The following is a 115343-nucleotide window of genomic DNA, read 5'->3' on the forward strand; positions in this document are numbered from 1 at the left end:
CTTTTCCTGAAGCTTTTGTTGTTATAGCATCAAATTTTACGTTAGTAATTTTATTCTGGCCATTAAACCATGTTAAAGAAGCATCGTTCTCAACATTGATCCCTGTAGTCCAGTTTGATAAAACTAAATTATCAAATGTACCACGAGTTCCTACTCTTAATTTTAAAGCATCTGCTTCACCAGTTGTTCCTCCGATGAAAGTAGCGTTTTTAATCGTTGGGTTTGAGATTGGGTTTGCATTGTGATCGTTTGAATTGTTATCTGCTTCAATACCTCTGTTCCCAACACCGTTTGCTCTTCTTTTTGTGTAGATATTTGTAGCAGTTCCGCTCCAACCTTCTGTCCAGTCAAAAGCATCATCTTCGTTAGATACAGATACGATATTTGATACATTTACAGTTCCTCCAAAAAACTCAATACCATCATCAGATCCGTTAATTAAAGAAACATTATCGATAGTAGTTCCGTTACCTACTCCAAAAAGAGATAGACCGTTGAATTCTTTATCTGCTGTAAAAATAGCTCCGGCATATTCAATTCTCACAAATTTGATAATTCCTGAGTTATCAGAAGCATTAGTACCACCATAAGTTGCATTACCAACTTCTGCTGTAGCTGTAGTTCCTTTATTGATAGGAGCTTTACCGCAGATTACTAAACCACCCCAGCTTCCTGGTGTAGCAGCTGGTGAAGTGAATACGATTGGAGATGAAGCAGTACCGTTAGCAAAAATTTTAGCATCCTGCTCAATTGTAATATATGCAGAAGTACCTCCTGTAGCTTCAATTCTGGTTCCTGCAGGAATTACTAAAGTACCTCCGGCTTTTACCATTACTGAACCTGTAAGCTTGTATACTTTTGTAGGATCTAATGTTACTGTCTCACCAGATTTTACTTCTCCTTTAAAGTTGTTTGGATCTGAAGCAATTCCTGTTGAGATGATTTCTTCATCATCATTGTCACTACAAGAGTGAAATACTACAGCTGTTGTCGACATGATAAAGGCAGCAGCTAATAATTTTAAAGTATTCTTTTTCATTTTACAATATTTTAATTTATTTATAGATTTTTTAGAATTCGTAAGAAACACTGGCTCCTACACCTGTTCCTCTTTTATATTTTTTTGAAATAAGTTCATTTCCGGTAAGCGGATTATCCTGAATTCTTGTGAAATAAGGATTGAGAAGGTTTCTTCCTGTAAACGAGAACCCGATACCATTCCCTAATTTAAATTTCAGAGTTGCATCTAAAGTGCTGAATGCCTTATCAACCATATTACCTCTGTTCTGGAAACCTAAAGCATAGATATTATCCGAAATGTATGAGTAAGAAACTACGAAATCCATAGTGTTTTTATTACCCCATTTTTGCTCTAACCCAACATTGGCGTTAGCAAGGAATTCTGATGCTCCCTGTAATTTGTCTTTATCTTTGATAAAAGATGCTGAGAATCCTGAACCTTGGTTTTCTTTTGCTACCTTTTCTGTGTCTAGATCCTGCTCAGTATTAAGATATGTTCCATTCATGAAGGTATATATCCTTGTATTTCCGGTTGTGTAAATATCTTTTCTGAATTCAGCTTCAAGACCAAAAACTCTTCCGGTATCTCCAACATTCATAAAAGAAACTGAGTTTGAAGAAGAGTTGATGGTAACTCTTGCTAAAGGATTTTGAATATATTTACCGAACGCAGTCAATGAGATCAATTCATTCTTTTTAGGAAACCATTCCCATTTCAGGTCTACATTATAATTATCCGCAGGGTAATTTGATACGTTACCAATTGTACTTTCATCTACATCTACATATTCGAAAGGTGCTGTTTCAAGCAATAAAGGTGTTGTATAGGTTTTAGATCCTGCTAATCTTAAATTATGCTTATCGTTCAAACTATACTTAAGGTTGAATGCTGGCAAGATTTTATTATAATCTCTGTTTTCTTTTCCTTGTAAGATAGCAGTGTTATAAGTAAGCTTTTGCATAAGATTTTCATATCTTACACCGAGCTGAGCTGTGAACTTTTCACTGAATTTATAATCTACATTTACATATCCGGCATTATTAGTCATTTCTGAGGTGAAAGTCTGTGGAACAAGAGCTGTTTCTGGTGAATATTTTATATCTCCTCGGAAAGTTACAATATCGAAATATGCACCTGTCTGATAATTTCCAAGGTTAAAGAAAGTATCATAATTATTAGGATCTACAAAATAAGTTCCCTGTGCAGGTAAAATTCTGAAGTTATATTGAGTCGCTTTGAAATCACTATCCTTATATCTTCCGCTATATCCCAAAGTAATTTTAGCATCACCGATTTTATAATCTGCATGGATGTCACCTACGAAATCATTTTCTAAAAGTTGATCGTAATATCTGTTGTTTGCACCCGGATTACTGCTTGCAAAGAAGCTGTAGTTTTGTTGCTTGTCAAAAATAGTTACGTTATCTTGTCTGTCTGGTCTTTTGCTGTCTAATCTGTTAAATCCTATATTCCAAGAAATTTTTAATGGTTCAGAAAGAGTATGTTCACCTCTCAGCTGATTAGAAATTAGATCATTAATACGGTAAGTCGCTCTTCTCTGTTGAGTAATGAATCTCTCCTGAGAAGGGTCATTGTCATAATAATCTCTGTTGTATCCTGAATAATTACCAAGTTTCTGTTCAGAAGTGTGGATGTAGTTTGATGATAAATTAATATTATGATTAGAATTAATCTTATAGTTTACATTTACTACACCGGTTGTATTAGTTGTGTATCTGTATTCTTCCGCATTATCATATATTCTTAAAGGATTATCTTGTCCGTCATACGATCCACCTGTAGTTCCTTTAAAATAATCGTAGCTGTTATCAAAACCTCCGTATCCGAAAATACTTAGTTTGCCTTGTTCACCAATCTTAAAGTTTGTTCCGAAATCAAAACTTAAAGAAGAGTTAAAAGGATTGTTTGTTTCCTGGTTCTTCCATGAAGTTTTAAAAACATATCCCTGATTTACAATTGAATTCTTAGATGGCTGATTTATTTTAGTAAACCCAAAATAGCTCGGCCCGTCCTGTAAGAAAAAGTTATTCTTCTGAACTGCATTAAAATTAACAGATGATCCCAAATTTACTTTGAAATATGGCTTTCCTGTATAAACTTTAGTTACAATGTCAACGTTTGCACCAGACATATCTCCCCAAAGTTTAGGGTTGTATACTTTTTCCAGACCGATAAAATCGATCATATCAGTTTTAATAATACTCAGATCAATGTTTTTGTATAAAGGATCGTTGGATGGAACCTGAAGCCCGTTGATGGTTGTAGAGTTGTTACGGTCACCAAGTCCACGGATGAAGATTTGTCCGCTTCCTTCCTGCTTTTGTGAACCGGTTGCTTTGGTTACGGCAACAGAAACGTCACCTACACCTTGTTTTTCCAACTGTACAGATCCCACTCTTTCAATTACTTCAACAGATTTTTTCTGTATACTGATAATATTAGACTCGCTGCCTTTTTTTGTTGTCCCCTGAATAATAACACCCTCAATTTTCTTTTCGTTTTTTACGGTGTCGTTCTTTTCTTGAGCGTACATTAAAGTTCCTGATGTGGTAAGGAATAATGCAGCGATACTCAGTTTTCTAAAATTCATTTTCTTTTTACTAATTACTTTCGGTGCAAAGGAAGAAAAGTTTGATGGTGTAAATGGTTTAGAGAATTTTAAATTTTTCTTAACTAAATATTACGAAAACAATATTATTGTTAACTTTATGTGAACGATAACCCTTGTGTTCATCCATCATTCAAAAATTGTTAACTTTGAACCGTAAAAATTGAAAATGAATCAAAAGAAAATTCTTCTTATAGACGATGAACTCGATATTTTAGAGATTCTGTCTTACAATCTGGAAAAAGAAGGTTACGACATTTACACCGCCACAAATGGTAATGAAGGGATCGATAAAGCCAAAGAAATTATTCCTGATCTGATCTTATTAGATGTCATGATGCCCGAAAAAGACGGTATTGAAACTTGCCAGGAACTTCGCAAGATAAAAGAACTTCAAAAATCACTTATTGTTTTTCTATCGGCAAGAAGCGAGGAGTTTTCTCAGTTGGCGGGTTTTCAGGCAGGTGCAAACGATTATATTGTAAAGCTTATCAAACCGAAAATTCTTATTTCTAAAGTTAATGCATTGCTTCAGCTGACTTCTCAGGTTTCTGATAATGCTAAATTGATTGAAATTGGAGATCTCGTTATTGATAAAGATAATTTCAGGGTTTCAAAAAACGGACAACAGTTTTTATTGCCTAAAAAAGAATTCGATCTGCTTTACCTTTTAGCTTCAAACACCGAAAAAGTTTTCAAAAGAGAAGAGATTCTTGAGAAAGTTTGGGGTAATGATGTCATTGTTGGTGAAAGAACAATCGATGTGCACATCCGAAGACTGAGAGAGAAATTAGGAATCAATACCATTCAGACCTTAAAAGGGATAGGATATAAACTGATCGTTTAATTCAGAAAATTCCTACCTTTACATTCAACCCCAAAATTTTGTAAAATTGAAATTTTACAGACTCACCTTCGTCTCATCATGTTTGCTTACTCTGGTAATGCTCATTTTGGTAATCGTTTTCGATTCGCTAAAAGATATATATTACAATACTTCCCAATTCAAAATTGGCTTTTTTCTTTGTGTTTTTTTAATGTTTATTATTAATTATGTGGTTCTCGAACTGCTTTTTAATTATTACGCCAAAAAGCAGGTCAGAAAGATCTCAAAAATCCTTCCCGAAGAAATTGTTTATAGTGATCAGAACAATATAACGCTGAAAGAGCTTGGCGAAAGATTTTCAGATTTCAATCAGCAGCAGGTAACAGAAATGGATATGATGAAGGAAATGGAGAGCTACCGTAAAGAATACATCGGAAATGTTTCTCACGAGCTTAAAACTCCGCTTTTTTCTATTCAGGGCTATGTAGAAACTCTGGTTGACGGCGGAGTAGACAATATGATGATTCGCGATAAATATTTAGAACGAATCGGCTTTTCTGTAGAAAGGTTGATCGCCATTGTCAACGATCTCGATATGATCAATAGACTGGAAGCCGGAGAAATCAACCTTAATGTTTCCAAATTTGATGTCAATATTCTTATAAAAGAAGTTTTCGATCTTCTTGATCTTGAAGCAGAGAAAAACAATACCGCTTTACAGCTGCAGACTTTGCACAGCCAGATTTTTGTGGATGCCGATAAGCAAAAAATTTCTCAGGTTTTTATTAATCTGATTTCAAATGCCATTCATTATGCCAACAGACAGGAAGCAAGGGTAGTGGTAAAAACAAGTGTTCTCAGAAACAAAGTCCTTATTGAAGTCATTGATAACGGAATGGGAATTAAAGCCGAACTTTTACCAAGAATTTTCGAACGTTTTTACAGAGTGGAAACCAGCAGAAGCAGAAGACAGGGCGGTTCCGGTTTAGGTTTAGCTATTGTAAAGCATATTCTGGAAGCACATAACGAAAATATTACTGCAGAAAGCGTCTATCTTGAAGGCACAAAATTCAGTTTTATGCTCGATAAAAGTAAATGATTTTGGTGAAATGTAAGAAAAAAAAAGTTTCTAAAAAATTATTAAATATTTTTTGTAAAATCTCATTTATTATATATTTGCAACAAGAATTTATCATAATAAATATAGGCAAAAAGTAATTGAAATACTGATATGGTTTATAAGATCCGTGTAATATTAGATACAAAAGAAGACATTTTCCGAGATGTGGAGATCAAAGGAAAACAAACACTCTGGAACTTACATTTGGGAATTAAAAGTGCGTTCAACCTTAGCGGAGATGAGCTTTCTACTTTTAATCTTCTTGAAGAGGATGGTACTGTTGTAAAAAGTGTGCCGTTAGAAGATATGAGTGATGATGGAGACGGAGAGATTATGTCTGATGTGTACATCGATGAAGCCTTCGAATCTGCAGGAGACAAAGCACAGTTCCAATATGGTCTTCTGGATCTTTGGGAATTTTTCTGCGAATTGGTAGAAGTTGTTGAAGAGACGAAAGGCGTAAATTATCCGATCACGACTTACAGATTTGGAAACGCACCTTTAAAAGCACCAACTAAAAACGGTTCTTCGGGTTCCAAAAACAAAAAATCGGCAATGCCATTGATGGATGATGATTTTAGTTTTGATGATGATTTCGGAGGAAGCAACAACTTTGCAGATGAAGATGATGATTTTGATGATGAAGAGGAAGAAGACTATAACGATGACGTTTTCGATGATGAAGACGATGACAACGAAAGATAAAATTTAAAATACAACCCTGAATTCAAGTTCAGGGTTTTTTGTTTTAATAAAATTTAAAACTCAAATTCCTATTTTTGTAAAAATATTCCTCTCGCAGATTTCACGGATTAGACTGATTTTTATATCACAATCTGCTAAATCTGAACAAGCAGTGAGAACTTATATTTGATTTAAATTATAAAACTTAAAAAAGATTTACCAAACAGAACATGTTTCTTAGATTATAAAATGAAAATGAATATGGATTTACCTCAGGAATGGAAACACACCACCAATATATACGAAGTCAATGTAAGACAATACACCAAAGAAGGTACTTTTAAAGCATTTGAAAAAGAAATGCCCCGCCTCAAAAATATGGGTGTAAAAACGTTGTGGTTTATGCCCATTACACCGATTGCCCAACTCAATAAGAAAGGAAATCTCGGAAGTCCTTATGCTGCATCAGATTATACTTCGGTGAATCCTGAATTCGGAACTTTGGACGATTTCAAGCATTTGGTGAATGAAGCGCATCGTTTAGGTTTTAAAGTGATTATCGACTGGGTTGCCAATCATACGGGTTGGGATCATATCTGGACGAAAACCAATCCCGAATTTTATCTGAAAGAAAACAATACTTTTAAAATGGCTTCTGGTATGGATGATATCATTGAGCTGGATTATCAGAATGAAGAAATGCGCCTAAAGATGATCGAAGCGATGAAATTCTGGATTAAAGAAACAAATATCGACGGTTTCAGATGTGATCTTGCATCGTGGGTAACGGTAGATTTCTGGGAAGAAGCAAGACCCGAACTTGAAAAAATAAAACCTCTGTTTTTTATAGGCGAATTTGATGAGCTCGAAAATCCGGAATATGGTAAGATTTTCGATGCAAGTTACTCATGGAAATGGATGCATAAATCGGCCGATTTTTATAAAAATAATGAACCGATCAGTGAACTTGTAGATTTGCTCAGAAAATATTCTCAGATAGGAGATTCTTCAATGAGAGCATGGTTTACAACCAATCACGACGAAAATTCATGGAACGGAACCGAGTTTGAAAAATATGGCGACATTACAAAGCCTATGGCTGTGTTTTCTGCAACCTGGAACGGAATTCCTTTGCTGTATTCAGGTCAGGAACTTCCCAATTTAAAAAGGTTGGAATTTTTCGAAAAAGACTCTATCGACTGGACGTGTGATTGTAAAATGGCCGATTTTTATAAAACTTTATTAAATCTAAAATCGTTAAATCCTGCTTTAAGAGGAGGCGATCCGAACGTTGTAACTTATCTTTTAAATACATCTGCAAATGATAAAATTTTTGCTTTTATAAGAAAAAACAAATGGAATGAAGTTTTGGTAGTATTAAATTTTTCAAAAGAAGACGTTGAATTTTCTATTGAAGATGAAAATGTAAGCGGAATTTTCAATAATGTTTTTGATGGTGGCAAAAGAGATTTTAGCAATGGGAAAAGTTTTACTTTTAAGGTTTCCGACTATGCTGTTTTTGAAAATAAAATTTAATTTTAAATATTAGTAATAGGAGCGGGCTTTAGCCCGCTTTCTAATTAAAATAAAATAAAAGGCTTTAGCCACAACCTAATATGAACAAATTTTCACTCATCAATATTATCAAAGAAAAGCTTTCAGAAAAAATCAAAAATTTCGAGAAGCTTATTGCTGAGACCCGTGCTTCAAATAATGATACAAAAAGCTCAATGGGTGATAAATACGAAACAGGAAGAGAGATGCTTCAGCAGGAGATCAATAATCTTCAAGGACAGCTAAATGAAGTGCTGAAACAGCAGGATTTCTTGAAAAATATTATAGTGAAACCCTCCGATAAAGTAGAAAAGGGAGCAATTGTGAAAACCGAAAAAGGACTATTTTATATTTCTGTCTCATTAGGCGAAATCATTTTTGAAAATCAAAAAATAATCTGCATCTCTCCCGAATCTCCTTTGGCAAAAGCAATGCATGGGAAAATTATAAACGAAAGTTTTTCTTTAAACAATATCAGTCAAAAGATTATTTCGATCGAATGATTTAAACGGGAATTAGTTTCAAAAATATTATTGCTTCAAAAAGAAACATTTATGAAATAATTAACTGTTATTAAAACCGATTTGCATCTTTTTTGCAGTTTAAAAATCATAATTAATATACATTTATTATGAAAATTTTAGACAATAAAGTAGCATTGGTTACAGGTGCAGGTTCAGGAATAGGACTTGCCATTGCAAAATTATACGCTAAAGAAGGCGCAAAAGTTATCGTTTCAGACATCAACGAAGAACACGGAAAATCAGCTGTTGAAGAAATCAAATCGCAAGGCGGTGAAGCAACTTTCGTAAAAGCAGATACTTCAAATCCCGAACAGGTTGAAGCACTTATTACCAAAACTGTTGAAACTTACGGAAGATTAGACATTGCCTGCAACAATGCAGGAATCGGAGGAGAAGCCAATCCAACCGGAGACTATACTTTGGATGGCTGGAAAAAGGTAATCGACATCAATTTGGATGGCGTTTTCTATGGCTGTAAATATGAACTGACACAAATGGAAAAAAATGGCGGCGGTGTTATTGTCAACATTGCATCCATCCACGGAACGGTTGCAGCGCCACTTTCTTCAGCTTACACTTCTACAAAACATGCGGTTGTTGGACTAACAAAAAATATTGGTGCAGAGTACGGACAGAAAAATATCCGTTGTAACGCGGTAGGTCCTGGTTATATTGATACTCCGCTGCTTAATCAGCTTGATGAAGAACACAAAAAAGCTTTAATTGCAAAACATCCGATGGGAAGACTCGGGAAATCGGAAGAAGTTGCAGAACTAGTTTTATTTCTAAGCTCAGACAAATCTTCTTTTATGACCGGAGGTTACTATCTTGTTGATGGAGGTTATACTGCTGTTTAAGTATTATATAGAATTAAATTAAAAAAAAGCATTCATGATTTCATGGATGCTTTTTTTCTATCACTAATATTTCTGTTTTTAACTGATTTTTAATTTTAAAATTCTTTATTTTGTATTCACAATTATTCGCCTCAAAATGCAAAACTACCTCGATTTACTTCAGCATATTTTAGATAACGGAACCGATAAGACAGACAGAACAGGAACAGGAACACGCAGTGTTTTTGGCTACCAGTTACGATATGATTTGTCTAAAGGTTTCCCTTTGGTTACGACTAAAAAAGTTCATTTGAAATCTATTATTTATGAATTGCTTTGGTTCATCAAAGGAGATACGAACATCAAATATCTTACGGATAACGGTGTTTCAATCTGGAACGAGTGGGCAGATGAAAACGGAGATTTAGGTCCGGTTTATGGTGCACAATGGAGAAGTTGGAGTGGTGCAGACGGAAAAGTGGTTGACCAGTTTTCTGAAGTCATCGAGCAGATCAAAAAAAATCCGGATTCTCGTAGATTGATCGTTTCTGCATGGAATGCTGCGGAAATTCCAAACATGGCTTTAGCACCTTGTCATGCTTTGTTTCAGTTTTATGTTGCAGACGGAAAATTATCGCTTCAGCTATACCAAAGAAGTGCAGATGTTTTTCTGGGGGTTCCTTTCAATATTGCAAGCTATGCGCTTTTATTGATGATGGTTGCACAGGTTACCGGTCTGGAAGTGGGCGATTATGTTCATACTTTTGGAGATGTTCATATTTACAACAATCATTTTGAGCAGGTACAGAGACAGCTTTCAAGAGAACCAAGAGCTTTACCTACAATGAAAATAAATCCTGAAATCAAAAATATTTTCGATTTTGATTTTGAAGATTTTACGTTGGAAAATTATGATCCGCATCCGGGAATTAAAGCACCTGTAGCGATTTGATTTTTAAAATTTAATCATTAACTTTGGTTAAAATGCTGTAAGTATGGAAATTAGAATTAATATTAACGAATATGCAGATGTTTCTTACATTAAAAAACTTCTTTCAAAAGTAAAAGGAGTTGTAAGCGTAGAAACTGATGAAGACGTAACTTATTCTTGGAGTAAAATTGAGAACTCTGATGAGTTTAAACAATTAATTGAACAAAGCAGAAATGAGATTAAAAATGGGGAACACGAAGAATTTTCGCAAGAATTAATTGATTCGATTTTTAGTAAAAAATGAAAATAGTTTTTTCAAAAAATGCGATTAAAAGTCTTCAGGAAATAATTGATTTTTTGAACCATCGCTGGAATGATAAAGAATTATATTTGTTTAAAGAAGATCTTGAGAAATTTAAACAATCATTAAGTGATAAAATAATTTCGTATCCTAAAATTGATTCTGATAGTAAATTACGATTTGCATTATTGGGAAAGAAACAGGTGAAAGTATATTTTGATATTCAAATTGATTCTGTTGAAATTCTTTTATTTCTACCATCAAAAGGCAACCCTGACAATTTAATAAGACTACTTAATAAAGACTAAGTGAAGCGCAAAACTTCACTTTTTTTGTAACTTTCAGTCCTGAATTCCTACCTATCTACTATGAAATCACTTAAAATCAATATCGAAGAAAATACGGATGTCGAAAAACTGAAAGAACTTTTGCTTCAGGTGAAAGGTGTTAATGATATTGAAGTTATCGACGATGAAAATCCGGAAAGTGAACTGAAGAAAGCTTTTGCGAAAACAAAAGAACAGCTCAAGAAAGGTGACTACGAAACATTAGTCAATGATATATTTGACATTCTGATCAAAAAATAATCTTAAAATAATAAAATAGGCTTCAGAATAAACATTAGGTTTTCCTGATAGTTTCTGAATGCTGTGTAAATAATTAATAATGAGAAAGGCGATTTTATCAATTGCAATACTCGGAGTTTTATTCTCCGCAAATGTATCTGCACAAACTGAGACTTCCGGAAGAAACGAAGTTTACAGAGCTACCCATACCAAACTTACAGAATTAAAGCATACCAAACTGAAAGTCAATTTTGATTATCAGAAAGAACAGATGAATGGGGAAGAATGGCTTACCGCTTCGCCATACTTCTATGCGACAAACGAATTGACGCTTGATGCAAAAGGAATGTTGATTCACGAGGTGGCTTTGGATCAGAATGGTAAAAAATCGCCGTTGAAATATGACTATAAAAATGATATCTTAAAAATCACTTTAGATAAAACATATACCAGAAATCAGGATTATACAGTTTACATTAAATACACCTCTCGTCCGAATGAAGTAAAACAAGAGGGAAGTGCCGCAATCAATGATGCGAAAGGACTTTATTTTATTAATGCACAAGGTCAGGATCCGGATAAGCCAACACAAATCTGGACTCAGGGTGAAACAGAATCTTCTTCAGCCTGGTTTCCGACTATTGATAAACCCAATCAGAAAACAACACAGGAAATCTTTATGACCGTTCCTGATAAATACGTTACGCTTTCAAACGGAATTTTAAAAGAATCAAAAAAAGAATCCAACGGCGAAAGAACAGATCATTGGGTGATGGATAAAAGACATTCAACTTACCTTTTCTTTATGGGAGTTGGTGAATACGCGGTTGTAAAAGATAAATGGAAAAATATTCCGGTAGATTATTATATCGAAAAAGAATATGAGCCTTACGCAAAGCAGATCTACGGAAATACTCCTGAAATGATCGATTTTTTCTCTAAAAAACTGGGTTATGATTATCCCTGGGCGAAATATGCACAGATTTCGGGAAGAGATTACGTTAGCGGCGCAATGGAAAATACAACAGCAACGCTTCACGGAAGCGATATTTTACAAAAACCAGGTCAGTTGATCGATGAAAATAAATGGGAAGATACGATCGCTCACGAATTATTCCACCATTGGTTTGGAGATCTGGTTACCGCAGAAAGCTGGAGTAATTTAACGGTGAACGAATCTTTTGCCAATTACTCAGAATACCTTTGGAACGAGTATAAATACGGAAAAGATCAGGCAGATTATCATCAGATGGAAGATGTAGGTCATTACATCCATAATCCTGGAGATTTCAAAAAGAATCTGGTACGGTTTGACTACAGTTCTCGCGAAGATGTTTTCGATCTTGTTACGTATCAGAAAGGAGGCGGAATTCTGCACATGCTGAGAAATTATCTTGGTGATGATGCATTTTTTGCAGGAATCACAGACTATCTTAAAACCAACGAATACAAAAATGCCGAAGCGCATCAGCTTAGACTATCATTCGAGAAAGTTTCAGGAAAAGATTTAAACTGGTTCTTCAATCAATGGTATTTCGGAAGCGGAAACCCGAAATTGAGTTATACTACATCATTTGAACCAGTAAAAAAACAGATTACCGTTACTTTGAATCAGTCACAGGATCTTCCGTTCGAATTTCCTTTGGCAATTGATGTGTATGATAATGGTAAACCTAAAAGATACAATGTTTGGGCAAATGCTGCTGCAAAAAATACATTTACATTTGATTCGTCTAAAAACCCGGATTTAATTAATATAAATGCCGACGGAATTTTACTTGCCGATATTACCGATTCTAAAACACCGGAACAAAATCTTCTTCAATTTACCAATTCTAAGGAATTTAAGAGCAAATACAATGCGCTGAACGGTATCAAAGATCAGGTAGGTAAAAATCCTGCTGCCACAAAATTATTGTCTGCCGCTTTAAAAGATTCTTTTTTCAGAATCAGAATTAAAGCTTTGGAATTAATGGATTTAAGTATTCCCGAACAAGCGAAAACTTTAGCCGGAGACGTTGAAAAATTAGCCGTAAATGATCCAAAAACATTGGTTCAGGGAGCTGCAATTGCCGCCTTAGCGAAAACCAAAGACAAAAAATATGTGGCAATTTTTGAAAAAGGATTAAATGCAGTTTCCAATTCGGTAAAGGTAAATTCTTTGGCTGCTATTATTTCTGTAGACCCGTCAAAAGCCAATACATTTGCCGATAAAATAGATTTACAGGATGCTTCAGAAGAAATGCTGAATCAGCTTTTACCTGTTGTGGTTAAAAATAAGGTGACTTCTCAAATGGCTAATTTAGCTCCTGTTGTAGCTTTTTATCCTTTTGTGAAATTCCAGGATCCCGAATTGGGGAAAGTTGCTGAAGAAGGCTACAACTGGATTATGACTTCCGATAATCTGAAAGCTACAGAAAGTATTACAAAGATTTTGGGACAGGCAAAAGGTCAGATGGGAGACAATCCTCAAGTGAAAATGATGATTACCCAAATGCTGAAAGAAGGATTAAACAAAAAAATGGAACTCCTTAAACAAAATCCTCAGAAAGCGGCAAGTATCAATTCGCAGATTGATGCAATTAATAAGGCTATCGAAAATTTTAAATAGTTTTAAAAAAAATTATAATTAAAACCGTTGTGAAAGCAGCGGTTTTTTTTGGTTCTAATATTACTTTATGAAAATTAATTTTTTAACGTATTGTTTAAAATGTTATTTATTTGATAATTTAAAAAAATATTATTTATATATTTGATATTAAAATAACTTAAATTATAATAATTATGAAAACAAAAATATTTTTTGGTTTTACAATAAAGCCTTTATTATTTGCAATAGCTGTTGCTACAGGTGTTTTTGCAAATGCACAGATTACGACATTTCCCTGGACTGAAACTTTTGAAGACAATTCTCCCACAAGAGCAGACTGGACTCAAATTTATGAATTAAACAATATGTCCTGGACATTTGCAACTTCCGCAAGCACAGGAAGTTGGGGTGTTACAGCTTATCAAGGAACAAAATTTGCAAATTATCCCGGAACTTCTCATGATTTTGACAAGACCAAATTGGTAAGCCCTCCTTTGAACTTATCGGCTGTTACAAGTCCTACCGTAAGTTTTTATTATATTAATCCTTATTGGAGCCCTGATCAGAATTGGCTGAGAGTTTTTTACAGAACGTCAACAACTTCAGCTTGGGTACAGATTGCAGAATTCCATTCTGATATTACTGCATGGACTTCATCAGGATCTATCGGTATTCCACCGACAACGTACCAGATTGCTATCGAATGTGAAACAGATTACGGATATTCTACTTTGGTAGATGCAGTAGTAGTTTCTGGTAGTAATTTAGCTGTTAAAGATCTTCAAAAACCGACAAAATCGGCAATCAGCTATTATCCTAACCCTGTTCAGGATGTTTTAAATTATAAGAGCAACGAGAAGGTTCATGAAATTTCTATCTATAATATTTCAGGTCAAAAAGTGGATCAATATGAAGCAGGCGCGAATGAAGGTAGAATTAATGTTTCTTCTTTGGCAAGCGGAACCTATATCGTTAGTGGAAAAACTGATCGCGGTACAGAATCCTTTAAAATGATCAAGAAATAAGACAATTAAAATTTAATCAAATCAGATATTCATCTTAAAGCATCTCGTCAGGGATGCTTTTTTGTTTAATCATTAAAAATTAATGTAATCATCAGTGATTTTTTGTATAATCTTTTATAAATTAGTTTAAAATTTAACGATTATGGGTTTTGGAATTGAGGCAGCAAGCTATTATGTGCCTTCTTTGTATTTGGAAATTAAAGATTTAGCAGAAAAAAGAGGAATCGAACCTGCAAAACTGGAAAAAGGACTAGGACTGCATAAAATGGGATTTCCCGATGTTCATGAGGATGCTGCAACATTTGCTGCTGAAGCTTTACTAAAGCTGATAAAAGATTATAACTTAAATCCAAAAGAAATATCTAGAATTTACTTAGGAACAGAAAGTGCAATCGATGCCGCAAAACCAACAGCTTCTTACGCGATGCAAATGGCAGAAAAAGTTTTGGAAACAGAATTTGGCGAAAGATGTTTTAAAAATTGTGATGTTGTAGATATGACTTTTGCCTGTATTGGTGCAGTTGATGCACTTCACAATTCATTAGATTTTGTGAGGGTAAATCCTGAAAAGAAAGCAATCGTGATTGCAAGTGATTATGCAAAATACGAACTGGCTTCTTCCGGCGAATATACTCAGGGTGGAGGTGCTGTTGCTTTATTGGTTTCTGCAAAACCTGATTTAATTGAAATTGAAAACAATTGGGGAGTTGCCACAGAAAGTGTTTTTGATTTTTTCAAGCCAAGACGTCAATTCAAAAAAGAAGATTTAGAAAATTCTCCGGAAAATTTCCCTGATAAAATTGAGATTTTTACAGATGAACCTGTTTTCGATGGGCAATATTCCAATCAGTGCTATCAGGACAGGATAAGAGAAGCTTATAACCATTATAAAGAAATTACAAAGAGAGATAAACCTTATGAAGACTGGAAATACCTTATTTTCCACCTTCCGTATGCTTTTCATGGGAAAAGAGTTTTTACAGAGATCTATAGCCTGGAAAATGGACTTTCTTATGAAACTCAGGATGAACAGAAAACTGTGGCTAAATCTGAGGATTATCTTAATTTTATCAATAAAAAAATAGAGAAATCTCAACGTGCTTCATCAGAAATAGGAAATATGTACACGGCTTCGATTTTTATGGCTTTGCTTTCTGCCATGCAAACTTCGTTTAATGAAAATGAAGAATTAGCAGGTAATGAGATTGGGTTTTTAGGATACGGTAGTGGCTCGAAATCTAAAGTTTTTGCCGGAAAAGTTTCAGAAAACTGGAAAAAAGTTGTTGAAAAATGGAATTTATTTGAAAATCTGAAACACCGTTTGGCTATTGATTTTGATACCTACGAAAAACTTCACAGAAAACAGTTGGAACATTCTGTAAACCCGGATTACAAAGGATTTGGTTTGCAATCTGTAGAACTGGAGAATCCTGTGTTGAAAGGAGCGAGATATTATGGTTATAAAGGTTAAAGTGATAAAAAAGCACTTCATCTGAAGTGTTTTTTTATTTAAACTAAAAAAAATCAAACCTTCACAAACCGATTTACAAACATTGCTGCGACAATATCACCAACTGCATTTAAAACTGTTGCCAAAGGATCAACCAATGTTCCGATGATGATAACGGCAGGAACGGCTTCCTGCGGCAGATTGTAAACAGAAATCATCAGCATTTCTCCAATATATCCGCCATTGGGAATTCCGCCTGCGACAATGCTTACAAAAACAGTGATTCCTAAAGCCAAAAGAAGATTCGACGGTTCAAAAAAATCTCTTCCGATAATCTGAAATGCTACATAAATTTTAATAATTGACGACATCGACGAGCCATTTTTATGCAGTGTTGTCCCAATCGGAATAACCAAATTGGCAATCTGACTCGGAATACCAATTTTTGAAGCCGCCACCAAATTGGATGGCATCGTGGCAAAGCTGCTGCAGGTACTCAACGCTGTTAATGTTGGGTAGGTAGCATGTTTCCAGAAGCTTTTAATTCCGTTTTGTCCGTTTGCCATGAAAGCATACAGCGTAAAAAACACAAAGAAGTAAACAATTCCTGCAATATAATACAAACCGAGAGGCTTTGCATAAAATCCGAAAAGCTGAGGTCCAAGTGTGGCAACCTGAAAGGCAAAATAAGCGCCCAAACCAATCGGAGCAATTTTCATAATCATTAAAAGCAACTCTTTCATCACCTCATATCCGGAAGCAATAAAAACTCTGAAAGGTTTGCCACTTTCTCCTGCTTTTCGCGCTGCAAAACCAGTCAGGAATGCGAAAATGAGCAAAGCCAACATATTTTTCCTTGAAAACAGTTCGGTAAATTCTCCCACCGTGAAAAAGCTTACAATCCGGTCGCTCCAGTTTTCTTCTTTAGTTGCTTCCGCAATCAGTTCCGAACTTCCAGAGATCGAAGAAACCGGGAAAAGATAAACTGCACCAATTGTAAAAACTGCAGCAATGAGTATGAATAAGAGAAACGTAAAAGACATCACCAACAGGATCTTCCCAAATTTTGAGTCCTGTTCGAGAGAAGCTATAGAATTAGAAACCGCAAAAAATACCAGCGGAACAACACTTACAAAAAGAAGATTCAGAAAAATGTCACCTAAAGGTTTGATATAAGAAACTACTTCCGGTAAAAAGATTCCGATAAGGCTTCCAATGGTGATTCCCAAAAGAAGAAGAATGATTCCCGAATAGTTTTTTAAGACTTCTTTCATGGTTATTTTTATCAAAGATAGATTTAATTTTTTAATATTTAAACAGACAATTTCGGTCTCAAATTTGTTGATCTTATGGAAAATTGTTTCTATGGCTTATATAGATTATTATAAAATTTTAGGCGTAGACAAAAACGCATCACAGGATGATATCAAAAAGGCATATCGAAAATTAGCACGAAAACTGCATCCTGACTTGAACCCCGATGATAAAGAAGCGGAAAAGAAGTTTAAAGAACTGAATGAAGCCAATGAAGTTCTCAGCAATGTTGAAAACCGTACAAAGTATGATAAATACGGCGAAAACTGGAAGCATGGTGAAGAATACGAAAAAGCTCAACAACAGCAAAGGCAGTATCAAAGCCAAAGCGGAAACTTCGGAGGCGGATTTTCCGGAGCTGACTTTGGGGAAGGTGAAGATTTTTCCGATTTCTTCCAAAATATGTTTGGTGGAGGGGGAGGAGGTTTCGGAAGAAGCTCGAGAGGAAGTGCTTCAGGAAAATTTAAAGGACAGGATGTGCACGCAGAGTTGAATTTAAACTTAAAAGATGCGGCTACAACGCATCCGCAAACATTTGAAATTAATGGTAAAAAAGTAAGAATTACAATTCCTGCAGGAGTGTATGATGGGCAACAGATAAAATTGAAAGGTCACGGAAATCCAGGCTTTAATGGCGGTCCGAACGGAGATTTATACATCACCTTTAATATTATAGCAGATCCGAATTTTGAAAGAACTGGAAATGATTTAAAAACAAAAGTTGTTATTGATTTGTATACTGCAGTTTTAGGTGGCGATGTTGAAGTGAATACTTTGGACGGAAGCGTTAATCTGAAAGTAAAGCCTGAAACCCAAAACGGGACAACTGTGAGATTGAAAGGTAAAGGTTTTCCCGTCTATAAAAAAGAAGGGGAATTTGGTGACCTGTTTGTGACTTACGAAGTAAAATTGCCAACAAATCTTACGGCTAAGCAGAAAGAACTTTTTGAACAACTTAAAAATTCCTAAGCCATGAGTGAAAGAATATCGCGAGAAGAACTCGTAAAAATATACAAAGTTGAAATCACTTTTTTTGATGAGCTGGTTAATTCCGGTTTGCTGAATGTTCAAACAGAAAATGAAACTCGTTACCTGATGTATGAAGATTTACCCTACTTCGAAAGATTTGCCAATTGGCATTATGACTTAGAGATCAATCTTCCGGGATTGGAAGTTATTCATGAAATGCTTAAAAAAATGAACGATTTAAGACAAAAGAACCGTGAACTGATGAATAAGCTTTCTGCAATCAATGATAAATATGAGGATGGGTAGCTTTAAGGTTGAGGTTGAGTTTGAGATTGAAAGAGTCCTGAAAGGACGATTTTCTGAAGGATAGGATAAAATCCTATTAAAAATATCCATTAGAGAAATCTTAAAAAGTTATCTTTACGGGCACAAATTAATCAGCATGAATCAGAATCAGGATAAGATCATCAATTTAAATATCAACAGGAAAGATTTCGAAGAAGTATATTTTGCGGGAAATCAAGGAAGTTTGTTTTTTTCTTCCTCTACGAAAGGCAAAACGGTTACGACCATTGTTATAGGTTTGATTTTAGTGATTCTTTTTATTTTTAAAGATGATTTAAGTAAAGAAAAATTCGGAATTCTGTATTTTGTGAGCTTTTTGTTCTTGCTTTGTGCAGTGTATCTTTCTTTAGCAATCAATAAAGTTTCAAAATGGAGAAAAGAGGTGATTGCTTATTTGAAGACCTTAGAAAATCCTGAAATTTACCAGATTAAATTCAATAATAAAGTTTTTAAGGTTAATTTAAATAATAAAAAAGAAGCAAGTTTGTGGACGGAATTTACTTCGGCGGAAATCGGCGAGAAATTTATTGCCTTGGAAGGGAAATTTAATTATATGTTTCCGAGAAAATCAATGAGTGATTCAGATTATCAGTTCCTTAAAGAAGCAGTACAGAAGAATGTCAAATAAATAAAAAACTCAGAGCAAATTACTCTGAGTTTTGTTTTATAGTTTGAAAGCTGATTAGTCTAACCAACCCATTTCTTTCATCCACTCATCGTTGTAGATTTTCCCAACGTATCTTGAACCGTGATCGTGAAGAAGTACAACAATCACATCATCTTTGGTAAACTGATCTTTCATCTGAACCAAAGCTGCCATCGCACTTCCTGCAGAATATCCACAGAAAATTCCTTCTTCTTTTGCCAGTTTTCTTGCGTAAACAGCACCGTCTTTATCAGTAACTTTTTCAAAATGATCAATCACAGACATGTCGTAGTTTTCAGGAAGAATATCTTCGCCAATTCCTTCCGTAATGTACGTATAAGCATTTCCCAAATTGATTTCCCCTGTTTCGTGAATTTCTTTCAAGATCGAGCCATAAGTATCAACTCCGATTACTTTAATGTCTTTATTTTTCTCTTTAAAAAACATTCCACAACCTGTAATGGTTCCTCCGGTTCCTGCTCCAACCAAAAAGTGAGTCAGTTTTCCTTCCGTTTGTTCCCAGATTTCAGGCGCAGTAGACTCGTAATGAGCGGCTCTGTTCGATAAATTATCGTATTGGTTTACATACCATCCGTTTTCTGTTTCTTTTGCTAATCTTTTTGAAACTGAATAATAAGAACGCGGATCAGTCGGCTTTACATCTGTCGGGCAAACAATTACTTCAGCTCCAACCGCACGAAGAATGTCGCATTTTTCTTTTGATTGTTTAGAATTGGTTACAAAAATACATTTGTAACCTTTGATGATTGCTGCAAGAGCCAATCCCATCCCTGTATTTCCTGAAGTTCCTTCGATTATCGTTCCTCCTGGTTTCAATCTTCCGTCTTTTTCGGCGTCTTCAATCATTTTCAGCGCCATTCTGTCTTTTACCGAATTTCCGGGATTGAAAGTTTCTACTTTTGCCAAAACCAATGCCGGGAAATCTTCACCAAGAACTTTGTTAAGTTTCACAAGTGGCGTATTTCCTATGGTTTCGAGTATATTTTCTGCGTATTTCATAAATGTTTTTTCTGCATCGCAAAGATACATTTTTCAGAATAATTGATGGTCTATATAAATGATTAGAAGTAATTTAGTTTAAGTGCAGATTTTACAATACACCAAAATAGCTGATAAATAATCGGTAAATCCTTGTCTAATTTATTAGTGATATGATTTTTAGGAGCTTTTTCCGGCTTTCGCTACTCGCTTTTTCTTTGGTTTCTGCGGCGGCTATGCCGCCGCAGAAACCAAAGAAAAGAGCTCAAACATACCGCTCAATCCGGGCTAAGACATATTTAGCCATAATTCAAAAGTTTAGAATAACCAGAAAATTCACTGCGAAGCAAATTGACAATTCACAATTCGCCATTCACTAATTATACTTAATCGCTTTCACCGGAGAAATTTTACTGATCAGATAACTAGGAATCACCAAAGCCAGTCCCGAAATGATCAAAATTCCTACAGAAATTGAAACAATCATTAAAGGATTTAGATCAACAGGAACAACGCTCACATAATAATCCTTAGGATTTAATTTAATAATCCCGAAAAACTTTTGAGCAAGTAAAAGTCCAAGACCAATTGCATTTCCGTATAATAGTCCGGGAACCATGATGATCAGAGTGTAGTTAATAAATGTTGCACGAATCTGTCCGTTGGTTGCGCCCAAAGTTTTTAATAATCCGATAGAATTGGTTCTCTCGATGATCAGAATCAGCAAAACCATAATGATATTAATGATCACCACCAAAAGCATAATTGAAATAATAATTCCGATATTGGTGTCGAAAAGACCGATCCAGTCATTGATCTGTGGATATTTATCGGTTGCTTTTTCAGCGTAATTTTTATATCCGATAAACTTTTCAACTTTCGGTGTATCCTGATCAATTTTGTTGATGTTTTTAAAAAAAATGTCAAGACCGCCAATTTCTTCTGGTTTCATATCCTGAATTCTTCTTACATGATTAATGTCGCCAATGACGAACTGGTCATCAATCATTTTAATATCGGTTTTATAAATTCCGGCTACCTCAAAGTTTCTGTAGATCGGCTTCTGATCGGCTTTTGAAAAGATGGTAACAATACTGTCTTTCACCTTAAGATGCAGATCATTGGCAATTTTTTCCGAAATCACAACACCATTATTATACCCTTCTCCGCTAAAAAACGGAGTTTTTCCTGCAATTAAAAACTTTTTAAATCTTAAACTGTCAAAATCCTTATCTACACCTTTAAAAATAATTCCCGCAAAGCTATTTTCGTTTCGCATAATTCCCGTAACCATTGCATATTGCTGAACTGTAGCCACATCGGGAAGAGCTTTGATATTTTTAATATTCAGACCTTCCTGATCAAGAACCGAGGTGTTGTAAGAAGAATTTGACTTGGTAGATTTTATAGTAATATGTCCGCTAAAATCACCCAATCTTTCCTTGATCGCTTTTTTTGAGCCCAAACCTGTAGAAACGGTAATCAAAGATACGATGATTCCCAAAGCTACAGAAAGTCTGCCGATGAAGATGATAACCCGGGATAGGTTATTTTTGTTATCTTTGGAAAACGCTATTTTTCGGGAGAAATATAATGGAAATTTCAAGCTTATGAATTTAAATTTCAAAATTAAAACATTAGTTCTTATTTGCCTAATTTTTTTAGGAGTATTCAGTCGATATTATTCTCAGACTTCAGATAAAGACGGTTTTAGAACCGGCGCAGACCAACCGGAAATTTATCTTCCTCTTTTGAAAAATAAAACAATAGGAATTGTAACCAATCAGACCGGTTTGTTGAAAGATAAAACGCACCTTGTGGATTTCCTGGTTAAAAATAATGTGAAAATTAAAACCATTTTCGCACCTGAACATGGCTTCAGGGGTGATGCAGATGCTGGAGAAAAAGTAAAAAACGGAGTAGATGTAAAAACCGGAATCCCAATTGTTTCGCTTTACGGAAATAATAAAAAACCAAAACCTGAACAGTTAAAAGGAATTGATATTGTCGTATTTGACATTCAGGATGTGGGTGTGAGGTTTTATACCTATATCTCAACATTGACTTATTTAATGGAAGCCGGAGCAGAAAACAATGTTGAAATCATGGTTTTAGACCGGCCAAATCCACATGACGGTTATATTGACGGGCCTGTTTTAAAGAAAAAATGGACAAGTTTTGTAGGAATGCATGAGGTTCCCGTAGTTTACGGTTTAACAATAGGTGAATACGGTAAAATGGTAAACGGTGAAAAATGGCTGAAAAATAATGTTCAGGCTAAATATACTTTAATAGAAATGAAGGATTATCATAAGAAAAAAAGGTACGCATTTTTAGATAAACCTTCTCCGAATTTACCTAATGATAAATCTATCAATTTATATCCGAGTTTATGTTTTTTTGAAGGAACTCAGGTTTCTGTAGGAAGGGGAACAGATTTACCTTTTCAGATTTATGGTTCGCCGTGGACGACTTCTTTGCCTTATCAGTTTACGCCAAAACCAAATTTCGGTGCAAAAGATCCTTTTCTGAACGGGAAATTGTGTTATGGGGAAAATCTTTCGGAATACAGTCAAGATTTGCGTGAATTGAATTTAGAATGGTTGCTCAGAGCACATAAAAATTATCAAAACCCACAACAGGATTTCTTTCTGAAGAATCTCTTCTTTGATACTTTAGCGGGAAGTGATGAATTGAGAAAACAAATCGTTGGCGGAAGATCAGAGAAAGAAATTAAATCTTCCTGGAAACCGGATTTAGATAAGTTTGAAAAAATAAGAAAGAAATATATTGTTTATCAGGATTAAAAAAAATGTCAACTGTAAACTTTACGGTTGACATTTTTATATATTTCTATTGATCTTAATCAAAATTCTGTGGCGGATTTTTATCATCCTTTCCTTTGTTTAAAATAAACAAACCTCGTTAGTCCGATTACTCCTGCTAAAGCTGTCATCAAAGCACGTTGCAACTTATCCGCTTCTTCGTTTCCCAAATAATTCATCAGAAAAAGTATTGCAAACGTAATAATAGAGATGATGATGTGGTTTCTTCCTAATAATTTCATGTTGTTTACTTTAATCTGTAAGAAATCATTAAACCTCCTCTGTAAGGAATGATTTCACCGCTTCTGTTGTAACCGTCTGCGCTGTCATATCTTTCACCAGTTCCGCGTACATAGCCTTTATAGAAATCCTGTGAACTTCCTATTCCAGCAAAAATATCCATGTTCCAATTTTCTGCTAATCTGAATTGATAACCTCCTTCTATACCAAATAAGAAAGAATAACCTTTTTGATACAATTGAGAGTTAATATATTTACTAGGAGTACCAATTTGAGCATCTACGTAGACATTGTCATTCCAATAGTTTGGTTTTTGTAAAATATAAGTACCAAAAGAGATATTAGCTCCTACATGCCATCCTGCAAATGCTTCTTTGAAGTAATATCTTCCTTCAACAGTTCCCATATAAATTTGAGCTTCATGACCTGCGAAAGATTTCCATGGAGAAACTAAAATATCCCCTTGTAGAGTTATTTTTTTGCTTATTTGATATTCTATTCCTACATTAACGACTCCAATAGGAATAAATAAAGCATTCCCTTTTATATATACTTTCTTCTCAGATTCAGGTTTTACCTCTGTAGTCTGAGTTTCTTGAGCGTTAATATTTATGATTGAAAATAAGCTTACTGCGGCGATAAAAAATTTATGTTTCAAATCGTAAGTTTTATTTAATTTGGTTTAATAATGTTTGAGCCAAGCTTGCATCTTTACCTGATTGTGCAGCTATATTCTTAGATTGTTCTGCAAAATTCTTTGCTAAATCTTTGCTTCCCAAATTGAAATAAATTTTAGCCAGAATATAAGTGTTTTCAGAGGTTTCTCCACGCATCACAGATTTTTCTGCCCATTCTGCGGCTTTCTTCAATGAAGATGGGTTTTTGATGTTGTCAGAAAAAATCCAGGCTGCTTTTAGAAGTTCATTAGGTTCAAAAGAATCGGCATTTTTATAATATTCCAACGCTGCTTTTTCGTACTCGGCAAAATTAGCATTTTGCTCATAGTACGCGAGCTTTGTTTGGTTTAATTTTAAAATTGCTGCTTCTTTTCCAACTAAAGGTTCGGCGGTTTTCAAGAAATAGGCATCGTTGATTTTTTTGTTCTTTTCGTCAATAGATTCCTGAACAACTTTTCCCAAAATTAACTGACTGTTGAATTCATTATAATTTTCTTCGGGTAAGAATTTAATAATCTCAGCTTTTCTGGCTACAAAAGTTTTATAGTTCGGATCTTCCGAAGATTTAAGAAAATAAAATAAAAATCCGGCATCATCTTTTGTAAGTTCTTCATCTTTAGGTTTATTTCCAAAATATCTTTCTGAAGCTTGTTTGGCAAACTCATAATCCGAGTTTGAATGAAGTTTCATGATGTTTTTTAAAAATTCTGGGCTTTTTTCACCTTTGGCAAATCTTTCTTTAGATGAACCTTCTTTAGAATTTACAGCATTTACATCTTGTGCCATAGAAAGAAAAAGGCTTGGTTCCATATAACCGTAATTTTGAGAAACCAATTCTCCGTCACCATTTAGAAAAAGAAAAGTAGGATAGGAGCGCACCGAAAATTTTTGAGCAATCTCTCTTCCTTCACCTTTTTCCATGTCGATTCGGGAACTCACAAAGTTTTTGTTGAAATAATCTCCTACCGATTTTTGGGTGAAAACATTTTTGTCCATCATCTTACACGGACCGCACCAAACTGCGTAAGCATCAATGAAAATAAGTTTTTTTTCTTTTTTTGCTTTTGCTAAAAGATCCTTAAAAGCACTTTGATCAAATTGAATACCTTCCTCTTGGGCTAAAATGAGTATGCTGAGAAAAATAAATAATCCGGAGATCAATTTTTTCATGATGAATAAAATTTTAAAAAAACGAAGATACTTATTTTTGATTGTAAATAAATGATGAAATGCTTTAAAAGATTGAAAAACAAAAAACCACCCTTGAAAAAAGAGTGGTTTTGTGGTTTCTCCAGGAATCGAACCAGGGACACATGGATTTTCAATCCATTGCTCTACCAACTGAGCTAAGAAACCTTTTGGTTTGTGCTTTTATCAACTTTTGAAAAGAAAACCGCCTAATGAAAGGCGGTTTTGTGGTTTCTCCAGGAATCGAACCAGGGACACATGGATTTTCAATCCATTGCTCTACCAACTGAGCTAAGAAACCATTCTTTTACTTCGTTGTTTTAAAGTGATGCAAAAGTAGGAAGTTTTGGTATATGAAGCAAATATTAATCGAAGTTTTTTTGAATTAAATAAAAACTTACTGATTTTCAGTCTGATTATTTTCCTGCTCTTTTCTTATTTGTTCGCTCATTTCTTCCAAAACAGGCTTTATGGTGCTTTCCGGAAGATCACTTATTCTGATGTACATTAAGCCATCAATCGCATCATTGAAATTAGGATCAACATTGAATGCTATTACTTTCGCATTTTGTTTAATGTATTTTTTAATTAAAACAGGCATTCTCAGTTCCGGTTCAAGATCATCGATGATTTTGTCTAATTTATTTAAATCAGATTCCATTTCATTCATGAACAGATTTTTATCGCGATCTCTCAGCTTTACTTTGTAATCATTTCTTGGAGTAATATATTGAGCAACAGCTGAGTCGTAATAATTTGATCGCATGAATTCGATCATCAATGATTTGGAAAATTCAGAAAATTTATTGGAAATACTTACACCGCCCATCAAAAATTTATGATCCGGATTTCTCAGGCAGACGTGTACAATTCCTCTCCATAAAAGGAATAAAGGAAGTGGCTTCTGCTGATATTCTTCACAGATATAAGCTCTTCCCATTTCAATTACCTTTTTGAAAAACGGATGGATATCCTGTTCAAACTCAAATAAAGAACTGGTGTAAAACCCTTTGATTCCGAATTTCTTCATGACATCTTTACCCAAAGCCATTCTGTAAGCTCCTGCCAATTTTTCGGCGGCGTTGTCCCACAAAAATAAGTGATGATAATGTTTGTCGTATTCGTCAAGGTCAAACGGAAGATTGCTTCCTTCACCAACTGCACGGAAAGTGAGCTCCCTTTGTCTTCCGATTTCCCTCATTACCGAAGGTATTTCTTCGTAAGGCGTAAAATAAATTTCATAATTACCGTTGCTGAAAAGCATCCTGTCGGTTCCTCTTATTTTACTGATGTCTTTCAGTATATCTTCTTTCGGCGTTTCATCAATAATGTTCTGAACAATATTTTCTTCCCGTAATAAGGGGAATTTTACATATAGATTTTTCAGATTTATAGCCTGAGCCAGAGATTTTCTTTTTTCGTAGTAAGATTTCATCATGTAAACCTTACGTTTAAGAAATTCTCCCAGTTCTTCGATATTTTCCATTTCGTCCATCACTTTTACTGTGATTGGGCGGCCAATTCTGATTCTGATTGGTTTTTCCCTGTCATTCATCATTTCTGCAGGAAGCATCAACGTCTGCAAATTGGGGTGAATTTTTGCAACCTGATAAAATAAAGTACTGTTTTTAGCGTGAAAATACATTGGGACCACCGGAACTTTAGCCATTTTTATCAGCTTCAAAGCTGGTTTTTCCCACTCTTTATCTAAAATCTCACTGTACGGATTATTTTTATTGGAAACTTCACCTGCCGGGAAAATTCCGACACAGCCACCATTTTCGAGATGCTTTAAAGTTTCACGCATTCCGGTTGAGCTGTTTCTGATTTCCTTTCTCCCTTCAAAAGGATTTACAGGGATTACATAAGGTTCCATTGGTTTTATTTTCTCTAAAAGAAAGTTTCCCATCACCTTAAAATCCGGACGGACTTCCGACAGAATTTTACACATCAGAATTCCGTCGATCGCTCCAAGAGGATGATTTGAAACCAAAATAAACGGCCCCGTTTTCGGAATTTTTGCCAAATCTTCTTCAAAAGCAACATAGCTTAAGTTGCGCTCTCTTACAAATGAATCGAAAAAGTCTTTACCTTCCTTATCTTTTAGTTTATCATAAAGTCTGTTGACTTCATTTATTTTTGCAATGCTCATCACAGCAGAAGCGACAGGGTTTTTTAGAAAACCTATCTTATGTAAGCCGGAAGCTTTAATTAAATCGTTTTTCGAGATTAAGCTCATGTGTTTTTAGTCGAAATTAGTTTTAATGTGTTACCATTTGCAGTGTATTTTTTGCAATTTGCTCCAATAATACACTTTTTCCCTGGTAAAATTTGTCGATGTTTTCCATCTTTGCATTCCTTACCGTAAATAAAGATACATTTTTTATAACATCAGTCTTGAAAACCTTTTGAAGTTCGTCATTCAACTCATCCACTTTATTAAATTTATCTTCCAGACATAATTCCAGCGAGATTGCTGAGTTTTGCATTAAAGATACTTTAATTTTATATTTAGCTAAATTATTGAAAATTAAACTCATGTGGTCTTCTGCAATAAATGAGAAGTCTCTTGTTGAGATTTTTAATAAAGTTTGGTTTTCTTTTAAAATATAAGATTCTTCACTTTGGTTTTTATCTGAAATTCCAACCTTGGTTCCCGCTTTTGAGGGATCTATGAAAGATTTCACATAAAAAGGAATGTTTTTTTGCTGAAGCGGTTGTAACGTTTTTGGGTGAATGACACTCGCTCCGTAATAAGCCATTTCAATTGCTTCTTCATAAGAAATATTAGAAAGAAGACTTACATCTTCAAATTTTCTTGGATCTCCCGTCATTACGCCGGGAACGTCTTTCCATATCGTCATTGCGTCTGCATTTAGACAATACGCAAAAATTGCAGCTGAATAATCTGACCCCTCTCTTCCTAAAGTTACGGTGAAATTATTTTCATCAGAACCGATAAAACCCTGCGTAACGTAGCAGATTTCTTTATTTAAATTTGAAATAAATTCTGCTGTTCTTGCCCAGTCTACAACTCCATCCCTGTAAGAGTTATCCGTTTTTACATAGTCTCTTGCATCGAGCCATTGGTTAGTAAACTGAATATCATTCAAATATTCACTAACGATTTTAGTCGAAATCATTTCACCACAGCTTACAACCTGGTCGTAAACAAAGTTGTAGTTCGGAGATTTGTTTCTTCTTAAAAATGAATCGATATCATCAAAAAACAGATTGATTTCTGCAAAAACTGCATGATCTTCCGAGAAAAGCCCCTTAGCTATTTCGATGTGTTTCTGTTTTATCTCTTCAATTTCAGTTTGATAGTTATCTTTCTTAAAGTACATTTCTACTACTTTTTCCAGCGCATTGGTCGTTTTACCCATTGCTGAAATTACAAGCAGGCATTTCTCAAAACCCTGGCTTTGAAGTACCATAGAAACATTTTTTACACTTTCGGCATCTTTCACAGAAGCCCCACCAAACTTAAAGATTTTCATTAAAGTATTAAAAATAAAATTGTTAGATAAATTGCGTTGTCGAAATTTTAAGATGTCAAAATTATAAATTTACACCGAGATATGAAATAGACTGCGAGAATGATGTCCTTAAGATTTTATTAAAATCAAAATTTGTCTCCAAATAGTGTATTTACTGCAATGATTTGGTTTTTTCTAAACATCAAATTTTATATTTGAAGAATTTGTTTATAGTTGTATTTGATTGATTTACAGTTGTTAATGTCTGAATTGAGATTTATTTTAAAAATAGGATAAATTTTACGAAATTTGGGAAAAGTGTAAAAAGAAAAATATGTCAGATCAGTCATTACAAACTTTAGGAGAATTTCTTATTGATAAACAGGAAGATTTCCAATATTCCACAGGAGAATTTTCACGTCTTCTGAGCGCAATAAGATTAGCTTCAAAAGTGGTAAACAGAGAAGTAAATAAAGCAGGAATTGTAGATATTACGGGTGCTGCAGGAAACCAGAATATTCAGGGTGAAGAACAGCAGAAACTGGATGTTATTGCTAATGATATTTTTATCACTGCTTTATCGCAAAGAGAAGTTGTCTGCGGAATTGCTTCTGAAGAGAATGACGATTTTATTGATATTAAATGTGGTGAAAACGGACATCTAAGTAAATATGTTGTTTTGATTGATCCGCTTGATGGTTCTTCGAATATTGACGTAAATGTTTCTGTGGGAACAATTTTCTCAATCTACAGAAGAGTTACTGAGCCAGGAACTCCTGTTCAGTTGGAAGATTTTTTACAGAAAGGAATCAACCAGATTGCGGCAGGTTATGTGATCTATGGTTCTTCTACAATGATCGTTTACACGACAGGAAATGGCGTAAACGGATTTACGCTCGATCCTTCATTAGGAACATACTATCTTTCTCATCCTAATATGACTTTCCCAAAAACAGGTAAAATTTATTCAATCAATGAAGGAAATTATATCAAATTTCCTCAAGGTGTAAAGAATTATCTGAAATATTGTCAGATGGAAGAAGGCGACCGTCCTTATACTTCGAGATACATCGGTTCATTGGTTGCCGATTTCCACAGAAATATGCTGAAAGGCGGAATTTACATTTATCCATCTTATTCACAGGCTCCAAACGGAAAACTGAGATTATTGTATGAGTGTAATCCAATGGCATTTTTGGCTGAACAGGCGGGTGGAAAAGCAACAGACGGTTTCAGAAGAATTCTGGAAGTTGAACCGACAGAACTGCATCAAAGAATTCCATTTTTCTGCGGAAGTATTGATATGGTTGAAAAAGCAGAAGAATTTATGCGAATTGACAGCGTAAAATAAATGACAGCAAAATATTTTCAATATTTATTAGAATTCAAACGCCCGAGTGGAACATCTCGCGGCGTTTTGCTTGAAAAAGAGACTTTTATTCTTGAGATTTTTCAGGATGATAAAAAAGGAGTGGGAGAGTGTGCTGTTTTCAGAGGATTGAGTTTTGATGACAGACCCGATTATGAAGAAAAATTAAAATGGCTTTGCGAAAATATCAGCAGTGATTCTGAATTTTTAAAACAAGAATTAGAAGAATTTCCGTCAATTTGGTTTGGCTACGAACAGGCTCTTTTAAATTTAAAAAATGGTGACAACCTTTATTTTCCAAGTGAATTCACTGAAGGTAACACGCCTATCACGATCAATGGTTTGATCTGGATGGGTGATATTGGTTTTATGGAAGAACAGATTCAGGAAAAGCTTGAACAAGGATTCCATTGCATTAAACTAAAAATCGGTGTCGATTGGATATCAGAGCATGAAATTCTTCAGAAATTAAGACAAAAATTTACAAAAGATCAGTTGGAACTTCGTGTAGATGCAAACGGAGGTTTTACGAAAGACGAAGCCAAAATTGTCTTACAGCAATTAGCTGATCTACATATTCATTCAATTGAACAACCGATTAAAGCGGGGAACTGGAATGACATGGCAGAATTGTGCGCTGAAACTCCAACGCCGATTGCTCTGGATGAAGAACTCATTGGAATCATTAATTTTAATAAGAAGAAAGAGTTGTTAGAAGTTATAAAACCTCAATACATTATTTTGAAACCAGCATTAGTAGGTGGCTTTTCGGGATCTGACGAGTGGATATCTCTAGTTGAGCAGCAAGATATTGGTTGGTGGATTACTTCAGCATTGGAAAGTAATATCGGTTTGAATGCAATCGCTCAATATACCTTTACAAAAAAAAATCAGATGCCCCAAGGTTTAGGAACAGGAAGTTTATTTACTAATAATTTTAAAAGCTGTTTAGAGCTTAATGGCGAAAAACTTTTTTATAAAGGCTGATATTAAATTACACCGTCAATGAAAATGGCTTTTTTTATAGATTCAATGATATTCAAAAGCTGTCTTTTTATCTTCTTCATGATGTTATTATATCTGTTTTTTCTGAATGTAAATTTCTGAAAAAAAATTCAATAATATGTGAATTTAGTCTTAAATTATTATTTTCATAGAATTTTAAATTTTCCTAAATTTGCAAATTGTCGTAAGTGCGGCATATTAAAGCGAATTTTTAATGGAAGAAGAAAAAAAATCACTCAATTTTATTGAGCAAATTATCGAAGATGATTTGGCAAACGGTTTGAAAAGAGATCAGATCCGTTTCCGTTTTCCGCCTGAACCAAATGGTTATCTGCATGTAGGTCATACAAAAGCGATCTGCATCAACTTCGGTTTGGGTGAAAAATACAATGCTCCCGTAAACCTTCGTTTCGACGATACGAACCCTGAAAAAGAAGAACAGGAATTCGTAGATTCTATCATGAAAGACGTTGAATGGTTAGGTTTCAAATGGGATAAAGTTTTGTACGCATCCGATTACTTCCAGCAGCTTTACGATTGGGCAGTTCAGTTGATTAAAGAAGGAAAAGCTTATGTAGATGAGCAGCCGTCTGAAGTGATTACTGAACAAAGAAAAAATCCTGCAGAGCCGGGAATAGAATCTCCTTTTAGAAACCGTCCTGTTGAAGAGTCTTTAGACTTATTCGAAAGAATGAAAAACGGTGAATTCGAAAGTGGTTCAATGTCTCTGCGTGCAAAAATCGACATGCTTTCGCCAAACATGAATATGCGTGACCCTGTGATGTACAGAATTTTGAATAAGCCTCATCACAGAACAGGTACAGCTTGGAAAATTTATCCGATGTACGACTGGGCTCACGGTGAATCTGATTATATCGAACAAATTTCTCACTCACTATGTTCTTTGGAGTTTGAAAACCACAGACCGCTGTACAATTGGTATTTAGATCAAGTGTATGAGGAAGGAAAGGTGAAAAATAAGCAGAGAGAATTTGCAAGGATGAACGTTTCTTACATGATCACCTCCAAAAGAAAACTACAAAGGCTGATTGCTGAAAATGTGGTGAACGGTTGGGATGATCCAAGAATGCCTACAATTTCAGGAATGAGGAGAAAAGGCTTTACAGCCAACGCTATCAGAAATTTTATTGATAAAGTAGGAGTTGCGAAAAGAGAAAATTTAATTGAAATTCAGCTATTGGATTTCTGTGTTCGTGAAGATCTGAATAAGGTTGCAAAACGTGTAATGGCGGTTGTTGATCCTATTAAATTAGTCATTGAAAACTATCCTGAAGGACAAGAAGAATGGTTAACAACCGAAAATAATAACGAACAGGAAAATGCAGGAACGAGAGAAATTCCGTTCTCAAGAGAATTATATATTGAGCGTGAAGATTTCAAGGAAGAAGCTGGAAACAAGTTCTTTAGATTGAGATTAGGAGGAGAAGTTCGTCTGAAATCTGCTTACATCATTAAAGGTGAAAGAGTTGAGAAGGATGAAAATGGAGAAATCACGACTATTTATGCATCTTACGACGAAAAATCTAAGTCAGGAAGCGGAACTGAAGAAAGTTTAAGAAAAGTAAAAGGAACGATTCACTGGGTTTCTGCAAAACATGCGATTCCTGTAGAAGTAAGAAATTACGAAAAATTATTCACTGTTGAACAGCCTGATGCCGAGAAAGATGTAGATTTCTTGAATTTCATCAATCCGGAATCAGTCAATGTCATTCAAGGATTTGGTGAGCCTAGCTTAAAGGATGTGGCAGTTGGAGAACCTCTTCAATTCCAGAGAATTGGCTATTTCACAAAGGATCAGGATTCTACAGATACAAATTTTGTGTTCAATAGAACTGTGACTTTAAAAGACTCTTATAAGCCGGAGTAAAAATTATTTATACCATATAAATGAAACAGGGCTTAATTTTTTAAGTCCTGTTTTTTATTTAAACACTAATAGCACAAATAGTCATCACAAAGTCTACAAATATGAATGGTATTATTTGTGAAAAAATTACTGCAATCTGTGTTTAAAAGAGTCCCGAAGGGACGACCTTCTAAAGGATAGGATGCAATCCTATTAAATAATAATTAAATTAAAAAATCAAAATTGTGAAATTTTTAAAGATATACATCAACTCATTCAAAGGACTTTCAGCGGAAAGCTGGATGCTCGCTTTGGTAATGCTCATCAACCGGTCGGGGTCGATGGTTTTACCGTTTCTTGGAGTTTACATGACAGATCATTTGAATTTCGACCTCAAAAGTGCCGGAATCGTTTTAAGTTTCTTCGGAATCGGTTCCGTAGTAGGTTCATGGTTTGGCGGAATGATCACCGATAAAATAGGAGAGTTTAAGGTTCAGAGCTTAAGTCTTTTTCTCAGTGTTCCCATGTTTTGCTTAATCCCGCTTTTTCATACAGAAGTGGGTTTGGCTGCAATTATTTTTATTCAAAGTTCGATCAGTGAAGCTTTTCGACCTGCGAATTCTGTGGCGGTTTCAAAATATGCAAAACCGGGAAATGTAACCAGAGCATTCTCTCTAAACCGAATGGCAGTCAATCTTGGGTTTTCTGTAGGTCCGGCTTTAGGCGGAATTTTAGCGGCGATTTCTTATGATTTTCTCTTTTACTCCAACGCAATCGGGGCTTTATTGGCGGGATTAACGTATGTTTTCTTTTTTAGAAACAGAAGTTATCGAAATAAAGATAAGATCAATAAAACGGCTGATCCAAAAGCAATTTCTCCTTATAAAGACACCCAATTCATTCTTTTTGCGGCTGCATGTTTTATGTTTTCCGTATGCTTTTTCCAGTTGCTGAATACATTGACGATTTTCTACAAGCAGGAAGCCGACCTTTCGGCTCAGACCATCGGGTATATCTTAGGATTCAGCGGGGTTATCGTTGTAGTTATGGAAATGATCATGGTTCAGATTGCAGAAAAATATTTAAAGCTGAAAACCACAATGTTTTTAGGTACTCTTTTCTGTGCCGTTTCTTTCGGAATGTTGGCTGCAGATACTTCAATCTGGCTTTTAGTGGTGTCAATATCCATTTTAAGTTTAGGAGAAATCTGGGCTCTTCCGTTTATGGCGACCATTACTTCACTTCGTTCAGGAACGCACAATAAAGGGGCTTATATGGGACTTTTAGGAATCGCATTTTCGCTTTCATTCATCATTACACCATCTTTGGGAACTTTCATTGCCGAGAATTTTGGCTTTACAATTCTCTGGATTGGTACGGGAATCCTTCTCGGAATCACGGCTGTTGCTTTTTATTACATTGTTCCTTGGATGATTGGCAATAAAAATTCTGAAGAGTAATTTTTTAATTTGGGCGTGTCCCTACGTTTTCCCAGGCTAAACCTCATAGATTTTAGAAATCTATGAGGTTTTTTCCGTCGCAAAACTTCGGGTCGGGCTGCTTTGGGGTTCGCTTCGCTTCCGTACTCGTTCGTTCCTCACTCGCACCGGCTCCTTTGTCGCCGCCCGCCGTATCCCTCACGTGGTTTTTAGCGTGAAATACAAAATTAAGTTTGTCAACAGAAAATATCAGCCTTGTCAAAGTTCAAAACTTTGACAATGTTTTTTCTACCACAACTTTAAATTTGAGCCTTAAACAGTACAGTTTTTGCATAGCTTTTCGCAATGAAAAAAATCTACATTATTCTTCCTCTTTTTTCTGCTGCTTTTTTGTTAGCTCAAAAAAAAGATTCCGCAACATTAATTTCAGAAGTAAGAATTGATGCTTACAAAAAGCCGACGGCATTTATTAATTCCACAAAGTCGGTTTCCGTTGTTTCTGAGAATTTACTCAATCAAAATACACCTGAAAGAATGCTCGAATCGATCAATCAGATTGCAGGAGCAAGAATGGAAGAACGCTCACCGGGAAGCTACAGGATTTCGCTTCGTGGAAGCACGTTAAGATCACCTTTTGGCGTTCGCAATGTGAAAGTTTATCTTGATGATTTTATTTTATCGGATGCTTCTGGAAATACCTATTTCAATGTGATTTCTCCTGAGTTGATCGACAGAATAGAAATTTACAAAGGCCCGGAAAGCGGTGATTACGGTGCAGCGACAGGCGGAACAGTACTTTTGAAAACAAAATCTTCTGAAAATTTATCAGCCAATATTTCTGTCGGAAGTTACGGAACTTTCAATCAGAGTATAGATTTTTCAAAACAGATGGGGAAACATTTTTTTGAAGTTTTTCAGAATTATTACCAGACAGATTCTTATCGTGAACAATCTAAAGTGCAGCGAAAACAGATTTTCCTGAAAGACAATTTCCAATATTCTCAAAAAGGATTATTGAAAGCCATGTTGATGTATTCAGACCTCGATTATCAAACTCCGGGCGGATTAACTTTAGAGCAAATGAACTTCAACGGAAAACAGGCAAGGCCAGGAACAGCAACTGTTCCCGGGGCAAAAGAACAAAATGCAGGAATTCGAAATAAAATGATTTTAGCCGGACTTTCAAATGAATATCGGTTCAATCCCAATCTTTCGCATTTTATTTTGGTTCAGGGTTCGTATGTTGATTTTGAAAATCCGTTTATTACCAATTTTGAAAATCGTTTTGAAAACAATTTCGCTTTAAGAACCCATTTTAATTATGAAAAAAACTGGGAGAAAATTTCTTTAGCCTACCGATTGGGTTTTGAAGGCGGAATGAATGATATTCTGATTAAAAATTATGATAATAACAAAGGAATTGAAGGAAATCCGCAAAATTTTGACAAACTAAAAAATACATCAGGATTTTACTTTCTTTCTCAGAAAATGAATTTTAATGAAAAGCTATTTACCGATATTTCCATTAGCTTAAACTCAAATTCATATGATTGGGAAAGGATTTTCCCACGAACTGAAAATGGGAAAATTCATTTTAAAAATCAATGGCTTCCAAATTTCGGAGTGACTTATCTTTTAGGAAATGGCTTTTCGGCGAGAGGAAAAATTGGTAAAGGAAATTCTGCTCCCACTAATGAAGAAATCCGTTCTTCAACGCAGGAATTTAATCAAAATCTAAATCCGGAGTATGGCTGGAATAAAGAAATAGGTATTAGAAAACAATTTGGAAATTTTCTTTTCTTAGAAGGAAGTTATTTTGATTTTCGAATGAAAGATGCGATTGTAAGACGACAGAATGAAGCCGGACAAGAATATTTTGTCAATTCAGGTGAAACCGCTCAAAAAGGTTTTGAAATTCTCTTGGAATCTAAAAGTTTCAATTTAAAGAATGACTTTTTCAGCCAATTTAAATTCAGATTTTCAGGAAGCTTTTATGATTTTAAGTTTAAAAATTATCAGCAAAATGAAAATGATTTCTCAGGGAATGATTTAACGGGAGTTCCAGGAACGACAATCAACAGTTTATTAAATTTCACTTTTTTCAAAAAATTGAATATTGATTATTCTCATTTTTATACTTCAAAAATACCTTTGAATGATGCCAATTCCGTTTGGTCAGAACCAAATTTAATCGGAAATATTCAGTTTAGATTTCCTGTAGATTTTGAAAAAACGAGAGTCAATTTATATCTGCAGATTCAGAATTTATATAATGAAAATTATGTTTTGGGTTTTGACACTAATGCTTTCGGAAACCGTTATTACAATCCCGCAGCAAAAAGAAATTTTGTCTTGGGAATGAAGGTTGATTTTTAGTTTTGGCTTACGCAGATTTAGTCGATAAAACAGATTTTTAGACTGTAAAATCTGCGAAATCTGCATAATCTGCGAGAAATTACTTAATCATTTCGAAAGAATATGTTGAACAATTATTTCCGCATGAATTCTGGAGTTTTCAATAAACCAAAGATGGGTGTCTTTTCCGCCACAAACTACGCCTGCCAAATATAAATTCGGAACATTGGTTTCCATAGTTTCAGTGTTGTAAAAAGGATTTAAACAATCGCCCTGCAATTCAATTCCTGAATTTTTGAGGAAGTCAAAATCGGGAAGATAGCCGGTCATTGCGAGAACAAAATCATTTTCAATTTCATTGATTTTTCCGTTTCTATCTTTAAAAATGACAGAATTTTCTTTAATTTCAATCAGTTCAGAATTAAAATGAGCTGTAATACTTCCTTCTGCAATTCGGTTTTCAATATCAGGTTTTACCCAATATTTTACGTTTGGCGAAATCTCAGAATTACGGATTATCATCGTGACTTCTGCACCCTTTCGATACGTTTCTAAGGCAGCATCAACTGAGGAATTACTTGAGCCGATAACAACGATTTTCTGTCTAGCATAAGGATAAGGTTCAGTGTAATAATGTTTAACTTTCTCCAGATTTTCTCCGGGAATGTTCATCAGATTCGGAATATCATAAAATCCGGTTGAGATGATGACGTTTTTTGAGTAATATTTTGCTTTTGAAGTTTCAATTTCGAAAATCTCATTGTTTTTAGAAACTTTTAAAACTTTTTCATAAAGATTGATATTCAAATTTTTCTGTCTTGCGATTCCCTGATAATATTCCAGAGCTTCCTGTCTTCCGGGTTTTGCAGCAGAAATAAAAGGAATTTCATCAATTTCAAGTTTATCTGCGGTTGAAAAAAACTTCATATACAAAGGATAATTGAAGAGTGAATTGACAATTGTTCCTTTTTCGATAATTAAATAATTGAGGTTGTTTTTATTGGCTTCGAGCGCACAGTTGAGACCGATTGGTCCTGCTCCGATAATCAGAAGATCAAGAATTTTCATCTATCAAAAATACAAAAATGCTTTAAGTAATCGGTTTAAAGTAATATGTGAAAATCAATCATTTTTATATTTAAACTCTATTGACGTCAAAAAAACTCAAACTCTCCAACTCAATGTGGCATCGCTTTTGAACTTTTTTCAAAAATTTTGAAATGAAAAAAACTTTTTTGGCATTCTTACTTTTAGCAGTTTTATCATGTGAAAAGAAAGTAGATAAAGAACCTGCAATTTCTACAGATAACCTGAAAAGGTCAAACGAAAGAACCGATACCGAGCAGGAAGCTTTCTCGAAAGAAGTTGCATTAAAAAAGACCAATGATGAACTTTTACAAGCTATAAAAGTTGGTTATTATGATGTTTTTGCGAATTACATTCATCCACAGAAGGGTGTCAGGTTTTCAATGTATGCTTTTGTTAATCGCAATGAAGACAAGCATTTTTCAAAAGCTGATTTCGAAAAGTATTTTCCCGCAAAAACCGTTTTTACATGGGGTTCAAGAGATGGTTCCGGTGAAATTTATAAGGCTACCATTCAACAGTATTTTAAAGACTGGATTTTTAAGAAAGATTTTACAAAATCCGAATATGCATTCAATAAATTCCTCGGCGGCGGAAATTCTTTAAATAATTTAAAAGAAGTCTATCCGAATACAGATTTCACAGAAAATTATATTTCCGGTTCAGAGAAAAATGGCGGAATGGATTGGAATGTGCTTCGTTTTGTCTTTGAAGAATTTGAAGGAAAATATTATGTGGTTGCTGTGATTAATGATGAATGGACGATATAAATTAAAATTCCCCTTCTGTTGCAGATGGGGAATAATTTTATAAGATTTCGGAAAGTTGTTTGGTTAAATTTTTTCTAGAAAACTGTTCTATATTTTCGGTGTTTTCTGAAAGGTTTCCATTTTTCCACAGTGCAAATTTTTCTAAAATGAAATCTTCAATTTCTTGTGAATCACGATAGCCGAAATGTTTTCCAGCTTTTGTTTCATCAAGAATTTTCGAAACATCTGCTTTTTCCGGGCCAAATGAAATAATCTGTTTTCCGGTTGCCAAATATTCGAATATTTTCCCCGGAATAATCCCTTTTGACGAATCGTTTGGGAAATTGGTAATCAAAAGCAGCGAAGATTTCGACATTTCATCGACCGCTTTGTCATGAGAAACGTAACCAAGATTCAGGATATGATTTTTTAAACTTGAATTTTCAATCGTTTCTAAAATTTTATCATCAATTCGTCCAACAAACTTCAGGCTGAAATTTTCAGCAAAATCTGAATGAGTTTTAACTAAATTATCTAATGCTTTCCAAAGGTTTTCTGGGTTTCTCAACTGTTCCAAAACGCCGATGTAGCTCAACGTGAATTTTGGTTGAGAGTTTGAGAGTTTAAGGGTTTGAGAGTTTGAGTCTGATTCGTCGAACCCATTGGTAATGCAAAAGGCATTGGCGCCGTTTTTACGGAAATTTTCTGCATCGGTATAACTTGTCGCCAAAGTAATATCAGCATTTTTGAAGATTTCACTTTCCAGAAAACGGTGTTTTTTATCGGATCGGTTCGTTAGTTTTAAATGCTTATAATAAGAAATTTCTGTCCACGGATCACGGAAATCGGCAATCCATTTCAGAGTGGGCATTGCTTTTTTTAAATTTAAACCAATCAGATGCATCGAATGAGGCGGTCCTGAAGTTATAATGGTTTCAATCTTATTTTCCTTTAAATATTTTTCTAAAAACTTTGTAGAAGGCTTTACCCAAAAAACTCGGGCGTCCGGAATGAAAAAATTTCCTCTTACCCAAATTGAAAGCCTAGATTTCCAGCTTTGATTTTTTCCCACATCAAATTGCCCTGCTTTGAATTTTTTATTGCTTTTATTCAGCTTTTCAGCAAGTTGATAAGGTTCCCAAATTTTTGTTCGGATAATTTCTAAATCTTTTGGAACATCTTTCATCAGACTTTCATCCAATAAAGGATAACTGGGGTTTTCTGGAGTGTAAATAATAGGTTTCCAGCCAAATTCAGGAAGGTATTTTGCGAATTTCAGCCATCGCTGAACTCCCGGCCCTCCTGCAGGTGGCCAATAATAGGTAATGATAAGGATTTTTTTATTTTCCATGTATTTTCAAGGCTGTCATTCTGAATAGAGCAAAGCGTAATGAAGAATCTTTTTAATTTCGTCATTTAAAAAACTCCAATTTGGATTAAATTCACCAATAAGATTTTCTTTTTTAATTCTTGTCCAACCTTCTATTTGTTTTTCTCTTTTAATAGCAGTTTCTACATCAATAAATTGTTCAAAATAAACTAAATAAAAACATTTATATTTTGTAGTGAAATTCTTATCAATTACTTCAGGATTTTGATGCTAATATAATCTGTTTTTTAAATCATTGGTGACTCCAGTATATAAAACCGTTTTTATTTTATTTGTTAAAATATAAACGTAATAATTATGAGTTCCCAAAGTTTTCATTGCTTAAATTTTTAATGAGATTCTTCACTCCCCTTTGCTACGTTCAGAATGACAAAATCTTAAACGGCTTTTTCAACAAGGGTAGCCTCTTTTTTCTTTTTATTCAACCAGTAAATCCCAAAAGCACTCAATACAATGAACAATCCGAAGCAAATAAGAGAAATCCATTTTCCTTTTTCGATAACTTCCGGCTCGAAAATCATTTTGATGTTGTGATTTCCTGCAGGAACATGTACTGCGCGAAGCAGATAATCAGCTTTAATATATGGAACTTCTTTTTCGTCAACAAAAACTTTCCAGCCATGAGGATAATAAATTTCTGAGAAAACAGCTAATTGCGGAGCTTTCGACTGAGATCTAAACTCCAGCTCATTGGCTTCATATTTTGTCAGATTGATTGTCGCTGTTGAATCTGCCTGAACCTGCTTATTGTCGAAATAAGATTTATCAGAAGCATTGATAACTGCCGTTTTTTTACTGTCGATTTCCCCGATCGATTTGATTTCTTCATTCGGAGTGTTTACAAATTTAAGATCACTTACAAACCATGCATTTCCGTTTGCATTCGGATTCGGAACAACTTGGGGCTCTCCCGGATTTCCGAAAATCATGTATTTTGTGTTGAGTAAATTTAAAATTTTCGGCGTTTTTACACTGTCTGGTTGTACGATATATTCGTTTAGTAAATCGTCGTATCTTCTCAATTTTACGGCATGATAACCTCCGATTGACGACTTAAAGTAAGACGTATTGGTTTCGCTGGTTGTTCCTAAAACCTGATTGTAAATTCTGTAATGCTTCTGGTCTTTCTCAGCAATAGTTTCCAATGTTTTGTTTACCGGAATACTTGCTAAAATAGACTGTAAGTTGGCATTATCACCTACTTTTTCAGCCAGATAATCTGAACCTTCAGTTTGGAATGGGTTTTCAGCAAAGATTTTATCTACATAATTGTCATCATTCAAATAACGCCTGTTAACTGACCAGAGATCAAATAAACTTACGGCACCAATGATAATTAAGGCAATGTTTTGGTTTAATTTTTCCTTTAAAGCAAAGAATAAAACAGCTACGGTAATTCCTACATAAAGTAATGCTTTGATTGCATCTGTTCTGAACATATTAAAACGTTCATCTACCAAATAATCAAGAAGGAAAGGCGGTAAATATAATTTTTCGTTTTCTGTAGCAAAGCCTAAAATTGATTTTCCGAAAAGAATTAGAATTAATGTTAAGCCTAAAGTTCCACCACCAACATACGTAAGGATTTTCTTTTTGTATTCTGCATCAAGATTTTCACTTTTGAAGAATCTGTACAATCCGATAATTGCGATTAATGGGAATAACAATTCCACGACAACCAAAATTGAAGACGGCGCTCTGAATTTGCTGTAGAACGGAACAAAATCAATAAACAAATCGGATAAGAACATGAAGTTGCTTCCCCATGCCAATAAAATTGTAAGAATGGTTGCTCCTAAAATCCAGTAACGGTATTTTTTTGGAGCAAAAAAGAATCCTAAAAGTGCTAAGAAACAAACAATTGCACCTTGATAAGCGGGTCCTGAAGTTCCCGGCTGATCTCCCCAATAAGTCAAGCTTCCGAATCCTTTGGAAATTCTGTCCATTTCTGCCTGAGAAGTGACGTTATCCTGAACCATTTGCTGAACTTTCTCCATCATTGCAGCGCCTTCCGGTTCCTGACTTCCGCCACCCATTAATCTAGGAATGAAAAGGTTTAAAGTTTCCAGTTTTCCATAACTCCACATCAAGATACTTTCTTTATCCATCCCTGAATTTCCGGCTTTGTGACTGTCATTTGTCAAAACTTGTTTTCCTCTTACAGTCTCTTTAATGTACTCGGAATTTGCCATAATTCGCTGTGAATTCATCCCAACTCCGATGATTAAAGCTCCCGCAATAATTCCTGATGAAATCAAGAAATGTTTCATCGGAACTTTCTTTTTAATCGCTCTTACTAATTCAGATATAAATAAAAATCCAAGTCCTAAGAACAAATAATAGGTCATTTGCGGGTGATTTGCCGCGACCTGTAATCCGAAGAAAAGGGTGGTGACAATAAAACCAATAACATATTTTTTACGAATGTAAACCAATAAAATTCCGGCTAAAAGTGGCGCAAAATATTCAATGGTATTTACTTTTCCGTTGTGTCCTGCCGCAATAATAATATAGAAATACGTGGAAAGTCCGAAAAATGTGGCTCCTAAAAGCGCATACTTCCAGTTTCGTACGGCAACCATTCCCAGAAGAAAAAATCCTGAAAACAGTAAAAAGAGATAATTAACCGGCCTAGGCAAAATATTCAGATAGCTGTCTAATTTTTTAATAATATCACCTTCAAAGCGGCTTCCCATTTGGTAAGTTGGCATTCCGCCAAACATAGAGTCGCTCCAGTAGGTTTCTTTATCAAAATTTTCCCTGTAATCAATCAACTCTTTTGCACCCCCACGATATTGTACAATGTCATGTTGGAAAAGCTGTTTTCCCGTAAAAACAGGAGTAGAATATAAAAATGCTAAAACTAAAAATGCAATCAGTGAAACTGCAATGTATATTAAGCTTTTGTTTTTTGCCATCTTGGTTATTAAGTAGATTTTTAAATTTTCATTAGGTTTAAAAGTTCTGAATTACTTTAATTTACCATTAAGAATTTTATAAGGTTTATAAGGTTTGCCGATGGCAAATTAAGTTTAATACTTAATATCCTCTAAAACTCAACAGTCTTAATGTTTTAAACATAAATTTTAAAACTTTTAAAGATTATTTTTTCTCTTTCACCTCTTCATAGTCCACAGTTTCTGCGTCCCATTTTACTTTTTTCTCAATACTTGATTTTGAGTTTTTGTTTTCCTGCTGTTGATTGCTATTTGGTTTCAATCCCATGAAATTATAGAACTTCTTGAAGAAAATTCTTTTTAAAATATTCCAGACAAAAAAGATAATAATCGTAGCAAGAACAATCTCAAAAATCCCTTTGATAAAAGACATATTACTTTTTATTTAATATTCAAAGTTCAAGATTCGAGGTTTTTAGAATTTCTCATTTTTACTCAAATTCTGCAACTCTAAAACCCTCAAACTCTCCAACTTATTTAGACGAAGGATTCACCATTACAGAAGAATTGGAAACGCTCTTCATCGACTGAGATTGTTTTCCGTCTGAAATTGTTTCTACCTGCGTTGTTTTTACACTGATGTTCTGATTGTTGATCCAGCCTGTGTTTTGATCAAACTTGATGGTTCCGTTTTGAGACAATTCGCTGCTCATGCTGTGCGTCATTGCACCTTGCGATTTTTTCTCTTCTTTTTTCGGAATTCCTCCGGCAATTGAAATTTCTACAATTCCGTTTCCTGCGCTTTTTAAAGTATAATTTGAAGTAACTTTTATTTTTCCGTTTGCATCGGCATTTTCAGAAGTGCTCCATTTGTCACCGATTTTAGCTCCTTTTTTCGGAAGGATAGAAAGGTTTTTTTCAAACTGATCTTTCAAAACCTTTTCATTGAAGCTTTCTTTTAAACTCGCAACCACACTTTCTCTTTGATTGGCATCTTTCACGATATTTTTAAGAGCATTGGAAATTTTTGTGTACACTGCATCAAAACCTGTAATAGAAATCACATTTCCTTTGTTATCCATCTTCATATTCAGCTTGTTTCCTGTAAGTGCTTTGTTGACATTCCAAAGCATCTTAAGATCATCTTCTTTCGGAATTGGCAGTTTAGTATCAACAACAATGGTTTTACCCTGAGCTGACTGAGAATTTCTTTTTCCGATAAGATTGATGGTCATATCGTAAATGTTACCCTTGATGTCGTTTACCGTAAAGCTCATTTCATCGGTAGATTCGCTGGTTCCGTTCATGGTTTGTCCTTGCGGATCGGTCATTGTTTTTGTATCTCTCTGATAGGTTGTCAAAGGATAAGTTTTTCCTTTTTCAAGCTTGAAAGTTTGTTTGAAAAATCCTAAAGAATCTTTAATCGCCGCATCTGCTTTTACTTCTTTTACAGAATCTGCAGGAACTTCTACGGTTATTGTTTTCCCGGTTTTTGGATCTACTTTGGTGATGGTTGCTGTTTCTTTTTTACATGAAACAACTGCTATTGAGATAAGCGCTAAAGCTGCTATATTTTTCATAATAAATTTTCTTAGTTTAGGATATGCTTATTAGCAAAGTCATTTTAATAATTAAATTTTCACCAGTTTCTGTCTCATCGCCTCGTACAAAATTGCTCCACAAGCCACTGAAACATTTAGAGACTGGGTTTTCCCTTCGATCGGAAGTTTTATTTTTTCGTCTGAATGATGCAGAACTTCTTTAGAAATTCCGGTTTCTTCATTACCCATTACAATCGCACAAGGTTCTGTGAAATCGACATCATATATCAATTTCTGCGCCTTTTCTGTTGCTGAAAATACAGAAATTCCACTTTGCTGTAAAAAGTCAACAACATGAGCAAGATTAGGTTCTTTACAGATCTTAATATTGTACATCGCTCCGGCTGAAGTTTTAATAGCGTCTGAATTTACCGGTGCTCCGCCTTTTTCAGGGATTACAACGGCATCAATTCCTACACATTCTGCAGTTCTGCAAATTGCTCCGAAGTTTCTCACATCCGTTAATCTGTCCAGAATTAGAATGAAAGGCGTTTTTCCCTGTTCGAATAATTCAGGAATAATATCTTCTACTCTGTGAAAAGGAACATCAGAGATAAAAGCAACGACACCTTGGTGGTTTTTTCTTGTAAAACGGTTAAGTTTTTCTACCGGAACGTAGTTGGGACGGATTTTATGTTTCGCTAAAATAGCTTTCAGTTCGGCATAAATTTCTCCTTGCAATGCATTTTGCACAAAAATTTTGTCAATTGTTTTTCCAGCTTCAATAGCTTCTAACACGGGACGCAATCCGAAAATGAAATCATCTTTTTTATTAGGTTCTGAATTTCTGAATTCAGATTTTGAGTTTCTATGTTGAAAATCTTCCAAAATATTATTTTTTATTTTTTTAATGAATAAAGCTAATTATTCAAATTTGTTTTTACTTGGCTCTTTTTACTTTTGCCTTGGCTCTTTTAATACTTTTCTCCTAAAATTGCACGTTTCTGCGCGATGGTGTAACCATAATGCAGGCTTTCGTGCATATTGTTGAAAATAATTGCATCCTGAATACTTTTCAGATCCATCCCGAAACTTGTTGTGTATGGCGTGTAATCTGAAAAGAAATCACTGTCGAAATCTTTCATTAAAGTTTTTGAAGTTTCAGTCAGCAAGAACTCCAGATCTTCCACCTCAGATTTTTGTACGTTCAGATTGGGTAAAGTTCCTTTTTTGTAGGTTTCAATCCAATATTTATCAATTCTGAAAGGATTTCCGCTCAGGTAATAATGCAGCAATTGCTGTGTGGCAACGGTATGTGCAATATTCCAGTAAATATTATTATTAAAACCATCCGGAATCAGCAAAAGATCTTCGTGAGAAGTGTTTTGGAGAATATCTAAAAGGTTTTTTCTTACTTGTCGGTGAGCTTGAAAATGATAATTCATTTTGCAATATTTTAATCTTCAAAAATAGTTTAATAAACTGAAAATGACAATTCTTGATCGATTCAATCAACGAAAATTTATAGATTTTTATGAAATTAAAGGTTTCAGTGATAATGATTTAGAAAAATGTCTCTTGATTACTTAAAAAATTAATCAGAATATTTAACAAACTTTAACTCAAATATGGCATGTATTATGTTGATTAATGCGTGGATTTATCAGAAATTTACCCATTAATTTAATTTAAAAGAATGTCAGATTCATATCAAGCAGAAGACATCCGTCAGCTGACGGAGAAAGTGAAAGAGCAAAATTTCTTTTTTAATCTTCTGAGGCAGGAAATCAATAAAGCTATCATTGGTCAGCAATACATGATAGACCGTCTTTTGATAGGGCTTTTAGGAAATGGGCACGTTCTTTTAGAGGGTGTTCCGGGATTGGCTAAAACCTTAGCAATAAAGACTTTGGCAGAAGCTGTTCATGGCGATTTTTCAAGGATTCAATTTACACCCGATTTACTTCCTGCAGATGTTGTAGGAACAATGATTTACAACATAAGAGAAAATGATTTTTCCATAAAAAGAGGTCCTGTTTTTGCGAATTTCGTCTTGGCAGATGAGATCAACCGTGCTCCGGCAAAAGTGCAGTCAGCTCTTCTTGAGGTAATGCAGGAAAAACAGGTGACGATTGGAGACGAAACAATGCCATTACCAAAACCATTTTTAGTTTTAGCGACTCAAAACCCGATTGATCAGGAAGGAACTTATCTTTTACCGGAAGCGCAAAGCGACCGTTTTATGCTGAAATGTAAAATCGATTATCCTGAATTTGAAGATGAAAGAAAAGTGATGAGGATGGTTTCTACATCACATCAGCCGGAAATTAAACCGGTGATTTCTCTGCAAAATATTATGGAGGCAAAATCTCTGGTCAATCAGATTTATTTGGATGAAAAGATTGAAAAATATATTCTGGATATGGTTTTTGCAACCCGTTATCCTGAAAAATACGGACTTTCTGAACTGAAAAATTATATCAGCTTCGGAGCTTCACCAAGAGCATCTATCAATTTGGCAATTGCTTCGAGAGCATATGCATTTTTGAAAGGCAGAGCTTTTGTAATTCCTGAAGATGTAAAAGCTTTAGCACAGGACGTTTTACGACACAGAATCGGACTAACATTCGAAGCGGAAGCAGAAGAAATTACGTCGGAGGAAATCGTGAATAGAATTTTAGCGAAAATACAAGCTCCCTAATTAATTCTATATTCAAGGTTTAAAATTCAAAATTTTCATAGAATCTGAATTTTGAATATTGAATCTCAAATTTTATTTCAATGCAGATAAAAGATATTGTAAAAAAGGTAAAGCAAATAGAAATCCGTACCAGAAGGAAAACGGAGGCTACTTTGATGGGGCAATATCACAGTGCTTTTAAAGGGCAGGGAATGACGTTTGCCGAAGTTCGTCCTTATCAGTTTGGAGACGAAATCCGAAGAATCGACTGGAACAAAACCGCACGTTTTCGTGAACCATTTGTAAAAGTAATGGAGGAGGAGCGTGAACTGACGATGATGCTTTTGGTTGATATTTCCGCATCAATGGATTACGGAACGAAAACTCAGCTTAAAAGAGAATATGTCGCAGAAATTGCGGCAAGTTTAGGTTTTTCGGCAGCTGGAAATAATGATAAAGTAGGCTTGATTTTATTTGCAGATAAAGTGTATAAAGTGATTCCGCCACAAAAAGGAAGAAAACATATTTTGTCGATGATCAGCCAAATTTTGACTGCGGATTATATTCCTGCAGTTTCAAAAATCGATAAGGCTTTAGAATACATGATGGGGATTTTCAAAAGAAAATCACTCGTGTTTTTACTTTCGGATTTTGAAGATGATTATGATTCTAAAATTCTGAGAGTGGCTTCTAAAAAGCATCAGCTTTTGGGAATGAGAATTTATGACGAAAAAGATAATGATATTCCGGATGTAGGCTACGCACTTTTAAACGACGCAGAAACAGGAAAGCAGATTTGGGTAAATACATCGAGCGCACGATGGAGATATACTTTTGCGGAAGCTCAAAAACAGAAACAGAGAAATCTGGAAGAAGATTTTGCCAATTCTTCAGCAGAGTTTATGAATATCAATACCGGAACAGATTACTCCAGATTATTATATAATTATTTTCAGAAAAAATAAAATATTCAGTAGCGGACTTTAGTCCGCTTTAAATTATAAAACAGAAAATAGGCTTTAGCCAAAATTTAGAATTGAAATTGAAAAAGATATTCTTTTTACTCTTATTTTTTATCTGTGTAAATGCATTTTCACAGCTGCTTTCTTCAAATCTCGAGAAGAAAACGCTTGCATTGGGAGAAACAGATCATTTGGTAATTAAGATCGAAAATCTCAGAAGTCGGGCAGTTATCACGGCTCCGAAAGATGAGTTGTTGCCTTTTCATTTTGAAGAAATCAAAGACAGTATCGGTATTAACGCCAATACTTATGAACGGCGTATAGAATTTGCAGTTTACGAAGAAGGAACTTTTAAAATTCCCGAACTTGAATTTAAAGTCGGAGAAAAACTTTTAAAAACAATTCCTTACGAGATTGAAGTTGTCAATACAGCAACCAAAGAAGATCAGATCAACGATATTATGAAAAATAAAGAAGTTGATCTGGAAGCAATAGATTACTGGGAACTTTATAAATGGTATGTTTTTACGGCTTTAGCCGTTATCGCTTTGATTTTTGTAATCGTCATGTTTGTGAAATACGGAAAAAAGAAGAAAAGCTCGCCTGTTGTAACGACCAATCAGACTTTGAAAGAATTAGATTCTTTAAAAAAGAAAAAATATATTGAAGAAGGAAATTACCGGGCGTTTTATGTTGAGCTGATCGATATTTCGAGAAAGTTTATTACCAAACAATACAGAATTCCTGCAGATGTTTTATTGACGGATGATTTGGTTGCTTTAATGAAAGAAAATAATACCATCTCACAAGACAACGAAAAAATTGTGGAAGATGTATTTTTAAGAGGTGATCTGGTAAAATTTGCCAAGACTTTCCCAGATAAAGATCTAATGGAAAAAGATTTTACAGAAATACGGGATTTTGTAAAAAGATCATCCGAGGATATTGAATTTGAAAACCTGAGAAAAGATGTTTAATTTCGAGTTTTACAGTCCGTGGTTTTTTCTGCTGTTCTTGGTGTTTATTCCGCTTCTATTCAGGGATTTTAGTCAGAAAAAAAGAAAAGGAATTAAAGTTCCTACGACCAGCAATATGGATGGTAATAGTGGAATTCTGCCCGTACTTTTCCTGCTGAAAATCTCAAAATATATTATTCTTTCTGCGTTAATCATTGCTATGGCGAGACCGAGAACTTTTTCGGTTTCTCAGGACAGAGATGAGTCGAAAGGAATTGATATTATGCTGGCTGTAGATGTTTCGTTGAGTATGTTTTCTAAAGATTTTGATCCCGATCGATACGCCGTTCTGAAAAAAATTGCTGTTGATTTTATCAATAAGCGTCCGAATGACCGATTTGGTCTTGTTAATTATAAATTAGAAGCCTTCCTGAAAGTTCCGCTGACTTTTGATCATGATGCCGTAAAATATGAGATCGAAAACATGAATCAGCGTGAAATGACCGACGGAACTTCTGTAGGAGACGGTTTGGCAGTTGCGGTAAATCATTTAATGAAAAGTAAGGCAAAAAGTAAAATTGTTATTCTGATGACTGACGGACAAAATACAAGGATAAGCGGACTCTTTCCGCCACAGCTTGCTGCAGTTTTAGCCAAAGAGAATAATATTAAAGTCTATTGTGTCGGGATCGGGACAAACGGATATGCTTTAATGCCTTATGATTATGATGAATTCGGATATTATTACCGTGAACAGCCTGTTTCTATCGATGAAGATATGCTGCGTGAAATTACGCAGACTACAGGCGGAATTTACTACAGAGCCGATTCTGAAAATAAGCTTGATGAAATTTATTCCGATATTAATAAATTGGAGAAAACAGATATTCGGGTTTCCCGAAATTATAATTATGAAGAGTATTTCAAGATTTTTCTCTGGATTGCTTTAGGAATGTTGGTCTTTGATGCCATTTTACGTTGGGTATTTTATAAATTTTTAAGCTGATGAACTGGTATTTAGGGAACAATTGGTATTTGTTATTATTGCTGCTTCTGCCGCTTTTATCTTTTTTTCTGATCAATTTTTTACGATGGAAAAAAAGAAAGAGAGAGCTGTTTGCAGATCCAAAATTTCATGAAGTTTTGTTTGAAAAAAACTCCGGGTTTTTGAAGATTTTTCCTGTACTTTATTTTCTTGCTATATTATTTTTAATCTTTTCTATTATTGATCTTTTGAGCGGTTCTGAAAGAATAGAAACCAATCAGAAAATGAATAATGTAATTTTCATGATGGATGTTTCGAACTCGATGAATGCGGAAGATATTGATCCCGATCGACTTACCCAGGCAAAAAATCTGATCATTAATACCATTCATGAACTTAAAAACGACAAGATCGGAATCGTAGTTTTTGCAGGGGAAGCAGTCTCAGTAATGTCATTGACAACGGATTATGGAAGTGTGGAAAATTATATTTCAGATTTGCAGACCAAAGATATTACCATTCAGGGGACAGATTTTCTGCAGGCTATGGAGAGTGCGGTAGCTAAATTTAAAAATATAAATAAAGGAGCCAGAAAAGTAGTTTTGATAAGTGACGGAGAAGATAATGAAGGAAATGACAATGCAGCCATCCGACTCGCTAATAAGGAAGGAATAACTATTACTTCGGTTGGTGTTGGTTCAGATGAAGGAGCCCCGATTCCTGTTTATCTATATGGGCAATTACAGGGGTATAAATTTGATAATAATGGTGAAACCGTTATTTCAAAAAGACAAACGGAAGCCTTAAGAAAAATGGCACAATCTACCGGTGGGAACTATATTGATGGCAACAATATGAATGATGCTCCGAAAAGAATTGCAGATGAGCTCAACAAAAAAGCTGCAAACACCAGTACAACCGTAAAGACTCAAAATGCAAATCATTATTACCAGTATTTTTTGGCAGTTTCAATATTTTTATTCGTCATTATTTATCTTTTTAATCCTAAAAGAGATTTTAATGTTTAAAAAGACCCAAGTGATGCTGAGTTTTGCAGGGACAATACTTTAACCCAATTTTAACAAATAATACGCTGTTTATTAACATATAAAGGGATAATTTTGCAAGTGATGAATACTAAAATTGTATTTTTAGCGTTAATATTTGCTTTTTCGTTCTCAGGTATATTATTTGGGCAGGAAAGTTATAAGACTTTGGTCTACGAAGGCAATAAAAAATTTGATGCTAATGACTATGATGGTGCTTCCTCAAAATATATGGAAGCTATAAAATCAAACTCTGGTGATTTTACGGCACATTATAATTTAGGAAACGCTTTGTATAAAAAGAAAATGTATCAGGAAGCGAAAGAAGAGTATGCCAAAGCAGAAAAATTTTCTCAGACTTTACCAGACAAAGCAGCGGCGCTTCACAACCTGGGAAATACGATGATGCAGATGAATCAGCCCGAAAAAGCAGCAGATTATTACAAGCAGTCTCTAAAACAGGATCCTTACAAAGAAGCAACAAGGAAAAATTATGAAATTGCAAAGTTGAGGCTGAAGGAAATACAGAGAAACAAAAAACAGGAACAGGAGAACAAATCCGGTAAAAACGGAGGTGGCGAAGATAAAAAGAAGGGAGAGGAAGGAAACTCCAAGAATCAGAAAAATGAACAGGGAAATGGTCCGCAACAGGATAAAGGAGAAGATTCTAAACCCAAAGGTAATGGTAGTAAAGGAAAGCAGCTTCCTAAGGAATTAGAAAAAGCAATCCTTGATACGATAAACGGTAGAGAAAGAAAAACTGCCAGAAGAATTTTAGACGAAAAATCTTCTTCAAAGCCGCAAAGCAACGAGAAAGATTGGTGATGACACAAAGAATTATTTACGCAATATTTACCTTTTTATCTGTAATTTCTTACGGACAGGTAAAACTTACCATGAAGCCGGATAAAACGGACTATAGTGGAAGAGAAGTCGTAAATCTTACGATCACCCTAGAATTAAACGGAGACAACCTTGTTCAGCAAAGTAAACTGATGCTGCCGGATTTATCTAAATTTAATATGATCGGCAGCGGATCTTTTAATCAGGGGGTAAGAGACGCTGAAACCAATACTGCAATCGACGAATATGTCACCAGAATTGCGCTTGAACCCAAACAGAAAGGCAAAATCCGCATTGGTTCCGTTTTAGTGACGGTTAATAATAAAATCTATAAGACCGAACCTTTCGATATTTTCATCAGAGATATTGAAAAGAAACCGATTGCCAATGTTTCTAATGATGTTTACCTCAATATGGAAATCGACGATCGTGAAGTGTATCAGGATCAGCCTACAGTAGCAGTTCTCAGAGTTTATTCCAAAAACATCGACAATTTCAGAAAAGTAAAGAACATCAAGCTTCCTGAACAGGAAAATATCAATGTACATCCAGTTAATTTAAAAAGATCAGAAATAGATCCGTCTGGCTATGGGAATATGGCATCGCAGATTTTGGCTGTATTTATGGTATTCCCGAATGAAGCAGGCTACGTTGAAGTTCCTGCAGTTTCTGCGTCTGTCAATACTTTTTCAAATAAAAGTAAAATAGCTTCCAATAAAGTAAAGCTTAATGTAAAAAAGCTTCCTGAAGGCTCACCGGAAAGTTTTAAAAATGCGGTGGGTAATTTTAAAGTGGATGTCTTTCATTCATCAAAAGAAAAAGTTGAGGTTAAAAAACCGGTTAATGTAACGGTAAAAGTTTCGGGAGAAGGAAATCTTGCAGACCTTAATCTTCCTAAAATTGAAGAGTCACCCGATTATGATGTTTTTGCACCAAAAATTACAACCCGACTCAGCCCGGGACTTACAGGATTGAAGGGAGAAGTTTTGGCAAAGTATATTCTGATTCCTAAAAAAGCGGGTGATCTTATTGTTAAAACAGAACCTTTTGCTTATTTCAATCCGGCAGCAAAAGAGTATGTAAATCTGGGACAGGAAAAATTAGATCTTACCTCCTTTTCTCATGATGAGGTTCTTGAAGCAAGATCTACCGTAGAAAAAGTAAATGACTACACCAATACTTTGCTTGAAACCGTTGATAGCCCTGTTTTAAAAACAACTTCATTCAAGGTTAAAGAAAAAAGTAAGTTCAACTGGAATGTGCTTTTGGTGAACATATCTATTTTAATTGTGCTGTTTTTAGCCTATCTGGTGTTTAGAAATTGGCAAAAAAACCGAGATATAATTAAAGAAAAGCCAACTTCGAAACCTTTAGGATCTGTTGCGGAAACAGAACAGGAGATTAGAGAAAGTTTAAAAACTGATATTACCGATTATTTTGCTTATCTGGAAAATCTTAAAATTTCGGGAGATTACCAAAAGTTTTTCGAAACATTTGAAGAGATGGATCAGGAAGTGAGAAGCCAGTATTTCCAAAGCTCTAAAGAAGATTTTAAAGTTTTTCTTGAACGTCATAACGGAAGATCTGTTGCTGAAAGTTATCAGGAGCTTCTGCAGAAAATTCAGATTGAGAAATATTCTCCGCTTACTTCAGAAGACTCTATTAACGATCTGCTAAAAGATATTGTTAAATTATATTCTTTAATTAGTAAATAATCATTTTTTATTTATATTTTTGCGAAATTAATAATCGTAGAAATGGAAATATTTGACAGCTTTTCTATAAAGGAGGTTATTACCAGCTTTATGGTACTTTTTGCAGTGATCGATATCATCGGATCGGTTCCTATTGTGGTAAGCCTTCAGCAGAAATTCGGACAGATTGAAGCGGGAAGAGCTTCAATTACGGCAGGATTGATCATGATCGTATTTCTTTTTGTAGGAAATAAAATCTTGAAATTCATCGGGGTAGATGTGAATTCTTTTGCGATTGCGGGAGCTTTCGTTATTTTTATCATCGCTCTCGAAATGATTTTAGGAATTGAGATCAATAAAACCACCGAAGCCAAATCTGCTTCCATCGTTCCGATTGCGTTTCCTTTGGTTGCAGGAGCAGGAACTTTAACGACAACCTTGTCTTTAAGAGCGGAGTTTCATGATATTAACATTATTTGTGGCATCATTCTCAATACAATTTTCGTATATTTGGTGCTGAAATCGGCGAAGTGGATCGAGAAGAAAATGGGGGAGGCGTCTTTGGCAATTCTTCAGAAAGTTTTCGGAATTATTCTCCTTGCAATTTCAATTAAATTATTTACCGCAAATTTTGCACAACTTGTGTCAAATTATATTAATTTTTAGATCATGCAGAAGTTTTATAAAGTATTTTTGATCGTGTTTATCGTGATTATTGCCATTAATGGTTATGCCTTAAGCAGAAATTTAGGGGCAGATCTTACCTCTGAAGACAATATGAAGTTTTTAATTTCAATCGCTTGCGGATTGCTGGGTATAGGTCTCCTTTTCATCCTGAATACGTGGAGTAAGATTGGCGTAAAGAAGTAATTCTTTATCAGTATAAAAATAAAACCTCTTTCATTTTGGAAGAGGTTTTTTTGTAAGTTATATTACTTTAAATTTCATCTAAATTTAGGAATGATTTATAACCAAATTCTTCAGCACCGCCTCAGATTTCAGCTCCGTCTCTCTCCATTCTTTTTCAGGGTTGCTTTGAGCGGTAATTCCACCTCCGACAAACAGATGAACAGAATTTTTATATAATCTTGCACAACGCAGATTCACAAAATATTGTATGTAATCCTGGGTCTCAATCTTGATGAATCCGGCATACAATTCACGAGGGAATTTTTCCGCTTTTTCAATAATCTTTTTACAAAAATCCTTGGGAATTCCGCAAACTGCAGGGGTGGGATGAAGATCTTTTATTAAATGGTCTAAATTTTCAGGATTGATTTTTATTTTAAAATCGGTGCGTAAATGCTTGATATTTCCTGAAATATGGTCATACGTTTCAGACTCCTGAATTGAATTGGAATTACTGTATTTTTCTAAAATATTTCTGATGTATGTAGAAACAGGTTTCTGCTCTTCAATTTCTTTCTTCGTCCATTCTTCGGCAACAGGAATTGTTCCTGCAAGACTCATCGCTTCAAACTCATGGGTTAACTTGTTGAATTTCCCTAAAACTTCAGAAAAAGCTCCCATCCACGAAGTTTCTCCCTTATAAAACAAATACTTGAATGCATTCGGATAACTTTTACACAGATTATTGAAGCTGCTTTTCAGATCTATTTCTTTAAAATCAATATAGATTTTTCTTCTGGAAAGAACTAACTTCGGAAGATTACTTTCTTTAATAATTTCAATAACTTCTTCCAATTTTTGCAGATATTCTTCTTTATTTTCTGCAGTAAACTGTGTTCTGTCTTCCGGTAGGATTTGTGAGTTGATCCTTAAATTATCAAATTCTGACTGATCTTTTTCAACAATATTTCCTGAAATATTAATTTTCTCATCATTATTAAAAGAGTGAAAAGTAATTGAATGTGTATTCTGATTTTCGTCTGTAGAATAGAGTTTTTCGTCAAAAGGAAATTTGAAATAGATCATAATTTTGAAAATTTAAGAGCATCATTATTTAGAAATGAAATAAGAAATTCCTAAACTGATTTTTCTTTCAGCAAAGGTATTATTAGTCTTAAAAATGTCAAAATCAAATGAACTGTTTTTTAACGAAAGATTCCTGATTTTATAGTGTTGATATTCGAGATCGATCAGAAAACGGCTGAAAATTCGATATTGCAGCCCAAATGAAAAACCAAGATTGATCTGATCACTTTTAAAATCATCCAACTTATTCAAAATGTTATTCTCAGGAACTAAAAACTGCATTTTGTACCTATTTTTATTGATTAGAAAACCTGCGAACGGACGAAAGTTTTTCCATTCGTAGATTGCTTTTAGCTGTACAACATATTCATAATGTTTATTGTTGAATCTCTGAAAAAGTAAAGGTTTAGAGTTTTCAGTAAAATAAAATCCGTTCAGAAAAGTCTCTTCCCGATTGGCATCAAGATCGAATGTAGAATTCCAGTGAAAAACATTTGCAGAAAGCATGAGCGAAAAATTGGGATTGATAATGCTTTTTGAAATCCAGATACCCAGATTTTGCCCAAACTGCTGTTTTTTACCAGATAAATTTTCTGCCCAATTAGCATTTTTTAAACCAATTCCGGCCTGAATTCCATATTTAAAGCCTGTGTTTGAAGTTTTTTTTATCTGTTCTTCAAGATCCTCTTTATTGATGATCTTGCTATTTGAAAGAATCTCCTGATGCTGAATCTGTAGAGGTGAAAAAGTGAGATGTGCAAGTTTTATTTTGATGGCTTTTTCGATATAGATCGTGTCATAAACAATCACTTTTTCATAAACATATACCGTATCTGTTTTTTTGCGTTGCGCAAAGGTTTGGATAAATACGATGGCAGAAAAAAGTAAAATTATTTTTCTTAAAAGCATGGTTTAGTCAGTTTATCTTTCGATATAAATGGTGTCTCTCTGAATGATCTTCTTTACGACAATTACTTTATGTGCCGTAGTTTTAGCAGAATCTTTTTTATTTATAATTTTTGAAGATACTAAGTTTTTTGTTTTATTTGGTTGTTTTTCTTTGCTTAAATCTATGCTGAATTTTTTGTCTGATTTTTCTTCGGTCTGATTACTTTCCAAGCTTTTTTTGACCGCATTTTTATTCTTGATATTGCTTTGATGATTATCTGCAATTTTCTCCGTCAAGTTTAAATTTTGGGAATCCGAATGATTTATAGCGCCCCAATTTTTTTTAGGATTAAAAAAGAATATACTTCCAACAATAATGATAAAAAATGCACATGCGATAATGGCTTTTTGCTTCCAATGATGATGAGCAGATGAAAACGTAATGTTATTCACCATAATATCTGACGGAATTTCAAAATTTTGGGAAGGAGAAACTGTGAAATCTGAAAATTTACTCTGAAAGGTTTGTGCCCACAATAATCCACCAAAACCTAAGAAAATTAAGAGCTGTGCCGTTTTATTTTTTGAACTTTCTTTATTGACAAAATGTGTGAGCAAATAATTCTGAACCGATTTCTTCGCTCTCATCAGATGAGATTTTGAAGTATTAACCGGGATTTCCAAGATCCCTGAAATCTCTGCATGAGAATAATTTTCGAGGTAATATAAATTGAAAACCGATTTGTGATGTGGAGCCAGATTATCGATGGATTTCAGCAGTTCTTCCTGCGTAAAATCGTATGCTAAAATATTCTTCTTCTCGTCAAAAGCTGCTGTATTCATTTCGGTATATATATCCGGGATTTCTGATGTTTCTGTGGTAATAAATGTATCCTTGGTCGTTTTTCGAATAACCTGTAAAGCATTATTGACTACAATTTTTTTAAGCCATCCAAAAACTGCTTTTTCATCTTTCAACTGGTAGTTTTTCTGCATTGCTGTGATAAAGCTATCCTGCACAATGTCTTCCGCAGTTGGTAGATCTGCGATATATCTGCGACAAATCCCCAAAAGTTTCGGGGAATGGTCGAGATAGATTTTTTGCCAGTTGAGTTTTGTTTGAGACATTTTAAAGTTTTACTACGGTAATATTATTAAAACTAGAGTTAAAATTTAAGTTCTGAATACTTTGAGTCTCTATATTATTAATATAAACTTTATATTCTATATTGTTCGGATCCATTCTAATCATATAGATGTTTTCATCTTTTACCTTTAAATCTACAATTATTGGCTTTGATAAATTTGCTGTATATATATAAGTGGAATTTTTATAGTAAGAATCCATCCCTCCATTTATGTAAACATCGTTTAAATCTAAAGCCGGTTTATAATTTCTGGTATATGTTGTAGGTGTAATTGGAGTTTCTATACCTGTAATCAAATTTTTATAAAAGAAAATGGAACTAAAATAAACTTGATTGTCATTTGATACGACAAAGGTATGCTGAGGAAAGCTTGTAGCATTTGATAGTGGATAAAAAACAGAGTTTTTAAAGTATCCTCCAGTTATTACATTACCTATATCTTTGTTTGCACCAATATATACATCGGAATTGAATACGGTAATTGTAGCAAAATCATTATGCGCTGTCGTACTTGTAAACAAAATGTTTTTTGACCCGTTTTTCCAATAACAGAATTCTGCTGGAGTGCTTGATGATATATTAGACCATGTGTAGCCTACAAAATAAATTTCTCCATTGTTTACATGAAAATCGAAAATATCTAATGCAAATTGGCTGGGAGAATTGGAAGCTTGTCTATAAGTTGTATAATTTCCATTTTTCCAAAAACCGTATCTGCCTTTCACATAGACATCGTTATTGTCTACAAATAATTTTGTTGGAGCTTCCTCTGGAGATAAGTTATAATTTAATGAATGTTTTACATTATTTTTCCAGTAACACAAATCTCCATTGTCCTTACCTGATATATAAACGTCATAAGAAGCCGTTTTCTCAAGCCCTTCATCAACATCACTTTCCCTACAAGAAAATACTAACGTCAACAACAAAACAAATGGTAAAATTAAATTTTTCATGGCTGTTTTTTTATTATAAGATGCAGAATTATAAAAACGTTGCAGCTGATCTTAATTAAATAATATAGGTTTTATTGTTTTAGGAATTTTTACAATGTGATAAGGTTGCGTAATAACAGAAGTAGCATTACCCTGAAGTAATTTTTCTATATCAACATTAATATATTGAGGATGTTCTTCAACAGCTATAATATCGATAGAATGACCACCGTTCGGATATACTTCATCAACCACAACAATTGCCATAAACTCATTAAAATCGATGTAGGTTTGGGTAAAACTTGCAGAAGTCTGATGAGTCGGAGTATCGATTTGATTTAAAAACTGATTCCATTGTGCAGAATTGGTCATCACTGTATTTTGCTGAACCACATAGTTTGCCGTGATAATGCCTTTACCAATCAGCTGAGAGGTGAACAGGTTTTTGCTTTCTGTGTTGTCATGATGATCATTACAAGAAGTGATGATTAAAAAGACGAAACATAGTAGCAGGAATAAATGTTTTTTCATAATCTATAAAGTTAGGAGTTCTTTATATAAGATGAAAAAATATAAAGAGTTATCATAGATTTTAGTTAAATAAAACCGGCTTTGCAATTTTAGGAATTTTCACAATATGATAAGGTTGCGTGACAACAGTTGTAACATCTCCCTGAAGCAATTTTTCTACATCAACTTCAATATTTTGCGGATTTTCATCAATCGTCATAATATCAACTGAATGTCCGCCGTTTGGATAAACTTCATCAACGACAAGAATCACCATAAACTGATTAAAATCGATATTGGTTTCCGTAAAACCGGAAGAAGGATGATTGTTTGGGCCGTCAATTTGATTTAGAAAATTATTCCATTGGGTAGAGTTTGTAATAACTGTATTTTGTGGGGTAGCATAAGTTGCCATAAAATTTCCTTTTCCGATTAACTGAAAATTAATCTGGTTTTTGCTCTCAATATTTTCATCATTATGATCACGACATGAAGTCGAAATCAATAAGATGAAACATAATAAAAATAGTAAATGTTTTTTCATATCTATAAATTTAGGGGTTTCTTTATATTAAGATGAAAAAAAATAAAAAGGTTGCAGCAGGAAATAAAAAAAGACTCAAAATTTTGAGTCTTCTGTATTTTTGTTGAAAATCTTATCGGTTGATAATATTATTGGTCATCGTAGTATGATTGATGAGTTGCCCTTTCTCATCACGAATTTCAATTTCAGAAACGTGCATGGTCTTTCCTTTTCGGATGAACCTTGCAACCGCAGTTACAATTCCGTCTTTTTTGCTTCTTAAATGATTGGAATTAATGTTGGTTCCTACACCAAAATATTTGCTTCCGTCGATGAAAATATTAGACAGGCTTGAGCCCATTGTTTCTGCTAAAACACAGCTTGCACCGCCATGCATAATTGCGAAAGGCTGATGGATTTTTGGTGAAACAGGCATTGTTGCAGTAAGCGTTTCATTTTCAAGATCAATATCGATGAAATTGATACCAAGTGTTTTGGCAAAAGTTTCTTCTCCCCAGTGGTTGATGAATTTCAGAATTTCTTCTTTTGTTTTACCTTCAGTGTACATTTTATGAGTAGTGAGTAATGTTTAATAAATAATATATTTAAAAAGTAAAAAGTAATTTTGCTTCTAGCTTCTAGCTTCTAGCTTCTAGCTTCTAGCTTCTAGCTTCTAGCTTCTAGCGTCCGAATCATTTCCCATCAGATTAGGGTTCCAGTTGGCTGGGATTTTCGGAACAATATCATTTTTCACATAGTAATCCTGAATTTCCTGCATAATTTCTGCAAAAGTTGCAGTTACTAATCTTTCGTAAGGAATCTGATATCCTAAATACACAATTTTTCTTTTGAAATCTCCCGCCGCCAGAACGATTGGAACTTTCGCTGCCAAAGCCATGTGGTAGAATCCTTTTCTCCATTTCGGCACCCAGCTTCTTGTTCCTTCAGGAGTGATTACCAAGCTGAAATCGTCTTTTTCAAATTCTTTTGCAACAAAATTCACGAGGTCATTTTTCTGGCTTCTGTCGATCCCAATTCCACCTAAACCTTTTACTGCAGAACCATACCAAGCTTTGGTATGAGCATCTTTGATGATGATTTTTAAAGGTTTTTTTAAAGACCAATAGGCTAAATTTCCCAAAAGATATTCCATATTGTGAGTATGCGGTGCTACAACCAGAATACATCGGTTAAGATTGTTGACATCGCCCTGTAAAACGACTTTCCAACCCAATAATTTTAGCATCAATTTACCGATCAGTTTCCTCATGAATTTTAATTTTAAACAAAAAAAGTATAACCAAATCTTGGTTATACTTTACAAATATATTGAAATATTGTCGCTCTTAAAATAAACGGCTGATTAAATCTACGATTTTTACAGCGATTTCTAAAACTACTTGTACCATGGTTTAAATTTTTTTGTGTTTGTTTTTAATAGAATTTGGATATACGAATATACAAAGATTTTATGATATAAAACACTTTCTATTGAAATTTCTTTATATTTCTTTGAGAGAAGAAGAGTGTGAATTTCAAACGGTTGTCTTTCCACTCACACCTTCTGCCACTCTCTGAAGTTAATTATTTAGTTTTAATAGAAATTTCGTTTTCACCGTCTTTTATCTTAATGTTTTTTATTTCGTTTTCGCTCTGTTTAATAATGTTTTTTATAGAATCAATCTTTTTCTTGGCAGCATTCTGAGGAACTTTCACTCCGTTGATGATAACGCTGTCTTTATCGTCCGAACTGTACTCGATGGTTGAGCCATTTATAGAGATTTTATTCTTTTCAATCTGTAAAGTATTATCATCTCCATTGTTGTCATCGTTATTTTCATCATCATCGTTGATTCCGTTATTATCAAGATCTCCGTTGAAATCAATTCCACGGTCTTTTACCGGGATCACGATCATATTTTGAGGGATTACAAGTTCATAATCGATATGATAATCTCTGAATCTGTGATCGTAAGGATATTTAATGTAATTTGGAAGCATAACCTTGTTGTTCACGATTTCTACAGGAACGTTTACATTAAGCGGAACATTGTAGCCTTTAGCTTCTTTTTTAATAACAAGATAAGGAGCTTTGATGTTTTCTTTTCTTGTTACTTCCACGTAAATATAATCTTCTTCATAAACCGATATTTTATCAGAATAAATATCATTATCGTAGCCTACAAAGTTTTGTGGAATTGCAACTTGTTTTACATCTACATAAATGCTGTCTGATGCAGTATTGATCGCAATTTCTTCAGTATCTTCCTTATGACCTTTGAAAAGCATTTCTCTTTTTGCCATGCTCAGTCCGAAGTATGTTCCAAGACCGATTACTGTTAAGAATAAAGCTCCTAAAACCCAACCGATATTTCTCAGTTTTGTTTTTGGTGAGAAAATTTTGATGCTTACTAAACTGAAAAGTATAGCTGGAATCAAAGATCCGATGATGATGATGGCTGCTAAAACATTATACAATCCGTCGTTGTCAAAATAAAATCTCATTTCATTAGCTCCAGGAAAGTTAGATTCAACCCCAAACATGCCAAACAATACAAATACCCCGATGATGCTGCTTACTGCCATGATGGCAAAGAAGATTCCGATGATGTATTTAATGACATTCCATACTCCGCTACCTGCATTTTTTACATAAGGTTTATTTTCTATGAAGATTTCTCCTGCTCTTGTTGTCGTTTCATTTGCAAACTGTACAATTTTACTTGACTCTTCCTTTAAGTTGTCAAAATTCAGAGGCTTTCCCTTCATTTTCAAAAAATCGGAAGCCGTTTCTGCTTTTGGTAAAACTGCCCAAAGAATGAAATATAGGATAATAACTAGTAAAGAAGATCCCGGCGCAACAATCAGAAATAAAAGTGTTCCTACCCAGATCAGTCTCATCCAGCTGATTTCCATTCCGAAATAAGCAGCTAAACCAGCACAAACTCCGGCAATTTTCTGGTTTTCAGGATCACGGAACAGTTGTTTCTTATCGCTGTAGCTTGTTCCTGAAGTTTTAGTTTTTGTACTTTTTTCAGAATAATAGGCTTCTTCCTGTTCTTCGATTTTTTCAGGCGAACCGATCTGTGCTATTACTTTTTCTACATCAGCATCGTTGATTACTTCACGTTTTCCTAAAGTATCTCTGAAGATTTCAACCATTCTGATTTCTATGTCATGCATTACCTCATCAGCTTCAGAAGCGTCCAAAGAGCTTCTCAGAGCATTCAGATAATCGCTGAGCTTTATAAATGCGTGTTCTTCTATGGTAAAAGAAAAACCTGCGAGTCCTATTGAGAGTGTCTTGTTCATAGCTTTTGTTTTTAGTGTTTTTGAGTGATTTGGTTTACAGAATCTGTCAATTCTTGCCAGGTATTTTGCAGTTCATTAAGAAAAGTTTTTCCTTTTTCTGTAATCTGATAATACTTTCTTGGTGGGCCTCCTGTAGATTCTTCCCATCTGTAGGAGAGAAATTCTCCGTTTTTCAGTCTTGTGAGAAGAGGGTAGAGTGTTCCTTCCACAACGTCCAGTTTTCCTTTTTTCAGCTCGTCGATCAGATCAGAAACATACATTTCTTTGTGATTGATGAGGCTTAAAATACAGAATTCCAGAATCCCTTTTCGCATTTGCGCTTTGGTATTTTCGGTATTCATCTTTAATAGGTTTTTGTTAATTAGTTATATAAATTTTCAGATTTTGGTTCCTAGCTAGATGAACCTATTCTGATTTTACATTACAAAGATATGTAATTAAAATGGTATTATGCAATACAAAGTAGTGGAATTATTTTAAATTAATAGTTAAATAATTGATTATCAGTGTAATAATTTTTAATCTAATTTTTAAATGACGATTAAATATTAGAAATAAATTCAATTTTTGGGGTTTAATCTTTATCTTTGTTATCAACTGTAACCTAAATTAACGCGAGATGAATACCAAAAAACTACTATTTACTTTAGTATGTTGGGGAATGTTTTGTAATGCTCAGAATGTTTTTGAGCTGTCGGATGTTTCAAAAACATACCATGTTATTGTGAATGCAGAGCGTTGTAATGGAAAAAGTTGTGACGGGAAAGCGATAATTGATCTCTATAATAAAAGTACGATGAAGAAATACCAGACTTTATCTTCAGAAAATTTTTATTTAGAACTAAACGAGAACAGAAAACCTTCGGTTGATTCCTTGAAAAACTCAATTATTTTTGATGATTTTAATTTTGACGGTTTTGAAGATGTTGCCGTAAGAGATAGAAGTAGTGATCATGGGAATTTGCTTTTTGATGTTTATTTGAATAATAATTCTGAAACAAAATTTGCTTTGCACCAGGAGCTTACCGATCTGGTCACTGCTAATTCCGGAATGTTTACAATTGATTCGGAACGTAAACTTATTGTTTCTCATCTGAAAAATGGATGTTGCTGGAATCTTACATCAGAATATCAGTATATTCCCGAAAGAGGATTGCTGAAAGTGTTGGAATTTGAAGAAGATACAAGAAATTCAAAAGAAGTGAAAACCATAAAAAGAGAGTTTATAGATTATAAATGGTTTGCAAAAACCACAATTTACCCAAGAAAATTATATTTTAAAGAAGAAAAAAATGAAAATACAGAAAGAAATTGATTTTATCCTTGCTGTAGATGCACTGAAAAATGTGCAAAGGAGGAATTATAATGCAGATGATTCCAGAAGAGAAAATACGGCTGAACATTCGTGGCAGATTATTATTCTCGCTCAGATTCTTTTTCCTTATGCGAAAAACAGAGCCGATATTGATTTGTTGAGAGTTATCAGAATGTTGTCTATTCACGATCTGGTAGAAATTGAAGCTGGAGACACCTTCCTTTTTGATGAAGCAGCAATGGTTGGGAAATTTGAGAGGGAAAAATTGTCTGCTCAAAATATTTTCGGGATTTTAGATGAACCGCTTCGCTCAGAATTTTTTAACCTATGGCTTGAATTTGAAGAAGAACAAACTCCCGATGCTATTTTCGCATGCGCAATAGACCGAATTATGCCATTCATTTTAAATTCTCATACTTCCGGAAAAAGCTGGACTGAAGCCAAAGTAACCGAAATACAAATCAGAAATATGCTGGAAAATGCGATCAGTAGAGCATCAGACGAAATGGGAGAGGCTTTCCATCATCTTTTAAATCTCAATTTGGAATCGGAAAAGGTTTTGAGGTAAATTATTCATTCATTTCAGGTCTTTCATAGTTTAAACGTTTTAAATTAAAAAGGTATTATTGTAAATTCAATATTTTATACAATGTTGATGATAAATTTACAATGATATATCTATTTGTTTATCTGTTATTTAATGATTTTTAATTAATATATTTGTTTTAGTAATTAATTAAATTTATATCTATGAAAAAAACTTTACTTTCTGTCGCTATTTTAGCGGCAAACTTGTTTTACTCACAAGTAACAATTGGTTCTGGAACCAGAGTGGATAGTAATATTGGCTTGTCAACTCCCATATCTATTTATTATGGGTATAGCTTATCTCAGCAAATTTACTTAGCTAGCGAAATTGGCTCCGCGATGAACATTCAACAGTTGAAGTTTTATGTGCAAAACCCAATATCATCATTAAGTAATACAGCACAGGTTGATGTCTGGATCGGGCATACAACATCAACGGGTTTTCAAAATGTTGTCAGTACAACGGGAGCAGGATGGATTCCTGTTTCTCAGCAACAAAAGGTTCTGACGACAGGAACCCTTACCTACAGCGGAAATGAGGTAACCATTACTTTGACGACTCCTTTTGCCTATAATGGGACTCAAAACCTGGTAATCACCGTGGACGAAAATAAATCTGGAGATGACGGTAATTCATATCCCTTTTACCAAACTGTGGATTATGCTAACGATATGACTTTAATTAATAGAAGTGATACCGTTAATCCTGATCCGTTAAATCCGCCGACAAACTATACCGGACCGTCTTCATTTGCAACAACTGAAGTTCAAGGTAAAAAATACAAAGCTATCGTTACTTTGATCGCCCAGAATTTGGGAGTTGCTGATGTAAGAACAGTGGGAGATGCATCAATAAGTCCGAATCCTGCAGCTGATTTTGTTGTTATTAAATCCAAACTGACTGTTGAGTCGGTTGATATCTTCGATGCAAACGGAAGAAAAGTATCAAATAATCTTTCTTTGAATCATGATAAAATCGACATAAGACATCTTTCTTCAGGAGTTTATTTGTTGAAAATTAACTACAAAGAAGGACTTTCTACCACCAAAAAAATTATTAAGAAATAAAAGGTTTCGGCGGGCTTTGCCCGCCGAAACCGTCGAAAAAATAATCTGAATTGGAGTTTCGGCGACCGAAGGTCGCCGAAACCTTTTCATTTATAGAATTTGAATTGGTTTCTTAAATTCGTCAATCGCTACAAAAGTAAAATCTCCCACAATCGCCTTTTCTCTTTCGTAAGAATACATTTGTTCGGTATAGATCTCAACATTTACTTTCATACTTGTTTTTCCAACATGAGAAACTTTTCCGATCAGTTCTACAATTGTTCCTGCAGGAATTGGTTTTTTAAAATCGATTTTGTCGCTGCTTACGGTTACCACACGTTTTCTTGCAAATCTTGTAGCAGTGATAAATGCAACTTCATCCATTAGCTGCATCGCAGTTCCACCGAAAAGAGTGTCGTAATGATTGGTTGTGTTAGGGAAAACGGCTTTGAAAATTCGGGTTTCCGATGCTTGAATTCTTTCTTCTGTAGTCATATTTCATTATTAAATAAAGCGAAAATGAAATCGTATTGGAATCCACAGAATGATTCAGGAACACAAAGTTCCCGAAACTCATGAGATCAATAAACTTCAAATCGCGAAAGTTTTTGTCTAAAGAAAAAGGCAGGTCTCCTGACTTGTAACATCTTTATGCCTTCCCATGCTTCTGCACAGTGGCTTTTTATAAAGACTTTGGTTACTTACAGTTGCGCGACAGTTCGTGATTTTCACACGATTCCCTTTTAATCTGTAGTTAAACAGAACCGGTTTCCGGAAAAGTTTTAAGCGAAAGGAAAATGCCTCAAAGCTTACTCTTTTCGGGTGCAAAAATAAGAATAATAAAATGAATTTTCAGAATTTATTCAGGGTTGGCATAAACAATCTGGCTGATTGCCTTTCCTTCTTTAATCGTCCAGAAAGTAGTATACCGGTGTTCTCCTGAACCATTGATCATGTAAAGATAAATGTGGTCGTCATCAATTGCAGTTACACCCATATTTTCAAAATCCATCGTAGGATTAAACATATTTTTGATGGCTTCTCTTACGAAAACTGAGCCTCTTCCGGGTTGCTGAACACGCACAGATTTAATCTCTTTTAAATCTTCAGGAAGTTCTTTTCCGATTCCCCAGGTTTTTTGTTTGTCGATTTTTACAATGTTTCCTTCAGAATCTTTTTCCTGTTTTTTGAATTTTGCGCTGGAAGGATAAATGTCAATCACAACTTTAGTTCTCTGGTTGGCAGGAATTTTAGAATTATTGTTATCCACAAAAGTGATTGATCTTCCGTTTTTAGAAAGGGTTGGAGTGAATTTTGGAAGTTGGTCGATAAATGCAATACGGCCTTTATTCACCATACCTTCTTTGGTAAGACTGTCGTATCTCACAAAGGGTTTTGGAAGTTCTTCTTTTTCGGGATATTTAATCCAGATCCATTCAGTTTCTCCGGGAGCAGGCTTTACATAAACAAAAACGTCACCTTTTCGCATTCTGATTTTATCGACGATTTTTCGGTAATCTTCCTTGTGGACACGTACCATCGCATAACCTTCTTCGGCTTTCACCACACCAAAAGGAACTTTAGTTTGAGCGTGTAGCAGCACGAAAGAAAAAATACTGAATATCGATATATAGATTGCTTTGTTGATGAAAGTCATTATAAAAAATATTTATAGCTCAAAGATATAAATTAAATATTTTTTGGCAGATAATTAAACCGTTTCAATTCATCCAAATCTTTGATTAATTTAAGATGACCATCAGAAAGGAGAAAAATATCATCGGAAATAGCTAATACATCATGATATTGATGGTCGGAGATAATAAATCCTTTGCTTTCTGTCTGTTGTTTGATGATTATTTTTAGTTCAGTAACAATTTTAGGAGATAAGCTGTGAAATGGCTCATCCAATAAAATAAATTCTGCTTTTGAGTAAATAATCAGTATTGCTTCTAAAACTCTGAGTTCTCCACCAGAAAGTGTTTTTGCAGTGTCATTTAAAAAAGGTTGAATTAGTCTCAAATTTGAAACTTGATCGATATTGTCTTCGCTGCAAAACAGACTAACGAGATTTTTAATCTTCACATTCTTCGGGAGAAAAGAAGACTGCGGCAGATAAGCAACCCTGTTTTTCCGGTCATATTGATTCTGCAAAATGGTATTGTTGAACTTAATATATTGTGTATTTCCTTTCAGTGTTCCGAAAATAATCTGGAATAATGTAGATTTTCCAGAACCATTTCTCCCTAAAATTCCTGAAACTTTTCCGGTTTCGGATCGTAAATAAATGTCTTTCAAAATGTCTTTTTCACCAAAAGATTTTATAATGCTGTCAATATGAAGTATACTCATAAAAAAGCGGCAAAAAATTTTAATCCAATCGCTAAACTAACTGTTAGGATCCACAAATTTAGCCTGGAAAAACCAAAATTTGCATAAAAATGGTATTCATTTTTTAATCTCAGTTCATAAATAAAATAGTGAAGCAAAGGCAATATCAAAAGAAAACACAGGCTGAAATTTTCAAAAGTCAATCCAAGCTGCAAAGACAGAAATAAAGAAAACAAAATTCCCGGGATGAGAAGTTTTCTGTAAAAAATCCACAATACTTTCAGGTTAATAAGCATTTTTCAAAATTAGTGTAATATTTACTCACTTTTATTGGAATATTTTAATTTAAATGGATTAGTTTTAAACTCATCACTTATCAATAAAAATATGATTAAAAATTTACTCTGTTTATTCTTTGGTTTATTCGCTTTTGCTTTTATCAGTCAAAAGATAAAGCTGAAAATAATAAATTTTTTTGCAACACACTTGCTCCGCTAAATTTGATTGTAACAAACATTTCTTCTGAACAGAATTACACAATTTATAATGCAGTCGGACAGAGCATCAGTAAAGGCAAAACAAATGACAAAAAAAACAATGTTAATCAATTAATCAAAGGGGTGTATTTTATTGAGCTCAATGGAAAAGAAAATAAAGTCAGGTTGAAATTTATTAAGAAATAAATAAAAAAATAGAGCATCATATTTGGCGCTCTATTTTTTTAAATGATTTTAATCGTTTCTTAGCTTCGCTTTTACATTATTCTTTTGAACTAAATTTCTAAGCTCCCGAATCTGATCTTTTGTAAAATATTTTTTAGGAATCATATTCATCGTGGTTTTGCTTTGATAAATCAGAAACCAGTCTTTATTTTCTTTTACTCTGTGAACTGTTTTCCAGGTAAACTCTCCGTCAAATGTTTCTCCTTTTGTATGAATTTTCTCTTCAGTGAAAGTGTAGGAAATCTTTTCCTGAATTTTTTTGTTGGAATAAAATGCATTTTTCAAACGGAAATAAGACCGTACCATCATAAAAACAACCACTATCAATAGCCAAATCACGGCAGACCTGAAAATTTCCCTTATATCGTATTCCGTATTATATAAATTCAATCCCAAAAACACCAAGATAATCAATGAAAAAATAATCAGCCTTGGTAGTGAATTTTTAAAATTGAAATTCAGAAAGTCCTTAAAAGTGATATGGGTTTCTACAGTCATTTCCCGAAATTAAATTCTTTCCAGCTCGTCTGCGTCAATTGTGGTTTTGAATGTTCCATAATTCACGATGACCTTATTTCTTGAGATTTTCTCAATCGTTCCAACACTTGTACTTCCTGTAATTCTTACACGTTGCCCAACTTTCATCCAAAGTGCGCGATCGGTTTTACGTTTTTCTTCAATCTTTTCGTTGGTTTCCGTAATTTTTTCAATAACGTCTTCTTTTTTCAGCTGCTGAGTGATTTTTCTCTTTACCACCTGAAGTCGTTTAGATTCGTCTTTATCTGCGCCGATTTTTCTGAATTTTTCCTGCTCCAGAATCTTCACAAAATCTTTCACAACATCTTTCCTCGATTTACCTTTTACATAGCTGTCTATAAAAGATTCGATCTTCGTTCCGAACTGAAGTTTACGATGTTCATCTTCATACAATTTCTGGAAATTGAATAATTTCTGCTGAAGCTGCTCGTTCAGTTTTTGCAGATTATCGCGTTTGTCTTCTACCGATTCTTTTCTTTCTGCAAGGTCAGATTTCAGTTTTTCAACTTCATATTTTTCCTGCTGAAGCTTTACAATGGTTTTATCTAAATTCACAATGTCATGTTCCACCTTTTTCTTAGCAGAATGTATGATAAACCTTGGAATTTTATTCTTTTCTGCCACTTCAAACGTGAATGAACTTCCGGCTTGCCCGATTTCCAGCTTGTACATCGGCTCAAGTGTTTCTTCATTAAACAACATGGCTGCGTTTTGCGCATTCGGAAGCTGTTCTACCACCAATTTAATGTTGGTATAATGTGTTGTAATAATTGCAAAACTTTTCTTATCGTAAAAAAACTCAAGGAAACTTTCCGCTAAAGCTCCGCCCAATTCAGGATCTGAACCTGTACCAAATTCGTCAATCAGTAACAAGGTTTCGGCATCAGCTTCACGAATGATTCCACCCATTTTTTTCAATCTTGAAGAGTACGTCGAAAGATGATTTTCAATAGACTGGTTATCACCAATATCGGTCATGATTTTATCAAAGAAAAACATCTCGGATTTTGGATGTACTGGAACCAAGATTCCGCTCTGAATCATCAGTTGAAGCAATCCTACAGTTTTCAGCGTAATCGATTTTCCACCGGCATTCGGCCCGGAAATACAGATAATCCTGTTATGTTCCGTAAAACTAAGGCTTTGTGGGAAAATCGTTTTGTTCTCTATTTTATTTCTCAGCCATAACAAAGGATGGAATGCATCTTTTAACCTGAGTGTTTTATGCCTGTTGATTTTCGGTAAAACTCCGTTGATGAGTTCTGCAAACTTTGCTTTTGCTCTCGTTAAATCCAGGTCAAAAATATACATCTGGTATCTCCAGAGTTGCGGTTGAAATTCTGCTAATTCTGCAGTAAGCTGTCTCAGGATTTTATCAATCTCCTTCTTTTCTTCCTCTTCGCTTTCTTTTAATTTAAAATGATGTTTAACCACAGAATCCGGCTGCATATACGTAATAGAACCTGTTTTTGAAAGTCCTAAAACTCTTCCTGCAACTCTTTTTTTATAAGCAGATTTTACCGCCAAAACTCTTTGGTCATCGATGATCGTTTCGCGAATGTCATCCAGAAAATCGCTTTGCCCGTAGTTGAATAAGGCTCTGTTGAAATTCTCGGTAATCGCTTTTTTAGCATGCTGAATTTCAGTTCTCAAACCTTTCAAAATTGGCGAGGCTTCACTTTTTACTTCCCCAAAACGGTTAAAAACTTTGTCAACTTTATCGATGATTTCCTTTTTAAACTCAAGCACAGAAACATCCTGAATCAATGTGGGGAAAGTTTCGGGCATGGTCGGGAAGAATTTCTGCAGCTTTCCGATTTGCTCGGTCAGCGTTTTTATTTTAATGAAAGCAACGTTTTCCAACCGGTAGTTTTCGATCAGCATTAATTTCAGTTCGCTTTCTATATCTTCATATTCATCAAACGGAATGGCGTTGGAACTTTCGAAGCTCGATAAATATTCGGAAGCTTTTTTCAATGAAAGTTCTGCTTCGTCAATTTTCATCGGACGAAGTTCAAGGATTTTATTTTTTGTTTTCTGAGAATATGCAAAGGGAGAAATTTCCGCGAGCAATTGCGGAAATTCTAATTCGTCTAAATCTTCTTTATCTATATACACATTGCAAAGATAATTAATTTGAAAATGAATTAATTTGAGAATTCGAAAATGTATTTTTAAATTAAACCATTATAAGAAATTTAAGGTATTAAGAATACTAAGTTTTTAAGCCTGCTTCTAAAAAGAAATCTATTGATTTCCTTAATAAAACTTAACTTCTTAACTTGCCTTAATGGTATAATTTTTAATTTTAGATAAATTTGAGATATGATACTGGAAACAGAAAGACTAGTTCTAAAAGAGATCAATGAAAATCATGCGGAAGATATTCTGAAAATACGAAGCAACGAGGAAATCAATAAATTTCTCAGAAGAATTCCGCCTCAAGACAATTATGATGCACTCAGCTTTATTTTAACCATCAAAAGAAGAATCGAAAATAAGCAGACTGTTTTCTGGGGAATTTCCTTTAAAGATCAACCCAATCTGATTGGAACAATCTGTCTATGGAATTTTTCGGAAGACCGCAAAACGGCAGAAGTAGGTTATGAACTGTTACCAGATTATCACAGAAAAGGAGTGATGTCCGAAGCTTTACAGTCTGTTCTGAATTTTGGTTTTAAAGATTTAGATTTAAGCCAGATTTTGGCATTTACTCATAGATTGAACGAAAACTCGAAAAGACTTCTTTTGAAGCATCATTTTGTTTTGGAAGAGGGTAGAAAAGATGAAGGTTTTCCGGACAATGTGGTGTTTAGTTTGAAGAGATAACATTTTGTTTATCTTTCAACGAAGTAGAAATCTATTTTTCTTTTTAATCACTAAATTTGCATTGTTGATTTTTACGAAGTTTAGCTTTATTTGGAATGAAGGCTTGGCTTTAAAATTGAATTATCAAATTAAAAGCATTCTCAAATTTTCAAATTGAATTTATGACCTGGACAGAAATATTAGCCCCGATAAAAAACACGCCCTATTTTACCAACCTTTGGGAAAAAGTAAAGCAGGAATACGCAACAACGAAAGTTTTCCCACCCAAAAATCAAATTTTCAGAGCATTGGAAATTACACGTTTTGAAAAGGTTGAGGTGGTGATTATTGGGCAAGATCCTTATCATAATGATTTCCAGGCAAACGGATTATGTTTTTCTGTTTCCGAGCAGGTAACAGCTCCGCCCTCGCTTAAAAATATTTTTATTGAATTAAAAAATGATATTGGAGTGGAAAGAAGCTCAAAAGAGCTTGATGACTGGGGAAAACAAGGGGTTTTATTATTGAATGCTACATTAACGGTTCGTGCTCATTCACCGAATTCGCACAAAGATTTGGGCTGGGAAAAATTCACGGATTTTATCATTAAAGAAATTTCAGATAAAAAAGAAAATGTGGTCTTCGTTTTGTGGGGTGCTTTTGCACAAAAAAAAGCCGAACTCATCGATCCGGCTAAACATTTTATTTTAAAATCTGCACATCCGTCACCGTTTTCTGTTCACAGAGGGTTCTTCGGAAGCAAACCTTTTTCAAAAATTAATGAATATCTTGCCTCAAAAGGAAAGAAACCTATTTCGTGGTAGAACTTTGCTGATCACCTTCTTTGCTAATGGAAATGCCAATTTTATATTTTCCTGAAAGTGATTTTGCTCCTTCTTGAGAAGTCGGGTGGGGAGTAACTTCTTTTAGGGTAATGTTGTATCCATTAAAAGATTGTGTCTTGTGGTAATTCTTTCCATTGACTTCTGCTGTCGATAATTGTAAAATCATAGGTCTGCTTGTTGTACTCATAAATTCTACGTTGGCAACAGCAACTCCCGCCCAAATGCACTGAGTGCCCTGTGGACAACGACTGTCTTCAGCAATATTTTTAAAAGTAATATTGGTCTGAAATTCTTTGATGAATTTATTTTCACCCTCATTCAAATAGATAATATCTCCACTATTTTTCAAAGAGATTTCACTTTTTGTGTTCTCAGAATTTTGAGTCGTTGCATCTTTCTGAGCCTTACAATTGATCAGACTGATTAAACCTAAACTGAAAAGAATATTTTTATACATTTTATAATTAAATTACATTAACAATATCCAAAATTACAACCAAAAGCATGGCAATACCAACGACCAGGCTAAATCCTGTTCCGTAAATAAAACCGATAAATGCACCTTTTGTAGATTTTAAAGCTTTATTCATGTCTTTGCTGTCATGCAAGAGTTCTCCGATGAAAACCCCGGCAAACATCCCTACTAAAAACCCAAGAGGAATTGGTAAAAACATTCCTATAATAGTCCCGATTACCGATCCGATGCTTCCCCAACGTGTCCCGCCGTATTTTCTGTTTGTTTTTGCGGGGATCACATAATTTAAAACTGCAGAAGCGAGTGTTAAGATTACGAATGTCCAAATATACAGCATGGAGAGATCAGCGTCTGTCCCGTATTTGTAAATTAATAATCCTGCGAGACTCAGAACAAGTCCCGGTAAAACAGGTAATAAAGTTCCTAATATTCCCAGTATAAGTAAAATAATACTGAGAAAAGTTATTACTGAATGATCCATATGTATTTAAATAAAAAAGTGACCTTAAAAAGCCACCTTTTGTTTATCAATTTTTAAGCCGATTTTTAAAGATTTAAAATAACATACTGAAGAATTACTCCGGCATTTCCGATATTTCCTGTAGCATGATTATGGAAGCTTGTGTAGTAAATGTATCCACTGTTTGTAGATCCTGAACAAGGTCCTACTGTTGCACCTAATGCTACTAAGTAAGGAACGGCAGCGGTAGGTACAGAAATGCTGATCTGAATATTTCCCGGTAAAGTAATGCAAACGGTTGTAAATGTTGTATTTGGAGCGTTTCCAATTGGTGTATTCGGAGTTCCGCTTGTTGTAAAATGATTGGTTCTGATCATTAGTGCGTTATTCGAAGAAGTTTCTTTTACCAGAACTTCCCAATAAGCAGGATCATAGTTTACGATTTTCTGCCATGAACCTAAATCGAAATCAATATTCAATGTGTTGAAACCTAATGCTGTAGATAATCCTGCATTGCTTACTGTTGCCGGAACAATACCTGAGCTTCCTGTGTTTGTTGAGCATAATTTCGAATCAGGAACAAATCCTCCCGGAAGCATACAATTATTGGTATTGTCCGTTCCGCCAACCAAATACGAAACATCCCAGTCTGAAGCATAAATACTTCCGCCATTCGCTACAAAAGTTGCAAGATTAGCATCGATTGCAGGATAAAGTGATTGGTTTAAAGAATAGTTTCTTGATCCGCAATTCAGAAAGATAATATCATACTGAGCGATTGTAGTAATGTTTGCGAGATCTGCATTTGTAATTTCGGTTGCGGTATACCCTAAATTCTGAATAATATCTTCAATTTTATCATAGCTTCCTTTTACATAAGCAATTTTTGCAACCTGGTTCAGTTTGGTCTGATTAGCATTTAAATTAGCCGTTTCGTTATGTTTTACCGATGTTGAAATTTCTGTACGGAAATTACTTCCGTCGCCTGTCTGAATGTGAATCGTTCGGTCACCAACAGGAGCCTCAAGGGTAAAATTGCCGTCGGCATCAGAAGTGGTGTAATAAATCTTATATTTTTCGTCAAAAGTAAAAACAGAAGCTCCTCCAATGGGTTTGCTGCCGTTCTGAGATATTACTTTTCCTGAGAGTTTACCGGTTTTTACGGTATTGTCAATGGTGACTTCTGCAGGTGTTTCAGAGTCGGATCTACACGATCCGAACGATAAAAGAACAATAAAAATCAAGAGTAAGTTGAATTTTTTCATATAATTTAGTTTTTGGAGTTTTGAACTACTAAATTAATAATTTTATTGTTAGTTTGGTTTTATTTTTGAATCAAATTTTTAAAATCATTGAATTAATTTTAATTTACATAGTTTTTATTCTTATTTTGAAGGGGTTGAAGTGAACCTTTATTTTATTAAATTTGTTTTAATGAAAGACGAAATAAAAGATACCAAAAGTTTTTTTCAGGAAATCAGCGAGCAGCTTTATATTTACATCAGCAAGATTTCTCCTGCTGGTCTCGATTGGGTGTTTCATATTATTGTGAAACTGGGTTTATTGGTAGCCATCTTTCTGTTTCTGGATTTTATATTCAAAATAATCATCAATTATACTTTTCGTTTTTTTCATAATGAAAACAGGTTTCCTGTTCTGAAATCTATTTACCAGTCTAGAATTACCAATTCTGTTGCTCATTTTATTGCGCTTGTGATCATTGGTTCACTTCACGAATCTATATTTGTAGGAGCATTAAAACAGACTACGATTTTTATTATACGATGTGTGAACTTGGGCTTGGTTCTGGTTCTTGCAGGGATGTTGTACAGGTCGTTGACTGCTTTCAGAAATTATTTTACAATACAGCAGGATTATTATAAGGTAATGGCTATTAATGCAATCTCCGAAACGGTAAAAATATTAGGAATATTCTTGTTTACGATTGTGAGCATCTGTGTGATTTTCGGGATTAAAGGAACAACAATTGTCGGAAGTTTAGGAGCTATTACGGCAGTTCTGGTTTTGGTTTTCAGAGATACAATTTTAGGTTTTGTAACGGGAATTCACGTGGCAACCTCAAAAAGTCTGAAAGTCGGTGACTGGATCGGCATCCCAAAATACAATATTGAGGGAAATATTTTAGACATCAGCTTGCTGACGACGAAAATTTCAAATTTTGATAAAACAATTTCGTCAATTCCCACTTATGATTTATTGACAACGGAGATCAAGAATCTTCAGGTAATGTCGGAATCAAATACGAGAAGAATCAAAAAATCGATTTTCTTTAATATCAATTCTTTTAAATTTTTGAGTATTGAGGAAATTGAACGTTTGAAAGAAATAAATCTGATCTCCGATTATCTGAAAGAAAAAACCTCAGAAATCAATCAGGAAAAAGAATCCATAGAACATAACGATAAGATTATCAACGGTAGACAGTTGACTAATATCGGGGTTTTCAGATATTATGCTCAGAAGTATCTTGAAAATGATTCTGAAATCGATAAAGACAGTCCGATCATGGTTCGTCAGCTCGAAATTACTCCTCAAGGTTTGCCTTTGGAGGTCTATTGTTTCGCAAACGACTCTCAATGGGTGCGTTTTGAGCAGATTCAGGCAGATATTTTTGACCATTTATTAGTAGCTTCCAAAGAGTTTGATCTTCAGATCATGCAGATTAGCGTAAAAGTCTAAAATGTTCGGCGATTATGCGAAATAGTACATCACACCGAAATGTTGAGCTGCTCAATTTGATAATGCTTTTGCTGGCTACTGTGGTTTCTTGTGTGCTTCCTTTTGATACTTTTCTTTTTTCCTACGCTGTATTAGGGCCGCTTCATTATCTTACAGAATTGCAATGGCTGAAGAAAAAAGACTATTTTCTTCCTCAGAAAAAAGTAAGACTATTCGTGTTTTTGTCAGTAGCATTGGCGTTTTTTTTATTTTTAAATTACATCAGTATTTTTAATTTTTATACATGGAATAATGGTGTATTTATAGGCATTCTTTTATGTGTTTTTTTTATTATAAGTCTTTATTTCATCCTTACCGTTAAATCAATTGCTTTAAAAAGTATGATGATTGGTCTTTTGATTTCATGTGTCGCTTTATATTATTTTAAACCTGGAATCATTATCTTTTTCGGGCTTTTTATTCCAACCATTATTCATGTGTATGTATTTACGGCAGTATTCATGATTTCGGGGTATCTGTTAAACCCAAACAGATTAAGCTTGTTGAGTATTGTTTTACTTTTGGTAATGCCGTTCCTTATTTATTTTTTACCGGTAGAAACTTTGGCTTTAGAAATATCACAGGCTAAAAATATATTTAATCTTACAGGTTTTAAACTCATCAATCAATGGCTTGTTTTTCTTACAGGGAAAACGGAAACCGAAATTCTTATTATTAAAGTCCAGATTTTTATCGCATTTGCTTACACTTACCATTATCTCAACTGGTTTTCCAAAACTTCTGTTATAGGATGGGCTCGATCTTTAGAGCCAAAAAAGATGGTTTTAGTTGCAGCGATTTGGATTTTATCAATAGCTTTGTACCTGATTAATTATCAAACCGGTCTGATGTTGTTTTTTGTATTAAGCATGATTCATGTATTGGCGGAGTTTCCACTCAATGCAATATCCTTCAGAACCGTATTTCAAAAATTGTTTTCTAAATGACAAAACTAAGCGTAAACATTAATAAAATTGCTACTTTGAGAAACGCTAGAGGAGGAGAGACTCCAAGTGTAACAGAAGCGGCGATTAAAATTCAGGAATTTGGCGCACACGGAATTACCATTCATCCAAGACCAGATGAAAGACACATTACGAGAAAAGATGTGTACGATCTGAAACCTTTGGTTACTACTGAATATAATATTGAAGGAAATCCTCACCGTGAATTTATTGACATGGTTTTAGAAATAAAACCGGAACAGGTGACTTTGGTTCCCGACGCAGATGATGCGATAACTTCAAATGCGGGTTGGGACTGTGAAAAAAACATGGATTTTCTGAAATCAGTCATTACCGAATTTAAAAATGAAGGAATCCGAACGTCAATTTTCTTAGATCCTAATCCTGAAATGGTAAAATTTGCTGCAGAAACCGGAGCAGACAGAATTGAACTCTACACGGAAGCCTACGCATCAAACTATTCCAAAAATAAAGAAGAAGCAATTAAACCTTACTATGAAACGGCTGTAAAAGCTGCAGAATTTGGTTTGGGAGTGAATGCCGGTCATGATTTAAGCTTAGAAAATTTAAAATATTTTGCTGACCATATTCCAAATCTTTTGGAAGTTTCCATCGGGCACGCTTTAGTTTCTGAAGCATTGTATATGGGAATGGAAAATACGATTCAGGCGTATTTGAAGAGATTGGCGAAGTGGTAGAATTTGATTATATTTGATATATGAATTCTGAAATTACCATCAAAGACTTTTCTCAACATCTCTTTTGGGATGTCGATTTGGCAATTTTTGATCTTGAAAACTATAAAGAGTTTATGGTTGGGCGTGTTGTGGAATATGGTAAATTAAAAGACTGGGAATTATTAAAATCTCTTTACGGAAAACAGAAAATTAAAGATATTTCTCTGAATTTAAGAAGTCTTGACGCTGTATCGCTTTCTTTTCTATCCACAATTTTCAATATTGATAAATCTGAATTCAGATGTTACAAACACAGACAGTTAGTACAGAATTACTGGAACTCCTGAAAAGTATTATGAGCTCGGCTTTTTTTTCTGATTATATTTTAGTCGGAGGAACTGCTTTAGCATTGCAATTCGGTCATAGAAATTCTGTTGATTTAGATTTTTTTGCGAATAAAGAAATTGATGAAGATAAAATCTTAGAAGAGTTAAAAAAGCTTGGCAAAGTACAGAAAATTTCCGGAAGTCGAAGTGTTTTAATTTGTTCTATTAATGGAATTAAAGTCGATTTTGTGAATCACAGATACCCTTTTCTCGATAGAAGTATTGTCGTTGATTCTGTTCGTATGGCTTCACCAAAAGACATTTCTGCTATGAAATTAAATGCGATAGAAGGTCGAGGAACAAAAAAAGATTTTATAGATTTATATTTTCTGTTGGAAAAATTCAGTTTAAACGAAATGATAGCTTTTTATAATGAAAAGTATATTGATCATACAGATTTTATGATGTTAAAATCACTTACGTATTTTGTTGATGCAGATATTTTTCCTCAACCGGAAATGTTTTCAACTTTTGATTGGGATGAATGTAAAGCAAAAATTATTTCAGAATATCTTAAACTGAATTTATAAAATTATTTATATCAATTTTTAAGTGCTGGAAAATTAATATTGATTATCCAAATTCCAGCTCAAAAACATCAAAAAATGGAAATCTTACATTCAAAAATATTTGGCGAAAATCTTTCGTCAACACCACTTTTAGTATTTCACGGTTTGTTTGGAATGCTCGATAATTGGGGAAGCTTCGGGAAAGAATTGGGCGAATTTCTGCCGGTTCATTTAATTGATTTAAGAAATCACGGAAGAAGCTTTCACTCAGAAAATATGTCGCATGATGATTTGGCAGATGATATTGCCAATTACATGAACCATTACGGAATCGAAAAAGCTCATGTTTTGGGACATTCTTTAGGCGGAAAAGCCGTAATGCAGTTTGCTGTTAATTACCCCGAAAAAGTTGAAAAATTAGTGGTTGTAGATATAGGTCCAAAAGCCTATCCGCCACATCATCAGGGAATTATTAAAGCTTTGGAAACAGTAAATTTTGATAAAATGAAATCGAGAGGTGAAGTTGAAACAGTTTTAACGCAGTATATTCCTGAAAAATCGACGATTCAGTTTTTAGCAAAAAATCTTTATTGGGAAGAAAATGGAGATTCTAAAAAATTGAATTGGAGGTTTAATTTGAAAACACTTTCTGAAAAATACAATCAGTTTGTATCGAATGCAATAAAATTTGGAGTTTTTCAAGGTGAAACTTTATTTATTGCCGGAGAAAAATCAAATTATATTTTACCTCAGGATGAATTTTCTATAAAACAGCAGTTTCCAAAAGCTCAGTTTGTAAAAATTAAAAATGCAGCGCATTGGGTTCAGGCAGATAATCCTGTTGATTTTGCGGTTGTGATTAAAGATTTTTTAGGATTATAATCGATTAGCAGTTAGTGAATTATAAACGTTAAATTTTTCATAAAGAGTACCTCATTGTTTTGTTGATGATTAAATAATTTCTAATTTAGACTCAACTAATCAATAAAAATATTTCATTATGGAAAAGAAAAAATTAAAGAAACCGTTCTTTGCATCATTTTTAGAAAATCAGATCAAAGACACCAAAGCGGTTCAAGGTGGAGCTTCCGCAACCGGGATTACTACACCACTGAAAGATACGGTTACAAAACCTGCTTATGATCAGCAACAGACAATGAAATATCCGTCTGATGGTGACGAAAGCGGAGTTTAATACCGCCTCAATTTAGAGCATATTAACAATTTATATTGGAAGGAAACTTAGACGTCAAGTTTCCTTTTTTATTATATTTATAACATGATTCTCTGCATCACTCATTCTCAGGATTTTTATAATATTGACCTCTTTTTTGACTACCTTCAATCGAAAAATATTCCTTTTTTTCGGCTGAATTCTGATGGTCTGAGTCATCAGATGAAGTTAAATCTTACAGATGATTCATTTATCATAACCGATGAAGCAGGAAATAAGATAAACTCCAAAGATATAAAAGCAGTTTGGCATCGTAAAAGCTGGAATATTGCTATTCCGGAAGATCTTGATGAAAATTATGCAGCTGTTTTTCTTAATGAATACGAAAGTCTGCGTTTCAACCTTTTTACAGCTCTCGAGCATCTTCTATGGATAAATCCTTTGCAGGCTGAAAGAAAAATTGAGTCTAATAAAATTTTACAGCTTACACTTGCTAAAAAAAATAACTTAATAATTCCCGAAACGCTGTTTTCAAATGATGAAGAAGCAGTGAAGGAATTTTTTTATCAATTTTGTCACGGTAAAGCCATTGCAAAACTTCACGGAACGATTTCAAAATCAATGAACGGTCAGGAAATGGTTTCGACCTTATTGTTTGAAGAAAATAATCTTGAACAGCTTTCTGATATTACCGTTTGCCCGATGATTTTTCAGCCTTATATTGAAAAAGAATATGAGCTGAGAATTGTCTATCTTAATGGAGAATTTTTCACTGGAAAAATAAACAGCAATGCTCATGCAGACTGGCGAATTTATCAGTCAGAATTTATCTGGGAACAATATGAGCTTCCGAAAAATATTGAAGAAAATTTAAACTTAATGATGAAAGAAATGGGTTTAATTTTCGGAGCCATCGATATGATAAAAAGTACCGACGGAAATTATTATTTCCTGGAAGTCAATCCGCAAGGTGAGTGGGGAATGCTTCAGAAAGAATTAGATTTCCCGATTGCACAGAGAATCGCAGATTATTTGATAAACAGAATACACACCAATGAACAATAAAATATTAATCATTACGCATACACAAGACAGTTTTTCACTCGAAAAAGTCACGGAATTTATTGCTCAAAACAATTTCGAAGTCATCCGTTTTGATGTAGATTTATATCCTTTAAAAAATCAATTGTCAACCGTTTTCGAGAATGGAAAATGGATTTCTTATCTAAAAACTGAAGATCATAAAATTCGTCTTGATGATATTTCTGCGGTTTGGTATCGAAGAGCGTACAACATCGGAACAGGTTTGAAAGAAGAATTGGAAACCAAATTTTTCGGCCCTGCAATGGGTGAAATCAGACACACTCTTTTCGGATTTATGGAATCTCTGGATTGTTATTCTTTAGGGAAACCGAGTGTTTACCGCAGAATCGACAGTAAAGAAGAGCAGCTTAAAATTGCCCATAAATTAGGCTTCAAAATTCCGGAAACCTGCATTACCAACGATCCGGAAGAAGCAAAAAAGTTTATCTTAGAACACCAGAATGTTGTAGGGAAAATGCAGACGGGATTTGCGATTTATGAAGATGGTGTTGAAAACGTTGTCTTTACGAATGTGATTGACGAAGAAAGTTTGGAAAGATTAGATTCACTGGTGTATTGTCCGATGCAGTTTCAAAAGAAAATCGAAAAGAAGAAAGAACTGAGAATTACAATGGTCGGACAGGAAGTGTATGCTTTCGAAATTGATTCACAGCAATCGGAAGACGGAAAAACCGACTGGAGAAAAGATGGTGTCAATTTGATTGACAAGTGGAAAAAAACAAAAATTCCGTCATCGATAGAGCAAAAACTTTTGAATTTGCTTGATGTTTATCATGTCGATTATGGCGCAGTAGATATGATTGTTTCACCCGAAGATGACTATTATTTTATTGAAATTAATGCAGCCGGCGAATTTTTCTGGCTCGATAATCTTCTGGATGATCATGCTATTTCGAAAAGCATTGCCGATGTTCTTTGCGGAAAAGTTCCGAGAAGGAATAATATGGTTTTAAAATAAACTTTCAGTGGCGAAGATTACCTTTTACAGACAGCTCGATTCGATGGATTGCGGACCGACCTGTCTCAGGATTATTACCAAATATTTCGGGAAAAATTTTTCTGCGGAATATCTTCGCCTGATTACGTTTCAGTCAAGAACAGGAGTGAGTTTTCACGATCTGATCTCTGCGTCTCATGAACTGGGTTTTGAAGCTCTTGCAGTTGAAACCGATTTTGAAAAACTGATGTCCGAAGCGCCCAAACCTTGCATTCTTCATTGGAGAAAAGAGCATTTTGTAGTTTTGTTTCCGCAGGAAAAAAGTGATAAAATTCTCATTGCCGATCCCGAATATGGCAAAGTTCAGCTTTCCGAAGATGAGTTTAAAACCAATTGGCTTCAGAATAATGAAACAGGAAAAGCTCTTTTACTGGAACCCACTCAGAATTTTTTCGATAAAAAAGAAGAGAAGGTTCAGGAAGGTTTCAGCTTTCTTTTTTCTTATTTAAAACCTCACAGGAAATCGTTGGTTTTATTGATTTTCACGTTGTTTTTAACGAGTATCATTACCCTGGCTTTTCCTTTTTTAACCCAGAATTTAGTAGATAAAGGAATTAATTCAAAAGACAAAAATCTTGTCTTGATGATTATCGCTTCACAGATTTTTCTCTTTTCGGGAAACAGTTTTATGGAACTCATCCGAAGCTGGATTATGCTGAAAGTCAATACGAAAGTTAATATTAAACTCATCAGTGATTTTATAGAAAAACTGATTAAGCTTCCGGTTTCTTATTTTGAATCTAAAAAACTGGGTGATATTCAGCAGCGGATTTTAGACCATCAGAGAATCAATTCTTTTCTTTCAACCAATACGCTTTCGATTCTTTTTTCATTTTTAAATCTCATTGTTTTTTCGGTGGTTTTAGGAATTTATAATTTGGTTATTCTGTTGATATTCTTTGTGTTGAGTGCGATTTCTGTAATCTGGATTTCAATATTTTTAAACCGAAGAAAAGCATTAGACCAGAAAGAATTTGTTTTAAACAGTAAAAATCAGAATATTCTGAACGAAATGGTTTCAGGAATGTCTGAAATTAAAATCAATCAATCAGAAAATTTCCAAAGATCAAAATGGGAAAACTTACAACATGAAGTTTTTGAAAGAAACAAAAAAGCACTAAAACTTTCACAATATCAAATGATTGGCGCAGGTTTTATTTCTCAGCTTAAAAATATTCTGATTACAGGATTTTCTGCTTTTGCGGTAATCGACGGAAATCTTACTTTGGGAATGATGCTTGCGATCAGTTTTATTGTGGGTCAGATGAATTCACCTTTTGATCAGCTTTTATATTTTATCGAAGTTTCTCAGGATGCTAAACTGAGTCTTGAAAGAATTTCTGAAGTTCATACAAAACCGGTAGAAAATACAAATCAGGAAATCACAGAAATTAAAACGAACAATGATATAATTCTTCACAATGTCAACTTTGGTTTTGGAGATTTTCCGATTCTTAAAGATTTAAATGCAATCATTCCGCAAGGAAAAGTGACGGCAATTGTCGGTGAAAGCGGAAGCGGAAAAACCACACTTTTCAAACTCCTTCTCAGATTTTACGAACCGGATTCGGGTAAGATAAGTTTTGGAGGAAGTTTACTTTCCGATATTTCGCTAAATCAATGGCGGAATATTACGGGAACAGTTTTACAGGAGGGTTTTATTTTTTCTGAAAGCATCCGGAGAAATATAACGCTCAAACAAGATAATATTGATGAAAATCTGTTGAACTATGCCGTAAAAGTTGCAAATTTGCAGAAGTTAATTGGTCAGTTTCCACAAGGTTTAAATACAGTTGTCGGAAATGACGGAATTGGTCTGAGTACAGGACAAAAACAGCGAATTTTGATCGCGAGAGCCATCTATAAAAATCCTGCTGTTTTTCTTTTGGATGAAGCGACAAGTGCTTTGGACGCGCAAAATGAAAAAGAAATCATGGAAAACCTTTTTGAGTTTTTCAAATGTAAAACGGTGATTGTCATTGCGCATCGACTCAGTACCATAAAAAATGCAGACCAGATTCTGGTTCTTCACGACGGAAAGTTTGTGGAAAACGGAAATCATTCGGAGCTGCTTGAAAAAAAGAATTATTATTATAATTTAGTCAGTAATCAAGTTGGAATTTAATTAATGGTTTTTGTAACAGGAGCAACAGGAATTTTAGGCAGAGTCATCGTTCTCGAACTTCTGAAAAAAGGAAGAAAAGTACGTGCTGCCAAAAGGCCTTCAAGCAATATCGCCGAAGTAAAGCATTCTTATCAGTTTTATACTGAAAATCCGGACGGTTTTTTTAATCAAATCGAATGGGTTGATGTTGATTTTGACGATATTCATTCTATCGAGCTGGCTCTAAAAGATGTTACAGAAGTTTATCATTGTGCTGCAAAAGTGAGTTTTCATCCGAAAGATGAAAAAGAAATGGAGCACACCAATATCAAAGGCACAGAAAATTTGCTGTTTGCCTGTGAAAATTCTACAGTTGAAAAATTTCTTCACGTAAGCTCTATTGCCGTTTTAGATTTATTGAATGAAAAAGGCGAGCTTGATGAAAGTTCTGATTTTAATGCAAAAGACGAGCATTCTGCGTATGCCATTTCAAAACATCTTTCTGAAATGGAAGTCTGGAGAGCTTCTGCGGAAGGTTTAAATACCATCATCATTAATCCCGGAATGATTATCGGTAGCGGAAACTGGGGCAAAAGCAGTGGCGATATTTTTCCTACTTTTGAGAAAAACAGTTTTACTTTTTCAGGTGGAACTAATTATGTGGATGTAAGAGATGTCGTTGAAATTGCAATTCAACTCATGGAAAAAAATACTTTCGGAGAACGATTTGTGGTTGTTTCCGAAGGTAAAAGATATGCTGATTTAGGAAGACAGATTCGAACAAAATTAGGACTGAAGGAAGCTAAAATTCTTTCAAGATCTCAGCTGAATTTGGGAAGAGCAGCCAATATTTTCTTGGGGTGGCTGATTCCTCAGTTAAGAATAATTACCAAAACGAATATTGAATCTATTTCGACAATGACCGAAATTTCCAATCAAAAAATAAAGGAAAAACTAAATTATCAGTTTATTCCTGTTTCAGAAAGCATCAACTTTCATCTCAATAATTATATTAACGACAAAAAGCTGAATAAAAACGAATGAATCTTGCAGAGGCAATCATCAGAAAAAATGTAGAAAAACATCCTTTAAAATCAGCGATTGGCTTTAAGAAAAAAGAAGGAGCGTGGAAGGAATTGAGCTGGAAGAAATTCAGCGAAATCATTTATAAAACAGCTAATTCACTGAGAAATGCAGGAATTCAGGAGAATGATAAAGTAGCCATCTATTCGGATAATTCTTCCGAATGGATGATCTTTGACTTGGCTGCAATGGCGATCGGGGCAATTACCGTTCCTATTTATTCAACAAATAATGCTGAACAGGCAGAATATATTATCAATGATTCCGGAGCGAAACTGATTTTAGCAGGAGATCAGTCTCAGTACGATGCTTGTCTGGATCTTGTAAAAAAAGAAGAAAGCACCCTTGAAACAATTATTGTTTCTAAAAAAGCAGTCTGGATCAAGAAAGAATTCAGCAGTTTTTATCTGGAAGATTTTATTGCTAAATCGTCGCCCAAATTAGAATTCTGCAAAAAAGAATATGATGAGGTTGCGACATTAATCTACACTTCAGGAACAACTGGAACACCAAAAGGAGTGATGTTGACCCACGGGAATTTCATCAAAGCTTTTGATGCACATTTTGAATTTTTTAAGTTTAAAAACTTTGAGGAAGAGCTTTCGCTGGCATTTTTACCGTTGACTCATGTATTTGAAAGAAGCTGGAGTTTGCTTTGTTTATATGGAGGTGCAAGAGTTTATTTTTTAGAAGATCCGAAGAACATTGCCAAAACTCTGGAAGAAGTAAAACCTACGATGATGTGTGCTGTACCGAGATTTTTTCAAAAAATATATGCAGGAGTTTTAGAAAAAGCGGAAGAAGGTTCATCATTAAAAAAGAAAATTTTCGACTGGGCTTTGGAAACGGGTTGGCAAACTTCAGAATTAAGAAGAAATGAAAAACCAATTCCTTTTGGTTTAAAAATAAAAGAAACTGTTGCTGATCTTTTGGTATTCAGTAAAGTAAAAGAAAAAATGGGCGGTAGGCTTTGGTTCTTGCCTTGTGGTGGAGCATCATTATCTCCGGAAGTAACCCGTTTTTTTGACTCGATGGGAATTCATGTTACGGTAGGATATGGTCTGACTGAAACGACAGCAACTTTAACATTATTTCCTTTAACGAAATTTGAACATGGAACAAGCGGAAAAACCCTTCCCGGAGTAGAAATCAGGATAGGTGAAAATGATGAAATTCAGGCAAAAGGAAACGGAATTATGAAAGGATACTACAACCGACCTGAAGAAACGGAAAAAGTTTTTACGAAAGACGGTTGGTTCAAAACCGGAGATGCAGGAAAGATAGACGCCACAGGAAATCTTACCATTACAGATCGTTTAAAAGATCTGATGAAAACTTCCAACGGAAAATATATTGCGCCTCAGATGATTGAAAACCTTCTGACCAACAATAATTTCATTCAGCAGATTGTTTTGATAGCTGAAGGCAAACAGTTTGTTTCAGCTTTGATTGTTCCGAATTTTGAGTTTCTGAAAGAGTATTTAAAAAAGAAAAATATTCCGTTTACCAACTGGGAAGAAATCGTTGATAAAAAGGAAATTAATGATTTCTATAAAGAGAAAATAAAAGAAATTCAGCAACATCTTTCTGATTTTGAAAAAGTGAAAAAATTTACATTAATGCCATCAGAATTTGAAATTAGCAACGGAGAAATCACACCGACTTTAAAAGTGAAAAGAAATATTGTGCTGAAAAAATATTCAGATGTAATTGAAAAAATGTATTAAAATTAACCATAAATTTTAACCACAAAAGTCACAAAAGATAAGTTTTGAGTTTAAGGTCTTTAAAGTGCAAAAAAAAGAAAATTTTAATTTTTCACCTCTTTTTTGATCTTTATGAATCGTTTTTTTTTAACTTAAATTGAAAAATCTAATTAAAACTTTTGTGACTTTTGTGGTTAAAAAAACATTTACAGAATGACAACAAACGATTTTTTAGGAAAAGAAAATTTTACGATACAGAATAAAACAGTTTCAGAAAGCTGTCCCTCAAATATTGCTCTGATTAAATACTGGGGAAAATATAAGGATCAAATTCCTGCAAATCCGAGTATTAGTTTTACTTTGAATCATTGTAAAACAAATACAGAAATGGAATTTTTGGCAAACGAACCCTTTTCTGTTCAGACTTTTTTAGCAGGAAATGAAGAAATGAAATTTGCTGAAAAAATCGAAAAATATTTCAAAAATATAGAGAAATATCTTCCCTGGATTTTAAAAGGAAAATATATGATCAGAACAGAAAATACCTTTCCTCACAGTTCAGGAATTGCAAGTTCGGCTTCGGGTTTTGGAGCGATTGCAAAGTGTCTGATGAAATTAGATGAGTATTTTTCTTCTGACATTCAGCATCCATCATCCAACACAACAAAAGCATCATTTTTGGCAAGACTCGGAAGCGGAAGTGCATGTAGAAGCCTGTACAACGGATTAGTTGTCTGGGGAGAATCTGATGAGGTTGAAGGGAGTTCAGATTTATTTGCAGTAAAATATTCTGACGATGAAATTCATCCTGTTTTTAAAGATTTTAATGATTGGGTTTTGTTGATTCATGAAGGGGTAAAAAGTGTTTCCTCGACAGTAGGACATGGTTTGATGAATACCAATCCGTATGCAGAAAGAAGGTTTCAGGAAGCAAAAGAAAATTTTTTTCCGATGAAAGCAATTCTGAAATCCGGAAACATGGAAGAATTTATCAAATTGGTGGAACATGAAGCTTTAACACTTCATGCCATGATGATGATGAGCGAACCAGCTTTTATTCTGATGAAAACCGGAACTTTAGACGTTATCAATAAAATTTGGGACTTTAGAAGAGAAACAAAACTACCATTGTTTTTTACTTTGGACGCAGGAGCAAATGTTCATTTGCTTTTCCCGAATGATGGTTCTGAGGAGGAGGTAAAATCATTTATTGAAAAGGAGCTATTACAGCACACTCAGAAAAATGGAGTAGTAAAGGATGTGATGAGGTTTTAATTAATATTTGTTTTAAACGTTAGATTGAATTTAAACATTTACTTTGTCATTCCGATTTTTATGACAAAGTGAGCGTTGATCATTAATATTCAATCCTCCGTTACCACCGTATCCCGTTCCCCGTCTTCCTCTTTTCCTTCCTGAATCATTTCTTCAGCTTCCTCTTTTTCCTCATGATCAGCTGTTTCAATACGTTCTTCCTGTTGGTCGTTTTTTTCATCAATAAAAAACTCACAATAAACCGGTAGATGGTCAGAACCGAAGTTTTCAAGGGTTTTTAGCTCTTCAATGAAAATATCTTCACTATGAAACATCAGATCAATAGGAAACCTGAAAAGCCTGTATTTCGCATGGAAAGTAGACACAAAAGCACGACCAACCCTCGGATCGATAAGTTCACTTGTTTTTCTGAATAAGATGGAAGATTTTGACCATGCTACATTGTTGAAATCTCCGACAACAATCACGGGTTTTTGTATTTCCGTCACTCTTTTGGCCACACTTAAAATATCTCCGTCTCTTTCTTTGGAGGTTTCTTCTTCAGTAGGACTCGGAGGTGGTGGATGAACGCCAAAAAATACAAATTCAAAACCTTCTTCAGTTTTTAAATGCGCTTCAATTGACGGAATGTCATCTGCCACAAAAAAATGCGTTTTTGAATCTTCAATTTTTATTTTTGAATAAAAATGCATTCCGTATGTGTTTTCCAAAGTGACTTTATGCTGATACGGATAATCTTTTTCCAAAACCTGCAATGCGTTTTCCCAATGACTGTCACTTTCCATCGTTAAAAACATTTCTGGCTTGTTTCGGTTGATGAGATCAATAAAACGGTTAAATTCTGTATTAAACTGATAAACATTTGCCGAAATAAAATGAATCTTCTGCGATGAATGAGAATTTCTCTGATGTTTTTTTACAGGATAAAGCGGAGTGTATTTTACCAATGTAATTCCGTGATAAACAAACAGTACCAGTAAAAAAGCCTGAGAATACCAGAAATACTGATTTTTTTCAACGAAAAACCCAATACCGAAAAGAATAATCGTAAGATAAGTAATCTGAATTTTGCCAAAATCCGGCACACGGAAAATCCAGTGTGAACTTGGGATTTTTGGTAAGATGGTGAAAATGAATAATAAAGAGATGAAAATATAATAAAAGGTCAACATATTGTTCTAATAAAGTAATAAAAGTAAGATATTTTTGGCTTTTTTCAAGTTTAAATATTCTTAAAAATGTATAATTTACAGAGATTCCGAAATAAAATTTTCATTAAATTTATCTGTTAAAACCTCAGAAATGAAAAAAATATTTTTTACAGTTCTTTTGTTTATCAATTGTTTCTGTTTTGCACAGGCTTTAGATGAAACTCAGATTAAAGAAACCATCAATAATCTTTTTATCGGAATGAAAAATGCAGATGCAAAAATGGTAAATTCGGCCTTTTCTGACAATGCAATTCTACAGACTATTTCAAAAGAAGGAAATGTAAAAACGGAAGAACTGAAAAACTTTATTTCTTCCGTTTCCGGTTTTTCTAAAAATGATTTAGATGAAAAGATAAGCTATTTATCAATTCAGATCGATGGTAATCTTGCCAGTGTTTTTACACCTTATGAGTTTTATTTTAAAGGAAAATTTTCACATTGCGGGGCCAATAGTTTTCAGCTGGTACAGCAGAATAATACCTGGAAAATTCAATATTTAATCGATACAAGAAGAAAAGAAAACTGCAAAAAATAAATATTTATGAAAATTCATCATATCGCCATTATATGTTCAGATTACGAAGTTTCAAAAGAATTCTATACGGATGTTTTAGGATTAAATATTATTCGTGAAGTGTATCGTGAAGAACGGCAGTCTTATAAACTGGATTTAGCAATTGGAGATCATTACGTGATTGAATTATTTTCATTTCCGAATCCTCCAAAACGTCCTTCAAGACCTGAATCTTGTGGTTTGAGGCATTTGGCTTTTTCTGTAGAAAACGTTGGTGAAAAACGCCAGGAATTGATTAATAAAGGTTTAGATTGTGAAACAATCCGCATCGATGAATTTACCGGAAAAGAGTTTTTCTTTACACAGGATCCGGATGATTTACCATTGGAATTCTATGAAATATAAGTATGTACCAAATTCAAAATTCAATATTTAATGTTCAAAATTTGTAATTAATCTTGAATTTCAAACATCAAATTCTAATGAGCGTACCCGGTAAAGAAACTCACCGCCATAATCGCCAGAACAATTGAAGAAATTACAACATACACGTAATCTTTTTCTTTCAGATAGCCGATTAATGCAAAGATAATTCTCATTAATGGTGTGAAAATCAGCATTAAGATTCCGAGTTGAATGATGGCCATTCCTTCGCCTTTGCAAAGCGTATCCCAAAAATGTCCCCAAACCTTTTCTGAAGACGTTCCCATGTCGAGCATCGTGTATTTTCGTGGCATTTTGAAACCTTCTGTAAAAAGCTTGATAAAACCAATCAGAGACGTTATAACCGATAAAATTACACCCAAACGGAGGAGATTTCCCACAGAACGGTTTAGATCTATATCAGTGAAGTTCTTTTTCATGAGAAATTGCTTCTAATACCGTTATACATCATGTAAACTGAAAGAATGGTGATCACAATAGCGAAGAAAGTCTTCAGTTTTTTCGTTTTTGAAACCATCAAAGTTTTAGAACCTATAAAACTTCCGACAACCACACCTACCAAAACCGGTGCTACAATCACGGGAATAATTTCTCCTCTTTGGAAATAGATCAGTGAACTTGCAACCGCCGTTACGCCGATCATAAAATTACTTGTCGTTGTAGAAACTTTAAATGGAAGTCGCATCATATTGTCCATCGCCAAAACTTTCAAAGCTCCGGAACCGATTCCTAAAAGTCCGGACATTGCCCCTGCAAACATCATCATAAAGAATCCAGGAACGGTATTTCTCGCAGCATAGCTTTTTACGATACCTTTGTCTGGAAAAGTTCCGTATAGTTTCAATTTATCTTCTAAACTTCCTTTAATCAGGGTTTCCTGATGGTCGGGTTTACCTTTAAGATTTAAAATAACAGTCAGCAAAAGAATACTAGCGAAGATGATTCCAATGGTATTTGGATTCAGCATTCCGGAAACCAAAGCTCCTACAATAGCACCTGAAGTGGTGGCAATTTCAAGAAACATCCCGATTCGCATATTGGTAAACCCTTCTTTTACGAAAGCTACGGCAGCTCCGGAAGAAGTTCCTATTACCGAAATCAATGAAGCGCCAATTGCATAATGCATAGGAACACCGAAACCAAGCGTTAATAAAGGGATAATGATAACTCCTCCTCCCAAACCGGTGAGTGAACCCAAAAGTCCGGCTGAGATAGCGCCAAGAAAAAGAATAATAATCTCCGACATGCTACAAATATAAAACTATTGCGGTTTTCGGGCAAACATTCATCCAAGATTATTTTTTGCCGTATTTTTGCACCATGGAAACTTCTATGAAACTGTTTTACATGATCCTCGGAGCTACTCCGAAGGGCAGAAATATTGAGCAACATGACGTATTTTTCGGCATTGCAGAAAGTCTGAAAGATCTCGTCCCCGATATTAAAGAGTTCTGGAAAGAAGCAGACGGAAAAATTCATTTGGATGCTTATCAGGAAGTGAAATTTGCAGATGGTTTTGAAGTGAAAATTGTAGAAAAAGGAGAAAAGGCTTCTGAGAATCAACTGTACTTTATCAATTTAGGCGGATATAAAAAAGGATATTTTGAAGAGTTTCACGAACAGCATTTGATGGTGGGAACTTCAATGGCTGAAATTGTGAAGAAGGCAAAACAAACTGAGTTTTACAAAACCATGGGTTTTGAAGGAGCTGTAAGTCACATCGACGATAAACACGGTGTTGATATTGATGATATTTTTAATGTAAATGATATTCTTCCCGAAAAAATGAAAGAAAAGTATTCTATTATTTTAACGAAATCTGATGAAGAAAATCAGGAAAATATAATGGGATTGGGATATTTGAAAATTGATAAAATATAAAATGTAAAGCACTATTCGCTGAGTAAAACACCTTTGTGAACTTAAAATATACACACAAATAGTAAAAAATCGTTGCGCAGATTGCGGTTAAATTAAATTTAAAATCTAATAAAAAATCAAAATAAAAAATGAAAATAGGAATTTTAGGTGGCGGTCAGTTAGGACGAATGCTGATTCAGGAAGCATTGAAATATGATGATGAATTTTATACTTTAGATCCGGCTTCAGATGCGCCTTGTCATAATATTTCATATTTTACACAAGGGAATTTCAATGATTATGATACCGTTTTAGAATTCGGAAAAGATAAAGATGTTGTCACGATTGAAATTGAGCATGTGAATGCAGATGCTTTGGCCGAACTTGAAAATCAGGGTGTCAAAGTTGTTCCGAATTCTCAGATTATTAAAACTATTCAGCAAAAGATTCTTCAGAAGAAATTTTATGAAGAAAACAATATTCCGAGTCCTGAATTTGAAATTATGGATGGAAGTTCAGACGAAATAAAAATGCCGCTTCCTTTCGTACAAAAAATGAACACAGGAGGTTATGACGGAAAAGGAGTTCAGGTGATTCGTACGAATGAAGACATGAAAAACCTTTGGACTCAGGATTCCGTTCTGGAAAAACTGGTGGACATCGATAAAGAACTTTCGGTGATTGTTGCAAGAAACGAAAACGGAGAAACACAAACTTTTCCTGTAACGGAAATGGTGGCTGATCCGAAATTAAACCTGCTTGATTTCAATGTTTGTCCGGTTCATTTAACGGAAGAAATTGAAGAGCAGATTGATTCTATTACTGAAAAATTCCTTGCAGCTGTAAATTCTCCGGGGCTTTTTGCGATTGAATTATTTTTAGATAAAAAAGGAAAAGTGTGGGTCAATGAAACGGCTCCGAGATTACACAATTCCGGACATCAAAGTCAGGAAGGAAATGCCAATTCACAGTTTGAGCAAATGTACCGTGTCGTAAAAAATCTTCCTTTGGCAGATACCGATGCTATTATTTACAGCGGAATGCTGAATTTGGTAGGAGCAGAAGGATTTTCAGGGAAAGTAATTTATGAAGGAATGGAAGAAGTTTTAAAGCTTCCGGAAACGTACATTCATCTTTATGGAAAGACAGAAACCAAGCCGGGAAGAAAAATGGGACACATCAATGTTCTCGCTGACTCCAGAGAAGAACTGATGGAGAAACTGATTCAGGTAAAAGCGATGGTGAGAGTGATTGCTTAAACTGTTTAAAATATTGAAAAAGACTGCCCAAAAGCAGTCTTTTTTTATTTTGAAACAATTTTCGGCAAATCAATTGTCCATTTTTTTTCGGTAGAATTCCATAATAAATAAGGTCCTCCTAAACCGTCATCGTAAAACAATTCATAATTTCCTTTTTCATCTTTTGTATAAACAGGTTTTGAGTGATTGTCTTTTTCTAACCCTAATTGCTCCAAAGTCTGCCAATCATTTTCTTCAGGAAGTTTATAGCTGTTCTTTCGGTAGTTTTCGATGTTTTCAATGATTCCATTTCCAGTTTTTATATCCGATTTTCTGGTTATTTCTATAGGAAGATTCCAGTAAATGGTGATTGCTAAAATAATTAAAACGATTATTGATAGGGAGATGATGAGAGTTTTTTTCATTATTTAATATCTTTCGCTTTTACAAGTGTATCTTTTTTATAATTGTAAATCATATATCCACCTACTATTGATGAATAAACAGAAAATTCTTCAAGTTTAGTAAATGGGGCATATAATCTGAAAGTACAAATATCGGTTGCTGAAATAAAAGGATTTGTTTTTAAATGGCTGTGTGTAGACATCGTCATTATGCTTCCTTCTGGCATTGCTGTCATTGTAGGGATCAATCTTGAATGAAATTTTTTGTTCGAGATAATATTTCCTTCTTTGTCTGTTACAAAAATATAATCATTTCCAAAAGGAATAACATTAGATTCTGAAGCGCCTGTAATAATATAGTTTTTATAATTTGTTTCGAAAGGAATAGTAATAATATTCAGGCTAAAACCTTCAGGAGCGCCAACTTGATATTTAGGATCAGATAATTGTGAAATTAATTTTGCACGGATATTTTTCAATGCGGCCTCATCAGAATTCAAATTTCTTTGAGATATATTTTCTTTTACAGGTTTTTTAGAATTATTTTTAAAAGAATATTCTGCAATCACTAAACTTTTATCTTTATTTAAAATAACAGTTTTTACCGTATCATTGCTTTTGTAAGTAATATACCCTCCAAAATTTTTACTTATTTTTTTATTTGCTCTTGCAAGGTCTGTAGATTGCCATGAAGAATTTTCTAATAAAAAAAGAAGGTTTCCCTCGGCTTTTATGGAATCAAGTTTTTTATTGATTTCAGAATCTGTGTATTTTATATCTTGAGCTAAATGTAATGATGAGATTAGTATTAAAACTAAAAAAAATATTTGTTTCATGGTTGTTAGGAATTAATATTATCCGAATTAAATTTATACAAAATTTTATTAAACGTCCTCAATCTTTTTCCTTTTAAAAAACTCTTTATTATAATTAATAATAAAAACTCCGACGATAATCAAAACTGCCGCAATGATAAATTTAGCAGAAATTTTCTCATTTAAAATTAACCAGCTTAAAAATATAGAAATAATCGTATTGACGTAAGCTAAAATTGAAACCTGAACCGGAGAAACCCTCGTTAAAGCATAATGAAACGCAAAAAATGCTGCAACAGAACCGAAAACAGCGAGATAGATCATTGCTGAAATACTTTTTATGCTCCAATTTTCAAAGTTATACGATTCTGAGAACAGAAAAGCAAAGCAAAGCTGTACAATTCCTGCAAAAATAAATTGGTAGAAAAGGTTGAGCGAGATATTACGGCTTTGAATATTCAGTTTTTTGGTGAAAATAGTTCCGGAAGCCCAACCTGCAATGGCGATGAAAAGATAGATAATTCCCATCCTGTAATCCGGATTTGCCATATCGGCTAAACCATCCCAGAAAATAAATAAAATTCCGCTAAAACAGAGTAAAACTCCCAAAAACGCTCTGATCGTAAATTTCTGCAATCCGATCGCAACACTTCCAAGAAAAACAACAATGGGCGAACAGGCGCTGATCAATGAAGTCAGGCTGCTCGTCATTTCTTCTTCAGCAACAGTCGTCATTCCGTTGGCTACAATCAGCATCAGCGTTGAAAATATAAGTTGATACCCTAAATTTTTCCAGCCAATCCATTTGAATTCATTTTTGCTTAAAAGAATCACCATCATAATCATGGCTGCCAGAAACTGACGAATTCCTGCCACAAACCAAGCCGGAATGGTTTCTACGGCAACCCGAATGGCAAGAAATGTTGTGCCCCAGACGATGGCGACGGTAAAAATGGCTAATGTGAGTTTGTAATTCTTCAAAGTATAGAGAAATGGGGCTGTAAAGATAAGATTTTCTTGTTGTGAATGGTCAATTTTGCGTCGCAAGTCAATTGTGAATTTACATATTCATTATCTGTCATGGTCGGATAATTTGGGTTTCTTTTGTTGAATGAAATGCCTTTGCGAACCATTAAAATATTAAGTGGTAAAAAAGCTTTGCGAATCTTTGTGTTAAAAACAAAGATGATGACAAATAGTGGCAATGAAATTAAATTTAAAATTCACAGCGAAGCAAATTGACAATTTACCATTCCCCATTCACTTCTAAAATCCTTATCTTTGAAGAATCTAATAAACGAAAGAAAAATGGTAGGAATCATCATGGGAAGTCAGAGCGACTTACCGATCATGGAACAGGCAGCAACTTTTTTAAAATCTCTGGATATTCCTTACGAACTGACGGTTGTTTCGGCGCACAGAACTCCCGAAAGAATGTTCGATTATGCAAAAACAGCAAAAGAAAGAGGTCTTAAAGTAATTATTGCCGGAGCAGGCGGAGCGGCTCATCTTCCGGGAATGGTGGCAAGCTGTACAACTTTGCCGGTTATCGGGGTTCCGATTTTATCGAGCAATTCTATTGACGGATGGGATTCTGTTTTATCAATTTTGCAGATGCCGGGAGGAATTCCTGTCGCAACAGTTGCTCTGAACGGAGCTTTAAATGCTGGAATTTTAGCCACAAAAATTTTAGGAACTGCCGATGAAAAGATTGCTGAAAATCTTCAGAAATATCAGGATTCTTTGAAAGATAAAGTTTTAGGAACAGTAAATGACATCAAAAATCAGCATCCTAATCATTTTGATCATTAAAAGTGAACTGACTCAGATATAAATAAACCTCACAACTCGTGAGGTTTATCTTTTTACTTTTTAATGAATTTGAATGAATGTATTTTATCTTTTGTGATGATTTGTAAAATGTAATTTCCAGGAACGAGACTATTTACATCAATATTTTCTTTATTTAAAATGTTCTGATCCAAAATTCGTCCGCTTGCATCAATAATTTTATAGCTTACATTTGAACTTTTTAAATTTTTGATATAAATAAAATCTGTAACAGGATTTGGGTAAATACTTACATTGTTTGAAAAAATAGCTTCGTTAGTTTTTAATATACAACTTCCTAAGACATCTCCGGAAAATGTCCAGCCTTTACCGATGAGAATATTTCTTTTGGAAATGACATTGGCAGCATATTGCATGGGCTGAAGGTTGGTAAATAGTACATTACCTGCTGTGTTGGAATTGTCTGCCCATCCTAAAAGTGTTGTGCTGTAATTTTCACAGTTCATCCCTGATCCTGCGAACATTCCGTTTGCATTTTCCAGGGAAGGAAGATTCCAGTTGCCGAGTGGTTGATTGAAAGACTGGGTCTGGCCAAACATTGATCCCATTTTTTTCACTTTGCTCACATCCCACATCTCCAGAGGCTGATTAAATACCTGAGCATTAGAAAAGGTTCCATTCATATTTATTATTTCAGAGGTATCCCAATTATCCAACGGCTGATTAAAAGCTCCTGTTGAAGAGAACATATTATTTATATGTCTAAAATTTGAAGTATTCCAGCTGTTAAGAGGTTGATTGTAAGTATTGCAGGCAGTAAACATCCATGCCGCAGTGATAACATTGGAAACGTCCCAAGAGCTGATGTTTTGATTAAAAAGTCCTCTTCCTGCAAACATATAGCTGATGTTAGTGGCAGCAGAAACATCCCAGTTATTCAGGTTGGGTGGATTGAATGCGGCAAGTGAGGGAGAATATATCTGCCCCGGAAGGTGCTGTAGAGCAAACATAAAACTGAAATTCTGAATTGTTGATGTATCCCAGTTCTGCATAAAATCATTACCTGCGAAAGCATTTGCTCTGTAAAACATTAATGAAGCATCGGTAACATTGCTCAAATTCGGTGAGTCTGTGGCGGTCATTTCCACTCTCTGGCAATTGGCAAATGCTGCATTCATAGAAGTCCATTCTATATTTCCCCACTGTTCAATGGTAAGAAGCTTATCTGCACTTCCTTTCATCTGTAATTGAGGTAAAAGAACATCTGCAGAAAAATCCATGATCTGATGTGTTGCAAATTTTATTTGTTGAAAGGTACCGTTTCCGTTTGAAACTCTTACACGGTATGTCGTATTTGATCCATCTTCTCTTACTGGAGTACCAAAATCAATTAAAATCTGACCGGTTGAGGTTACATTCTCCATAATCCCATGATGTTGAGGAAAACCAATTTCTTCCCATTGAATGGTGTAATTTGTTCCTGTTCCGGGAAACCATATCTGATTGGAAGTGGCTTGCGACGGTGCATCTACCGTTACAACAGGTGTTGATGTAATTCCGGGCTGCCAAACGGTGATGAATTCATTCTGAGCATTTGCTGTTTGCATGAAAATAACAGAAATAAAAAGTAAAAGTCTTTTGAGCATATCAATATTTTGTGAAATATAAAGGTACGAAAAATAAAAAAAAACTCACCAATTTGGTGAGTCTATATTGTTTTATTCCTGCATCATATTGTCTCGGGTGTTCTTCTGAACGGCGATGGCTCCAAATAAAGCAAGAAGATAGGCAAAGCCATAAAAACCTTTTTCACTTGGTAGAATGTTGGCATTCCAGAGTCCGATAATGAGTAAAACAATTGATGATATCGTTGCAAACCAACAGATTCCGTAATAGATGTCTGTTACTTTGATGTTTTCCATTCTGTCGCGCACTGCTTTTTGTAAAGAAACTACTGCAAATAAACCATAAAGAAGGATGGTGAAGTAATATCCTTTTTCATTCAGTTGCATTTCTGCTCTTGCCAACCCGACAATAAATCCGACCATTCCTGCTCCTAAAGCGATCCAAGATGCGGCAATAAAAGCATTAGAGACTCCCTGTTTTTTCATTAAATGTAATTTTTCTGTTTTTATTATTAACTCAAATATATGTTTTTTTGAATTGATGAAGATATTTATTTCCTCTTCGTCTGAAAGTATTTCTCAATTTGGTAAATAATAACTTACTTATTTAGCCCTGATAGAAGCGACATCCTTTTTTTTTCAAAGGGTAAGCAAAGGAAAAAAAGATATAGCGGATAGCAGGATTAAGCTCCTAAAAATACTTTGTGCAAATTTTATTGTGCTATGTACTCGTAATTGTATTTTACGTAATTATTGCCGTTTGTGTCTTTTCCGATAACCTGACTTGGCAACTGAGCACTGTTGTACTGAATATCATAAATCACCTGCTGGTTTTGCACCCAATTGCCGGCATTGTCTTTGAAACTGATTCTTTCCGAAGCATAATTGTTTTTGCTTAAAGCATGCGCACCGCCCATCATTATTCTAAAATATTTGTTGGTGAAAGTAAACGGATTCAGTTGATTGTCATACAAATACTCATGCTTGGTAGATATAGGAATAGTGCCACCCATTTCTGAAGTTTCCAGTGTGATGTTGTCACCGTTGTATGTGTAGTTTGAAACACTCGGATTACTGCAGTCTGCGGTCTGGCAAAGGGTAGAAGTAGCTACTTTTCCGTTATTGTAGGTATAGTTTATTGTTCTGTTAAAATCAGGATTGCTGTAGATTGCTTTTACATTCTGAAGTTGGTCTCCGCTGTATGTATAAAGTGAATAATATTCTAACGTGCCGTCTGTTTTGTAATAATTTGTCTTTACAGGCTTTCCTGATGAATCGTATTCGTTGGTTGAATTTCTTCCTGCAGTCGTTGTTTTTATTAATTGTCCCTGATTATTATACTGTAACGTTGAAACGGTCGTTTCCGGATTGGAGGGATTGTCGTAATAAACGGTGGTGACTTTGCTCAACAGAATTTTAGGCTCTGCAATGGGATCAATAATCATCTCGTTTTCATCTGTACTGTTGCAGCTGTTTAAAAAGACAACTGAGCTCACTAAGCCAAGGAAAAAATACTTCTTCATTCTTATTTTTTAATTTTTCAAAAATAAGAATTCCTTATTGACTTTAGAAGGAATATAAATAAAAAATCCCACTATTTTGAATAATGGGATTTTATTTTTATATGAGATCCTTCGACAAGCTCAGGATGACAATTTTTAGTATCTGTAATACTCAGGTTTGAAAGGTCCTTTCACGTCAACACCGATGTATTCAGCCTGTTCAGGAGAAAGAGTTTCCAATTCTACGCTTAATTTCTTAAGGTGAAGCGCTGCAACTTTTTCATCTAAATGTTTTGGCAACATATACACTTCGTTTCCGTAAGCTTCAGAGTTGTTCCAAAGTTCGATCTGAGCCAAAGTCTGGTTCGAGAAAGAGTTAGACATTACAAAAGATGGGTGACCAGTTGCACAACCTAAGTTTACCAATCTACCTTCAGCAAGAATGATCACTTCTTTACCTTCTTCCAAAGTATAGATGTCAACCTGAGGTTTCACTTCAGATTTTGTGTGACCGTAGTTTTCGTTCAGCCAAGCCATATCGATTTCGTTATCGAAGTGACCGATGTTACAAACGATCGCTTTGTCTTTTAATTTTAAGAAATGCTCTTTTCTTACGATATTGAAGTTACCGGTAGTCGTAATTACGATATCTGCGTTAACAACAACAGTATCTAATCTTTTTACTTCATAACCGTCCATTGCAGCCTGAAGCGCACAAATCGGGTCGATTTCAGTAACCGTAACAATAGAACCCGCTCCTCTGAAAGATGCAGCAGTACCTTTACCAACGTCTCCGTATCCGCAAACTACCACTCTTTTTCCGGCCAACATGACGTCAGTCGCTCTTCTTACAGCATCTACTGCAGATTCTTTACATCCGTATTTGTTGTCGAATTTAGATTTAGTAACAGAATCATTTACGTTGATTGCAGGCATTACCAAAGTTCCGTTCTTCATTCTTTCGTACAATCTGTGAACTCCGGTTGTAGTTTCTTCAGAAAGTCCTTTAATATCTTTTGTGAATTCTGGATATTTATCAAAAACCATGTTTGTTAAATCTCCACCATCATCCAAAATCATGTTCAATGGTTTTCTGTCTTCACCGAAAAATAACGTCTGCTCAATACACCAGTCGAATTCCTCTTCATTAAGACCTTTCCAAGCGTAAACAGGGATTCCTGCAGCAGCAATTGCAGCAGCAGCGTGATCCTGTGTAGAGAAAATATTACAAGAAGACCAAGTAACTTCAGCTCCTAAAGCTACCAAAGTCTCGATAAGCACAGCCGTTTGGATAGTCATGTGAAGACATCCTGCGATTCTTGCACCTTTAAGCGGTTGAGATGGTCCGTATTCTTCGCGGATTGCCATTAAACCCGGCATTTCTGCCTCAGCCAAAGTAATTTCTTTTCTTCCCCATTCTGCAAGGGAAATGTCCTTAACTTTATAAGGAACGTATTGTGTTGTTGTACTCATATCGTATGAATATTTTTATTTCAAATTTTAAAACGCAAAATTACAACTAATAATTAAGATAAAAAAACGGCTGAAAAATCGGAAATATGAGATATTGTAGCCTTAAATTTATTTATTTTAAATCTAAATAGTGTATTTTTGTGGTAGATAAATCTATTTATGAATCATACAAATACTCAGGAAGAAGCAAAAAGACAGGCAAAGCCACTTGCTCCAAAAGTGAAAGAACTTATTGAAAGAAGTAACAGTGTTATTCTTGCAACGGTAGATGCAGAAGGAACTCCGAATTCAAGCTATGCACCATTTGTACAGGTAGGAAATACATTTTACATTCTGGTTTCTTTTATGGCAAAACATACAAAGAATCTTGCAGACGGAAGAAAAACTTCGGTGATGTTCATCGAAGACGAATCTGCTACAAAGCAAATTTATGCGAGAGAAAGATTAACAATCGAAGCTTCGACTTCGCAGGTTGAAAGAGATTCTGAAGTCTGGAATACAGTAGTTTCTCAATTAAAAGAAACGCACGGTAAAGTAGTAGATGTTATTGCTGAAATGAAAGATTTTATCTTAATCGGTCTTCATCCAACGAAAGGTTCTTATGTAAATGGTTTCGGAAGTGCCTATTTCGTAGACGAGAATCTGGAAATCATGGAGCACAGAAACGATCAGAATCACCAATCGAAATAAGCTGGGAGATGGAAGCTGGATACGGGAAGTTTTACTACTAACTGTTTTAGTTTTCTTTGCTTTAAATAATATTGAATTCACTTGAGTCTTAGGATTTAAGTGGATTTTTATTTTGTCTAAAATTTTGCGCTTCGTTTGTCATGCTGAAAGCATCTAAGCAATATTAAAACTAAAGTATTGAGATGCTTTCAGCATGACAAACTGTATGTTAAAATATAATTTGAATAATAATATCACTTCAGAATTCGAATTGCAAAACTTCCATCACCCATCTTCCAACTTCCAGCCAAAATTTTTTTTACTAATTTTGTATGATAAACAAACTCAATGCCTCTTTACCGCGATTTTTCAGATGACAATGCTACGATTCTCGTATGGAAATACGATGAAACTGAAAATTTGGATATCAATACGCTTTTAGAGCCTGAAAATGCCGAAAAAGTAAAAGATTATCATCCGAAAAAATTGTTGGAGGTTTTGATGGTTCGTAAATTATTGAAAGGTTTAAAACCATATTCAAAAATATTATATAAAGAAAGAGAACCATTTTTGTCTCCAAAAGATGCTGAAATTTCGATTACGCATTCTTTTCCTTTTGCAGCGATTGCGATTTCAAAAAATAAAATCGGAATTGATATTGAGAAATTTAATCCCAAAATTTTGAGGGTGATTGATAAATTCACCTACGAAAATGAGCGCGGATTTATTCCTTTTGATACGGAAGTTGTTTTTTATACGATTATCTGGAGTGTAAAAGAAAGCATGTATAAAATTCATCATTCGAAACACTGGTCTCTGAAAAAACATTATGAAGTAAGACCTTTTGAATTAAAACATCTTCATTCTATAAAATGCAGGGTTCACGACGATAAAATTTCGGATGAACTAAAAGCGAGAGTTGAATTTTTCGACGAATATTGCTTTACGATTGTTGAGGAGTAATCTCTTCGTTTCTGTACTTTTCGATCACTTTTCGCTGTTCTTTTGCAACATCATAGATCAGTTCCAAAACATCGTGAATATTTTTAAGTTCCGTTAAATGAGAAATTTTATTCGGATCTCTGGTATCTAAATGTTCATTTTCCATCAATTCGGTTTTTCTTCGAAGGATCATATCTTCAATAGAAGAATCTTCGGGCTCAAGACGGCTGTCCATTCTCAAAGCTTCCGGGATTTTTTCTCCATTCAGAATTGCTGAGACCTGATTCATTTCAGATTCTATTTTTTTGCTCCAGCTTTCAGAATCAATTTCGGGATATTCGTGATTGCTGTTTGCATATTGCGATAGCGAAGCGGTATAAGCGGTAATCAGATGAGAAGTTGCTACAAACTGATGCACGACTTCAAGTTTTTTCTGCTGATTTTTAGGATCAGAAATCATTCTCTGAAAATTATCGGAAAGATTGGCTAAAGAAATAATGGCGTTTTTCCGCTTTACTTTATAATTTTCCACATCGAAATTCTCATTCAGAAATTTAGACATCACACTGTGAAAATAGGTGAGATTAGATTCTGCTGATTTTTTCATTAAATCTAAATTCTGCGTATGCTCCCAAACCGGAAGTACAATGTATGAAACCAGAAATGCAATGATTCCTGCAATAATGGTATCTACAATTCTGTCTTTAAAAATTACGTTTACATTTCCGGGATTCAGAAAATTAAAACTCATAAAGACATAAATCGTCATAAATAAAACCGCCCAGAAATATCTTCCCTTGAGTAAGCTGAAACATAAAATCATGCTCAAAAGAAGAATCGCAAACAGAATTGCATTTACGTGAATGAAATGCAATAAAGCATAAGCAATCACCGCTCCGGCAACTGTCCCGAAAAACCGCAGAAAGTTCCGTTGTTTCGTTATGGAATAGGCTGGTTTTAAAATAGCGGTAATGGTAATTAAAATCCAATAGGTATGACCAATTTCTACAAACGGAAGCAAAGAAACCAGATAACCTAACAAAAGCGCAACGGTAATTCTTATCGCGTGGCGAAAATGTGATGAAGAAAGAGAAATATTGCTTTTTAAAACCTTAAAATTGATTTTCTGTTCATTAGGCATGAATTTTTTCAAATCCAAACCTGTGGAAAGACTTTTTGCCAATCTCACATTCTGAGAAAATACCTTATAAATCTCATTGATTTCCTTTGTAATTTCGTTGATGCGCATCATGATTTGTCGTAAAATCATGAAGTTCTCAAGGTTGTCGGGCGTCATTTGTCTGTTTCTCAGTTCGAAATAATGAACATTAAGTTCATGCTCCCGATCATGAAGATTGAAAATCGGTCTTGCACGAGTACTGCTTTGCAAGGAAATTCCAATGTTGGCAATTTCCTCGGAAAGAATATTCAGGTAATCATGTATTTTAACTAAAATTTCGGTGTCTTCAAAACTTTGCTGAAGTTTTTTGTAATCACTTTCAGAAGTCATGAGCTTTTCATGAAGATCCATCGAATTAAGAAACATCAACATCAATAATCGGCTGATTGTTGTTGATTCATTAACGATTGTTCTTGTTTTAAAAACAGTTTCACGGGTTTCTTCCTGCAGATTTTTTATTTCGATCTGTTTTGCAATAACCTGTAGACTCAATTTATTAAAATCAGGATTTTTCTGATAATAATTTGCTTTAATTCTAAGAAATTCCGAGAGCTGGAGATAATTTTCACCAATCATCTGACTGGCAAGTTTATACGGCTGTATCGTTGTTACAATCAGGAAAATTAATAGAAACCAAATGCAGCCTGCTGCAAAAATAACAAGACTTTTAAGAATATTTACACCGGTTAAATGTCCGTCAATAAATATGGCTAAAACGACCAAGGCTAAAGAACCGACTGCCGCCAATCTTTGTCCATACACTCCGATCAGGGAAAAGAACATTCCAAAAACGACAATTTCTAAAAGAACAAGCGGAATTATTCCTTTGACTAAACTAGCAATTAATGCAACAACTACAAAGCAGAAAATGGCAAAAGTCAGTGAGTTTCTGCGTCTGATGAATGGTCCCGGCTGATCGGTTAAGGCCACAAAGCTGGTTCCCAAAGGAAAAAGAAAGTATTCTTTCAGGATTCCGAAGTAGGAGAGAACTAAACACGGGATCACCGTTGCCAATGTAATTCTGATGGAAGAATAAACATATTGGCTGGTAACGATTTTTTTAAGCTCCGAAGAATAGTTCATACTGCAAAAATAGGGGTTATATGTGAATTGTCAGTTTTACTTCGTAAGTGAATTATGAATTTTTATTTAATATTTATCAAAATGTCTATAGAGATTTATTCAAAATTATAGAAAATAAAAAAAGCCTCATAAAATGAGACTTTTCAAAACTTTTATATGATGTTTTTAATAATCTACATTAGATGTTTCATCACCGATGTTCCAGGTAAGACCGAAACGAAGAGTGTTATCCAAAGCAGTATTAATTTTAGACATATTGATAAGGTAAGAAACATCAAGACCGAAAGAACGGTATTTCAAACCGATACCTGCCGTTGCAAACTGTCTTGCTCCCTGCTCTTCACTTTCGTGGAAATAACCTGTTCTTACAGAGAATGCATTGTCATAAGAATATTCTAATGCACCACTCATCATGATTGAATTAGGATTTTTGAATGATTTTCCGATCCCAGACATTACCCCAACGTTTGGTACAGCGTAGATCGGCTGTCTTGTATTCGGGTCTGTACCTACAAATTCTGACCCAGGTACTAAGATTTTAGAACCTTCCACAGAAATTCCTACTCTGTTCATATCGTCAAGATACATATCGTATCCAACCCCTAATCTTGCCATTGTAGGAAGGTAAGATCTTGAATTTTCGTCACCTGTATAATCTAATTTAGGACCTAAATTGCTGACTGCAAAACCGGCATTTACTTTACCATCCATACCTCCGATACTTGAGAATCTTGGTGATGTATAGTAACCGGAAACGTCTACTGCAAATGTGTTTGCAGGCTTAAGGGTAGTATCTGTGTTGAATCCTCCGGATAAATCTGAACGGATGAATCTACCAGTAACAGCCATTGAATAAGAATCTGATAATTTCAGACCGTAAGCAACGTCGATTGAGAATTCGTTTGGTTTTGAAACCCCGTTTGAAGTAACGGTGTTGTCTACACCAAGCTCAGTAAGTTCTACTTCTCCCATATTGAAGTAATAGATACTCGCAGAGATGGTAGATCTTTCTTCCTGACCTAAGAATTTATGGAAAGCACCGTACAATAAAAATACATCATTGGTTAGTTTTCCCATATATGGAGTGTAGTTTAAACCTACAGAAGAACTTGTTCTGCTAAAAGGATATTTTGCCGCATTCCAGAATTGTGAGAAAGCATCAGGCGAAGTTACCACACCCTGATCCCCCATACCTCCTGATCTTGCATCTGGTGCGATTCTAAGGAATGGAGCTCCGGTTAATACAGGTCTTACCTGACTCAAATCTTGCGCGTAGCCTAAAAACCCAGCACTCAAACCAATCCCTAAAAGCAGTTTAGTAGTTAAATTCATATGTTGTCTTTTATATATTATCAGTTTTTTATTGATAGTCCTATTTAATTATTTATTTACTTCAAAAGTACCATTTTTTCTACAGCTGTAGCACTACCTTTGCATTTTTCTTGATTTTGACTTTTTGCAAATATCTTAAAAATATACGTACCTTTTGCAACTGTGTCACCAAAATCGTCTTTTCCGTCCCATTCTATTGCCTGACGTGGCGTTCTAAAGCCCTGTAGGAAAGGTTCTGCGACTACAACATTTGTTAAAGTTCTTACCAGTTTTCCTGTAATGGTGTAAATCTGAACGTTTACATCCAAAATATCATCACAATTATGTTCAAACTGAACGTAGGTCTTATTGGTGAAAGGATTTGGCCAGTTTAGCGGTTTGTTGATAATCAGATGCTGATCGGCTTCGTCTTTAACCTCAAAGTTTAACGTTTCGGTTGTTGAATTATTGTTTATGTCCCAAACTTTAAATGTTAATTGATGTTGTCCTAATGCAAGGTTTCTGAAAGGGTAAGATACATTTCCTTTCTGATAGTCTGCTAAAGCAGGATTTAAACATCCATTTCCTTCCCCTGAAGAGAAGAAGTCATTTAAAACGACTGTGTTAATAATTTGTCCGTCCAAATATACAGTAATATCGTGACCAATACCAGAACCTGTTGAATTTATTCCGGTATCATCCGTTAAACAAGCCAAAAGCATAGGATTCTGATCTGTGATTCCACCGTTTGCGAAATTGGTATTGTTCATGTAAAGTTTCACCTTCGGCGGTTCGTTATCATTAATTCCGTTAGGATTAAGATCACCAACTCTTACCGTCTGATTGTTGAATACATCAATAGATTTGTTATCTGCATATCCTAAAATTCGACCATCTCCTACAGCATAGTTGATGTCTTTCGGTACGTAAAATTCAACAGTAAAGACTCCGTTTACCGCAGTTCCTGAAGCTTTTACAATGGCGCTTCCTTCTTCTGTATATTGTAGTTGCGGAGTAAGACCTCCGTCATTATTTAATGTGGTTTTATTTAGTCTTTTATCAAAAATATTAATAACAACCCTTCCGTTAAATGTAGTATTTACAGTTCCGTTTGGATTATTAATATGACCAGTTACTTTCACGAAATCTAATCCTCTGATCAATCCCGGAACCGGAGATTCTATATTATCAATCACCAATAATCTTTGCGGTCTGCTCAATTTCATTGCCGGATCTCCCAAAACATTTACTTTTAAATGGTTTGAATCTCCAGGTCTCAATTTTTTTGCATTTAAATGGGCATTCCCGATGGTATTGAAATCGTCACCGGTCATTCTAAACATTTCTTTTGTATAAAGATCAGTAAACAATTCACCATATGAAACACTTACAGCTCTGCTTGAGGTAATCATCGCAGCAGGACCTCCCTGTTTTAACTTGATGAATTGCTCGCCTGCCGAAAAAGTAGAAGGTTCATCCCACAGTGTAAATTCACAGGTAATGGTTGAAACAAATGGAAATCTGCTGTAGACATTAGAGAAATTATTAGAGTTTTGAATTTCATCTGTTGTTAAAACTCTTTCCTGAGCCCATCCGTTAATACCTCCATGCCCGAAATAGAAAAGATAAAGACTGTTACCAATATCATTTGATATTGCCTGATTTACCTGAGGATACCTTTGACCACCTGCCGTACTTTGTGCCTGAAAAGCATCCAGATACAATTTTCTTACATTATATTCTTTAAGATCAGTTACAGCCGGAATTTCAAAGGTATTTACCAATGAATTGTTCATGGTATTATGAAAAGGTGTACCGTTGTCTCTGTCATCATCCACTATAAAATCAAGTTTCATTCTCCATTCTCCAAATGGGGTCGATTGTCCCGGTAAAGAATTATAATAAGCCAATGTTTTATCAATCATATTGGCTGCTTCGGTAGGATTTGCAGCAGGTAATCTGCCTATTGGTAGCGCAGGAAGATTGTTGTATAAATATTCTGATGTCTGAGGGAATGTCATGACAATATAATCATCAGTTACATATGAAGCCACAAAATCTGTTGATTCCTCACTTTGATAACTTGAAACGATGTTAGAATTATTAGAAATTCTGTTTTTGTAATCGTAAGAAGTGTCACCCAAAATAAAAACATATTTCAAAGTTCCAGAAGGCGTATTGAGTTTGGTAATAAAATCTCTTATAGCAGTAATATCTTTGCTTCCACTTCCAAACTCGTTATAAATTTTATCAGTATCTACAATCTGAACATTATAATTGTTTTTTGTCTGATGATAATTGGCAATTCTCTGAGCCTGAGACATAAATGGAGGAGTAGTAATGATCAGATAATCTACATTCTGCAATGCAGAAAGATTCTGGTTGGCAATTCTTCCTACAAACTGCGGAGAAAATGCCGCATCTGCTCTGAAAGCAACAAATTCATTGTTGAAATTAGGATTAGAAGCTGCATACCCAAAGTTAAAACTTCCGCTTCCGGTAGCTTTATTTACCCTTCTGTTAGCATTGGTAATATCGGTAACATCCCAAATCTGCTCCATATTTCCTGTGTTTGAAACACTGAAGCCATACTGTGTTCCAGTTCCTGTTGCCAGAGAAAAATCTCTGAAGTTCATTTGCGAACCATTGTATTTCAGGTCTTCTTTATATTGTACTTCTACATAATCCAGATAAAATGTACCATTAGGATTTGTTGAAATGTCTGGTTTGTAATTAATCGTAATCTGATTTCCCGAAAGATTGTTGATAACTCCGGTATATTGAACAGGATAAAAATCAGGGAGAGGGTTGAGTCCTGTTGATACAAGAACACGAGAATCAGGATTTTGACCATTGATATTAAAATCAATTTTATTATTCTGTGATCTCCAAGCAACAACATTTGTTCTGTAACGGATGACGTCTCCACTTTGTATCGGTGAATTAAGGTTAAATGTAACAGCTTTATCAGTAATAAAACTTTGATCTTCCACCCAAATTCGTCCAACTTTCACTAAGTTTCTCTCATCTTTATTGATAACCTGATAGTCATCATATCTTGAGATGAGAGTTGTTGCAGGTAAATTTACATCAATATTCTGTACTCTTTTTCCTTCTCCTTTGTCAAAATTGATATAATAATAAGAGAAATCTTCGTAAATATTCTTCAGATTTTCACTGCGGTCATTTCTGCCATCCGTTCTTTTAACACCATTTCCATTGGATTTATTGTAAAGATTATAACCATTTGGCCCCTGTGCATAAAAAAGTGCATAATCATTATCATTCCACACCCCATCATCTTCACCCACAACCTGTATAGCATTTTCCTGAAGAGCGCTGTATTTTATATCCTGATTAAATTCTGGCAGCATCACACCACCATTTCCATATATTCTGAAGTTTTTTGGGTTGATATTAGACGGGTTCATTCCATTGTCTTTCAGAAATTGGGTCGTTACTCTAAAAATACCTGATTTATCAACTTTAATTTTATAAAAAGTTCCACTAGAAAGCGGGTTTTGTGTTGTTCCAACTTTAGCGGCCGAAAAGTTTGAGGCTAAATTATTGGTTTCAGTAATATCAAAAGATGAGAGTCTTTGAACTTTCCCTTTTACATTCTTAAAAAGACCAACGTGCACACTTGCATATCTTTCCCCCTCAGAATAATAGTAGTTGATATCTGCAATATCATAATCCTGAATTAAATTTTTATCTAAATCAAATAAATCCTTAGTAGATACCGTTTCCCATATTAGATTAGATACACGAAGCTGTTTTTCTCCGGCCTTTTGCTGATTAAATATAAAAATATTATTTTGGCTGTAAGAAAAACCTTCATTTTTAAAATTCGGAAGATTCACTTTTACATCACCATAATCTTGAATTTTGGCACCATCCCAGTTAATAGAAACTCGTTGAGCCCAAGAGATTGATATAAAAGCAAATACAAATAAGAGAGTTAATTTTAGTCTCATGTTTATGTCTGAAATTTCTGAATTACAAAATAAATGAAAATTTTATAATTAAATTGTGATACCATAAAATTAATTTGTTAAGATTTTTCAAAAAAATCAAATCTTTATTTGATTTATTGAATAATTTATTTTTTCTTTGTACTTTGAATAATATTTATATCGACTATGAAAAAACTAAAGTTGTTTTCATTAATAGCATTAAGTTCTACACTTGCATTAACCAGTTGTGGTGGTTCAGGCACTTCCGGAGGCGGCGGTACTAAAAAGTTTGTCAGCAAGACAGGTTGGAAACCAAACGAAAAACAGGGTTGGTTTTTTGCAGGAAAGCAACAGAAACAAAAAGGTTGGCCGGGGATGGTATATGTGGAAGGTGGAACTTTTACCATGGGATTAGTGAAAGATGATGTAATGCACGATTGGAATAACACGCCACGCAGAATGCAGGTGAGTTCATTCTTTATCGGTGAAACTGAGATTACTAACTACGAATACCGCGAATACCTTACATGGTTGAAGTATGTATTCCCCCCTAGTGATCCTAGCTTCAAAGAAATATACAACGGTGCTTTGCCCGATACTTTATTGTGGGATAATAAATTATCTAGAAATGACCTGAATGAAACGTATTTCAGAGATCAGAACTACGATTATTATCCGGTAGTAGGAGTTTCTTGGACTCAGGCAAACAGATACTGCGAATGGTTGACAGACAGAGCGAACGAAAAAGCTTTGATGCAGGCAGGTATTATTGCAAAAGATTTGTACATCAACGAATCAAACAATCAAGGTGGAACTGCATTCAATATGGATAAATTCAAATCGAATGATCCGGAAATGCAAGGATATATCAATGAAAAAAGAATGCAGCAAAAAACAGGTATGAAAACTACCAACCAAAGACTTTTGGCTGCAAACGGATCTCCAAATTCAGGGTTAGTGACGAAATTCAGACTTCCTACAGAAGTTGAATGGGAATATGCTGCTCTTGGAATGGAGAAAAACAGAGAATACAACAATTATTTAGATAAGAAACCTCAGATCGACCTTCTTAGAGGTACTAAAGGTAAAAACAGAGGGATGATTCTTGAAAACTTCAAGCAAGGAAGAGGGGATTATTCAGGACCTGCAGGCTGGAAAAATGATGGTGCTGCTCAAACTTCAGACGTTAGACAGTTTCCTTCAAACAACATCGGTATCTATGGTATGTTTGGTAACGTTGCAGAATGGACTGCAGACGTGTACAGACCAATCATCGATGAAGAAGCAAGCGACTTCAACTACTATAGAGGAAATATGCCTCAAGCTATCGTAAGAAACGGTGACGGTACTTACAAAATGGTAGAAGAAGGTTCAATGCAGTATGATACATTGGCAGACGGACGTTTGGTTTACAAAAACCTTCCGGGTCAGTTCGAAAGAAAGACAATTGCAGATTACAGAAACTATAGAGATGGTGACAGACAGTCTTCATTAGACTATAGAAACGCTAATGATTCTACAGCTTCTTACAACATGTACAATGCACCGGCTAAGAAATTTATCGTTGATGCAAACGGTAGAGTAGTAATGCAGAAAGATGCTAAAGACAGAACATCTGCAATCTCTAACGACATCAGAGTTGTAAAAGGTGGTTCTTGGCAAGATTCAGCTTATTGGTTGGATCCGGGACAAAGAAGATACAAAAATCAGTCAGCTGGTTATGGTTGGGTTGGTTTCCGTGTAGCTCAGGATGCTAGAGTAAACGACAAATCTAGAACGAGAAGATAATATTTATCAAAATACTTAAAAAAAACCTCCCGAATCTACGGGAGGTTTTTTATTTTTGAATGCTGAAAATATTGTGAAAATAATTAGCTTTTAAGCAACTTCCATCACTTATATTCAGACAAATTAAGAAAAATAATACCCGTTTTTACATGAATACAGAACAGTTTTATCCTCTATACCTTAAAGCAAATAAAGTAACGATCGACAGCAGAAAAATTGCCAAAAATGATATTTTCTTTGCCTTTTCAGGAGAAAATTTCGATGCTGCAAGCGTAGCAGAAAAAGCGATCGATCAGGGAGCACTGGCTGTAATTGTTGAAAATAAAGAGTTTGAAAATTCAGAAAAAAATATTTTCTACGTTCCGTCAACACTTGAGTTTTTACAGCAACTGGCTGTTCATCACAGAAATCAATTAAATATTCCGGCTATCGGTCTTACAGGAAGTAACGGGAAAACGACTACCAAAGAACTTATTCATGCAGTACTTTCGGAAAAGTATAATGTTCAGTACACCTTTGGTAATTTAAATAATCATATTGGTGTTCCTTTGACGCTGCTTTCTATAAAACCTGAACATGAAATGGCAGTAATCGAAATGGGAGCCAATCATCAGAAAGAAATTGAACTTTTATCTCATATTGCAAAACCTAATTTCGGATATATTACCAATTTCGGGAAAGCACATTTAGAAGGTTTTGGCGGTTTTGAAGGAGTTATTAAAGGCAAATCCGAATTGTATGATTATCTTATAGCGCATCAGCAAACGATTGTTATTAATGAAAATGATCCGATTCAGGTTGAGAAAACACAAAACTATTCCAACAAAATTACTTTTGGAAAAGAAAGTTCAGATTATCAGTTTGAACTGTTTTCATCCGATCATTTTGTGGGTTTAAAATATCAGAATGAAAAGGCTTTATCTAAACTTACAGGGGATTATAATTTTACCAATCTTTGCGCAGCAGTAAGCTTTGGGCTTCACTTTGGTGTTGATTTCAATAAAATTAAATCTGCCATAGAGAATTATACGCCGACCAATATGCGTTCTCAGATTGTGAAGAAAGAGGGGAAGACATTAGTTTTAGATACTTATAATGCAAACCCAAGTTCTATGTCGGCTTCATTGAATAATTTTATCACATTTGAAGGCTCAAAAACCATCATCATAGGTGATATGCTTGAGTTGGGAGATGAGAGCAAAAAAGAGCACCAAAACATCCTTGAAATGGCTCGAAAATTAGGCTTTAACGAAATCATTACGGTAGGAAAACAGTTTAAAAATGTTAACGCTATTTCTAAAGCATTTGAAAAAACAGATGATCTGATCGAATATCTGAAAGAAAATAAAATTCTCTCAGATCATATTCTTCTTAAAGCTTCACGCGGAATTTCTCTGGAAAAAGCAATCGATTTTATTTAGATTTCGAATCCCAGAATTCTTTAATAATCAGTTCTATATTTTTGAACGTGCTTGGGAAAACTTCGTCTTTTATCTGAGAGGTATTTTTCCAGGCAACTTCAGTTATTCCTTCTTCAATCTGAGGTTTGGAGGTATCTTCGCCGTCAAAAAACATTTCAAACCAATGGGTATATTTCAGCACACGATCTCCATTTCTTTCGATGTAAATATGATAGGTGGTGTTGATGAAGTCTTTTAATTCCACATTCATCAATCCGGTTTCTTCCTCGATTTCCCTTACCGCAGATTCTTCACGCGATTCTCCTTTTTCCATCTTACCTTTCGGAAGATCCCATTTTCCGAGTCTTTTAATAAAAAGAGTATCTCCATTTGGCTTATTCACAATTCCGCCGGCTGCTTCAATGATTCTGAAAAGCTTTCTGAATTCAGACCAGATTTCATCAATCTGTTCACCAAAAACATTCAGTTCCGAGGTTGAAGTATTCTGTAAAAGATCAAGCGCAATTTCTAAAGTTGTGAAACTTTCATATTTTAAGGTTTTCTCTAAGTTTTCAGGGTGCTTAGATATCAATAATTTTTTTTCGTTCACAAAAACTTTATACATTTGTAGTAATTTAAATACAAAAATAAAAAATGAATTTAGAAGGACGAAAAATTATTGTCAATAAATCATCTAAAGATTTGTCTGAGCTGCTGAAATCTCCTGAAAATTATAAAGAATTTATGCCAGATGGTCTTCAGAAGTTTGAAACGAGAGAAGACGGTTTCAAATTCGGACTTCAGGGGATGCCCGAAATTGCATTAAAAATTGATGAAGTGACCGATGAAAAGGCAGTTTTGAAATCAGCCAGCTCAAGTTTAGATTTTGCTCTTACGGCAACCTTAAAACCGCTGAATGAGAATCAGACTGAAGTTCAGATGCTTTTTGAAGGAAAATTTAATCCTTTCATTAAAATGATGGTAGAAAAGCCGCTTCAGAATTTCATCAATACACTTACAGATAAGATCGAAGCTTATAAATAATAAAACAAAAACCTTCAGAAATGAAGGTTTTTTTATGAGATAATTCCTGAGCTGTGATCTTGTAAGCTTCCCGTTGCGGATGCAATAATGTTTATCTCATCGTTCCATCTCAAAACTCCCATAAAAGCAAATATCAAAGCTTCTTTGAAATCGATGATTTGTTTTTCGGGAATAATGATTTCGGATTCGGTTTTAATTTTGATTCTTTCAATCAGATATTGATTGTAAGTTCCGCCTCCGGTAAACAATACTTTTTTGAGCTGATTTTTATTTAATATTTTTGAAATCTGTTCAGCCGTGTGTTCTGTAAATGTTGCTAAAACATCCAAAGCTTCTATTCCTGAAAATAAAGGATATACATTTTCATTGCACCATTCAATGCCCAATGATTT

General features: G+C 34.6%; 112 protein-coding genes, 2 tRNA genes and 1 riboswitch (2 of these 115 only partly in view). Of the genes, 61 read left to right on the top strand and 53 right to left on the bottom strand.

Features of this window, described 5'->3' with window-relative positions; translation table 11 throughout:
• Positions 1-1039: the 5' portion of a hypothetical protein gene (locus tag BM371_RS10830; protein ID WP_034674167.1), read on the bottom strand. The gene continues 143 nt to the left of window position 1, outside the view; 1039 of the gene's 1182 nt are visible here — the first part of the coding sequence; the start codon lies at positions 1037-1039; its stop codon lies beyond the left edge, outside the window.
• Positions 1040-1070: 31 nt separating this feature from the next.
• Positions 1071-3632 (bottom strand): TonB-dependent receptor domain-containing protein, encoded by a 2562-nt coding sequence (locus tag BM371_RS10835; RefSeq protein ID WP_051882622.1) that lies wholly within the window; start codon positions 3630-3632, stop codon positions 1071-1073.
• Between the two features lie 187 nt (positions 3633-3819).
• Between BM371_RS10835 and BM371_RS10840 the strand changes: the two genes are divergently transcribed.
• From BM371_RS10840 to BM371_RS10900, 13 genes are all read left to right on the top strand, one after another.
• Complete coding sequence (locus BM371_RS10840) at positions 3820-4497, top strand: response regulator transcription factor (protein ID WP_034674169.1); 678 nt, start codon at positions 3820-3822, stop codon at positions 4495-4497.
• Positions 4498-4543: 46 nt separating this feature from the next.
• Positions 4544-5575 (top strand): sensor histidine kinase, encoded by a 1032-nt coding sequence (locus tag BM371_RS10845; protein WP_034674171.1) that lies wholly within the window; start codon positions 4544-4546, stop codon positions 5573-5575.
• A 132-nt stretch (positions 5576-5707) separates the two neighbouring features.
• Positions 5708-6301: an IS1096 element passenger TnpR family protein gene (locus BM371_RS10850; protein ID WP_034674174.1), complete on the top strand. Its 594-nt coding sequence runs from the start codon at positions 5708-5710 to the stop codon at positions 6299-6301.
• A gap of 234 nt (positions 6302-6535) precedes the next feature.
• Positions 6536-7816: an alpha-amylase family glycosyl hydrolase gene (locus tag BM371_RS10855; protein WP_034677104.1), complete on the top strand. Its 1281-nt coding sequence runs from the start codon at positions 6536-6538 to the stop codon at positions 7814-7816.
• A gap of 80 nt (positions 7817-7896) precedes the next feature.
• A complete protein-coding gene (locus BM371_RS10860) occupies positions 7897-8337 on the top strand; it encodes a hypothetical protein (RefSeq protein ID WP_034674176.1) in 441 nt (146 codons plus the stop codon).
• Between the two features lie 128 nt (positions 8338-8465).
• Complete coding sequence (locus tag BM371_RS10865) at positions 8466-9215, top strand: SDR family NAD(P)-dependent oxidoreductase (RefSeq protein ID WP_034674178.1); 750 nt, start codon at positions 8466-8468, stop codon at positions 9213-9215.
• A 136-nt stretch (positions 9216-9351) separates the two neighbouring features.
• A complete protein-coding gene (locus tag BM371_RS10870; protein ID WP_034674180.1) occupies positions 9352-10146 on the top strand; it encodes a thymidylate synthase in 795 nt (264 codons plus the stop codon).
• Positions 10147-10189: 43 nt separating this feature from the next.
• A complete protein-coding gene (locus tag BM371_RS10875; protein WP_034674181.1) occupies positions 10190-10429 on the top strand; it encodes a hypothetical protein in 240 nt (79 codons plus the stop codon).
• Positions 10426-10734, top strand: coding sequence for a hypothetical protein (locus BM371_RS10880; RefSeq protein ID WP_034674183.1), 309 nt, complete (start codon positions 10426-10428; stop codon positions 10732-10734). The genes BM371_RS10875 and BM371_RS10880 overlap by 4 nt, the downstream gene beginning before the upstream one ends.
• Positions 10735-10794: 60 nt before the next feature.
• The gene (locus BM371_RS10885) at positions 10795-11013 is read left to right on the top strand and encodes a hypothetical protein (protein ID WP_034674184.1); all 219 of its coding nucleotides are present in this window, start codon (positions 10795-10797) and stop codon (positions 11011-11013) included.
• 79 nt (positions 11014-11092) lie between these two features.
• Positions 11093-13603, top strand: a complete 2511-nt coding sequence (locus BM371_RS10890; RefSeq protein WP_034674185.1) for a M1 family metallopeptidase — start codon at positions 11093-11095, stop codon at positions 13601-13603.
• 173 nt (positions 13604-13776) lie between these two features.
• Positions 13777-14607 (top strand): T9SS type A sorting domain-containing protein, encoded by an 831-nt coding sequence (locus BM371_RS10895; protein WP_034674187.1) that lies wholly within the window; start codon positions 13777-13779, stop codon positions 14605-14607.
• A 142-nt stretch (positions 14608-14749) separates the two neighbouring features.
• The gene (locus tag BM371_RS10900; RefSeq protein ID WP_034674189.1) at positions 14750-16078 is read left to right on the top strand and encodes a hydroxymethylglutaryl-CoA synthase family protein; all 1329 of its coding nucleotides are present in this window, start codon (positions 14750-14752) and stop codon (positions 16076-16078) included.
• A gap of 53 nt (positions 16079-16131) precedes the next feature.
• On the opposite strand, the gene BM371_RS10905 is transcribed toward BM371_RS10900, so the two are convergent.
• Entirely contained in the window at positions 16132-17331 is a 1200-nt protein-coding gene (locus tag BM371_RS10905; RefSeq protein ID WP_034674191.1) for a dicarboxylate/amino acid:cation symporter, read from the bottom strand.
• A gap of 91 nt (positions 17332-17422) precedes the next feature.
• Here BM371_RS10905 and BM371_RS10910 point away from each other — a divergent pair, with 91 nt between their 5' ends.
• The 3 genes from BM371_RS10910 to BM371_RS10920 all read left to right on the top strand — a co-directional run bounded on the left by BM371_RS10910 (position 17423) and on the right by BM371_RS10920 (position 19313).
• Positions 17423-18340, top strand: a complete 918-nt coding sequence (locus BM371_RS10910; RefSeq protein WP_034677105.1) for a DnaJ C-terminal domain-containing protein — start codon at positions 17423-17425, stop codon at positions 18338-18340.
• 3 nt (positions 18341-18343) lie between these two features.
• On the top strand, positions 18344-18646 hold the full coding sequence (locus BM371_RS10915; RefSeq protein WP_034674193.1) for a chaperone modulator CbpM: 303 nt from the start codon (positions 18344-18346) through the stop codon (positions 18644-18646).
• Between the two features lie 136 nt (positions 18647-18782).
• Positions 18783-19313 carry a hypothetical protein gene (locus BM371_RS10920; protein WP_034674195.1) on the top strand — a complete coding sequence of 177 codons (531 nt, stop codon included), beginning with the start codon at positions 18783-18785 and terminating at the stop codon, positions 19311-19313.
• Between the two features lie 54 nt (positions 19314-19367).
• Here BM371_RS10920 and BM371_RS10925 read toward each other — a convergent pair whose 3' ends face one another.
• Complete coding sequence (locus BM371_RS10925; RefSeq protein ID WP_034677106.1) at positions 19368-20351, bottom strand: PLP-dependent cysteine synthase family protein; 984 nt, start codon at positions 20349-20351, stop codon at positions 19368-19370.
• Positions 20352-20706: 355 nt separating this feature from the next.
• Entirely contained in the window at positions 20707-21936 is a 1230-nt protein-coding gene (locus BM371_RS10930) for an ABC transporter permease (protein ID WP_034677107.1), read from the bottom strand.
• A 4-nt stretch (positions 21937-21940) separates the two neighbouring features.
• On the opposite strand from BM371_RS10930, the gene BM371_RS10935 reads away from it, so the two are divergent.
• Positions 21941-23137, top strand: coding sequence for an exo-beta-N-acetylmuramidase NamZ family protein (locus tag BM371_RS10935; RefSeq protein WP_034674197.1), 1197 nt, complete (start codon positions 21941-21943; stop codon positions 23135-23137).
• Positions 23138-23220: 83 nt separating this feature from the next.
• Here BM371_RS10935 and BM371_RS20560 read toward each other — a convergent pair whose 3' ends face one another.
• From BM371_RS20560 to BM371_RS10970, 7 genes are all read right to left on the bottom strand, one after another.
• Positions 23221-23397, bottom strand: coding sequence for a hypothetical protein (locus tag BM371_RS20560; protein WP_165571767.1), 177 nt, complete (start codon positions 23395-23397; stop codon positions 23221-23223).
• A gap of 5 nt (positions 23398-23402) precedes the next feature.
• Entirely contained in the window at positions 23403-24053 is a 651-nt protein-coding gene (locus BM371_RS10945; protein ID WP_034674199.1) for a DUF3575 domain-containing protein, read from the bottom strand.
• A gap of 10 nt (positions 24054-24063) precedes the next feature.
• Entirely contained in the window at positions 24064-25242 is a 1179-nt protein-coding gene (locus tag BM371_RS10950) for a thioredoxin family protein (protein WP_034674201.1), read from the bottom strand.
• Positions 25243-25355: 113 nt separating this feature from the next.
• Positions 25356-25428: transfer RNA gene (locus BM371_RS10955), tRNA-Phe, on the bottom strand.
• A 60-nt stretch (positions 25429-25488) separates the two neighbouring features.
• Positions 25489-25561: transfer RNA gene (locus BM371_RS10960), tRNA-Phe, on the bottom strand.
• Positions 25562-25657: 96 nt separating this feature from the next.
• Complete coding sequence (locus tag BM371_RS10965; protein ID WP_034674202.1) at positions 25658-27499, bottom strand: lysophospholipid acyltransferase family protein; 1842 nt, start codon at positions 27497-27499, stop codon at positions 25658-25660.
• Between the two features lie 22 nt (positions 27500-27521).
• Entirely contained in the window at positions 27522-28760 is a 1239-nt protein-coding gene (locus BM371_RS10970; protein WP_034674204.1) for an aspartate kinase, read from the bottom strand.
• 313 nt (positions 28761-29073) lie between these two features.
• Between BM371_RS10970 and fbp the strand changes: the two genes are divergently transcribed.
• From fbp to BM371_RS11000, 5 genes are all read left to right on the top strand, one after another.
• Positions 29074-30090, top strand: a complete 1017-nt coding sequence (gene fbp / locus BM371_RS10975) for a class 1 fructose-bisphosphatase (RefSeq protein WP_034674206.1) — start codon at positions 29074-29076, stop codon at positions 30088-30090.
• Positions 30091-31095 carry an o-succinylbenzoate synthase gene (locus BM371_RS10980; protein ID WP_034674208.1) on the top strand — a complete coding sequence of 335 codons (1005 nt, stop codon included), beginning with the start codon at positions 30091-30093 and terminating at the stop codon, positions 31093-31095.
• 232 nt (positions 31096-31327) lie between these two features.
• A complete protein-coding gene (locus tag BM371_RS10985; protein ID WP_034674210.1) occupies positions 31328-33001 on the top strand; it encodes a glutamine--tRNA ligase/YqeY domain fusion protein in 1674 nt (557 codons plus the stop codon).
• A 221-nt stretch (positions 33002-33222) separates the two neighbouring features.
• A complete protein-coding gene (locus BM371_RS10990) occupies positions 33223-34440 on the top strand; it encodes an MFS transporter (protein ID WP_034674212.1) in 1218 nt (405 codons plus the stop codon).
• 324 nt (positions 34441-34764) lie between these two features.
• Positions 34765-36795 carry a TonB-dependent receptor gene (locus BM371_RS11000; RefSeq protein WP_034674217.1) on the top strand — a complete coding sequence of 677 codons (2031 nt, stop codon included), beginning with the start codon at positions 34765-34767 and terminating at the stop codon, positions 36793-36795.
• Positions 36796-36882: 87 nt separating this feature from the next.
• Here the strand turns inward: BM371_RS11000 and BM371_RS11005 are convergent, their stop codons facing one another.
• Positions 36883-37842 (bottom strand): YpdA family putative bacillithiol disulfide reductase, encoded by a 960-nt coding sequence (locus tag BM371_RS11005; RefSeq protein ID WP_034674219.1) that lies wholly within the window; start codon positions 37840-37842, stop codon positions 36883-36885.
• A 152-nt stretch (positions 37843-37994) separates the two neighbouring features.
• Here BM371_RS11005 and BM371_RS11010 point away from each other — a divergent pair, with 152 nt between their 5' ends.
• Positions 37995-38630, top strand: a complete 636-nt coding sequence (locus tag BM371_RS11010) for a hypothetical protein (protein WP_034674222.1) — start codon at positions 37995-37997, stop codon at positions 38628-38630.
• Positions 38631-38667: 37 nt separating this feature from the next.
• Here the strand turns inward: BM371_RS11010 and BM371_RS11015 are convergent, their stop codons facing one another.
• The 7 genes from BM371_RS11015 to BM371_RS11045 form a co-directional block, all read right to left on the bottom strand.
• Complete coding sequence (locus tag BM371_RS11015) at positions 38668-39960, bottom strand: glycosyltransferase family protein (RefSeq protein WP_034674224.1); 1293 nt, start codon at positions 39958-39960, stop codon at positions 38668-38670.
• 249 nt (positions 39961-40209) lie between these two features.
• Complete coding sequence (locus BM371_RS20935; protein WP_316931463.1) at positions 40210-40317, bottom strand: GIY-YIG nuclease family protein; 108 nt, start codon at positions 40315-40317, stop codon at positions 40210-40212.
• A gap of 59 nt (positions 40318-40376) precedes the next feature.
• Entirely contained in the window at positions 40377-42917 is a 2541-nt protein-coding gene (locus BM371_RS11025; RefSeq protein WP_034674225.1) for a YfhO family protein, read from the bottom strand.
• A 184-nt stretch (positions 42918-43101) separates the two neighbouring features.
• A complete protein-coding gene (locus tag BM371_RS11030; protein ID WP_034674228.1) occupies positions 43102-43329 on the bottom strand; it encodes a hypothetical protein in 228 nt (75 codons plus the stop codon).
• 100 nt (positions 43330-43429) lie between these two features.
• On the bottom strand, positions 43430-44476 hold the full coding sequence (locus BM371_RS11035; RefSeq protein WP_081874529.1) for a DUF6263 family protein: 1047 nt from the start codon (positions 44474-44476) through the stop codon (positions 43430-43432).
• Positions 44477-44527: 51 nt separating this feature from the next.
• On the bottom strand, positions 44528-45325 hold the full coding sequence (rlmB, locus tag BM371_RS11040) for a 23S rRNA (guanosine(2251)-2'-O)-methyltransferase RlmB (protein ID WP_051882625.1): 798 nt from the start codon (positions 45323-45325) through the stop codon (positions 44528-44530).
• Positions 45326-45411: 86 nt separating this feature from the next.
• The gene (locus BM371_RS11045) at positions 45412-45882 is read right to left on the bottom strand and encodes a DinB family protein (RefSeq protein WP_034674232.1); all 471 of its coding nucleotides are present in this window, start codon (positions 45880-45882) and stop codon (positions 45412-45414) included.
• 251 nt (positions 45883-46133) lie between these two features.
• On the opposite strand from BM371_RS11045, the gene BM371_RS11050 reads away from it, so the two are divergent.
• From BM371_RS11050 to BM371_RS11090, 9 genes are all read left to right on the top strand, one after another.
• On the top strand, positions 46134-47138 hold the full coding sequence (locus BM371_RS11050) for an AAA family ATPase (protein WP_034674234.1): 1005 nt from the start codon (positions 46134-46136) through the stop codon (positions 47136-47138).
• A gap of 80 nt (positions 47139-47218) precedes the next feature.
• Entirely contained in the window at positions 47219-48082 is an 864-nt protein-coding gene (locus tag BM371_RS11055; RefSeq protein WP_034674235.1) for a DUF58 domain-containing protein, read from the top strand.
• Between the two features lie 71 nt (positions 48083-48153).
• Positions 48154-49056, top strand: coding sequence for a BatD family protein (locus BM371_RS11060; RefSeq protein ID WP_034674236.1), 903 nt, complete (start codon positions 48154-48156; stop codon positions 49054-49056).
• A complete protein-coding gene (locus tag BM371_RS11065) occupies positions 49049-50041 on the top strand; it encodes a vWA domain-containing protein (protein WP_034674238.1) in 993 nt (330 codons plus the stop codon). The genes BM371_RS11060 and BM371_RS11065 overlap by 8 nt, the downstream gene beginning before the upstream one ends.
• Positions 50041-51048: a vWA domain-containing protein gene (locus BM371_RS11070; protein ID WP_034674240.1), complete on the top strand. Its 1008-nt coding sequence runs from the start codon at positions 50041-50043 to the stop codon at positions 51046-51048. The genes BM371_RS11065 and BM371_RS11070 overlap by 1 nt, the downstream gene beginning before the upstream one ends.
• A 102-nt stretch (positions 51049-51150) precedes the next feature.
• Complete coding sequence (locus tag BM371_RS11075) at positions 51151-51891, top strand: tetratricopeptide repeat protein (RefSeq protein ID WP_034674242.1); 741 nt, start codon at positions 51151-51153, stop codon at positions 51889-51891.
• Positions 51891-53624 (top strand): BatD family protein, encoded by a 1734-nt coding sequence (locus BM371_RS11080; RefSeq protein WP_034674244.1) that lies wholly within the window; start codon positions 51891-51893, stop codon positions 53622-53624. Before BM371_RS11075 ends, BM371_RS11080 begins: the two co-directional genes overlap by 1 nt.
• A gap of 42 nt (positions 53625-53666) precedes the next feature.
• Positions 53667-54269 carry a MarC family protein gene (locus BM371_RS11085; protein WP_034674248.1) on the top strand — a complete coding sequence of 201 codons (603 nt, stop codon included), beginning with the start codon at positions 53667-53669 and terminating at the stop codon, positions 54267-54269.
• Between the two features lie 3 nt (positions 54270-54272).
• Positions 54273-54473, top strand: a complete 201-nt coding sequence (locus tag BM371_RS11090; RefSeq protein ID WP_034674250.1) for a hypothetical protein — start codon at positions 54273-54275, stop codon at positions 54471-54473.
• Between the two features lie 84 nt (positions 54474-54557).
• Here BM371_RS11090 and BM371_RS11095 read toward each other — a convergent pair whose 3' ends face one another.
• From BM371_RS11095 to BM371_RS11140, 10 genes are all read right to left on the bottom strand, one after another.
• A complete protein-coding gene (locus BM371_RS11095; RefSeq protein WP_034674253.1) occupies positions 54558-55538 on the bottom strand; it encodes a chorismate-binding protein in 981 nt (326 codons plus the stop codon).
• A gap of 24 nt (positions 55539-55562) precedes the next feature.
• Positions 55563-56447 carry a hypothetical protein gene (locus BM371_RS11100; RefSeq protein ID WP_034674256.1) on the bottom strand — a complete coding sequence of 295 codons (885 nt, stop codon included), beginning with the start codon at positions 56445-56447 and terminating at the stop codon, positions 55563-55565.
• Positions 56448-56459: 12 nt separating this feature from the next.
• Entirely contained in the window at positions 56460-57554 is a 1095-nt protein-coding gene (locus tag BM371_RS11105; protein WP_034674258.1) for an RNA polymerase sigma factor, read from the bottom strand.
• Between the two features lies 1 nt (position 57555).
• Complete coding sequence (locus BM371_RS11110) at positions 57556-58530, bottom strand: hypothetical protein (protein WP_034674259.1); 975 nt, start codon at positions 58528-58530, stop codon at positions 57556-57558.
• 51 nt (positions 58531-58581) lie between these two features.
• Positions 58582-59040, bottom strand: a complete 459-nt coding sequence (locus tag BM371_RS11115) for a protease complex subunit PrcB family protein (RefSeq protein WP_034674260.1) — start codon at positions 59038-59040, stop codon at positions 58582-58584.
• 61 nt (positions 59041-59101) lie between these two features.
• Entirely contained in the window at positions 59102-59563 is a 462-nt protein-coding gene (locus BM371_RS11120) for a protease complex subunit PrcB family protein (protein WP_034674262.1), read from the bottom strand.
• 112 nt (positions 59564-59675) lie between these two features.
• Positions 59676-60110 carry a PaaI family thioesterase gene (locus BM371_RS11125; protein WP_034674264.1) on the bottom strand — a complete coding sequence of 145 codons (435 nt, stop codon included), beginning with the start codon at positions 60108-60110 and terminating at the stop codon, positions 59676-59678.
• Positions 60111-60215: 105 nt separating this feature from the next.
• On the bottom strand, positions 60216-60812 hold the full coding sequence (locus BM371_RS11130; RefSeq protein WP_034674267.1) for a 1-acyl-sn-glycerol-3-phosphate acyltransferase: 597 nt from the start codon (positions 60810-60812) through the stop codon (positions 60216-60218).
• Between the two features lie 314 nt (positions 60813-61126).
• A complete protein-coding gene (locus tag BM371_RS11135; RefSeq protein WP_034674269.1) occupies positions 61127-62854 on the bottom strand; it encodes a PspC domain-containing protein in 1728 nt (575 codons plus the stop codon).
• A gap of 11 nt (positions 62855-62865) precedes the next feature.
• Complete coding sequence (locus BM371_RS11140) at positions 62866-63195, bottom strand: PadR family transcriptional regulator (RefSeq protein ID WP_034674271.1); 330 nt, start codon at positions 63193-63195, stop codon at positions 62866-62868.
• Positions 63196-63473: 278 nt separating this feature from the next.
• Here BM371_RS11140 and BM371_RS11145 point away from each other — a divergent pair, with 278 nt between their 5' ends.
• The 3 genes from BM371_RS11145 (at position 63474) to BM371_RS11155 (ending at position 65825) form a co-directional block, all read left to right on the top strand.
• Positions 63474-64169, top strand: a complete 696-nt coding sequence (locus tag BM371_RS11145) for an XAC2610-related protein (protein ID WP_131430897.1) — start codon at positions 63474-63476, stop codon at positions 64167-64169.
• On the top strand, positions 64147-64737 hold the full coding sequence (locus BM371_RS11150) for an HD domain-containing protein (protein ID WP_034674273.1): 591 nt from the start codon (positions 64147-64149) through the stop codon (positions 64735-64737). The genes BM371_RS11145 and BM371_RS11150 overlap by 23 nt, the downstream gene beginning before the upstream one ends.
• Before the next feature lie 182 nt (positions 64738-64919).
• Entirely contained in the window at positions 64920-65825 is a 906-nt protein-coding gene (locus BM371_RS11155; protein ID WP_034674275.1) for a T9SS type A sorting domain-containing protein, read from the top strand.
• A 90-nt stretch (positions 65826-65915) separates the two neighbouring features.
• On the opposite strand, the gene BM371_RS11160 is transcribed toward BM371_RS11155, so the two are convergent.
• The 3 genes from BM371_RS11160 to BM371_RS11170 all read right to left on the bottom strand — a co-directional run bounded on the left by BM371_RS11160 (position 65916) and on the right by BM371_RS11170 (position 68156).
• Positions 65916-66299, bottom strand: a complete 384-nt coding sequence (locus BM371_RS11160) for an acyl-CoA thioesterase (protein ID WP_034674277.1) — start codon at positions 66297-66299, stop codon at positions 65916-65918.
• A gap of 111 nt (positions 66300-66410) precedes the next feature.
• Positions 66411-66588: riboswitch (cobalamin riboswitch) on the bottom strand.
• 75 nt (positions 66589-66663) lie between these two features.
• The gene (locus BM371_RS11165) at positions 66664-67461 is read right to left on the bottom strand and encodes a hypothetical protein (RefSeq protein ID WP_228376712.1); all 798 of its coding nucleotides are present in this window, start codon (positions 67459-67461) and stop codon (positions 66664-66666) included.
• 32 nt (positions 67462-67493) lie between these two features.
• A complete protein-coding gene (locus BM371_RS11170; RefSeq protein ID WP_034674281.1) occupies positions 67494-68156 on the bottom strand; it encodes an ATP-binding cassette domain-containing protein in 663 nt (220 codons plus the stop codon).
• A gap of 479 nt (positions 68157-68635) precedes the next feature.
• Between BM371_RS11170 and BM371_RS21010 the strand changes: the two genes are divergently transcribed.
• Complete coding sequence (locus BM371_RS21010) at positions 68636-68818, top strand: T9SS type A sorting domain-containing protein (protein WP_034674286.1); 183 nt, start codon at positions 68636-68638, stop codon at positions 68816-68818.
• Positions 68819-68866: 48 nt separating this feature from the next.
• On the opposite strand, the gene BM371_RS11185 is transcribed toward BM371_RS21010, so the two are convergent.
• Positions 68867-69355: a YcxB family protein gene (locus BM371_RS11185; RefSeq protein ID WP_034674287.1), complete on the bottom strand. Its 489-nt coding sequence runs from the start codon at positions 69353-69355 to the stop codon at positions 68867-68869.
• Between the two features lie 9 nt (positions 69356-69364).
• On the bottom strand, positions 69365-71512 hold the full coding sequence (locus BM371_RS11190; RefSeq protein WP_034674289.1) for an endonuclease MutS2: 2148 nt from the start codon (positions 71510-71512) through the stop codon (positions 69365-69367).
• A 207-nt stretch (positions 71513-71719) separates the two neighbouring features.
• Between BM371_RS11190 and BM371_RS11195 the strand changes: the two genes are divergently transcribed.
• Together BM371_RS11195 and BM371_RS11200 are read left to right on the top strand one after the other, a co-directional pair.
• The gene (locus BM371_RS11195) at positions 71720-72223 is read left to right on the top strand and encodes a GNAT family N-acetyltransferase (RefSeq protein WP_034674292.1); all 504 of its coding nucleotides are present in this window, start codon (positions 71720-71722) and stop codon (positions 72221-72223) included.
• Positions 72224-72384: 161 nt separating this feature from the next.
• Entirely contained in the window at positions 72385-73026 is a 642-nt protein-coding gene (locus BM371_RS11200; protein WP_034674294.1) for a uracil-DNA glycosylase, read from the top strand.
• Here the strand turns inward: BM371_RS11200 and BM371_RS11205 are convergent.
• The 3 genes from BM371_RS11205 to BM371_RS11215 all read right to left on the bottom strand — a co-directional run bounded on the left by BM371_RS11205 (position 73013) and on the right by BM371_RS11215 (position 75247).
• A complete protein-coding gene (locus BM371_RS11205) occupies positions 73013-73504 on the bottom strand; it encodes a hypothetical protein (protein WP_034674296.1) in 492 nt (163 codons plus the stop codon). The genes BM371_RS11200 and BM371_RS11205 overlap by 14 nt on opposite strands.
• A 7-nt stretch (positions 73505-73511) precedes the next feature.
• Positions 73512-74003, bottom strand: coding sequence for a DUF456 domain-containing protein (locus BM371_RS11210; RefSeq protein WP_034674298.1), 492 nt, complete (start codon positions 74001-74003; stop codon positions 73512-73514).
• 65 nt (positions 74004-74068) lie between these two features.
• A complete protein-coding gene (locus tag BM371_RS11215) occupies positions 74069-75247 on the bottom strand; it encodes a carboxypeptidase-like regulatory domain-containing protein (RefSeq protein WP_034674300.1) in 1179 nt (392 codons plus the stop codon).
• 169 nt (positions 75248-75416) lie between these two features.
• Here BM371_RS11215 and BM371_RS11220 point away from each other — a divergent pair, with 169 nt between their 5' ends.
• The 13 genes from BM371_RS11220 (at position 75417) to BM371_RS11280 (ending at position 88701) form a co-directional block, all read left to right on the top strand.
• On the top strand, positions 75417-76682 hold the full coding sequence (locus BM371_RS11220; protein ID WP_034674302.1) for a mechanosensitive ion channel family protein: 1266 nt from the start codon (positions 75417-75419) through the stop codon (positions 76680-76682).
• Positions 76683-76696: 14 nt separating this feature from the next.
• The gene (locus tag BM371_RS11225) at positions 76697-77668 is read left to right on the top strand and encodes a hypothetical protein (protein WP_131430899.1); all 972 of its coding nucleotides are present in this window, start codon (positions 76697-76699) and stop codon (positions 77666-77668) included.
• Positions 77665-78384 (top strand): pyridoxine 5'-phosphate synthase, encoded by a 720-nt coding sequence (locus tag BM371_RS11230; protein ID WP_034674306.1) that lies wholly within the window; start codon positions 77665-77667, stop codon positions 78382-78384. The genes BM371_RS11225 and BM371_RS11230 overlap by 4 nt, the downstream gene beginning before the upstream one ends.
• Before the next feature lie 20 nt (positions 78385-78404).
• Complete coding sequence (locus BM371_RS11235) at positions 78405-78710, top strand: DUF6922 domain-containing protein (RefSeq protein WP_034677113.1); 306 nt, start codon at positions 78405-78407, stop codon at positions 78708-78710.
• Entirely contained in the window at positions 78665-79279 is a 615-nt protein-coding gene (locus tag BM371_RS11240; RefSeq protein WP_034674308.1) for a nucleotidyl transferase AbiEii/AbiGii toxin family protein, read from the top strand. The genes BM371_RS11235 and BM371_RS11240 overlap by 46 nt, the downstream gene beginning before the upstream one ends.
• A 75-nt stretch (positions 79280-79354) precedes the next feature.
• Entirely contained in the window at positions 79355-80140 is a 786-nt protein-coding gene (locus tag BM371_RS11245; RefSeq protein WP_034677115.1) for an alpha/beta fold hydrolase, read from the top strand.
• Positions 80141-80258: 118 nt separating this feature from the next.
• Complete coding sequence (locus BM371_RS11250; protein WP_034674310.1) at positions 80259-80453, top strand: microviridin/marinostatin family tricyclic proteinase inhibitor; 195 nt, start codon at positions 80259-80261, stop codon at positions 80451-80453.
• A gap of 84 nt (positions 80454-80537) precedes the next feature.
• The gene (locus BM371_RS11255) at positions 80538-81497 is read left to right on the top strand and encodes an MvdC/MvdD family ATP grasp protein (protein ID WP_034674312.1); all 960 of its coding nucleotides are present in this window, start codon (positions 80538-80540) and stop codon (positions 81495-81497) included.
• The gene (locus BM371_RS11260; RefSeq protein ID WP_034674314.1) at positions 81487-82494 is read left to right on the top strand and encodes an MvdC/MvdD family ATP grasp protein; all 1008 of its coding nucleotides are present in this window, start codon (positions 81487-81489) and stop codon (positions 82492-82494) included. Before BM371_RS11255 ends, BM371_RS11260 begins: the two co-directional genes overlap by 11 nt.
• A 7-nt stretch (positions 82495-82501) precedes the next feature.
• Complete coding sequence (locus BM371_RS11265) at positions 82502-84658, top strand: peptidase domain-containing ABC transporter (protein ID WP_034674315.1); 2157 nt, start codon at positions 82502-82504, stop codon at positions 84656-84658.
• A 3-nt stretch (positions 84659-84661) separates the two neighbouring features.
• Positions 84662-85681, top strand: a complete 1020-nt coding sequence (locus tag BM371_RS11270) for an NAD-dependent epimerase/dehydratase family protein (protein ID WP_034674317.1) — start codon at positions 84662-84664, stop codon at positions 85679-85681.
• On the top strand, positions 85678-87447 hold the full coding sequence (locus BM371_RS11275) for an AMP-dependent synthetase/ligase (RefSeq protein WP_034674319.1): 1770 nt from the start codon (positions 85678-85680) through the stop codon (positions 87445-87447). Before BM371_RS11270 ends, BM371_RS11275 begins: the two co-directional genes overlap by 4 nt.
• Before the next feature lie 192 nt (positions 87448-87639).
• Entirely contained in the window at positions 87640-88701 is a 1062-nt protein-coding gene (locus BM371_RS11280; RefSeq protein ID WP_034674321.1) for a diphosphomevalonate decarboxylase, read from the top strand.
• Between the two features lie 89 nt (positions 88702-88790).
• On the opposite strand, the gene BM371_RS11285 is transcribed toward BM371_RS11280, so the two are convergent.
• The gene (locus tag BM371_RS11285; protein ID WP_034674323.1) at positions 88791-89873 is read right to left on the bottom strand and encodes an endonuclease/exonuclease/phosphatase family protein; all 1083 of its coding nucleotides are present in this window, start codon (positions 89871-89873) and stop codon (positions 88791-88793) included.
• A gap of 130 nt (positions 89874-90003) precedes the next feature.
• On the opposite strand from BM371_RS11285, the gene BM371_RS11290 reads away from it, so the two are divergent.
• Together BM371_RS11290 and gloA2 are read left to right on the top strand one after the other, a co-directional pair.
• Entirely contained in the window at positions 90004-90447 is a 444-nt protein-coding gene (locus BM371_RS11290; RefSeq protein ID WP_034674325.1) for a nuclear transport factor 2 family protein, read from the top strand.
• Between the two features lie 6 nt (positions 90448-90453).
• Positions 90454-90831: an SMU1112c/YaeR family gloxylase I-like metalloprotein gene (gloA2, locus tag BM371_RS11295; RefSeq protein WP_034674327.1), complete on the top strand. Its 378-nt coding sequence runs from the start codon at positions 90454-90456 to the stop codon at positions 90829-90831.
• Between the two features lie 74 nt (positions 90832-90905).
• Here the strand turns inward: gloA2 and BM371_RS11300 are convergent, their stop codons facing one another.
• Together BM371_RS11300 and BM371_RS11305 are read right to left on the bottom strand one after the other, a co-directional pair.
• The gene (locus BM371_RS11300) at positions 90906-91289 is read right to left on the bottom strand and encodes a DUF1634 domain-containing protein (protein ID WP_034674330.1); all 384 of its coding nucleotides are present in this window, start codon (positions 91287-91289) and stop codon (positions 90906-90908) included.
• Positions 91286-92116 carry a sulfite exporter TauE/SafE family protein gene (locus tag BM371_RS11305; RefSeq protein WP_034674331.1) on the bottom strand — a complete coding sequence of 277 codons (831 nt, stop codon included), beginning with the start codon at positions 92114-92116 and terminating at the stop codon, positions 91286-91288. The genes BM371_RS11300 and BM371_RS11305 overlap by 4 nt, the downstream gene beginning before the upstream one ends.
• A gap of 86 nt (positions 92117-92202) precedes the next feature.
• Between BM371_RS11305 and BM371_RS11310 the strand changes: the two genes are divergently transcribed.
• Positions 92203-92751, top strand: a complete 549-nt coding sequence (locus BM371_RS11310; RefSeq protein ID WP_034677117.1) for a DUF1543 domain-containing protein — start codon at positions 92203-92205, stop codon at positions 92749-92751.
• Between the two features lie 128 nt (positions 92752-92879).
• Positions 92880-93989, top strand: coding sequence for a 5-(carboxyamino)imidazole ribonucleotide synthase (locus tag BM371_RS11315; RefSeq protein WP_034674332.1), 1110 nt, complete (start codon positions 92880-92882; stop codon positions 93987-93989).
• A gap of 44 nt (positions 93990-94033) precedes the next feature.
• Here BM371_RS11315 and BM371_RS11320 read toward each other — a convergent pair whose 3' ends face one another.
• From BM371_RS11320 to BM371_RS11330, 3 genes are read right to left on the bottom strand one after another with little or no spacing between them, the layout of a single operon-like run.
• The gene (locus tag BM371_RS11320) at positions 94034-94393 is read right to left on the bottom strand and encodes a hypothetical protein (RefSeq protein WP_034674333.1); all 360 of its coding nucleotides are present in this window, start codon (positions 94391-94393) and stop codon (positions 94034-94036) included.
• Positions 94393-95208 carry a hypothetical protein gene (locus BM371_RS11325; protein ID WP_034674334.1) on the bottom strand — a complete coding sequence of 272 codons (816 nt, stop codon included), beginning with the start codon at positions 95206-95208 and terminating at the stop codon, positions 94393-94395. The genes BM371_RS11320 and BM371_RS11325 overlap by 1 nt, the downstream gene beginning before the upstream one ends.
• Positions 95209-95256: 48 nt before the next feature.
• Positions 95257-96168: a DMT family transporter gene (locus tag BM371_RS11330; protein WP_034674336.1), complete on the bottom strand. Its 912-nt coding sequence runs from the start codon at positions 96166-96168 to the stop codon at positions 95257-95259.
• A gap of 327 nt (positions 96169-96495) precedes the next feature.
• On the opposite strand from BM371_RS11330, the gene purE reads away from it, so the two are divergent.
• Positions 96496-96999, top strand: a complete 504-nt coding sequence (gene purE, locus BM371_RS11335; RefSeq protein ID WP_034674337.1) for a 5-(carboxyamino)imidazole ribonucleotide mutase — start codon at positions 96496-96498, stop codon at positions 96997-96999.
• A gap of 53 nt (positions 97000-97052) precedes the next feature.
• On the opposite strand, the gene BM371_RS11340 is transcribed toward purE, so the two are convergent.
• The 4 genes from BM371_RS11340 to ahcY all read right to left on the bottom strand — a co-directional run bounded on the left by BM371_RS11340 (position 97053) and on the right by ahcY (position 101578).
• Positions 97053-98624, bottom strand: a complete 1572-nt coding sequence (locus BM371_RS11340; protein WP_051882631.1) for a BspA family leucine-rich repeat surface protein — start codon at positions 98622-98624, stop codon at positions 97053-97055.
• A 72-nt stretch (positions 98625-98696) separates the two neighbouring features.
• Positions 98697-99089, bottom strand: coding sequence for an inner membrane protein YiaA (yiaA, locus tag BM371_RS11345; protein ID WP_034674338.1), 393 nt, complete (start codon positions 99087-99089; stop codon positions 98697-98699).
• 227 nt (positions 99090-99316) lie between these two features.
• Positions 99317-100126 (bottom strand): hypothetical protein, encoded by an 810-nt coding sequence (locus BM371_RS11350; RefSeq protein WP_034674340.1) that lies wholly within the window; start codon positions 100124-100126, stop codon positions 99317-99319.
• A 135-nt stretch (positions 100127-100261) separates the two neighbouring features.
• Positions 100262-101578 carry an adenosylhomocysteinase gene (gene ahcY / locus BM371_RS11355; protein WP_034674342.1) on the bottom strand — a complete coding sequence of 439 codons (1317 nt, stop codon included), beginning with the start codon at positions 101576-101578 and terminating at the stop codon, positions 100262-100264.
• 159 nt (positions 101579-101737) lie between these two features.
• Between ahcY and BM371_RS11360 the strand changes: the two genes are divergently transcribed.
• Both BM371_RS11360 and BM371_RS11365 read left to right on the top strand, forming a co-directional pair.
• On the top strand, positions 101738-102268 hold the full coding sequence (locus tag BM371_RS11360) for a HugZ family pyridoxamine 5'-phosphate oxidase (protein ID WP_034674345.1): 531 nt from the start codon (positions 101738-101740) through the stop codon (positions 102266-102268).
• Positions 102269-102595: 327 nt separating this feature from the next.
• Complete coding sequence (locus BM371_RS11365; RefSeq protein WP_034674347.1) at positions 102596-103210, top strand: 4'-phosphopantetheinyl transferase family protein; 615 nt, start codon at positions 102596-102598, stop codon at positions 103208-103210.
• Here BM371_RS11365 and BM371_RS11370 read toward each other — a convergent pair.
• From BM371_RS11370 to porU, 3 genes are all read right to left on the bottom strand, one after another.
• On the bottom strand, positions 103191-105452 hold the full coding sequence (locus BM371_RS11370; RefSeq protein WP_034674349.1) for an FUSC family protein: 2262 nt from the start codon (positions 105450-105452) through the stop codon (positions 103191-103193). The genes BM371_RS11365 and BM371_RS11370 overlap by 20 nt on opposite strands.
• 165 nt (positions 105453-105617) lie before the next feature.
• Entirely contained in the window at positions 105618-106784 is a 1167-nt protein-coding gene (porV, locus tag BM371_RS11375; RefSeq protein WP_034674352.1) for a type IX secretion system outer membrane channel protein PorV, read from the bottom strand.
• Between the two features lie 56 nt (positions 106785-106840).
• The gene (porU, locus tag BM371_RS11380) at positions 106841-110740 is read right to left on the bottom strand and encodes a type IX secretion system sortase PorU (RefSeq protein ID WP_034674354.1); all 3900 of its coding nucleotides are present in this window, start codon (positions 110738-110740) and stop codon (positions 106841-106843) included.
• Positions 110741-110905: 165 nt separating this feature from the next.
• Here porU and gldJ point away from each other — a divergent pair, with 165 nt between their 5' ends.
• Complete coding sequence (gene gldJ, locus BM371_RS11385) at positions 110906-112507, top strand: gliding motility lipoprotein GldJ (RefSeq protein ID WP_034674356.1); 1602 nt, start codon at positions 110906-110908, stop codon at positions 112505-112507.
• 149 nt (positions 112508-112656) lie between these two features.
• Entirely contained in the window at positions 112657-113928 is a 1272-nt protein-coding gene (locus BM371_RS11390; RefSeq protein ID WP_034674359.1) for a UDP-N-acetylmuramoyl-tripeptide--D-alanyl-D-alanine ligase, read from the top strand.
• Here the strand turns inward: BM371_RS11390 and BM371_RS11395 are convergent.
• Positions 113921-114532, bottom strand: coding sequence for an NUDIX hydrolase (locus BM371_RS11395; protein ID WP_034674360.1), 612 nt, complete (start codon positions 114530-114532; stop codon positions 113921-113923). The two genes, BM371_RS11390 and BM371_RS11395, sit on opposite strands and share 8 nt — an antisense overlap.
• 29 nt (positions 114533-114561) lie before the next feature.
• Between BM371_RS11395 and BM371_RS11400 the strand changes: the two genes are divergently transcribed.
• Positions 114562-114951: a hypothetical protein gene (locus tag BM371_RS11400; RefSeq protein ID WP_034674362.1), complete on the top strand. Its 390-nt coding sequence runs from the start codon at positions 114562-114564 to the stop codon at positions 114949-114951.
• A 32-nt stretch (positions 114952-114983) separates the two neighbouring features.
• Here the strand turns inward: BM371_RS11400 and BM371_RS11405 are convergent, their stop codons facing one another.
• A protein-coding gene (locus tag BM371_RS11405; protein ID WP_034674364.1) for an anhydro-N-acetylmuramic acid kinase crosses the window boundary here: on the bottom strand, positions 114984-115343 show its 3' portion. 690 nt of this gene lie beyond the right edge of the window; 360 of the gene's 1050 nt are visible here — the last part of the coding sequence; its start codon lies beyond the right edge, outside the window; the stop codon is at positions 114984-114986.

This window comes from Chryseobacterium formosense (assembly GCF_900116415.1).
GTDB classification, from domain to species: Bacteria; Bacteroidota; Bacteroidia; order Flavobacteriales; family Weeksellaceae; genus Chryseobacterium; species Chryseobacterium formosense.

What these genes read in the sequence shown, in the direction of transcription:
- BM371_RS11230 (WP_034674306.1), top strand. Translation starts at nt 77,665, where the DNA reads ATGACAAAACTAAGCGTAAACATTAATAAAATTGCTACTTTGAGAAAC.
- BM371_RS10840 (WP_034674169.1), top strand. Translation starts at nt 3,820, where the DNA reads ATGAATCAAAAGAAAATTCTTCTTATAGACGATGAACTCGATATTTTA.
- BM371_RS11140 (WP_034674271.1), bottom strand. Translation starts at nt 63,195, where the DNA reads ATGAATACCGAAAATACCAAAGCGCAAATGCGAAAAGGGATTCTGGAA.
- BM371_RS11215 (WP_034674300.1), bottom strand. Translation starts at nt 75,247, where the DNA reads ATGAAAAAATTCAACTTACTCTTGATTTTTATTGTTCTTTTATCGTTC.
- BM371_RS11080 (WP_034674244.1), top strand. Translation starts at nt 51,891, where the DNA reads ATGACACAAAGAATTATTTACGCAATATTTACCTTTTTATCTGTAATT.
- BM371_RS11205 (WP_034674296.1), bottom strand. Translation starts at nt 73,504, where the DNA reads ATGTATAAAAATATTCTTTTCAGTTTAGGTTTAATCAGTCTGATCAAT.
- BM371_RS11105 (WP_034674258.1), bottom strand. Translation starts at nt 57,554, where the DNA reads ATGTCTCAAACAAAACTCAACTGGCAAAAAATCTATCTCGACCATTCC.
- gloA2 (WP_034674327.1), top strand. Translation starts at nt 90,454, where the DNA reads ATGAAAATTCATCATATCGCCATTATATGTTCAGATTACGAAGTTTCA.
- BM371_RS10900 (WP_034674189.1), top strand. Translation starts at nt 14,750, where the DNA reads ATGGGTTTTGGAATTGAGGCAGCAAGCTATTATGTGCCTTCTTTGTAT.
- BM371_RS11280 (WP_034674321.1), top strand. Translation starts at nt 87,640, where the DNA reads ATGACAACAAACGATTTTTTAGGAAAAGAAAATTTTACGATACAGAAT.
- BM371_RS10855 (WP_034677104.1), top strand. Translation starts at nt 6,536, where the DNA reads ATGAATATGGATTTACCTCAGGAATGGAAACACACCACCAATATATAC.
- BM371_RS11240 (WP_034674308.1), top strand. Translation starts at nt 78,665, where the DNA reads ATGTTACAAACACAGACAGTTAGTACAGAATTACTGGAACTCCTGAAA.
- BM371_RS11005 (WP_034674219.1), bottom strand. Translation starts at nt 37,842, where the DNA reads ATGAAAATTCTTGATCTTCTGATTATCGGAGCAGGACCAATCGGTCTC.
- BM371_RS11085 (WP_034674248.1), top strand. Translation starts at nt 53,667, where the DNA reads ATGGAAATATTTGACAGCTTTTCTATAAAGGAGGTTATTACCAGCTTT.
- ahcY (WP_034674342.1), bottom strand. Translation starts at nt 101,578, where the DNA reads ATGAGTACAACAACACAATACGTTCCTTATAAAGTTAAGGACATTTCC.
- BM371_RS11050 (WP_034674234.1), top strand. Translation starts at nt 46,134, where the DNA reads ATGTCAGATTCATATCAAGCAGAAGACATCCGTCAGCTGACGGAGAAA.
- BM371_RS11045 (WP_034674232.1), bottom strand. Translation starts at nt 45,882, where the DNA reads ATGAATTATCATTTTCAAGCTCACCGACAAGTAAGAAAAAACCTTTTA.
- BM371_RS11090 (WP_034674250.1), top strand. Translation starts at nt 54,273, where the DNA reads ATGCAGAAGTTTTATAAAGTATTTTTGATCGTGTTTATCGTGATTATT.
- BM371_RS11070 (WP_034674240.1), top strand. Translation starts at nt 50,041, where the DNA reads ATGAACTGGTATTTAGGGAACAATTGGTATTTGTTATTATTGCTGCTT.
- BM371_RS11250 (WP_034674310.1), top strand. Translation starts at nt 80,259, where the DNA reads ATGGAAAAGAAAAAATTAAAGAAACCGTTCTTTGCATCATTTTTAGAA.
- BM371_RS20560 (WP_165571767.1), bottom strand. Translation starts at nt 23,397, where the DNA reads ATGAAATTATTAGGAAGAAACCACATCATCATCTCTATTATTACGTTT.
- BM371_RS11210 (WP_034674298.1), bottom strand. Translation starts at nt 74,003, where the DNA reads ATGGATCATTCAGTAATAACTTTTCTCAGTATTATTTTACTTATACTG.
- BM371_RS11225 (WP_131430899.1), top strand. Translation starts at nt 76,697, where the DNA reads ATGCGAAATAGTACATCACACCGAAATGTTGAGCTGCTCAATTTGATA.
- BM371_RS10950 (WP_034674201.1), bottom strand. Translation starts at nt 25,242, where the DNA reads ATGAAAAAATTGATCTCCGGATTATTTATTTTTCTCAGCATACTCATT.
- BM371_RS11235 (WP_034677113.1), top strand. Translation starts at nt 78,405, where the DNA reads ATGAATTCTGAAATTACCATCAAAGACTTTTCTCAACATCTCTTTTGG.
- BM371_RS11075 (WP_034674242.1), top strand. Translation starts at nt 51,151, where the DNA reads ATGAATACTAAAATTGTATTTTTAGCGTTAATATTTGCTTTTTCGTTC.
- BM371_RS11120 (WP_034674262.1), bottom strand. Translation starts at nt 59,563, where the DNA reads ATGAAAAAACATTTACTATTTTTATTATGTTTCATCTTATTGATTTCG.
- BM371_RS10970 (WP_034674204.1), bottom strand. Translation starts at nt 28,760, where the DNA reads ATGAAAATCTTTAAGTTTGGTGGGGCTTCTGTGAAAGATGCCGAAAGT.
- BM371_RS11255 (WP_034674312.1), top strand. Translation starts at nt 80,538, where the DNA reads ATGATTCTCTGCATCACTCATTCTCAGGATTTTTATAATATTGACCTC.
- BM371_RS10980 (WP_034674208.1), top strand. Translation starts at nt 30,091, where the DNA reads ATGACAGCAAAATATTTTCAATATTTATTAGAATTCAAACGCCCGAGT.
- BM371_RS11300 (WP_034674330.1), bottom strand. Translation starts at nt 91,289, where the DNA reads ATGAAAAAGAACTTCACTGATATAGATCTAAACCGTTCTGTGGGAAAT.
- BM371_RS11015 (WP_034674224.1), bottom strand. Translation starts at nt 39,960, where the DNA reads ATGGAAAATAAAAAAATCCTTATCATTACCTATTATTGGCCACCTGCA.
- BM371_RS10835 (WP_051882622.1), bottom strand. Translation starts at nt 3,632, where the DNA reads ATGAATTTTAGAAAACTGAGTATCGCTGCATTATTCCTTACCACATCA.
- BM371_RS11315 (WP_034674332.1), top strand. Translation starts at nt 92,880, where the DNA reads ATGAAAATAGGAATTTTAGGTGGCGGTCAGTTAGGACGAATGCTGATT.
- BM371_RS11290 (WP_034674325.1), top strand. Translation starts at nt 90,004, where the DNA reads ATGAAAAAAATATTTTTTACAGTTCTTTTGTTTATCAATTGTTTCTGT.
- BM371_RS11170 (WP_034674281.1), bottom strand. Translation starts at nt 68,156, where the DNA reads ATGAGTATACTTCATATTGACAGCATTATAAAATCTTTTGGTGAAAAA.
- BM371_RS10910 (WP_034677105.1), top strand. Translation starts at nt 17,423, where the DNA reads ATGGCTTATATAGATTATTATAAAATTTTAGGCGTAGACAAAAACGCA.
- BM371_RS11285 (WP_034674323.1), bottom strand. Translation starts at nt 89,873, where the DNA reads ATGTTGACCTTTTATTATATTTTCATCTCTTTATTATTCATTTTCACC.
- BM371_RS11100 (WP_034674256.1), bottom strand. Translation starts at nt 56,447, where the DNA reads ATGCTTTTAAGAAAAATAATTTTACTTTTTTCTGCCATCGTATTTATC.
- BM371_RS11200 (WP_034674294.1), top strand. Translation starts at nt 72,385, where the DNA reads ATGACCTGGACAGAAATATTAGCCCCGATAAAAAACACGCCCTATTTT.
- porU (WP_034674354.1), bottom strand. Translation starts at nt 110,740, where the DNA reads ATGAGACTAAAATTAACTCTCTTATTTGTATTTGCTTTTATATCAATC.
- BM371_RS10925 (WP_034677106.1), bottom strand. Translation starts at nt 20,351, where the DNA reads ATGAAATACGCAGAAAATATACTCGAAACCATAGGAAATACGCCACTT.
- BM371_RS11165 (WP_228376712.1), bottom strand. Translation starts at nt 67,461, where the DNA reads ATGACTTTCATCAACAAAGCAATCTATATATCGATATTCAGTATTTTT.
- BM371_RS10875 (WP_034674181.1), top strand. Translation starts at nt 10,190, where the DNA reads ATGGAAATTAGAATTAATATTAACGAATATGCAGATGTTTCTTACATT.
- BM371_RS11115 (WP_034674260.1), bottom strand. Translation starts at nt 59,040, where the DNA reads ATGAAAAAACATTTATTCCTGCTACTATGTTTCGTCTTTTTAATCATC.
- BM371_RS11135 (WP_034674269.1), bottom strand. Translation starts at nt 62,854, where the DNA reads ATGAACAAGACACTCTCAATAGGACTCGCAGGTTTTTCTTTTACCATA.
- BM371_RS11110 (WP_034674259.1), bottom strand. Translation starts at nt 58,530, where the DNA reads ATGAAAAATTTAATTTTACCATTTGTTTTGTTGTTGACGTTAGTATTT.
- BM371_RS11025 (WP_034674225.1), bottom strand. Translation starts at nt 42,917, where the DNA reads ATGGCAAAAAACAAAAGCTTAATATACATTGCAGTTTCACTGATTGCA.
- BM371_RS10870 (WP_034674180.1), top strand. Translation starts at nt 9,352, where the DNA reads ATGCAAAACTACCTCGATTTACTTCAGCATATTTTAGATAACGGAACC.
- BM371_RS11000 (WP_034674217.1), top strand. Translation starts at nt 34,765, where the DNA reads ATGAAAAAAATCTACATTATTCTTCCTCTTTTTTCTGCTGCTTTTTTG.
- BM371_RS10885 (WP_034674184.1), top strand. Translation starts at nt 10,795, where the DNA reads ATGAAATCACTTAAAATCAATATCGAAGAAAATACGGATGTCGAAAAA.
- BM371_RS11325 (WP_034674334.1), bottom strand. Translation starts at nt 95,208, where the DNA reads ATGAAACAAATATTTTTTTTAGTTTTAATACTAATCTCATCATTACAT.
- BM371_RS10895 (WP_034674187.1), top strand. Translation starts at nt 13,777, where the DNA reads ATGAAAACAAAAATATTTTTTGGTTTTACAATAAAGCCTTTATTATTT.
- BM371_RS10905 (WP_034674191.1), bottom strand. Translation starts at nt 17,331, where the DNA reads ATGAAAGAAGTCTTAAAAAACTATTCGGGAATCATTCTTCTTCTTTTG.
- BM371_RS11055 (WP_034674235.1), top strand. Translation starts at nt 47,219, where the DNA reads ATGCAGATAAAAGATATTGTAAAAAAGGTAAAGCAAATAGAAATCCGT.
- BM371_RS10860 (WP_034674176.1), top strand. Translation starts at nt 7,897, where the DNA reads ATGAACAAATTTTCACTCATCAATATTATCAAAGAAAAGCTTTCAGAA.
- BM371_RS10865 (WP_034674178.1), top strand. Translation starts at nt 8,466, where the DNA reads ATGAAAATTTTAGACAATAAAGTAGCATTGGTTACAGGTGCAGGTTCA.
- BM371_RS20935 (WP_316931463.1), bottom strand. Translation starts at nt 40,317, where the DNA reads ATGAAAACTTTGGGAACTCATAATTATTACGTTTATATTTTAACAAAT.
- yiaA (WP_034674338.1), bottom strand. Translation starts at nt 99,089, where the DNA reads ATGAAAAAACAGGGAGTCTCTAATGCTTTTATTGCCGCATCTTGGATC.
- BM371_RS11340 (WP_051882631.1), bottom strand. Translation starts at nt 98,624, where the DNA reads ATGCTCAAAAGACTTTTACTTTTTATTTCTGTTATTTTCATGCAAACA.
- BM371_RS11030 (WP_034674228.1), bottom strand. Translation starts at nt 43,329, where the DNA reads ATGTCTTTTATCAAAGGGATTTTTGAGATTGTTCTTGCTACGATTATT.
- BM371_RS10890 (WP_034674185.1), top strand. Translation starts at nt 11,093, where the DNA reads ATGAGAAAGGCGATTTTATCAATTGCAATACTCGGAGTTTTATTCTCC.
- BM371_RS11150 (WP_034674273.1), top strand. Translation starts at nt 64,147, where the DNA reads ATGAAAATACAGAAAGAAATTGATTTTATCCTTGCTGTAGATGCACTG.
- BM371_RS11195 (WP_034674292.1), top strand. Translation starts at nt 71,720, where the DNA reads ATGATACTGGAAACAGAAAGACTAGTTCTAAAAGAGATCAATGAAAAT.
- BM371_RS11260 (WP_034674314.1), top strand. Translation starts at nt 81,487, where the DNA reads ATGAACAATAAAATATTAATCATTACGCATACACAAGACAGTTTTTCA.
- BM371_RS11145 (WP_131430897.1), top strand. Translation starts at nt 63,474, where the DNA reads ATGAATACCAAAAAACTACTATTTACTTTAGTATGTTGGGGAATGTTT.
- BM371_RS11270 (WP_034674317.1), top strand. Translation starts at nt 84,662, where the DNA reads ATGGTTTTTGTAACAGGAGCAACAGGAATTTTAGGCAGAGTCATCGTT.
- BM371_RS11035 (WP_081874529.1), bottom strand. Translation starts at nt 44,476, where the DNA reads ATGAAAAATATAGCAGCTTTAGCGCTTATCTCAATAGCAGTTGTTTCA.
- fbp (WP_034674206.1), top strand. Translation starts at nt 29,074, where the DNA reads ATGTCAGATCAGTCATTACAAACTTTAGGAGAATTTCTTATTGATAAA.
- BM371_RS11155 (WP_034674275.1), top strand. Translation starts at nt 64,920, where the DNA reads ATGAAAAAAACTTTACTTTCTGTCGCTATTTTAGCGGCAAACTTGTTT.
- BM371_RS11320 (WP_034674333.1), bottom strand. Translation starts at nt 94,393, where the DNA reads ATGAAAAAAACTCTCATCATCTCCCTATCAATAATCGTTTTAATTATT.
- BM371_RS11305 (WP_034674331.1), bottom strand. Translation starts at nt 92,116, where the DNA reads ATGTCGGAGATTATTATTCTTTTTCTTGGCGCTATCTCAGCCGGACTT.
- BM371_RS10915 (WP_034674193.1), top strand. Translation starts at nt 18,344, where the DNA reads ATGAGTGAAAGAATATCGCGAGAAGAACTCGTAAAAATATACAAAGTT.
- BM371_RS11360 (WP_034674345.1), top strand. Translation starts at nt 101,738, where the DNA reads ATGAATCATACAAATACTCAGGAAGAAGCAAAAAGACAGGCAAAGCCA.
- purE (WP_034674337.1), top strand. Translation starts at nt 96,496, where the DNA reads ATGGTAGGAATCATCATGGGAAGTCAGAGCGACTTACCGATCATGGAA.
- BM371_RS11095 (WP_034674253.1), bottom strand. Translation starts at nt 55,538, where the DNA reads ATGATCTATTTCAAATTTCCTTTTGACGAAAAACTCTATTCTACAGAC.
- BM371_RS11130 (WP_034674267.1), bottom strand. Translation starts at nt 60,812, where the DNA reads ATGAGGAAACTGATCGGTAAATTGATGCTAAAATTATTGGGTTGGAAA.
- porV (WP_034674352.1), bottom strand. Translation starts at nt 106,784, where the DNA reads ATGAATTTAACTACTAAACTGCTTTTAGGGATTGGTTTGAGTGCTGGG.
- BM371_RS11395 (WP_034674360.1), bottom strand. Translation starts at nt 114,532, where the DNA reads ATGTATAAAGTTTTTGTGAACGAAAAAAAATTATTGATATCTAAGCAC.
- BM371_RS11390 (WP_034674359.1), top strand. Translation starts at nt 112,657, where the DNA reads ATGAATACAGAACAGTTTTATCCTCTATACCTTAAAGCAAATAAAGTA.
- BM371_RS10985 (WP_034674210.1), top strand. Translation starts at nt 31,328, where the DNA reads ATGGAAGAAGAAAAAAAATCACTCAATTTTATTGAGCAAATTATCGAA.
- BM371_RS10880 (WP_034674183.1), top strand. Translation starts at nt 10,426, where the DNA reads ATGAAAATAGTTTTTTCAAAAAATGCGATTAAAAGTCTTCAGGAAATA.
- BM371_RS10965 (WP_034674202.1), bottom strand. Translation starts at nt 27,499, where the DNA reads ATGAGCTTAATCTCGAAAAACGATTTAATTAAAGCTTCCGGCTTACAT.
- BM371_RS11245 (WP_034677115.1), top strand. Translation starts at nt 79,355, where the DNA reads ATGGAAATCTTACATTCAAAAATATTTGGCGAAAATCTTTCGTCAACA.
- BM371_RS11400 (WP_034674362.1), top strand. Translation starts at nt 114,562, where the DNA reads ATGAATTTAGAAGGACGAAAAATTATTGTCAATAAATCATCTAAAGAT.
- BM371_RS10920 (WP_034674195.1), top strand. Translation starts at nt 18,783, where the DNA reads ATGAATCAGAATCAGGATAAGATCATCAATTTAAATATCAACAGGAAA.
- BM371_RS11350 (WP_034674340.1), bottom strand. Translation starts at nt 100,126, where the DNA reads ATGAAGAAGTATTTTTTCCTTGGCTTAGTGAGCTCAGTTGTCTTTTTA.
- BM371_RS11125 (WP_034674264.1), bottom strand. Translation starts at nt 60,110, where the DNA reads ATGTACACTGAAGGTAAAACAAAAGAAGAAATTCTGAAATTCATCAAC.
- BM371_RS11275 (WP_034674319.1), top strand. Translation starts at nt 85,678, where the DNA reads ATGAATCTTGCAGAGGCAATCATCAGAAAAAATGTAGAAAAACATCCT.
- BM371_RS11160 (WP_034674277.1), bottom strand. Translation starts at nt 66,299, where the DNA reads ATGACTACAGAAGAAAGAATTCAAGCATCGGAAACCCGAATTTTCAAA.
- BM371_RS11365 (WP_034674347.1), top strand. Translation starts at nt 102,596, where the DNA reads ATGCCTCTTTACCGCGATTTTTCAGATGACAATGCTACGATTCTCGTA.
- BM371_RS11065 (WP_034674238.1), top strand. Translation starts at nt 49,049, where the DNA reads ATGTTTAATTTCGAGTTTTACAGTCCGTGGTTTTTTCTGCTGTTCTTG.
- BM371_RS10935 (WP_034674197.1), top strand. Translation starts at nt 21,941, where the DNA reads ATGAATTTAAATTTCAAAATTAAAACATTAGTTCTTATTTGCCTAATT.
- BM371_RS11310 (WP_034677117.1), top strand. Translation starts at nt 92,203, where the DNA reads ATGAAACTGTTTTACATGATCCTCGGAGCTACTCCGAAGGGCAGAAAT.
- BM371_RS11185 (WP_034674287.1), bottom strand. Translation starts at nt 69,355, where the DNA reads ATGACTGTAGAAACCCATATCACTTTTAAGGACTTTCTGAATTTCAAT.
- gldJ (WP_034674356.1), top strand. Translation starts at nt 110,906, where the DNA reads ATGAAAAAACTAAAGTTGTTTTCATTAATAGCATTAAGTTCTACACTT.
- BM371_RS11220 (WP_034674302.1), top strand. Translation starts at nt 75,417, where the DNA reads ATGAAAGACGAAATAAAAGATACCAAAAGTTTTTTTCAGGAAATCAGC.
- BM371_RS11010 (WP_034674222.1), top strand. Translation starts at nt 37,995, where the DNA reads ATGAAAAAAACTTTTTTGGCATTCTTACTTTTAGCAGTTTTATCATGT.
- BM371_RS11370 (WP_034674349.1), bottom strand. Translation starts at nt 105,452, where the DNA reads ATGAACTATTCTTCGGAGCTTAAAAAAATCGTTACCAGCCAATATGTT.
- BM371_RS10850 (WP_034674174.1), top strand. Translation starts at nt 5,708, where the DNA reads ATGGTTTATAAGATCCGTGTAATATTAGATACAAAAGAAGACATTTTC.